This window comes from Burkholderia sp. HI4860 (assembly GCF_002223045.2).
In the GTDB taxonomy this organism is placed as follows: Bacteria; Pseudomonadota; Gammaproteobacteria; order Burkholderiales; family Burkholderiaceae; genus Burkholderia.
Genome location: NZ_NKFO02000002.1, coordinates 1 through 111,120 on the forward strand (window position 1 = coordinate 1; position 111,120 = coordinate 111,120).

A 111,120-nucleotide genomic window follows, 5' to 3' on the forward strand; every position below is an offset into this window, starting at 1 on the left:
TTTCTGCCGGCGGTCGTGGCCGACCGGCGTGGCCGGCACGACAAGCTGACGGTCGCGATGTTCAACGCGCTGTTCGGGTGGACCGGCATCGGCTGGCTGATGACGCTGTACTGGGCCTGCCAGCCGAACCCGCGCGCCGATGTCGCGCAGACGATCCTCGCGAAGCGCCGCGGCATCAGCATGCGGACCTTCTCGACCGGTCTCGTCGAACGCGTGCAACGCCGCGTGGCCGCCCAGGAGCAATGGGCGGAGAAGCAAGGCTGCCGTTAAGTCCCTCTTTCCCCTTCAGCTTACCGCGTCGAACTTCGGCATCCTGACGTTGGTCGACGCGCGGTAGTCCCACGCGAGGCCATCGTGCAGCGGTACGCCGCCCGCACGCAGCCACGCCCCGAACGCCCCCGCCGTCACCGCCCGCGCGATCCGCTCGCCCGGGCACCCATGCGGCCCCGTGCCGAAGCCGAAATTCGACCCGGCCGCGCGGTCAGGGATGAATCGTTGCGGATCGCGATGCACGGCCGGGTCGCGGTTCGCAGCGGCCAGCACGACGAGAATCGCGTCGCCCGCCTCGACGGTCACGCCTTCGATCGCCGTGCGCGCTGCGACGAAGCGGCGCGTGTTCTGCACCGGTGAATCGAAGCGCCCGACTTCGGCGACGAATGCGTCGAGCGCGGCATCGTCCGGCGTGACGTGCGCGGCGCTCGCCCCCGCTTCCCCGCTCCACGCCACCAGCGTATTGCCGAGCCATGCGGCCGTCGCCTCGCAGGTCTGCGACAGCAGCCCGACGAGATTCGCGACGAGCGCGCCGCTCGCGTGCCAGCCCGACGCGCGGGCCGCCTGCTGCACGGCGGCAACGAGCGTGCCGTCGTGCGCCTGCGTCTGTGCGACGCGCGCCGTCATCCGGTCGAGCAGCGCTCGCGCAGCGTCGCTCGCGCGGGCCAGTGCCGCGGCATCCGACAACGGCGACAGCGCGGCGACGAAATCCACGACCTGCGCCGCGATATCGTCGAGCTGCGTCTCGTCGAAGCCGAGCAGATCGGCAACCGCGCAAACGGGCACCGTCATGCACCACGCGTTCAGCGCACCGGCATCGCCCGGCGCCGGCAAGCGCCGTGCGGCAATCCGCGCGGCACGGTCGCGCAGCGCCGCCGGGTCGATCGGCGCGAACGCCGCGCGCAGCGCCTGCTTCGGCACGTCGTGCCGCAACGCGCCATCGTTCATGCGCACCAGCTCGCCGAACAGCGCGCCGGCCGTCGTGCCGCGCAAGGCGGGCGGCACGGGGGCGTCCAGCGGGCGAACCCGGCAGGCCGGATGGCCGAGCACGGCCGTCACGGCGGCCGCGCGGCTCGCGACCCACAGGCCGAGCGTGGCGTCGAACGCGAGCGGCGGCCCGTCGACAAGCGCCGCATAGTAGGGATAGGGATCGCGGTGCGTGACCGCTGCGATGGGATCGGTCGGGTTCATGCAGACAGTATCGGGGCCGTGCACGGCCGCATGTTTCGGGCTGACGTGAAATGTCGCGGCGCGGGTAGCCGGCGTGGCGGCATCGCGACGACAGCTGCTCGTCAGGCAGCCGACCGGTAGCGATGCGACTGCATCCGCATGCGGACGCGCCCGGCCGAAATCGCGCGCGGTTCGGCCACCATCGTGTCGTGAGGGAACATTTCCTGGCGGAATTCGCCGTTTTCGTCGAACCACTGGCAGATCAGCCAGTCGCCGTCGTCGAATACGACCGGCCCGGCATAGGTGACGGTCATGCGCGGCCCGCCCGTCTTCAGCGTCACGACATCGCCGACGCGAAACCTGACGCGTTGATTTTCTCGGTTCGTCATCGCTCTCTCAGCATTTTTATATATCGATATTCTCGGCGGACCACCCACTGTCCTTTCGAACGTGCCGCAGATTATCAATCAAATAATCAGCCGGCAACTCCCGCGTTCGAAAACATACTGACCAAGGAAATGCAACAATGCGCGGCATCGACGCGCATGGCGAGCGCCCGATCGCCCGGTCCGGCGCGGTTTGTGCGCCGGCGCCGGTCGAACGGGCGGGAATGCGGAGAATAGACGATGTATTTTGCATCGTCACCGACGTTTATTTCAGACGCGAAATCGGTTGATTATTGTCAAGCAGACTTCAATTGGAAACGATCCCACGATTTATCTGCGCTCATTTCCCGAACAAAACCGGCGAATTATCGGGTGACGCAAACCAGCGGTTGATATCGCGCCCGGGTACGGCCGCTTGCGTAAACGTAAACGTGCCGTCCTGCACCATCTCCTTCGCCGCGCGCAGAAAGGCGCCGAGCGCGGCCCGCGCCAGCGCGCCGCCGACGCTCACGCGCTTCACGCCGAGCGCCGCCAGCGCGTCGAGGCTCAGCAAGCCGCCCTGCAGCCCCATCACGACGTTCACGGGCGCACCGACCGCCCGCGTCACCGCCGCGATGTCGTCCGCCTCGGTGATGCCCGGCGCGTACAGCACGTCGGCGCCGGCGTCGCGATAGGCGACGAGCCGCGCGATCGTGTCGGCGAGGTCGGGGCGGCCATGCAGGTAGTTTTCGCAGCGCGCGGTCAGCGTGAACGGAAACGGCAGCGCGCGTGCCGCGTCGACGGCCGCCGCGATACGCTCGATCGCCGCATCGCGTGCGTAGATCGGCGCGTCGGCGCGGCCCGTCGCGTCCTCGATCGAACCGCCCACCGCGCCGGCCTCGGCCGCGAGCCGGATCGTTTCGGCCACCGTGTCGGGCGCGTCGCCGAAGCCGTTCTCCAGATCCGCGCTGACGGGCAAGCCGCCCGCGGAGACGATCTCGGCGATGTGATCGAGCATCGCGTCGCGGTCGATCGCGTTGTCGGGCTGCCCTTTCGAAAACGCGTACCCGGCACTCGTGGTCGCGAGCGCCTCGAAGCCGGCCATCGCGAGCAGGCGCGCGGTGCCCGCGTCCCACGGGTTCGGGATGATGAACGCGCCTGAGCGTGCATGCAGGGCGCGGAAGGCTTCGGCTTGGCGGGCTTGCAGGTCGGAACGGGTCATCGCGGACTCCGGAAGGAAGTTGACGACCGAGCTTACGCCGGTCGTGCACGCGACGTTTCAGCGTTCGCCGAAATGTCGTCGCGCGACCGGGAAAACCCGGCGCGCCGACCGTACGCCCGCAGCCGGCCACGCGCGGGCCGGCGCCGCCACCTGCCCGTCGCCGGCCCACGGTCGTTCAAGTCGTTGCGGGCGGCCCGCCGTCGATGCCGAGCAACACGTCGGTGACGGCCTCGGAGAAGCGCATTGCGCGGCTGTCGATCCGCACGTCGTCCGGATTCGACGGATTCCGCGTGGCGTGCGGCACGCCGTGCGCGAGCAGCACCCGCGCGCAGGCCTCCCAGTCGGCCGCGCCGACCTGCTCCGGTTCGTTGACGGATGCCCACGACAACGTGCCGAGCGCGTCGCTCCCGAACCCGTGGAGGTCGCGCCAGTTCGCGCCGTGCGCGAGCAGGAATGCCAGCAAGTCCGCGTCGCCGCGGAACACCGCATGATTCAGCGCGCTCGCGTCCCAGTCGCCGCCCCGCGCGGCGATCGGCCAGCCCAGTTCGACCATCACCTTCACCGCGTCGCCCGAACCCCATGCCGCGGCGTCCGGCAGCAACCGCAGCCGTTCAGCGGGCAGCGCGCCGGGCAGTTCGGGATGCCGCGCCTGGATGCGCCGCGCATCGTCGGCGTCGGCACGCGCGCAGGCCGCCACGAACGCGTCCGCCGCGTCGAGCGCCTCCTCCGCGCCGGCCGCACGCAACAAGGCCGCGACGTCGGACAGCCCGGTCTGCATCGCCAGCCGGTACGCACTGATACCTGCGGGCGTTTGCGCGCGGGGATCGGCGCCGGCCGCCAGCAGCGCGGCAACGTGGCGCGCCGAGCAGCGCACGCCGATCGCCCGCAACAACGGTGCGCCCCAGGTCTGCGCGAGCCCCGCGCCCGGCGGCTCGTTCGGGTCGCCGCCATGCGCGAGCAGCAGTTCGAGCGCGTCGGCATCGCGCATGTCGAACGCGCGCCGCAACGCATTCGTCCCGCTCACCCGCGCGCCGTGTTCGAGCAGCACGCGCGTGCAGGCCGGATTCTCCACCGAGTGATACAGCGATTCGCCGTCGTTCGGGTCGGCGCCGGCCTCCAGCAGCATCGCGGTGAGCACCGGATCGCGATTGACGCCCGCCGCGCCGTACAGCGCCGACAGCGGCCCCGCTTCGTCGGGCTCGGCGAGCGACGCAGGCGGAAAGCGGTTGCCGATCCGCTGGTTCGGATCGGCGCCGGCATCGAGCAGAAGACGCGCGCAGGCGCGCAGCCTGGCGGCGAACCTGGGAAGCTGCCCGAGCCGCGAATGCGTGACGGCGACCAGCGGCGGCAGCTTCAACGCGCCGCCGGCGCGCGCGATCCAGCCGGGATCGGCGGCCAGCGCCGCCTTCACGGCGTCGAGGTCGCCGGCCGCGCAGGCGATGGTCGGATCGTCCGCGACGAGCTCGGGATGGTCGAGCAACAATTGCGCGGCGACGCGCGGCCGGGGCGCGTCGAAGCCGCCGGTCACGTCGCCGCCGTATGCCAGGTCGAGCCAGCGGCGGACGAGCTGCGCGCGCTGTTGCCCCGCCAGCGCGTGCGTTTCGACGAACGCGCCGAGATCGGCCCATGACGCAAAGCCGTACTCGCGCGCAATGCAGGATTGCGCGTCATGCAGCCGAAGCCCGAGCGCGAGCGCTTCGTCGTGCGTGCGGTTCGCGGCGGCGGGAAGAAACCGGACAAAGCGCGCGACGGCATCGGCGTCGCCTTGCCGGTACAGGCGCAACAATGCCTTGGCCTGCTTTTTCAGATGATCGGGATTGGCCTTGGGAGGCAGCTTTTTCATGCGAATCCTCGTGCAGTGAATGGCCGAAGGTCCGCAATACCGCCAGCACAAAGGACAGGGGGAAAGCTGAATTCGCTGCGACAGGTGGGTTCAACCCTTTCCGCGGACCCGGAAGCGACCTGCATCGCTGCCCGGTATCCTAGGCGACGGCCGGCGGCGACGTCAACCGCGCCGCGCCACGCGGCGGCCATGCTCAGCCCGCGAGCTTCTTCGTCAGGAAAATGCGCGCGTGGCCGACCGGATAATCCGGCAGCTCGCCGAAGCGGACATAGCCGCGTTTCTCGTAGAACGGCCGTGCCTGGAAGTCGAACGTATCGAGCCACGCACTGTGGCAGCCGCGCGCGACGGCCTCCGCCTCGGCCAGATCCATGATGCGCGTGCCCGCGCCCTGGCCGCGCGCGGCCTCGGGCACCACGAGCAGGTCGACATGCAGCCAGCCATACGCCGTGCTGCCCCACAGGCCACCCACCACCGCGCCATCGCCATCGGTCACGACCACGGCCAGCGGACGCGCGTCGATCGGGCCCGCCTGGCTTTCGTTGAACCGGATGAGCGGCGCGACGATCTGCTTGCGCACGTTCGCGTCGCCCGTATCCGTCACCTCGTATGTGAACGTCATCGGTTGAATCCGCTTGAATCCTGAATGAGGAAGGGGCGACGCCGCACGCACCGCGTCAGACGACGTACGCGCCCTTCGCGTGCAGTTCCGCTTCCGTGCGCTCGAGCGCGGCGATCGCATCGCTGCCTTCGAGCGCCAGCAACTGCGCGACCAGCGCTTCGGCCATCGCATGCGCGGCCACCAGCGACGGGAAGAACGACGGGCTGTCGTGCGTGAAGATCAGTTGCGCATCCGCGTGCAGTGCGATCGGCGACACCGCGCTATCGGTGATCGCGACGATCCGGCTGCCCTGCGCCTTCGCGGCCTGCGCGACGCGCGTCGCTTCCTGCGAATACGGCGCGAAACTGACGACGACGGTCACGCTCTGCTTCGCGATCGTGCGCAGCTCCATCTCGAGCGAACCGGCGACGCCATTGAGCAGCGACACGGTCGGACGGAACAGCCGGTAGCCGTACACGAAGCCGAACGCGACCGGATAACACGAGCGAAACCCCGCGACGTGCACGTGCGACGCCTTGCGGATCAGCTTCGCGGCATCGGCGAGCGCGTGCTCGTTCTGCGCGGCGGTGGCCGACAGGTTGTGTTGTTGCGCGGCGAGCAGGTCGTGCGCGAGCGACGCCTGCGCGTCGGGCCGCACGAGCGAGCGCGCCCGCTGCGTGAGCGGCTCGGGGCGCGTGCGCACGCGCGCCACGCACAGGTCGCGCAGCTCGTTCCAGCCGGGGAAACCGAATTGCTGCGCGAGCCGCACGAGCGAGGCGGGCTGCACCTGCGCGCGCTGGGCGACCTTGCGCATCGACGAGGTGGCGACTTCGTCGGGATGATCGAGCAGGAAGGCAGCGCCCGCCTGGAATTGCGGGCTCAGCTCGGAAAATTGCGCCCGGATCCGGGACGCGAGTTCGTCGAAATTGGCGGCCATCTTGGTGGGAACGGGAACCGGTCGTCCATGGTATCACCGGCCCCGCGCGCACCGGTCAGCGCAGCACTTCGACGTGATCGGCGTCGACCTTCACGCTGCCCGACCATTTGCGCTCGAATTCGCCGGTCACCTTCACTTCGTTCTTGTCGCTGACGGGCTGGCCGGTCGCCCACAGCTTGCGGTCGATCTCGACGCGGATCGTGCCGGTCGCATCGGCGAATTCGTAATCCTCGCCGCCTACGTGCTTGACGATGCGGCCCTGCAGCTGCACGTGCTGGTCGTCCTTGCCGTTCGCAAGCAGTTCCTTCACGGTGGTCGTCGTCAGCGTGGACGGCCCCGTGTATTGCGCGTAGACGGCGGCGGGCAGCGTGGCGAGCGCAACCGTCAGGATTCTGGCCAGGTGTTTCATGATCGTGGTCCTCTTTTTCGATGTGACGCCGCGCCCCGTTGAACGCGACGGCGCCAGATTACGGACCGTAAGATTAAGCAAACCTGAAGGTCGTCCGGAAGCGGCGTGGTGCCGCATCGGACGCATGGGCGCGCCCGCCGTGCGCCGCCCACGTTTAAGCTGCGCCTAAGACACGGGCGCTTATCATGGGAACCCCGGGTGCCACGGCGCCCCGTTGAAGAGACACGAATTCATGCGCGTATTGCTCGTCGAGGATGATCCGCTGATCGGCAGCGGGCTCGAACAAGGCCTCAAACAGGAAGGCTTCGCGGTCGACTGGGTGAAGGACGGCGACGCCGCGTCGCTCGCGCTGCGCGCGACCGGCTACGGCCTGCTGCTGCTCGATCTCGGGCTGCCGAACCGCGACGGCCTGTCGGTGCTCGCCGCGCTGCGCCGCCGCGACGAAACCCTCCCCGCGATCATCATCACCGCGCGCGACGGCGTGCCCGACCGCATCGCGGGCCTCGACAGCGGCGCGGACGACTATCTCGTCAAGCCGTTCGAGCTCGACGAGCTGCTCGCCCGCATCCGCGCCGTGAGCCGCCGCCACGCGGGCCGCGCGCAGACGACGCTCGTGATCGGGCCACTGCGGCTCGACCCCGTCAAGCACCTCGTCTGGCTCAACGACGACGAAGTGCCGCTGTCGCCGAAGGAGTTCGTGCTGCTGCACGAGCTGATGCGCGACCCGGGCGCGGTGATCTCCCGCGAGCAGTTCGAGGAACGGCTGTACAGCTGGGGCGAGGAAATCGAGAGCAACGCCGTGCAGGTGCACATCCACAACCTGCGCAAGAAACTCGGCCACGACATGATCCGCACGGTGCGCGGCGTCGGCTACCGGATCGGTGACGGCGCATGACGCGCATCCAACGGGCGATCTCGCGCTGGCGCAACACGTCGCTGCGGCGGCGCCTGCTGACGTGGCTGATGCCGGCCGCCTGCGTGATCGGCCTCGTCGCGAGCGCGGGCACCTACTGGGGCGCGCTGCGCGAACTCGACGACCTGCTCGACGACCAGATGCGCAGCATGTCGAAGCAGATCGTCGTCGGCCCGAACGGCGAGCTGTCGTTCAGCAACCATGCCAACGGCAAGCACGGCTTCGAAGCGAGCGACCCTGACGCGGTGCTGCTGCAGGTCTGGCGCAATGGCGCGCTCGTGTATTCGACCGACCGCGATTCGAAACTGCCGCCGCCCGAGCAGAAAGGCATCGCGAGCGTCGACGTCGACGGCCAGCCGTGGCGCACCTATGTGACCGAGCGCGGCGGCACGACGATCCGGCTCGCGCAGGCACGCCATGCCCGATGGGAAGCGATCGCGGGCATCGCCGTGCACCTGCTGTGGCCGGTGTTCTCGATGCTGCCGCTGCTCGCGATCGGCCTGTGGTTCGGTATCGGCGCGGGGTTGCGGCCGCTGCGCACGATCGCATCCGGCCTGAAACGCAGGAATGCGAACAATCTGGAGCCGGTCGACGTCGGCTCGATGCCGAACGAAGTCCGGCCGCTCGCCGAAGCGATCAACGATCTGCTCGCGCGCCTCGACCGCTCGTTCACGCTGCAGCGTCACTTCATCGCCGATGCCGCGCACGAGTTGCGCACGCCAATCATGGGGCTGTCGATCCAGTCGCAGCTGCTGCGGCGCGCGGCGACCGCCGAGGAACGCGAGCACATCCTCGCGCAGATCCAGGCGGGCACGACGCGCCTCGGCCACCTTGCCGAGCAGTTGCTGACGCTCGCGCGCCTGGAGCCCGACGCGCAGGCGGCCGCCTCCGCGTCGGCGCCCGTCGATCTCGCCGCGCTGTGCCGGTCGGTGGTATCGGATCGCACGCGCGTCGCCGACGCGCACCGGATCGATCTCGGCGCGATCGTGTCGACGCCGGTGATGACGTCGGGCAATGCGGACACGTTGCGCGTGCTGCTGAACAACCTCGTCGACAACGCGATCCGCTATGCGGGCGACGGTGCGCGCGTCGATGTATCCGCGCGGATCGACGGCACGACGCCCGTGCTCGAAGTCGCCGACGACGGCCCCGGGATCCCGGAAGCCGAACGCAACGACGTGTGGGAGCGCTTCTATCGCGGCGAGGGCGCGCAGGCCGCCACGTCGTCGGGCAGCGGGCTCGGACTGTCGATCGTCAAGCGGATCGCCGAACAGCATCGCGCGACGGTCGCGCTCGGCACCACGCACGGCGGACGCGGGCTGACCGTCACGGTGCGCTTTCCGCAGCCGGCCTGACGCGCCGGCGCCGCACGACGCACGGCTTTTCCACAGATTGTGTTGGCAAGCTTGTGGACAACCCTCCATTAACGACACCAAGCCCTTGATCGGAAAGGGTTTGCCGGTCGTGCGCGGCAAATACGCCAGGACGGGTCAGCCCACCACCCGACTCGGTTGTCGTCGACGATTCGCTCGATCCGCAGGCCGGTCGAGGTTTCGAGGATGCTGGCGTGATGCTCGACGCGGCAAATGTTACCGGTTCCGCATCGCGTCGCCAGTTTACCCACCCGGTTTCGTTCAACGACATTCATTCGCCTAATTGACAACTAGTTGCCCAATAGGTAAAGTAGTTGTCAATTTATCCCGCGTACCGAACATGACGAAATCCGCGAAGTTGACCACCGTCGCGCTGTCCGTATTCCGCTTGAACGGCCTGCTGATCGAATGGGGCAACGCCTTTGCCGGGCCGCACGGCCTGACCAGTGCGCGCTGGCAGGTGCTGGGCGCCATCTCGCTGGCGCCGGAAGCGCCGAACATCCCGCAGATCGCCGACGCGATGGGCATTACGCGGCAGGCGGTGCTGAAACAGGTCAACGTGCTGACCGACGAAGGGCTGGTTGAGTCGCTTCCCAATCCGGCACACAAGCGTTCCCCGTTGTACGCGCTGACGCCCCGCGGCGAGGCGGCCTATCAGGCCGTGGTCGGGCAGTGGCAACAGCATGTCCGCAGCATCGCCGGCGATTTCAGTTCGGCTGACCTGGATGCGGCGATCCGCGTGCTGTCGGCGATGTCCCGCGCGCATGGCGCCGATGCATCGACGTGAGCGCTCAATCACCTCTCACACCCACAGGAGTTCCCATGCCTCATTTCAAGCCGATGGATCCGGCCTTTCCGATCCAGCAACAGATCGCCATCGACGCGGAGCCGGTCGTCCTCGTCAACGTGTTCACGCTTGCCGCCGCCGACGAAGCGGACTTTCTTGCCGTGTGGAAGGACGACGCCGAATTCATGAAGCGACAGCCGGGATTCATCTCGACCCAGTTGCATCGCGCGCTCGGCGACAGTCCGACTTACCTGAACTACGCGATCTGGGAATCGACCGAAGCATTTCGCGCGGCCTTCACGCATCCCGAGTTCGTCGCCAAGCTGTCGGCCTATCCGTCGTCCGCCGTCGCGAGCCCGCACCTGTTCCAGAAAGTCGGCGTGGCCGGTATCTGCACGGCGTGAGGGCATGACCTGCCCGGCGAAGTTTAAGAAAACATCCCGGCGGCTGGTTGTCCGGTCCAGTAATCAATCGTCCCTGGCGAGCGGCCCAACCCGTTTGCAGAAGCACGTTGTACCCATCCCGGTTGGGGGGCTCGATCGTCCCCGGCGGCAAATGCCCTATCCCCAAATACCGATGCGGTTGTTCGGCATAGCCAAGTGCGTTGCTCTGATCATCGCGTCAAAGTACGACGCGAAAGTGTGAAGAACTTTGCCTGCCGCTACACAAACGGTAGCCACCCAGCCCTGTCTACTATTGAGAGGCATGCGAACAGCGACAAGCTGCGGCGACTCAGCGCACGCCGATGCGTCTCCCGGTGCATGTCTGCCTGGAAGTTGAATCATGGCGTGCTTTCCCTGTTCCGCTCACTCAAGCAACCAGCCGTTATCGCCCTCGACCAGCGTGCCGCCGTGGCTGGTGGTGTCACCCTCGCGGGCGACCGCCCGACCGCCAAACGTGGTTACGCCCCCGGTGACGATGACAGCACCGCAACTCGTAGAGTCACCGACACAGGCCGCTTTTCTCCCCCCGACTGTCACGCCGTCCGTGCCGCTGATAACAGTTCCGGGTCCGTGCAACGGACAGACATGGCGATGGCCGACAAGCACAACGGGTCGCATAAAAATCTCCGAGGGTGATATTGATCAGCCGTTACTTTCCAGCGGCGGCACTCTGTTCGCCCACATACTTCCACTGGAAGCTGAAGGGGTCCACGCCCCGGCTCCCCGGCAGGTTCGGCAGTGAATCACCTTCCTTGACGAACACTTCGTAATAGCCGCCGAGCCGTTCGATACTCTTGCCCGTCGCGGCCCAATAGCCGGTCTTTGGCGCGTAGTCACCTGGACGGGCGTACGGCAGCGCTGGAACCTGCGTACGGGCATCCACTTCGCCGAGGAATTCAATGTGCCGACCCTCACGCGCTTCTTCATCGGTCGGCTTGTAGACCCTGAAATAGAGGCGGTTCGACGGCGCGTTATCCGTGATCGGATACATCATCCAGCCCCTGCCCTGCGAATCCGGACGTTCCTGAGCCTTGCGGATCTCAGCCCAGTCGTGCTTCGGATGCCAGTAGACGATTTCATAAACGTGATTGCCTGGAAGGAACTGGGTGTTCACGATCACAAACTCACTAGGGAAACGCTGATCAATGGACCAACTTCCGAAGTTGCAGGCGAGATGGCTTCAAATTTTCTGGATGACGAAGCGAATCGGCGCTCAATTCAGTGAATTTGGCGCGTAAGCGAGCCTCCCCTGCTCGCATTTTTCATACGCATGACGGACTGCTCCCATGGACCGATCGCAACAGATTTCGCGCAATCACCAGATTCGCCAGAGCGAACAGGCTGAACAGTTGCGCGGTGTTCTTGGCCAAGCCCTTGTATCGGGTCTTGCGATGCTGAAACAGATTCTTGACGATATGAAACGGATGCTCAACCCGCGAACGGATCTGCGCCTTGGTTCGCTCGAGCGCGATCACCAGGTCCTTCAGCGCTCCTTCTTGCATCGCCTTGATCTTTCCCCGCCTGGCAGCGACGTGCCACTTCACGGCCTTGCCCGCCATTTCCTCGCGCTTGTCGACGCCAATGTAGCCCGCGTCGGCGAACACCTGCTCTTCATGCCCGTGCAGCAGGGCATGAGCTTGCGATACATCCGACACGTTGGCCGCCGTGCCAACCACACTGTGAATCAGGCCCGAGTCGGCGTCGACGCCAATGTGGGCTTTCATGCCAAAGTGCCATTCGTTGCCCTTCTTCGTTTGATGCATTTCCGGGTCACGGCTCTTCCCGGCATTCTTGGTCGACGGCGGCGCTTCAATGATCGTCGCGTCAACCAGCGTGCCTTCCTTCATCATCAGCCCACGCTCGCACAGCGAGATGCCAATCTCGTCGAACAACTTCCGTGTCAGTTCGTGTTCGATCAGCAGGCGCCGGAACTTCAACAGCGTGGTTGCATCAGGCACGTTCTCGATCGCCAGATCGATGCCGGCGAAGGCTCGCAGCGTGATGCTGTCATACAGCGCGTCTTCCAGTCCTTCGTCCGACAGTCCGTACCACTGTTGCACGAAGTAGATTCGCAGCATCCGCTCAAGGCCAATCGGCGGGCGACCTCGCGTGCCCTTCGGATAGTGCGGTTCGATGGCCGACAGCAAGCGCTGCCACGGAACGACCTTCTCCATCTCTTCCAGGAAGCGTTGGCGCCTCGTCACTCGCTTCTTGCCTGCAATTTCCGCTTCCGCGAAGCCGATCTGCCTCTTCATCGTCGTGGGTCCGTTCCGTGAGCTGTCTTCTAAACGTCCTCGGCTACGTCTGCGATGACCGCCGAGCCGAATAAATCAGCGTTTCCCTAGGGAAACGCTGATCAATGGACCAACTTCCGAAGTTGCAGGCGAGATGGCTTCAAATTTTCTGGATGACGAAGCGAATCGGCGCTCAATTCAGTGAATTTGGCGCGTAAGCGAGCCTCCCCTGCTCGCATTTTTCATACGCATGACGGACTGCTCCCATGGACCGATCGCAACAGATTTCGCGCAATCACCAGATTCGCCAGAGCGAACAGGCTGAACAGTTGCGCGGTGTTCTTGGCCAAGCCCTTGTATCGGGTCTTGCGATGCTGAAACAGATTCTTGACGATATGAAACGGATGCTCAACCCGCGAACGGATCTGCGCCTTGGTTCGCTCGAGCGCGATCACCAGGTCCTTCAGCGCTCCTTCTTGCATCGCCTTGATCTTTCCCCGCCTGGCAGCGACGTGCCACTTCACGGCCTTGCCCGCCATTTCCTCGCGCTTGTCGACGCCAATGTAGCCCGCGTCGGCGAACACCTGCTCTTCATGCCCGTGCAGCAGGGCATGAGCTTGCGATACATCCGACACGTTGGCCGCCGTGCCAACCACACTGTGAATCAGGCCCGAGTCGGCGTCGACGCCAATGTGGGCTTTCATGCCAAAGTGCCATTCGTTGCCCTTCTTCGTTTGATGCATTTCCGGGTCACGGCTCTTCCCGGCATTCTTGGTCGACGGCGGCGCTTCAATGATCGTCGCGTCAACCAGCGTGCCTTCCTTCATCATCAGCCCACGCTCGCACAGCGAGATGCCAATCTCGTCGAACAACTTCCGTGTCAGTTCGTGTTCGATCAGCAGGCGCCGGAACTTCAACAGCGTGGTTGCATCAGGCACGTTCTCGATCGCCAGATCGATGCCGGCGAAGGCTCGCAGCGTGATGCTGTCATACAGCGCGTCTTCCAGTCCTTCGTCCGACAGTCCGTACCACTGTTGCACGAAGTAGATTCGCAGCATCCGCTCAAGGCCAATCGGCGGGCGACCTCGCGTGCCCTTCGGATAGTGCGGTTCGATGGCCGACAGCAAGCGCTGCCACGGAACGACCTTCTCCATCTCTTCCAGGAAGCGTTGGCGCCTCGTCACTCGCTTCTTGCCTGCAATTTCCGCTTCCGCGAAGCCGATCTGCCTCTTCATCGTCGTGGGTCCGTTCCGTGAGCTGTCTTCTAAACGTCCTCGGCTACGTCTGCGATGACCGCCGAGCCGAATAAATCAGCGTTTCCCTAACGCCCTGTTGGGCGTGAACTCGGCGAGTACCCGTGCCGCGCGTGCCCCATAGGCAGTCCTTCCGTTGTATTTATCAGGGTCATCTGCCTCGTTAACGTCGATCTTCTGGTCCTTGGCATGAGCTGTATTCTGCAAATGCGCCACCTCGTGCAACTGGATTTCCATACGGTTCTGATCGACCGGATCCCTGTTATTAAAGCTTCGGAAGAATGGACCATACTGGCAAGCGATATTGACGTATTCCATCCGGAAGCCTGATCGGGCAGGCGTGAGCGCCTTGGCCGGATACACCCCCGGCTGCACATAGGCACCTGCCTCAAAACCCAGTGCGCCCTTGACCACCCGTTGCATGGATATATGGCGGAAGAACTCCCGCATGCCTTTCAGGTAGTTATGGACGTGATGCCCGGCAGGCTTGGCTGCAAGCTGTCCGTGCAACGTCTCCGGGGCAGCGACGTCATTGGGCGTTACGCCAAACCAGTATTCGAAGTTTGACCAGAGATCGTGATGGGCAACATTGTGAATCGTTTGCAGGGTCGCATATTCCCTGACGACTCGCGCCCGCGCCGAGGGCGCATCAGGCATGGCGGCGTTGGCGTCCGCCCAGGGTTCGAGTTGTTTGAGGCGCTTCTCGATCAGCTTCAGGCAGGTTATCCAGCTCTGCCGGATTTCCAGTTCGAACGCCTCCTCGGACAGCGTTGCGTCCGTTGCGAGACATTCCCGCATCTGGGCCAGAAAGCCCACTGGGTGGAAATGCCAGTTCTTCGTATCCATCGGCGTGGATAGCGGCTTCATGGCATTGTTCACACCGTCCTGCTGTACCTTCGCATCGCTCCAGAACTGCTGACACTGAATATCCTGCAAGAACGCCTTGAACTGGCTGTCGGATAATTGCGGAAGCGGCGGATGGCCACCTTGTTGAAGTTTGCCATATCGCTTGCTGTTGTTACTGCTGTCCCATTCAGTGTGGAACCGGACAGCGGCGGTTCGCAAGATCGCGTCAACGCCATCAGCGTGAAGATCCTCGAGACTCAGGCTCGCAGAAGACTTGTGTGCGGCGGACAGGATTTTCTGCATGACCGCATCGTCGTCCTCAACAAAGCCATCGTCTGTCGTATTCAGTTCGCTATCCTCATAGGTCTGCCATCCCCGCGCTACCCAGTCGCTGTCTGTAGTCAGCGTCACCCACGCGTCGCGGACAAAATCGCGGCCGTCCGCAGCGGCATCCGCCTGCCGCGCATAGGCGTAGTAGGTGCTTCCATTCATGCCAAATAGCTTGAAACATATCAGGTCACTAACCGAACTAGGCTCCAACCCATCAGCTGTGCAAGGAATCGCCGCAAAAAAGCAGGAGCCGGCTGGAAACACTTGCATGTCGGATGCCGATAGAATCGTAACGGTGCTGTCAAGATTTGTTCTGGCAAGGCGAGCATTCCGCGTCAACCACACCTTCCCCATACCATCGCTTTTCTGTCCATCCGCATATTCCTGGTACGACGAACTTGGGTTGATAATGTTCAGCGGAACAAGCGGCTTCATCTGCTTCACCAACTTATTCTCACCCGTAAAAATCTCGAAGTGGAAGCTGTCCGCCACCGGGCCAAGATCGCCGTCCGTTATCCCGGCGTAACCAATCACCTGTCCGGCCCTGACCGGATATTCCATTGAGAAGGTGCGATCCAACGGCATCCACCGCTTTTCCGTCGGATGGCAGCAATACATGAACGAAATGGGATAGCCCAGCCGGATTTTCTGCTCGGGCCTCAGTGGAACGCCTGGCTCCACGTCCAGATACATGCGCTCGATCCATCCCTCGCCACTGTTGCGGGTATTGATATCAGTAATCCTGATCTTGACCATGTGGTGCCCGTCATCGATCACCGCGCTTACCGTTACTTCGTCCCCGCGCAACGCGGCAACCGGGACAATTGTATTGGTGGTCGTGAGAAACGGCGGCAGGACTGCCTTGTTCTGCAACTGCTTTTGCGGCAGCAAATTCGCGTAGAGCGAGTAGAAGTGCGCCCCAATGTATCTAGGGAAACGCTGATCAATGGACCAACTTCCGAAGTTGCAGGCGAGATGGCTTCAAATTTTCTGGATGACGAAGCGAATCGGCGCTCAATTCAGTGAATTTGGCGCGTAAGCGAGCCTCCCCTGCTCGCATTTTTCATACGCATGACGGACTGCTCCCATGGACCGATCGCAACAGATTTCGCGCAATCACCAGATTCGCCAGAGCGAACAGGCTGAACAGTTGCGCGGTGTTCTTGGCCAAGCCCTTGTATCGGGTCTTGCGATGCTGAAACAGATTCTTGACGATATGAAACGGATGCTCAACCCGCGAACGGATCTGCGCCTTGGTTCGCTCGAGCGCGATCACCAGGTCCTTCAGCGCTCCTTCTTGCATCGCCTTGATCTTTCCCCGCCTGGCAGCGACGTGCCACTTCACGGCCTTGCCCGCCATTTCCTCGCGCTTGTCGACGCCAATGTAGCCCGCGTCGGCGAACACCTGCTCTTCATGCCCGTGCAGCAGGGCATGAGCTTGCGATACATCCGACACGTTGGCCGCCGTGCCAACCACACTGTGAATCAGGCCCGAGTCGGCGTCGACGCCAATGTGGGCTTTCATGCCAAAGTGCCATTCGTTGCCCTTCTTCGTTTGATGCATTTCCGGGTCACGGCTCTTCCCGGCATTCTTGGTCGACGGCGGCGCTTCAATGATCGTCGCGTCAACCAGCGTGCCTTCCTTCATCATCAGCCCACGCTCGCACAGCGAGATGCCAATCTCGTCGAACAACTTCCGTGTCAGTTCGTGTTCGATCAGCAGGCGCCGGAACTTCAACAGCGTGGTTGCATCAGGCACGTTCTCGATCGCCAGATCGATGCCGGCGAAGGCTCGCAGCGTGATGCTGTCATACAGCGCGTCTTCCAGTCCTTCGTCCGACAGTCCGTACCACTGTTGCACGAAGTAGATTCGCAGCATCCGCTCAAGGCCAATCGGCGGGCGACCTCGCGTGCCCTTCGGATAGTGCGGTTCGATGGCCGACAGCAAGCGCTGCCACGGAACGACCTTCTCCATCTCTTCCAGGAAGCGTTGGCGCCTCGTCACTCGCTTCTTGCCTGCAATTTCCGCTTCCGCGAAGCCGATCTGCCTCTTCATCGTCGTGGGTCCGTTCCGTGAGCTGTCTTCTAAACGTCCTCGGCTACGTCTGCGATGACCGCCGAGCCGAATAAATCAGCGTTTCCCTAGGGATGCTCGCGCTGACACCCTGCGAAACGCCCGCCACGGGCTGCATTTCACCGCCTCCTCTATTGACCTCGCACTCGTGCCGAATCAGTACAAAGCTACTGCTGAACTGCCGGGGCGCTGACGGCTGCGGCTTGGCTTTCGACGCTGACGCCTTCACGGGTGCGGCCGCCTTGATCTGCCGGCCGAGTTCGCTGTCGATATAGTCCCGATCCAGTCGGAATGCGACGATGGTGCCGTCTGCGACCGCGCGCACCGGCTTTTTTCCGCTCAGGTGTACGCCACCGTGCCAGAAGCGGTTGCGCCCTACCGGGAATACACCTCCCGCGACGTGCTTCGTGAGATCGATATATTTGCGGACAAGTGCTGGCGTACTCAGCGCGGCACTGGCTGACTGCGGGTAAGACGCTGGCTGCGGGGCACTGTAATAAGGATCGTCTTCAAACGGAAAAGTCACAATCACGAGGCACTGTTCCTTGATGGAATAAACGGCAGGCGTCAGCCTGAAAACGGGAAGTAGTCCGGTGTGAACGGATCGCCCTTGTTCACGTCTGAACGCATGTCCAGGGCATTCTTGACCCAGCCGGTCTCGGTCTGGACCGGCCCCTTCAGCTTGATCCGGACTCCTTCAATCGTGACGCCTTCACCGTCGAGCGTGATCTTTCCGGCCGGGCCGATGATTTCAGCCTTGTCGCCCGCCTGTAGCTGGTAGATACGGGTCTTGCGCTCGATAGCCTGCCCCGCCTCGATCTGGTGACGCCCCTGCACCTTGTGTTCGGCGTTGCCGCCAGTCGTGACCTGGAAGTTGGCCGCAATGGTGTCCTTGCGATTGTTGCCCGTTTCCTCGATTCGATCCTTGCCGATCTGGATGCGGTGATCGCGCCCAACCGAAAGAAACGCATCCTGGCCTATGGTGTGACGACGATCTACACCAATCTCGACCTGTTCGCCTCGGCCGACTTTTTCCGTACGATCGTTGTCAATCGTCACCGATTCATCATGTCCGACCGTCTTCGCGCGATCATGCCCAACCGTATGCGATTCATCGTTTTCAACTTCGGTTCGCATATTCCTTTCGGCATGGAACCATATTTCCTCCCTGCCTTTCCTGTCCTCGAACCGCAGCGCGTTGGCGGTTTCGTAGCCGCCTTGATCGGTGGAGCGCGTCAGCGTGCCGCTCTGGGTCGCATTGGCGGGCAACTCCCACGGTGGCATGTTGTGCGCGTTGTAGTGCCGCCCCGTCACAAATGGCCGGTCAGGGTCGCCGTTCTCGAAGTCCACTATCACTTCCGAGCCCACCCGCGGAATGCTGATGGTCCCGTAGTTGTTGCCTGCCCACGGATAGGAGACCCGCAGCCAGCAGGATGATGTCTGATCATGTACTGGCGAGCGGTCCCAGTGGAACTTCACCTTCACCCGGCCGTACTGGTCCGTGTAGATTTCGCTCCCGTCGGCCCCCGTGACAATGGCCGTCTGCGGGCCGGTTGTACGTGGCTTGCTGACCGTGCGCGGTGGACGGAAAACGGTCGTGGCCGGCTGCACTTCAAACCGTGTCCGAATCCGGTATTCGCCGGTATCGGTTGCCTCGTCGAGTTCAGCCGCATCCAGCCGAGCCCGGATAACGAGGTATTCGCGGTTTGCATCGGCTTGCGGAAAACCCGCCAGCGTAAAAGTCGTCCCACACACGACGTTCCGCACATTCCCACCGCCAGTGCCCCGCGCGCCCAGGGCACGCATTTCCTGCATGCGTATCCGTGCAAACTGCTCACCGGCCTTCAGTTCGGTGTAGTCGCCGGGCCACTCGTAGCGTTCAAGCGTATTGTGCGAGGTGTTCTGCGGCAACTGAATCTGTGCCTCGAGATTTGCCCTTGGCCGGGTAAAGTCGAAATCGTTCGTGGTCCACTGACCTGACTGGATACGCGCAGTCGTATCAAAGTTGTCGATGTGCTCGATATCAACCCTGCGGCCTGGCGGATAGTACGACAGCGTCCGATAGGCTTCACTGTCAACCGGCTTGTGCGCCCCCAACTGGTCCACCAGGACCATGCGATGCACCGTATCTGAATGCTCGAAGAACCAGTAAATCCCGTTTTCTTCCATTAGACGCTGGATAAAATGAAAGTCGGTTTCGCCGTACTGGACCTGATAGACCAGCTTCGGATAGGACTCGCTTAGCCGCATGTCCCACGAGTAGAGGTAGTGGTCGCTCAGCACTTCGTGAATGATTTCAATAACAGACTTATTCTGGAAAATCCTGTAATCCGAGCGTTTCTCAGCCAGCGCGATCCACGGTTGCAATTTGAGTCGATATCTACTCTGTCGGCTCGACTGCCCGGCAAAACTCACTGCCGTGATAATCCCGCTGATTTCGCGTAACCCGCGTCCGATGTTTGCTGCACCGGTCGCCCCTGGCATTCCAGGGACAAAAGTGCCCATCCCGTCAAGCTGGATGGTGACGGTCAGTTCCTTGCCGATCATGTCGAGCGTATTGAGATTCGCCGCCTCTTCGTCACTCAATCCCGCGTCGAGCGAGGTTTTAACCTCCAGATCGTAGGTGTAGATCTTGGAAAGTTCTTCCTCGCCTTCGATCGCAACCAGTTGCAATACAGGCTCGCCATTGTGCGATGACGGGACGGCCGCCCCACTGATAGAGAGCGTTCGGGGCCGGCTGAATTTCTGCATGACCGGATATAGCTTCTGAACATCAAACGCGTTGGACATGGTGATTCAGACAATAAGGTGAATCGTATTGGGCTACTCGGCGAGCGTATGCAGACTGACGTGTCAGGACGTTTCGCTATCAGGAAACCACCCGACCGGCAGGGACACGGGGCTATCCATTGCGACCATGTGATGTTCACGTCGCGTCAGTTCGGGTAGCCGCTGGGCAGCATGGCGTGATGCGGCTGCGAGGAATTTGGCCGGCGCGAACAGACCCAGCACGTCGTTCCGCTGCTCCGGTTCACAGAGGTCCGGTACCCCACTGAGGTCGCCGAACAGCTGTTCAAGTTTGACCGGAGGCCTGAGTAGCTCCATGATCCCCCGGGGCTTGGCAACCGGCTTAACCGGTTGCGGCGGCAACTCCACCATAGTGAGCAAACCCAATCCCGGTTCAGCCTGCACGGGCAACGCAGATGGAGTGGCTTCCTGTGTATGAGGGATTGCCCGCTCGGCCAATGAAAGCGGATCATCGAGAAATCTAAGGTATTGACTGTACAGTGACGCAATAATATTTGCGTCCTCCACAGCACCATCATTGTCATCGAGCTCGCGAAGGGCCTCGCTGCCACGAAGGGACGCTGATGATCCAAGCAGGCCAAATACTGCCCCACCGCCGCATTCGTCACCAATGGACAGCGCCCGAAATCCCCCGCGCATAACGTTGTCTGCGACGTGAACAACCGCGCCGCCGTGATCCGTTGAATCGCCAAAGCGAGCGACATCCTTGCCTGAGGTATTGTCTTTCACGTTTCATCTCCGTCGAACGGAATTTCTCCTGCGTCGAATTTACCGAACACACCGGGAAAATTACATAAGACGCGTCCGAAATTAACAAAACCTGGCAAGAATCACAGGGTGTGATTTTTTGTTGCGACAATGGAAATGCCCCGCATATAAGTTGCACACACAACGTCTGCACAACCGGGGCTGGCCCAAGCGGACAAAGGCAATTGACTTGCTGCCTCACACGAACCCAATCGGGCGGCTCGGACATATTGCAGCCTTCTGGACGCTCCTCCATCATGGCTTGCGCCATCTGCCGAAGCAAATTCACACCAGCAGAACAACAACCAGCAGACCGAATCAACCACACGACAAGTCGAGATAAATCCTACCCATGTCCATAGGTATCCTCATTTCTCGAGATAACAAGACACACTGCCAGTACATCGGACTCGGTGCTGGACGCCTGAAGCAGCCTCCTGAAACGCCGGACACAGTCACCCACTTGCAATAACGGGCGGGCATAGGACTGTGTCTTTGACCAACACCTGCAGGAAGCGATGGAAGTGTTGACGGGCCCGGAGCGACGGCGGAGCAAAAGCTGGCGATGGTTCGCGAGAGTTTCGAGCCGGGGAAATCGGTTTCGATGGTCGCGCGCCAGCACGGCGTGAATCCGAACCAGCTGTTCCATTGGCGCAAGCTGTATCAGGATGGGAGCCTGTCAGCGGTCAAGGCTGGCGAGGAAGGAGTTCCGGCCTCGGAACTGGCCGTCGCGCTCAAGCAGATTCGTGAGCTGCAACGGATGCTCGGCAAGAAGACCATGGAGAACGAGATTCTCCGCGAAGCAGTCGAGTACGGCCGGGCGAAAAAATGGATAGCGCACTCGCCCTCGCTGCCGGAGGACGTCGTGCTGGATTGCCGTGGCCGTGAGGCGATGAGCTGGGCGGCCACGACGGCAGGCCACAGCGGTGACATCGTGCGCGACGTGATGCTGGCTGCCGTGGAAAATCGGTTTGCCAACGAACTGCATACCCCGTCTGAAATCGAGTGGCTGAGCAACAACGGTTCGGGCTACACGGCTGACGGCACGCGCCGGTTCGGAGTGGCCGTCGGCCTGAAGCCATTGACCACGCCGGTGTGCGGCCCGCAAAGTAACGGGATGGCCGAGAGCTTCGTGAAGACGATGAAACGCGACTACGTCGCCTTCATGCCGACGCCGGACGCAGCGACTGCTGCACGCAATTTGGCCATCGCGTTCGAGCATTACAACGAGAAGCATTCCCATAGCGCGCTGAAACATCGCTCGCCTCGCGAGTTCCGGCGCTCGATGGATTCGTCAATCCTTAGAAGCTGTTGCGAAATTAGTTAAACAGAGACTTGAGACGCTTCCAGCAAATCAAGGCACAAGCCAAAGACATAAAGGCCTCGTGAACATGAGCGGAGCGTTCGTAGCGAATCTTGAGCCGTCGAAACGAATGCAGCCAGGCAATCGAGCGCTCCACTGGCCACCGTGTTTTTCCCAGTCCACTGCCGTGCGACGCGCCGATTTTTGCGAGCAGCGGCGTGATGCCGCGCTCACGCAAGCGCTGCCGATGGGGTTCGGAACTGTAGCCCCGGTCGCCTTGGACGATTTTCGGCTTGTGCAACGGACGTCCCCGCTTACCCCGGATGTGGGGAATGGCATCAACCAGCGCATCAAGCTGGGTAATGTCGTGACGGTTTGCTGCACTCAGGATGACTGCGAGCGGGATGCCTTGCGCGTCGACGATGAGGTGGTGTTTGCTGCCGAGCTTGCGCCGGTCCGTGGGATTCGGGCCGGTTTTTTTCCGCCAGTACGACGCGAATCGATGAGCTGTCGACGAGCGCACGCGAGAGGTCGATTTCGCCACGGCGAGGCAACTCTGCCAGCAACGTTTCGTGGATACGTTGCCAGACGCCGGCTTGTTGCCACGCGACGAGCCGGCGCCAGCAAGCCGTGCCTGAACCACATCCCATTTCTTGCGGGAGCAGATTCCATGCAATGCCCGAGCGCAACACGAACACAATGCCTGTGAGCACTGCGCGGTCGGGCGTCGGTTTGCGGCCTGCATACTGGCGATTGCGTGATGCGCGCACCGGCAGCAGTGGTTCGATGAGTGACCACAGTTCGTCGTCTATCAGTTCTTTCGGCACCTCTTCCTGTCGGGCAAAACAAGACAAGAAGTTAACACCAACCCGAAAAAGTTAACAGCTTAGAAACTTAATTTCGCAACAGCTTCTTAGTGTGATGTCGCGTCAGGTATTACAGGGGCAACTCCAGCGGGGTGTCATGTCAATTAGTCATGCGAGATAGGGAATGGGGAATGGGGGACCGTGTGAGAATGGCCTGAAGCAGCCACACTCCGTTTCGCCACATCGTCTATCTTGCCCGCCTGACAAGGGTTCGCTGCCACCGCTAAAATTGTCCACAGAAAATGTTGGCAAGCTTGTGGATATCCTGCGCACCGCAACGCTAAGCCCTTGATCCGACGGACTTTGGCACGCGTGATGCAGACGAGGCGCTGGCGACGGACATTGCACCCGGCGCTTCGCCGCACTTCGCGTCACGACGCCACGACGGCGCACGCCGCAGTCGGTTCACACGCGCCCGCCATGCGCGGCGCCACTTACCCACAGATTTTGTTGGCAAGCTTGTGGATATCCTGCGCACGCCTGCGCTAACCCGTTGATCGGGCTACGGTTCGTGCGCGGCGTCACGGTTGCGGCACCCCACGGCCCGAGCCTGTGCGCAAGCGCACGATCCCGCGCAACAGCAGCGCCTCACCGTCGCCTTGACGCTCACGCCTGCCGCGCGTCAAGATCACGCGAGCCGGACGCGGCCGCGCACCATCGGCTTCGCGCGACGGCTCAACGGGCCGGCCGCTCCGCCGGCGCCGCACCACGACACCTCACTCCGAGGAAGACCATGGAACACTTCACCGCGTGGCAGCTGGTCGTCTCACTCGTGCTGGTCGCCGTCGTCATCTATCCGTATGTCCGCATCGTGCGGCGCACCGGGCATTCGGGCTGGTGGATCCTGACGATGTTCGTCCCGGTCCTGAACTTCATCATGTTGTGGGTGTTCGCGTTCGCGCGCTGGCCCACCGTCGACGATCGGCAGCCCTGATCGTCGCGGCCGCTGCTGCCAGGCTTGTCCACAGATTGTGTTGGCAAGCATGTGGATAGCCTGCGCATACCGCAATCAAGCACTTGATCCGTAAGACTTTGTCCGCGCCGCCTCAAATGCGGCACGCGGCCGGGAAAGTGCCGCTCGCCCGCCCCTTTGCGACGTGACGAGCGCCTTCCGCGGAGCGACGCGGCTTGTCCACAGATTGTGTTGGCAAGCGTGTGGATAGCCTGCGCATACCAGGGCCAAGCGCTTGATCCGAAAGACTTTGTCCGCGCCGCCTCAAATGCGGCACGGCGGCCCGCGCCACGCCGGATGCGGCCGCGCGCGGGCTTGTCCACACTTTTTGTTGGCAAGCATGTGGATATCCTGAGCATGCGTGACCTAAGTCGTTGATCGCACAACGTTTGATCGCGCAGGTCACGGCTGCGGCACGGCGTGCACGTGGATCGCGTCACACACGTCGTGCCCCCTCTTCAACCGAATGCCCGGACCACGATGCGTGCGGCCGACGCGATCACGTCGTCCTTCGCGCGCGCATCGGCACGCGCCTGCGTGTAGTACACGGCCAGCGCGATCGGCGCACCCGACGGCGACCACATGACACCCGCGTCGTTGGTCGTCCCGTAGTCGCCGGTGCCCGTCTTGTCGCCGACCGTCCACCCCGCCGGTACGCCCGCACGGATCCGCTTGTCGCCGACCTTGTTGCCGCGCATCCACGCGACGAGCTGCGCACGCTGCGCGGCCGGCAACGCGTCGCCGACCATCAGCACACGCATGCTCGCGGCCATCGCGGCCGGCGTCGTCGTGTCGCGCAGGTCGCCCGGCAGCGCGGTATTCAGTTCGGTCTCCCATCGATCGAGCCGGAACGTGTCGTCGCCGATCGAGCGCGCGTAGGCCGTCACCGCCGACGGGCCGCCGAGCAGTTTCATCAGCAGGTTCGCGGCCGAGTTGTCGCTGTACTGGATCGCAGCCTCGCACAGCGCGGCGACGGTCATGCCGTCTTCGACATGCTTCCCCGACACCGGCGAATAGTTGACGAGGTCGGCCTTCGTGTACGTCACGCGCTGTTGCAGCAACGCCGGCCGATCGACGCTCTGCGCCAGCACCGCCGCACTCAGCATCGCCTTGAACGTGCTGCAGAACGGGAAGCGCTCGTCCGCACGATGTTCCGCGCGCCGGCCGGTCGCGATGTCGATCGCGCATACGCCGAGGCGGCCGCCCGCGCTGCGTTCGAGCTCGGCCAGCATCTGCCCTGCGGCAGCGGGCGTCACGGCCGCCGCCGCAGCCGCGGCCGTTGCGTCGTCCGACGCCGTGGCCTGCCGCGACGCGCATGCGGCAACGGTCAACGCAAGCGGCGCCGTCGCCGCGGCCAGCAACAGGGTTCGACGTTTCGATGAGTAGGTCATGTCGGTTGTCTCGTGGTGGAATGTGAGCGAAAGGGGGGTGAACGCGCCCGGCCGGCGAGACAGCACTATCGGGACTTTACGGTTGCCTGACAAGCAACGATAATTGAGCGCTGACAAAAGAAATTCTTATGACCAAGCTCCGCCCTCATCTTCCGCTCAATGCGCTGCGCGCGTTCGAATCGTCGGCGCGCCATCTGAACTTCACGCGCGCCGGCCTCGAGCTGAGCGTGACCCAGGCCGCGGTCAGCCAGCAGGTGCGCTCGCTGGAGGAGCGGCTCGGCTGCACGCTGTTCACACGGCTGCCGCGCGGCCTCGGGCTCACCGACGAGGGGCGCGCGCTGCTGCCGGTGCTAAGTGACGCGTTCAGCCGCATCGAGACCGTGCTCAAGCAGTTCGACGGCGGGCGCTTCCACGAGGTGCTGACGCTCGGCGTCGTCGGCACCTTTGCCCTAGGCTGGCTAATGCCGCGCTTGAGGCAGTTCGGCGATACGCATCCGTTCGTCGAGCTGCGGATGCGGACCAACAACAACGTCGTCGACCTGGCCGCCGAGGGCCTCGACTTCGCGATCCGCTTCGGGGAAGGCAACTGGCCGGCCACGCGCAACGAGCGCCTGCTCGACGCGCCGCTCACCGCGCTGTGCGCGCCGGACATCGCGCGGCGCCTCGCGCAGCCGGCCGATCTCGCGAACGAAACGCTGCTGCGCTCGTACCGAACCGACGAATGGCACGGCTGGTTCGACGCCGCGCAGCTTGCGCCATGGGCGGTCAACGGGCCCGTGTTCGATTCGTCGCGGCTGATGGTCGAGGCCGCGATGCAAGGCGCGGGCGTCGCGCTCGCGCCGGCGTGCATGTTCGCACGCGAACTGCAGCTCGGCCTGCTCGTGCGACCGCTCGACATCGACGTGCGCGCCGGCGGTTACTGGCTCACTTCGCTGAAGTCGAAATCGCTCACGCCGGCAATGACGCTCTTTCGCGACTGGATCGTGGCCGAGGCGGCCGCGACGGCGCAGGCCGAATGACACGGCCCGGCTTGTCCACAGAAAGTGTTGGCAAGGATGTGGATATCCTGGGTACCCGGGACCTAAGCCCTTGATCGCGCACGAATTAGCGCGCCGACGCAGACATCGGGCAGTCGCTGTTCACGGGCTTCGCGAGCGGGCCCTGAGCGGCCCGATCCCCAACTGTCGCGACGCAATCGATTGTGAGTTATCCACAGAATATGTTGGCAAGCCTGTGGATATCCGTCAAATGCGGCGCGTAACATCCTGATACAAAAGGGGATTCAATATACGGACCTTGCGAGGTCAACCCTGTGGCAGCGCCGGCGCTTTCGCACGGCCCGCGCGGCACCCGGCGCGGGGGCCGCACGGTTCTCCACAGATTGTGTTGGCAAGCTTGTGGATATCCTGCGCACCGGCCACCTAACTCATTGAGCGCACGGGGTTTTGTGCTTCATCTACAGAATCGGGCAGCCCCGGCGCAGCCGTGCGGCAGGCGCGGGGGCCGGGGCCATCCGGGCATCAATGCCGGTCGAGCCCGCCGCGCAATTCGCTCGCCTTGTCGCGCAGCGCCTCGTAACCCGAGCGCGCATGCTCGGGCAGGTCGGGATCGCCGATCAGCGCGCCGAGCGTTTCGATCAGGCTGAACAGGATGCCCTTCGCCGCGCCGACCGCGATGCTCTGCGATTCGATCGACTTGTGCAGGTGGTCGACCGCCGCTTCCAGATTCTCGAGCTTGTGCTCGCTGTCGTCGGGCCGGTTGTCGGTCGTCATCGTCTACCTCCGCCATCGTTCAAGGGTCATGTCACGATTCTATGCCGCTGCGCGCGAACGTGGCGCGACATCGCGCAACGTTCGCGCAGCGCCGCGCTACAGCACCGCGATCACCTTCACGCGACCCGGCTGCTCCGCCGCCGCGACGACCTGGCCGTCGACACGGCGGAACGTGAGCGACACGGTTTCGTCACCGACGCGCAACGCGTCGATCCGCAGCCAGTCGACACCTTCCGGCAGCGTCGGGCGCTCGACGCGCACCTCATGGCGCGATGCGTCGATGCTCACGCCGAGGCAGGCCTGCAGCATCATGAACGGCGCACCGGCCGCCCACGCCTGCGGCAGGCAGGCCACCGGATACGCGGTCGGCGGTTCGCCGCGCCGGCGCGGGAATCCGCAGAACAGCTCGGGCAGGCGCATCTCGAAGCTCACCGCCGCCTCGAACAGCGCGCGCAGCAGGTTCACCGCGGCGGTCTTGTCGCCGTAGCGCGCCAGCCCGCGCGCGATCAACGCATTGTCGTGCGGCCACACCGAGCCGTTGTGATACGCCATCGGGTTGAAGCGCGGCTGGCCGGCCGCGAGCGTGCGGATGCCCCACCCCGTCTGGAACAGCGCCGAGCCGAGCACGCCGGCGACCGCCGCGCCGCGTTCGGCGTCGGGCAGCCCGAACGCGAGCAGGTGGCCCGCGTTCGACGCGAACACGCGGCACAGGTCGCCATGACCGTCGAGCGCGATGCCGTAGAAATCGCCTTCCGGCATCCAGAACAGCGCGTCGACCTGCTCACGCAGCGTCTTCGCGCGCAACGCGTAGCGTGTGGCATCGGCCGCGTGGCCGCGCCGGTGCGAGCACATCGACATCGCATCGAGCGCCGCGCACGCATACGCCTGCACCTCGACCAGCGCGATCGGCCCGTCCGGGAAGCGGCCGTCCGCGTGGAACACCGAATCGTGGCTGTCCTTCCAGCCCTGGTTCGCGAGGCCGCGCTCCGACGTGCGCTGGTAATCGAGCAGTCCGTAAGGATTGCGGTCGCACTTGTCGATCACCCATTGCGCGGCGCGCTCGAGCGCGGGCCACAGCTCGTCGATCAGCGCATCGTCGCCGGTGCGTTCGACGTAGGCACCCGCGAGCACGATGAACAGCGGCGTCGTATCGACCCCGCCGTAGTACAACGCGAACGGCACCTCGCCGGTCGCGGCCATCTCGCTGCGGCGGAACTCGTGCATGATCTTGCCGGGCTCCGCGTCGCGGAATGCGGAAGTCTCGCGCGCCTGGTGCTCGGCCAGGAAGCGCAGCACGCCGCGCGCGAGCGACGGCTGCAGCCACAGCATCTGCAGCGACGTGATCACCGCGTCGCGGCCGAACGGCGTCGAGAACCACGGAATGCCCGCATACGGGTACGGCCCCGTGTCGAGCTGCGTCGTGAGCAGCCCGAGATCCGCGAGCGAGCGGTCGAGCCACGCGTCGAACAGCGGATTGCCGGTGTTCACGCGCGCCATCGATTCGCGCCGCGCGCGCATCTCGCGGTGCACGCCGACGAGCGCGGTGCGCAGCGCGACGCGGCCGCATCCCGGCCCTTCCGCATGCGCGGGGCCGAGCGTCGCGTCGACGGTCAGGTAGATCGACACGCAGGCCTGCGCGGCGATTGTCAGCGTGTAGTCGGCACGATCGACCGACAACGCATCGGGCGCCGGCGAGAAATGCACGGTCACGTTGCGCTCGACGCCGTCGAGGCCGTCATAGCGCAGCCGCACCGCGCCCGCGTCGACGCGCGGCGCCACCACGGTGCCGCGCTTCGGGCGCTGCGTGCCGCGCACCTCGAACATGTCCTTGAAATCGGCCGCGAACGACAGCGACAACGGCACCTCGGCTTCGCTCGCGCCGTAGTTCGTCAGCGTCAGCGCTTCGTAAAGCACGTCGCCCGCGAGCACGCGCATCCGCTCGATGTGGATCACGCCCTCGGGCGTTTCGTGGCCGCCGAGCGGCGGCAGCGGACGGTTCGTCAGGTGTGCGGTGAACGACGCGTTGTCGGCGCTCGTCGCGCCCGACAGCAGCGACGGTGCGCGACCGCCGAAGGTCAGGCGCCACTTCGACAGCACGCGCATGTCGTCGACGAACAGGCCGTCGTCGTGACCGCCGATGTCGCCGAGCGCGTCGCTGACCACGAAGGCGTCGCCGGATTTCAGGACGTACTGGTTGTTGCGCGCCAGTGCCTGCGGATCGGCTTCGGGCGCGATGAAGGCGGGGCCCGACGGCGGAGTCTGGGCAACAGGCGCGACTTGCGGCGCCTGGGTCGTCGTGGCTTCAGCGTGATTCGGCATCGATGCTCCTGTGTCGGGTCGCAACGCGCGGCGCGTCGCGTGTTTCGCACAGGATAGGACAGAACGGGGGACGCGCGCAGCGAGGAAAGCGACGCGATGCCAGGCGGCGTGATCGTCGCGGCAAGCCCCCGCCCCGCGTTACGAAGACAGGCTCATCAGATAAACCATCGGCCGGAACGAAACCGGTCGCGCATCGGGGTTCACCCACAGCCGCACCGCATACACCGCGTAGGCCGGCACTTCGCGCCAGCTCGAGTAGACGTCGCGCAACTGGAAACGGCGCGGATACGCGGCGGAGATGTCCGCTGGCGCGATGCCGACGCGCTCGAACGCGAGGCGCGCCCGCGCGAGGTGGTAATACTGGCTGACGATCACCACGCGCGACACGCGATGCGCCTGCAGATAGGCGAGCGTGTGCTGCGCGGTCGCGAGTGTGTTGTCGCCTTGGTCGTCGAGCGCGATCCGGTCGGCCGGCACGCCGCGCGCCACGAGATAGTCGCGCATCGCGGTCGCCTCGTTCAGCCCCGGGCCGTCGATCGCGCCGCTGACGAGGAACGCCGGGCACTGCCCCGTGCGGTAGCAGCGCACGCCCACGTCGAGCCGGGCGGCGAGCACGGGCTTCGGCGCGCCGGCCTCGTCGAGCGCGTTGCCGAAGATCACGGCGACGTCGGCCGGCTCGCTCGGCATCCGCATCCCGTACGCGACGAGCGCCACGGCCGCGACGATCCAGAGGCACGCGACGACGACCAGCAGGCGGCCCAGGCGGGCAAACACGCCCCGTTTGGTGTGGTTTTTCAAGGTTTTCGGTCTCTCAGGTCGTCGGGCGTAGCGGCTTGCCCCGCCCCGGACGGGCGCGTCACGCTAGCACGGTGCGCGTTCGGGTGTCCACGCAACGGACCGATGCAGGACCGCGGACGGCCTTCCTGAAAGTCGACCGGAGACGCCTACCCGGCGAAGCGGGTACGCATTACGGAGATCGAAAGAGTGTCAATGCGCGCGCCGCTCGGCGACGCCTGGCCGGCACGACCCGGATCAGTCGACCTGGCACATCGTGAGCCGCCCCATCGCCTCGCCCGCGCCGCGCACTGCGCAGGTGGCCGGCTCGTCGGCGATCCGGGCGACGAGCCCCGTCTCGTCGTACAGCAGGCGTTCGATATCCGCGAGCAGCGCGCCGCCGCCCGTCAGCACCACGCCGCGATTCGCGATGTCGGTCACGAGCTCGGCCGGCGCGTTCTCCAGCACCGACTTCACCGCGCCGATCACCTGCTTGAGCGGCGCGGCCAGCGCATCCGCCACGTCGTGGTTGGACAGTTCGATCGAGCGCGGCAGCCCGTCGCCGACACCCCGCCCGACCGCGCGCGTCGACCGGCGCGGCACCGCGCTGGTGGCCGAGCCGATCGTCTGCTTCACGTGTTCGGCCGTCTGTTCGCCGAGCAGCACGCCATACAGGTTGCGCACATGGTTGACGATCGCCTCGTCGAACTGGTTGCCGCCCACGCGAATCGCCTCGCGGTAGACGATACCGCCGAGCGCGATCACCGCGACTTCGGTCGTCCCGCCGCCGATGTCGACGACCATCGAACCGACCGGCTCGGTCACCGGCAGGCCCGCGCCGAGCCCGGCCGCGAGCGATTCCTCGATCAGTTCGACCTCCGATACACCCGCGGCGAAGGCGGCCTCGCGGAGCGCGCGGCGCTCGACGGCCGTCGCATCGGACGGCACGCACAACGTGACTTCGACGCGGCGGCCGAAGCGCGAACGCGTGCGCGACATGTCGATGAAGCTGCGGATCATCTGCTCGGCCGCGTGCGCATCGGCGATCACGCCGTGCCGCATCGGCCGCACGGCTTCGAGGTGCCCCGGTTCGCGGCCGAGCAGCGCCTTCGCGAGCTCGCCGACGGCCTCGAGCGTCGGCCGGGCGTCGGTCGCACCGGCACCCGCCTTGCGGAAGCAGACGACCGACGGCTGGTTCAGCACCACGCCGCGTTCGTGCGTATAAATCCGCGTACTCGCCGTTCCAGGGTCGATCGCAACGGGTTGCGCAAACAACTTTCCGAACAGCGGTGTCGACATATCAAACCTTTGTAATCGAACGGACCAGGGCAGCCGCACCATATTTCGCGGCGCGTCCATGCCGCCCCATCACGAACTTAGCGGCAATTCGTTCCGATACTTTAGGCAATTCTGATGATTTTTTCGCGACTGAATTGTCAAAAATGCCGTTCCGGACGCCTCCGGCTACGCATCAGCCTCTCGCATTGCGCCTGTAAAACACGGTAATCTCTCGGTCTTGCCTGCTCCCGGCAGGCCTCAGACGCCCGATCACGCCAGGTATTTCCTCCATGACAGCGACCGTTTCCTTCCGCTGGGCGCGGGTGCGCCCGCTTTGCACGACGCTCGTCGCCTTCTGGTGCTGCACGGTCGCCGCGCAACCGCTGCCGGCCGCCGACTCCGCCGCCGCGGCCGCGGTCACCGCCGCCCCGATCCCCGCCCCGGTCGCTGCCGCCAGCGCGCCGGCTGTCACGCCCGCCGCATCCGGGCACACCTGCGAAGCCGACGGCGGCCCGGCCGGCCGCCCGTCGATCGGCCTCGTGCTGTCCGGTGGCGGCGCGCGCGGCTACGCGCATCTCGGGATCCTGAAGGTACTGGAAGACAACCGCATCCCGATCGACTGCATCGCCGGCACCAGCATGGGCGCCGTGGTCGGCGGCCTGTACGCGAGCGGCATGGCCGCCGGCGAGATGCAGACGCGGCTGTCGGAGGTCAACCTCGCGGACATCGCGTTCGACGTGACGGAGCGCGCGGACCTGCCGCAAACCAGCCGGGAGGACGAGCGCCTGTACATCAACGGGCTGACGCTCGGCTTCGGCAAGAAAGGCGTGAAAGTGCCGGTCGGCCTCGTGCAAGGCAACCGGCTGCAGGCGCTGCTCGCGAGCTGGACGGCCGCCGTGCCGACCAACCAGCCGTTCGACCGCCTGCCGATCCCGTACCGCGCGGTCGCGACCGACCTGCAGACGGGCCAGATGGTGGTGCTCGACCACGGCTCGCTGCCGCTCGCGATCCGCGCGAGCATGGCGATGCCGGGCCTGTTCGCGCCGGCCGAGATCAACGGGCGCGCGCTCGTGGACGGCGGGCTCGTCAGCAACCTGCCCGTCGACACCGCGCGGCAGATGGGCGCGAACGTCGTGATCGCGGTCGACATCGGCTCGCAACTGCGTCCGCTCGACGCGCTCGCGTCGCCGGCCGACGTGATGCAGCAGATGGTCGGCATCCTGATCCGCCAGAACGTGACCGCGCAGCGCAAGCAGCTCGACGCGCAGGACGTGCTGCTCACGCCGGACCTCGGCTCGCTCGCGTTCACCGATTTCCAGAATGCGAAGCAGGCGATCGCCGCAGGCGCTGCCGCCGCGACCGCGGCGCTGCCCAAGCTGAAGCGCTTCGCGCTCACGCCGGAACAGTACGCGGCCTACAAGTCCGCGCACGCGCAGCCGCTGCCGCCGCCGATCCGCATCACGCGCATCGACATCAAGACCTCCGGCGGCGTGCCGAAGCAGGTCGTCAGCAACGCGCTGCACGTGAAACCCGGCGACACCTACGATCCGGACACCGTCAGCCAGGATCTGCTCGGGCTCACGACGGGCGGCAACTTCGAGAGCGTCACGCAGCAGATCGTGAGCCACGGCAACGAAAACGTGCTCGAGATCGACGCGCGCGAGAAATACTGGGGGCCGAACTTCCTGCTGTTCGGGCTCGGCATGTCGAGCAGTTCGACCGACGAAGGCGGCTTCCGCCTGCACGTCGGCTACCGGCGGCCGTGGCTCACCGAATCCGGGCTCGAATTCCGCGCGGACACGACGATCGGCAGCGACCTGCAATCGGCGCGCATCGAGTTCCGCCAGCCGCTGTCGATGGCCTACGGCGTCTATCTGTCGCCGTACGCGGAATACCAGCGCCGCTACGCGAACCTGTACGACGACACCGGCGACGTGAAGATCACGCAGTACCTGATGCAGACCGCACGCGCCGGGCTCGATTTCGGCCTGCCGATCGGACGACTCGGCGATTTCCGGATCGGCCTCGGTTACGTGACCGGGCACGGCTCGCCGACCTACAACGTGCCGTTCGACGACGGCAACGGCCAGACGCTGCTGTGGCCCAGCTTTACGTCGCAGGCGCTGACCGCGCGCGCGCGGCTCGTGATCGACCAGCTCGACGATCCGCTGTTCCCGCGCAAGGGCTATTTCACCGAGCTGCGCGTCGAACGCTCGCTGGTGTCGCGCAACGGGGGCTCGGCGTCGGACTTCGACGACAGCATCAACACCGCGCCCTACACCGAGATCTACGGCAAGGCGATGGTCGCGCAGCAGTTCGGCCGGCACAGCGTCAGCGCGACGATCGAAGGCGGCAAGAGCATCGGCGGCACCAACCTGATCAACGCATTCAATTTCACGCTCGGCGGCTTCCAGCATCTGTCCGCGTATGCGGCCGACCAGTTGAACGGCAACGAGCTCGCGTATGCGCAGGTGACCTACATGAACCAGTTGATGACGTTCAACGCATCGCCGGTCAAGGCGCTGTCGGTGGGCGCCAGCGCGGAAGTCGGCAACGTCTGGTCGAGCGGCCAGAAGGTCGGCGGCGGCGCGCTCAAGCAGAGCTATACGTTCTTCACGAGCCTGTCGACCGCGTTCGGGCCCGTGTACATCGGTGTCGCGCTCGCGCCCGGCGGCCGCCGCAACTTCTACCTGCAGCTCGGCCGGACGTACTGAGCGTGCGCGGCTGCCGCTTCGGCGGCAGCCGCGTCTCCATCGCGCCGCCCGGCCCGGTCAGAACTCCGCCGCCATCGCGACCGCGCGGGCTTGCGCCCGTTCGATGCTGTCGCTGGCCCGCGCGCCCCACGTATGTTCGACGGTCAGGCTCCTGACCTCGCTCACGCCGATGAACCTCAACCAGAATTCGATGTAGTCGGCCTGGTGCCGGAACCCGGGATTGTCGGCGCCCGCGCCGGGCTCCCGGCTTTGCCCGCGAACATGGATCACCAGCGCGCGCGGAATCTCCAGCAACGGCGCGTACGCGTTCCCGTCGAACGTAAACAGCATGTTCCGCTGGCTGACGAGATCGATCAGCTGCTTGAGCTTGTACGGATAGCCGAAATTCCACATCGGCACGCCGACGACGATCCGGTCCGCCGCCTGAAAACGCTTCACGAGCGACTGGATGCGCCGCCAGATCGACTGCTCCGCGTCATCCATCGGCGCGTTGGCAACGCCCTTGTACTTGGCGCCGATCGCCTCGCTGTCGAAGTCCGGCAAGTCCTCCTCCCAGACATTCAGCGTATCGACGTCGATCGTGGCGCCCGTCTCGCGGTACGCATCGACAAAGGCATTGGCGACCGCGATCGAAGCCGACCTGGCGCCGCGGGGAGAAGACACGATATTCAAAAGCCGCATGATGTGTGACCCGGACAGGAATGCATGAACAAGGGGGCGGCCATCGTGGCAGCCCCGGCTTCACTGCTGCGTCGCGGGCGGCCCGCCTGCGCTTTCAGGGATCGGCCCGCCGATATAGTTGCAATTGCAATCGTAATGCAAAGCGCGTACGCGTGGCAAACGAATCGCCACGCGATGGCGGTGCGCGGAGGCATCGAGACGAGGAAGGTACGGCGGGAACGGCCGGCGACGCGCTCGAGTCCGGCGCGTGCGGCTGTGTGCTGTCGTGCTGTTGTTACTTTCGGGCTCGGCGCCCGCGACGTGTATTGCTAGACCGGCCAGCTGATCTCGAAGCGCGCGCCGCCGAGCTCGACGGGATCGACGACCGCGATCCGGCCGTTGTGCGCGTGGAGCACCTGTCGCGTGATCGACAGGCCGAGGCCATAGCCGCCGGTGCGGCGGTCGAGGCGCACGAATGCGTCGAAGATGCGCTCGCGTTCGCTCTCCGGCACGCCGGGGCCGTCGTCCTCGACGAAGATCCCGATGTTGCCGTGCACGAGCGAGATCCCGACGACGATCCGCGATTTCGCGTACTTGCTCGCGTTGCGCAACAGGTTGCGCATCGCATACGACATCAGCCGCCGGTCCATCTTCACGCGCAGGTCCGATGCGATCGCGATGCGCGACTCGATCGTGCGCTCCGGATACAGCAGCTGCGCATCGCTGACCTGATGCTCGAACCACGCGACGGGGGCCGTCATCTCGAGGTTCGACTGCAGCGAGCTGTATTCGAGCCGCGCATACGTGAGGCTCATGTCGATCAGTTCCTCGAGCTCGGTCACGTCCTGCGCGATGCTCTCGAGCGCGCCCTGATATTCGGCCGCGGAACCCGGTTCGCGCAGCATTTCGAGCGCGAACCGCACGCGCGCAAGCGGCGTGCGCAGCTCGTGCGAGATGCCGTTCGTCAGGTCGCGCTGCGCGGCGATCAGCCGTTCCATGCGCATCGCGAGCGCATTCAGCGTCCGCGCGAGCGGGCCGATGATCACGCTGTGCGATTCGCGCGCACGCGTGTTGAAGCGTCCGCCCGTGAAGTCGATCGCCCGCTCGCGCACCATCACGAGATCCGACCACACGGGCCGCATCCACCGGTACGCCGCGAGCGCGGGTGCGGCGAACACGAAGACGAGCACGATCCAGATGTCGCCGGGCAGCGAGTCGAACGCATGCCACACGACCTGCGGTGACAATTCGACGCACAGCGCGAGCGCCGGCACGAGCGCGGTCAGCAGCACGAGGCCGAGCAGATGCAGGTACGTGCGCACGTAAAGGCGCGACCAGCTCGGAATGCGGTCGGCGCGCGTGTCGGTCCATGCGCGGCGGAAATGCAGCCAGCGCCACTTGACGTAGCGCAGCGTCGGCAGCGGCGGTGCATCGGGGTGCGAACGGGTTCGTCGGATCATCTCGGCTCCCGGCCGGCGGGTGGAATACCCGCGCGGAATGTGGCGGCGTCGTGCGAGCGCCGCGTCATTCCCACGCGTGCTTGCTGAATTGATAGCCCTTGCTGCGGATCGTCTTGATCCGCTGCGGGTTGCTCGCGTCGTCGCGCAGCTTGCGGCGCAGCTTCGAGATGCGCCCGTCGATCGTGCGGTCGAGGCCGTCGAATTCGACGCCGCGCAACTGCAGCATCAGGTCGTCGCGGCTGACGACTTCGCCCGCATGGCAGACGAGCGCCCACAACAGGTCGAATTCCGCCGACGTCAGGTCGGGCGTGCTGCCGTCGGGCAGCACGACGGAGCGGTCGGTGCGGTCGATCGAGAACTTGCCGAACGCGTAGCGCTCGGGCTGCGGCGCGGTGCTCTCGGCCACGCGCGCGGGCGCGCGGCGCAGCTGGGCCTTGATCCGCGCGAGCAGGATGCGCGGCTCGACCGGCTTGTGCACGTAGTCGTCCGCGCCGAACTCGAGGCCGAGCAGTTCGTCGAACGGCTCGTCGCGCGCCGTCACCATGATGATCACGCCGTCGTACTGCTTGCGTGCCTCGCGGCAGATTTCGAAACCGTCCTTGCCCGGCAGGTTCACGTCGAGAATCACGAGATCGGGACGAATGGACAGGATCGCCGGCACCGCGGCGTCACCATGCAGCACAGTGTCGACTTCATAGTCGTTCTTGCGCAGGTAGCCGGCGATCAGCGTGGACAGGCGGGTGTCGTCTTCGACGAGCAGGATGCGAAAAGACATGGGCAGCGGTCGGGTCATCGGGGAAGCCGCGGCGGCGGCGCCGGCCCGTGCCGGACGCCGGCCATTGGCCGAAACGTACCGCATGATACTGCGCCGGCCGATTGCCTGTTCAGAGGTCTTGAAAATAAGGGCGCGATATCGTCCGAGCTTGACGAATCGGCGCCGGGACGGTTCCATACGGGCTCGCCTGAATCCGGCCACTCACCTACCCGCCTGACTTGATGAATTACCAGAAGATCCTCGAACGCATCCACACCGAACTCGCCCCCTGGATTGGCCAGGGCCGGGTTGCCGACTACATTCCCGAACTCGCGAAAGTGCCTGCCGACAAGTTCGGGATGGCCGTCGTGACGCTGGACGGAAACGTTTGCACGGTCGGCGATGCGTACGAACGCTTCTCGATCCAGAGCATCTCGAAGCTGTTCGCGTGCACGCTCGCGTTCCAGCTGCTGGGCGACGAACTGTGGGAACGGGTCGGCCGCGAGCCGTCCGGCAACGCGTTCAATTCGCTGGTCCAGCTCGAAAGCGAGCGCGGCAAGCCGCGCAATCCGTTCATCAATGCCGGTGCGCTGGTCGTCACCGACGTGCTGTGCCGCCGCTTCGTGAAGGCCGAGACGGCGCTGGTCGAATTCGTGCGGCGGCTGATCGGCGCGAACGACATCGACTACGATTCGCGCGTCGCGCAATCGGAGTTGCAGCACGCGGAGCGCAACCGCGCGATGGCGCACTTCATGGCGAGCTTCGGCAACATGCAGATGCCGCCCGACACCGTGATCGACGCGTATTGCCGCCAGTGCGCGATCACGATGAACTGCGTCGAGCTCGCGCGCGCGGCGCTGTTTCTCGCGAACGGCGGCGTCGCGCCGGTCACCGGCGAGCGGATCGTCGATTCGAGTTCCGCGAAGCGGCTGTCGGCGCTGATGCTGACTTGTGGCACCTACGATGCGGCGGGGGATTTCGTATATCGCGTCGGGCTGCCCGCGAAGAGTGGTGTCGGCGGCGGGATCGTCGCGGTGCTGCCGGGCGAAATGGCCGTTTGCGTGTGGGCGCCGGGGCTCGATGCGAACGGGAATTCGCTGGCGGGGACACTGGCGCTGGAATGGTTGACGACTTATTCGGGACGGTCGATTTTTTGAGGCGGCGGGTTAGGCGCGCCTTATCCGGCGGAACGGCGCTAGGCGAATATCGGCGCGCTCAATGGAGAACTCGCCATTCGGCAGCAATCGACCCCGCCGGGACATGCACCGGTTCACACAGCGAGATTACAAAAAATGAAAATACTCCTCGTCGCTTCACTGGGAATAGCATTGCTTGCTCGATCATCACTCGCCTTCGCGGGTAGTGAAAACGGGAAACAGATCTTCCTGGCGAGATGTGCGATGTGCCACGGAGCAGATGCCAGAGGCACGGGGCCATTGGCCAATAAAAGCAATCCGCCCACGCCCGACCTCACGACGCCCGCCTTCAAAAAGCGGCTCAACGATTATCCGGGCGTCATTGTCTCGTCGATCATCCTTCGCCCCAATGGGGACCTGATTCCGAAGACGTTGCGAGAGAATGGCGTAAAACTCCCGCCCCACTCGTGGACAGTCCAGGATTTCCGCGATTTGAATCAATACATGAGTGCATTGATTTTAAAGAATTAAATATTTTGGCACGGTTTTGTATTGCCGGCGTCCCGGCACGTTGGCGCTGGAGTGGTTGACGACTTATTCGGGACGGTCGATTTTTTGAGGCGGCGGGGTTAGGCGCGCCTTATCTGGCGGAACGGCGGCAGAGTCATATCGGCGCGTGCGCTTGATGGGGAATCCAGCCATCGGCTGTGCTCGACCCAACCGGGTCGCACAAAACGCCGAACTCCAAAAGGCCGTTTCCGCAGGTAAAACGGTCACTCGCATGCAGGCGGATGTCGATTCGGTGCAAGCCGCGCCGCTAGAAATTGCGCGCCACGCCGACCATGAACATGTCCTGGTCCTTGTCGTTGCCGGTTGCGACACGATTAAAGCGTAAGCTCGCCGCCCAATCGTTCGTTACCTGATAGGTCACCTGCGCGCTGAGCAAGGCATTGAGTCTCGTTTTACTCGCGACCTCGTCCCGATCATGCGAGAGATACGGGCCCACACCTGCCGAAAGCGTCCATTTGCTCTTGATCGGCGCGACATACCAGAATTGCGCCGCCACACCTCTGCGGCCGGCGACGCCGTTATTGCCTTCGTAGACGAAGCTCGCCGAATAGGCCCACGCATTGCCGAGCGGCCGCTTGACTTCGACCATATACCCTTTTTCGATAGGCACTTGGGGACGGTTCGTCTGCGATGTCCCGGCCCAAACGCCAACCTGCGTCTTGCCGTCCGACAAAGCCGGGCCAGGGTCGCCGCCAAAATCCGAGCCGATGCCGAACAGCACCGCGTCGGAGTTGAATCCGTCGATCATCTGCACGTGGTTGTATTGCAACTTGAGGAAGAAGCGGTTGGGAACGACGTAATAGCGCACCGCTGCCGAGGCGCGCACGCCCCACCGCTTTTCATTACGCGGCTGGTCGTTGACATGCGTCGTGTCCATGCTGAAATACGGCCCCGCCGACAACTCGAGCGCCAGGCGATCGCCGACCGGCCAACGAAACGAACCTATGGCGGCGAAGCCGTCACGGTGGTGATCGAGGGGATGCCCCTCGTTCAGATACGCGAGGTAGACCGAGAGGTAGTCATTCAAGACATCGCCGAAGCCGACTTCGTAGGCACGCCAATGCATATCGCCACCGTTGGTCGCGCGTCCGTCGCCGTACACCGCATAGGCGTTGATCGTTCTTTCCGATGGCTTGAACCCGGTCGGCACGCTCGCAGGAGCGTCCTCGGCGTACGCGAGGCCTGCGCCTGCCAGACATCCCAGACCGACGATCGAGCTTGCGAGGACGAAGCGCGAATAGATGCGACGGCACTGTCCCATTTGGACACCCCCTCACCTTGGTAACCGCGATTTCTCGGGCAAGATGACGACGATTATAGGCAGCCTCGGGTAAGAGGGGTAATAGGGGCAATCCGCACAACTTCGGCCGCTGCCCCTTACAGGCAAAGGTCGGGCGGCCATGATCCGATCCGTCGTCATCGCTGAATTCCGGATTCAGCGATCGGCTATCGTCGGAGACGATGACGGCGACCGCCAGTACATTGCCGGCAGGCAGGAATGCGACGCCGGCGTGACGGTCGCCGGCTCGCAGCACGATAAAACCTACGAAAATCGCATCGGCAGCCGACCCGCTTTTCCGGTACAAATCTGGGACGCTGACATTCCCCGCGGGCTATTGGAGACTCTCGTTCATGACTCGGCAACACGCACCGGATATCGCAACGACAACCCGCACGAACCCCGGCGACAGCCCGTCCGCGCCGATTCCCGCCATCGTGCCGTCGAGCACCGCGCTGCTCGTCATGCATTACCAGACCGACATCCTCGGCCTCTTTCCGTCCGTCGCGCCCGAATTGCTCGCCAATACGCGCCGACTCTGCGATGCGGCGCGGGCCGGCGGCATCGGCGTCTGGTTCGCGAACCTCCGGTTCAGCCCAGGCTATCCGGAAGTCAGCCCGCGCAACAAGAACGGCCAGGGCATCAAGCAGCTCGGCCGCTTCATCAACGACGGCCCGTGCCCGGAACTCGGCCGGCAAGACGACGAGCCGCTGATCGTCGCGCACCGCGCCAGCGTGTTCTTCGGCACCGATCTGCAGGCGCGGCTGGTCGAGCAAGGGGTCGACTCGCTGATCATGGTCGGCATCGCGTCGACGGGCGTGATGCTGTCGTCGATCGCCCACGCGAGTGATGCGGACTTCCGCTTGTATACGGTCAAGGATTGCTGCTACGACCCGGATCCGGTAGTTCACGAGCATCTGTTCGCCACCGCCTTCGAATCGCGCACGACGGTGCTGTCGCTCGCGGACGCGTTGCGGCTGCTTGAGTAAACAAGCGGGCGCGCGGGCGCGACAGGCCAGCGGCTCGACGCGAATCGGGCCGAGCCGGTTCCCTTCAGGATGACGTCGATGCCGGCGACGAGCTGCTCGCGCTCGTCGCGCGCGGCCAGTTGCGCCGCCACCTTGCACACGAACGGATACGCCGCCGGATCAAGTCGCGTCCTCGCGAGCGATGCGAAAGACCGGCCGGGATGGCGCACCGTGCTCGTGCGGCCCGACGGTGTCGTCGCGTGGGCCGGTGACAATGCGTCGAACGTCGACGAAGCCGCACACGCGGCGACGCGATGGTTCGGCCAGGGCTGTGCCTCGTCGCCTACCCCATCGTGACCGGCGACGGCGCGCACGTTATCGCGCGCACCGCCCCTTCTTTCCCCGTTACTTCGCGATATACACACCCGACGTCGGGCACGTGCCCTGCGTATTGCCGTCCGTCACGAGCGAGGCGGCGCTCGGGAACTGCATGGTCGCATTCGTCTTCACCGCGATCCACGCTTCGGTGAAGTAGCTGACGCCATTCGTCTTCGTGCACTTCAGCGACACCGCGCTGCGCGTGTTGCTGCCGAACGCGCCTTCGAACGCCGACAGCAACTGGTTGCGCGTGACCGTCTTGCCCGCGTTCGCCTGCAGGAACGCGTTGAACGACGTGTTGCCGAGCCGGCTGATCATGCCCGACGCCTGGTTCCAGTACGCGTCGGGCGATGCCGAATTCGAGCAGGTGCCGTGCTTGAACCACTCGTGCTTGTCGAGGCAGGACGCGACGCCCGGCATGTACGTCGACAGCGTGTTACGGGTCGCGCTGCTGATCGGGTACGCATCCATGCTGCACCACTGGTGCGCGTTGTCGAGGTCGATGTCGTTCTGCGGCACGCCGCAGTAGAACGGCTGGTTGCCGTCGTAGTTGTTCGGCCACAGACCATGCAGCGACAGGCTCGTCGCCGCGTACGTGCCGGCGAGGTTCGTGCATTCGGGCGTGTCGTGCGACGCGCAGAAGCCGGGTTCCCACGACGCGGCGAGCAACAGGTAGTCGTAGCTGGTCTGCGCGGTGGCGTGCAGTGAAACGGAAGCGACGGCGAGTGCGGCAGCGGCGCGGGCGAGCGTCTTGAGCATGGCGTTTCCTCGGAAAAGGCTTGCGGTCGCGGGATGCGCCGCAAGGTTGTCGAATGTCTGCCCGCGATTGTTGCCGACGCAACATGGCACGAATGTGAAGGTGGACGAAAGATTCCGGCGGCACGCGCGCAGGTGCGGGTACGCGCCGGCGCGTCGCGCGCCGCTTCACATGTCTGAAGCGCGCCGCCGACGCGGCGGCACGCCGCCCCTCACGACCCGGCGCCCAGCTGCGTGCACGCGCGCGTGATCGACTCGGGGCCTTCGAGCGCGAGGATCTGCCACACGCCGATGCTGACGCGCTGGCGCGCCGCCGTCGACGCATCGGCCAGCAACGCCTCGACGCGCGGTGCGGCGTCCGGCGCCTGCTGCTTCAGCGCCGCGTGATGCCGCGCGCGCGACGCCGGTTCGGATTCGTAGACGTCGCACAGACGCACCATGCCGGCGAGACCGGCGAGGTCGTCATCCTTGTCGATCGCGCCCGGCTCGACCGGCGCGAGCCCCTTGCGCTCCGCCGCCGGCAGCTTGTTGCGCGCACCTTCGTCGATCGACGTGGCGGATGCCGGCGGCAGCCCGCCGATCGCCGCGACGATCCGGCTGCCCGCGGCGATCATGTCGCCCTGGCACTCGATCTTCTCGGCGGCCGCGACGTTCGAGCAGAACGACACCGACGTGCGGTACACGTCGTCGCTCATGCGCGGCACTTCGTCCGCGCTCGCTTGCGCGAAGCCGGCGCTCGTCAGCGCCAGCGCGGCGGGAATCAGGATGCGGAATGCTCTCGTCTTGTTCATTGTTGTTTGGGTAGGGGAGTTCTCGTGGCGGGCAACATCGCGCGGCCGCGCGGTGGCGGCCGCAGTGACGCCGGGCCCGCGTCCGGCGGCACGCGATCACTTCATCGACGCTGCCTCCGATCCGCCGGGCGACAGTGCCGCGTGGTCCTGCTCGCGCCACGTGCGGCGCGACGTCATGATCGCCTTCACGGCCGAGCGCGCGACCTTCCACCACGCGAACGGCCGCGGGTCGGCGAGCATGCTGAGCGCGCGCGCATAGTCGAGCGTGAGCCCGGGCGTCCACGCCATCGTCACCGCGCGCTTGCGGATCTGCGCGGCGACCCACAGCTCGGGCGTGAGCAGCAGCCGCACGAACGCGCCCCACCCGGCCCGCGCGCCTTTCAGCCGCCACACTGCGCCGTCGAGCGCGGCTTCGAGCGCGTTCGACACCGTGCTCGAGCAATTGCGGTGCGTGAGGTTGTACGTCAAGTTCTGCCGATACGACGTCCAGAAGGCATCCAGCTTCGCCGGATCGTAGTTGCGGATCCGCACGCGCACGGTCGACGGGCACCACGCCTTCGACTCGGTCGCGTAGTCGGGCTGGAACAGGCCCGGCACGTCGTTCTCACGCGTCGCGCGCAGGATGCGCGTGAATTCGTCCGGAGAACGATCGATTTCGACGCCAGGATACAGGCTGATATAGATGCCCTCGGGCGACTCCAGCGCCGCGTGTCCGGTAGAAATCACACCGTTGACGTCCACCGCCGCGATATAGCGGTCGATCACCGGATAGCGCTGCGCTTCGGCCTTCGACGTGCCGGTCGGCGTCCACACGTGCACGGTGAGCGCATGCTCGCCGTCGGCCGGCGGGCCGTCCCATTCGGATTGCGCGAAATGCGGCCGGTCGCTCGCATCGTCGAGATCCGGTGCGAGCGCCGGTGCCGGCGACGTCGCGAACGCCGGATTGCGCGTCAGCCGCCGCACGCGAGCGGCGAGGCTCAGCATGTGCATCCCGCCGAACATCAGCAGCAGCCCAAGGCAATACGGCACGGTGCCGACGTAGTGCGTCGGGTACGGCTGATAGAAGAAGATGGCCAGCATGATCTCGACGACGCCCCAGGCGAAGGCGACGTTCCAGCGGCGATAGCGCACCATCCACGCTGCAGTGCACTGCAGCAGCCCGTCGACGAGGAACAGCGTGCCGAAGATCATCGACAGCAGGAAATGGCCATGGTGATGCCCCGCGAACACGAGCCCGGCGGCGACCACCACCACGATCCCCTTCACGTAGCGCAGGATGCGCTGCCCGCCGACGCCGCTGCCGGCCACCGCGAGCGTCGCGAGCCCCTCGATCAGGAATAGCCACGCAAAGATCTGGATCGGGAAGTGCAACGCGCCATCGAGCGCATCGACGAAGATCACGACGCCCGCGACGACCCACACCCAGCCGAGCACGGTCAGCCCGCGCCAGCGCGTGCGCAAGTATTCGATGCCCAGCAGCAGCAAGACCAGTCGTACCATCGCGCCCTCTCGTCATTTTTTTGGGATACGCGCGGGTCACGCGTGTCCTGTCGTTTCGACCGCGCATCGTGCAGCGCGCCGGCCGAAAAAGCGGTAATTCGTACCGGCACGTCATGCCTCGACATGACCGTTGGCGGCCGGTATCCCTCCGCACTGGCCGAATAATAAGATATGGCGGAGAGGGTTGAAAGCGGCGACGAGAACGTTGTCGGCATCGCACGGACCGGGGCCACCGACCGCTGCCAAGGCAGATTTCCCGTTCGACAACACGCGGTGGATACGCGAGAATCCGGCTTCCGAGGGCGAAAGCCACTGAACTGAACCGCACAGACGGGACAACAACAATGAACATATCGATCACGCGCCGGCGCCTGCTGGCCGCCGGCGTGGCCGCCAGCAGCCTCGCGCTGTCGGGCTGCTTCACGCCGAAGCTGTACAAGGAAGACGGATACAGCGAGCACGTGTCCGGATTCATGATGACCGAGGACGGCAAGAAGCTCGTCGTCATGGGCATGGACTACCATTACATCTTCGATCTGCCGGCGCAGTTGCGGCCGGTCTTGATGTCCAGTTACCGTAAATCGCTGCGCACGACGTTCGCCGCCTTTCATGCGAGCGGCGGCAGCATCACGGGCCAATACCGTATCTTGCTGCCGAAGGACGCGTCGGACGACGATCGGCAGGCGGCCGCTGCCGACGGCTTCACCGCCGCGCAGGCCGGCCTCGTGCTCGAAGGCGACATCAGCGGCAAGCGCTATTCGACGGAAGGGTTCGTCGAAAAGTACAAGACGAGCACGCAGCCGTTCAACCAGCCGTACTCGGTCTACATCAGGCAATCGCCGTCCGCGCTCGGCATGGGGCTACGGATTCTCGCCACGCCGGTCACGGTTGCCGCCGACGGCGTGCTCGTGCTGGGCGGCATCGTGCTCTTGCCGTTCGCGGCAATTGCGATCAACGCGAACGGCGGCATCCGGATCATGTAAAGGCGTGCGGTACGAGCGCAACAGGAGCACCACCATGACCGCCTCCCCCCTTCACGCCCCGCCGCTCGGCCCGCAACTCAAGCGCTGGCGCGCGCTGCATCGCGTCAAGCAAAGCCATGCGGCCGAGCTGTTCGGCGTCGCGCAATCGACGATCTCGCGCTGGGAAGCCGGCCGCCAGCAGATGTCGCCCGACGAGCGCGCAACCGCCGAGCGCCTGCTCGCCGCGCGCCTCGATTCGGCCGGCGATCACGCGCTCGCGCGGCTCGTCGCGGGCAGCGCGGGCCGCATGCACCTCGTGTGCGACCTCACGCACCGCCTGCTCGCTTCTTCTCGGGCGCGCACGGCCGAATTCTCGCAACCGCTGTCGATGCTGCTCGGCACGTCGCTGTGGCGCTACGCGACGCCGGAGATCGTCCGCATGGAAACCGCGCTCGACACGCTCGGCTGGCATGACCACGCGGGGCCGCCGAGCGTCGAATTCGACACCGGTGCGAATGCGTCGCGCGTCGTACCGATCCGCGGCAGCATGTGCCGGTGGACGCGGATGACGCTGTCGGACGGTTCGGCCGTGCGGCTCGTGGAGACGCTCCAGGATGCGTGATGGCCGGGTCGCGATGAAGCACCGCATGCCGGCAACGGTGCGGCAGCCTTCAACGTGTCCGGCACGCCGCGCAAACAATACCAACGTGAACGGCAGCACGCCCAGGGGACATGCCACATGTCGATGCTTGTCATGCGAGAACTCGTGATCGTCGCGTTCATGCTCTATATGGGCGCGGCCGTGCTCGTTGCGCTTCGCTCGGGTGTGGCCAACGCCGGCGGCAGGCGCGTGACGCGCCGCCGCAGCCCCTGGCTGTTCAGCCTGATCGTCGGTGTTCAAACGGGCTTCTTCGCGCTGTTCTGCTGGGCCGGGCTGTTTGCAAAGTAGCGGCGCGGCAAGCGCCATCGCCACGCATATTTCATGCGTGGACGAAGCAAACCCACCCGCATTACGCTAGGCGGCTCATCGCAAGGACTCCGACCATGCCCCCCGATACGATCCACGCGCGGCTCGCTTTCCTGCGCGAAGCCGAACGCCTGAAGGATGTGCTGCGCAGCGGCCACACGTCGTCCGGGCGCGCGGAAAGCACGGCCGAGCACAGCTGGCGGCTGTGCCTGATGGCGCTCGTGTTCGCTGACGCGCTACCCGGCATCGACACGTTGAAGCTGCTGAAGCTGTGCGTCGTCCACGATCTCGGCGAGGCGCTGCACGGCGACGTTCCCGCGATCGAGCAAGCCGCGCACCCCGACAAAAGCGCGCAAGAACGCGACGACCTGCTGACGCTGACCGCGCCGCTCGATCCCGCGCGGCGCGACGAGATCGTCGCGCTCTGGGATGAATATGAGGCGGCGGCGACGCCGGAAGCACGTGCGGCAAAGGCGCTCGACAAGCTCGAGACGATCCTGCAGCACAACCAGGGCAGCAACCCGCCCGATTTCGACTACGCGTTCAATCTCGGCTATGGCCGTCGCTACACCGACGCCGTTCCGCTGTTCAGCGCTATCCGTGAGATCGTCGACGCCGACACGCAACGCCGGATCGACGCAGGCGTGCAGCGCGCGTAAGCTCGCGGGATCGGGCCCGCGGTACCGCACGCCCCTGTTCGCTCGAGGCCTGACGCATGACGCAAAACATCTACGACGACCCGGCCTTCTTCGAAGGCTACAGCCGCCTGAACCGTTCGATTCACGGCCTCGACGGCGCACCCGAATGGCCCGCGCTGCGCGCGCTGCTGCCGGGCCTGCGCGGCCGCAACGTGCTCGACCTCGGCTGCGGCTACGGCTGGTTCAGCCGCTGGGCGGCCGATCAGGGCGCGGCAAGCGTGCTCGGCATCGATGTCTCCGAGCGCATGCTCGAACGCGCAGCCTCGACCGCCGCGCATCCGGCGATCACGTACCGCCGCGACGATCTCGAAACGCTCGCGCTGCCCGATGCCGCATTCGATCTCGCCTACAGCTCGCTCGCGTTCCACTACGTCGTGCACCTCGACACGCTGCTGCGCACGATTCATCGCGCGCTCGTGCCCGGCGGGCGGCTCGTGTTCTCGATCGAGCATCCCATTTACACGGCGCCGCGCCGGCCCGGTTTCGTCGTCGATGCGCAGGGCAACCGCGCCTGGCCGCTCGACGGCTACCAGCGCGAAGGCGAACGCGTGACCGACTGGCTCGCGCCGGGCGTCGTCAAGCAGCACCGCACGCTCGGCACGCTCGTGAACCTGCTGATCGGCAGCGGCTTCACGCTCACGCACCTGGACGAATGGGGACCGACGCAGGCGCAGGTCGATGCGCTGCCCGCGCTCGACGAGGAACGCGACCGGCCGATGATGGCGCTCGTCGCCGCGCAGCGCTGACGCACGTCAGCGCACGTCAGCGCACGTCAGCGCACGCCGCGACACCCGCACGAACCTTCGCGTACCGTTGTCACGGTCCGCAACAATGACGCCGCACGGCCTCCGTTCCCGTGCGGCGTTCGCACAATTCAGCACAATTTCCACACGATTTGGCGGGATGTCCTCGCTTACCATGAGCGGCTGATTCGACTCGGCACGCCCGCGCGATGCGTACGCGGATGCCGTCGCGGGCACCCTGCCCCACCGGCGACGCCGACCGGATCGTCCCGCCCGGCCGCACGCATTGCCGGCACCGCCTGATCCTCGCCGCACGCTCATGACTCAGAAGACCCATCGCCGCCGGCGCATCGTGCTGGCTACCCTTGCCATCGTGGCGATCGCCGCCGGCGTCACGCTGAAGGCGTGCGCGCCCGACAAGCATCCGCAATACCTGTCCGCGCCCGTCTCGCGCGGCGATCTCGAGAACGCGGTGCTGGCGACCGGCGCGCTGCAGGCATTCCGGCAGGTCGATGTCGGCGCGCAGGTATCGGGGCAGCTGAAATCGCTGAAGGTGAAGCTCGGCGACAAGGTCACGAAGGGCCAGTGGCTCGCCGAGATCGATCCCGTAATCTCCGAAAACGCGCTGCGCCAGGCGCGCGCCAGCGAAGAAAGCCTGCGCGCGCAGCAGCAATCGACCGCCGCGCAACTGACGCAGGCCGAACTTGCATTCAAGCGCCAGCAGGCGATGCTGCCCGACGATGCGACCTCGCGCGAATCGTTCGAGGCCGCACGCGCGACGCTCGACGTGCAGCGCGCGACCCTCGCGTCGCTCGCCGCGCAGATCCGCTCGGCCCGCATCCAGATCGAAACCGCGCAGGCCAACCTCGGTTACACGCGCATCGTCGCGCCGATCGACGGCGAAGTCGTCGCGATCGTCACGCAGGAAGGCCAGACCGTGATCGCGCAGCAGCAGGCGCCGGTGATCCTGAAGCTCGCCGATCTCGACACGATGACCGTGAAGGCGCAGGTATCGGAAGCCGACGTGATCCGCGTGCGTGCCGGCCAGACCGCGTATTTCACGATCCTCGGCGAACCGGACAAGCGTCACTACGGCAAGCTGCGCGCGATCGAGCCGGCGCCGCAGAACTATGCCGAAGCGCAGAGCCCGCTCGGCGGCGGCACGAAGCCGAATTCGGCCGTGTTCTACAACGCGCTGTTCGAAGTGCCGAACCCCGAGCATCGGCTGCGCATCTCGATGACCGCGCAAGTCAATATCGTGCTCGACAATGCACGCAACGCGCTCAACATTCCGGCCGCCGCGCTCGGCGAAAAACGCCAGGACGGCACCTACGCGGTGCGCGTGCTGCGCGCCGACGGCAGCACGGAAACGCGCAACGTCCGCATCGGCATCAACAACAACGTGCGTGTCGAAGTCCTGGCCGGCCTGAAGGACGGCGAACGCGTCGTGATCGGCGACGCGGCCGGTGACGACCACGCACCGCTCGCGGACGTGGTGTGACGATGCGCCAGCCCCTGCTGAAACTCTCGGCCGTCACACGACGCTTTCCGGCCGGCGACAAGGATGTCGTTGTCCTGAACAACGTCAGCCTGTCTATCCACGCGGGCGAGATCGTCGCGATCGTCGGTGCGTCGGGCTCCGGGAAGTCGACGCTGATGAACATCCTCGGCTGCCTCGATCATCCGAGCGAAGGCACCTACACGGTCGGCGGTCGCGACACGCACATGCTCGACAGCGACGAGCTCGCGCAACTGCGCCGCGAACATTTCGGCTTCGTGTTCCAGCGCTACCACCTGCTGCCGCACGTCGATGCCGTCGCGAACCTCGAAATGCCCGCGATCTATGCCGGCACGCCGCGCGCCGAGCGGCACGCACGCGCACGCGAACTGCTCGCGCGCCTCGGGCTTGCGGATCGTGCGCACCATCGTCCCGGGCAACTGTCCGGCGGCCAGCAGCAGCGCGTGAGCATCGCGCGTGCGCTGATGAACGGCGGCCAGGTGATCCTCGCCGACGAACCGACCGGCGCGCTCGACACGAAAAGCGGCCAGGACGTGATCCGCATCCTGCACGAGCTGAACGCGCTCGGCCATACGATCGTCATCGTCACGCATGACAAGGCCGTCGCGCGCCATGCGAAGCGCATCATCGAGATCAGCGACGGCGAGATCGTCGCCGACCGGCCGAATCGCCACTATGCGGAAGCCCTCGCGGAAGCGGGCGTGGATGCGGCAGATGCGACAGGAACGGAAACCGGCGCGCTACCCGCTGACGATCGCCACGACACGCCACCGCTCCCCGCGCCGGTCGACACCGATCCGCATCCCGATACCGGCACCGGCACGCGCACGCCACGCTTCGCCGCCGGCTCCGGCCGCTTCGCCGAGGCCTGCCGGATGGCGTGGATTGCACTCGTGTCGCACCGGCTGCGCACGCTGCTGACGATGCTCGGCATCATTATCGGCATCACGTCGGTCGTGTCGATCGTCGCGATCGGCGAAGGCGCGAAGCGCTACATGCTCGACGAGATCGGCAGCATCGGCACGAACACGATCAACCTCTATCCGGGCACCGACTGGGGCGACAGCCGCGCGGACGCGATCCAGACGCTCGTGCCGGCCGATGTCGCCGCGCTCGCCGAACAGCCGTACGTCGACAGCGCGACGCCCGAAACGTCGCGCACGCTGCTGCTGCGCTACCGCAACGTCGACGTGAATGCGCTCGTGAGCGGCGTCGGCGACCGCTTCTTCCAGGCGCGCGGGATGCGCTTCGCGCTGGGTGTCGCGTTCGACGAGGACGCGGTGCGCCGCCAGGTGCAGGTGGCCGTGATCGACCAGAACACGCGCCGCAAGCTGTTCGGCGCGACGCGCAACCCGATCGGCGAAGTGATCCTGATCGACAACGTGCCGTGCGTCGTGATCGGCGTGACCGCCGACAAGAAGAGCGCGTTCGGCAGCGTGAAGAGCCTGAACGTGTGGGTGCCGTACACCACCGCGAGCGGGCGCCTGTTCGGGCAACGCTATCTCGACAGCATCACCGTGCGCGTGCGCGACGGGCAGCCGAGCGCCGCCGCCGAGAAAAGCCTCGAAAAGCTGATGACGCAGCGCCATGGCCGCAAGGACTTCTTCACGTACAACATGGACAGCGTGGTGAAGACCGTCGAGAAGACCGGCCAGTCGCTCACGTTGCTGCTGTCGCTGATCGCGGTGATCTCGCTCGTCGTCGGCGGGATCGGCGTAATGAACATCATGCTGGTGTCGGTCACCGAGCGTACGCGCGAAATCGGCATCCGGATGGCGGTCGGCGCGCGCCAGTCCGACATCCTGCAGCAGTTTCTCGTCGAGGCCGTGCTCGTCTGTCTGCTCGGCGGCACGATCGGCATCGCGCTGTCGTTCGGGCTCGGCGCGCTGTTCTCGATGTTCGTCGTGCAGTGGAAGATGGTGTTCTCGGCCGGCGCGATCGTGACCGCGTTCGTCTGCTCGACGCTCACCGGTGTGATTTTCGGTTTCATGCCCGCGCGCAACGCATCGCGGCTCGATCCGATCGATGCGCTCGCGCGCGATTGAAGAAAGACCTGTCATGACGCATTCTTCCCCCCTTCACCGCCTGGGCGCATTCGCGTGCGCGGCAGCCCTGCTCGCCGGCTGCGCGGGCGTGCGCCACGAACCGCTGCCCGCCGTCGCGATGCCCGCGAACTGGGAGGCCCCGGTCGCGGCCGGCGCACCGTCCACCTCACGCGACTGGTGGCGCAGCTTCGGCGATCCGCAACTCGACGCGCTGATCGACGACGCGCTGCGTGCCAACAACGACCTCGCGATCGCGGCGATCCGCGTGTACCGCGCGCAACTGCAGGCCGGGCTCGCGGATACCAACCTGACGCCGAACGTGTCGCTCGGCGCGAACGGCGCCGTGTCGCGCACGCTCGATACGCACCAGATGAGCCGGACGAGCGGCGTGACCGGTTCGCTCAGCTATGAAATCGACCTGTGGGGCCGGCTGGCCGCGCTGCGCGACGCCGCGCGCTGGGAAGCCGACGCGACGGCCGCCGATCTCGAGGCGGCGCGGCTGTCGCTGATCGGCACGACGGCGTCGCTGTACTGGCAGATCGGTTATCTGAACCGGCAAATCGCACTCGGCGACGCGAACATTGCGTATGCGGTCCGCACGCTCGCGGTCGTCCGGTCGCGTCACGCGGCCGGCGCCGTGTCGGGGCTCGATCTCGCGCAGGCCGAACAGAGCCTCGCCGCGCAACGCGCCGCGCAGGCGCAACTGATCCAGCAGCGCACCGAGAATCGCCACGCACTCGCGATCCTGTTCGACCGGCCGCCGCAGCAGCGCGCGGCCGAACCGTCGGCACTGCCCGTCGCGGCGCCGCCGGAAGTCGTGGCCGGCCTGCCCGCGAGCCTGCTCGGCCGGCGCCCCGACCTGCGCGCGGCGGAATTCCGGCTGCGCGAGTCGCTTGCGCAGGTCGACGCGACGCGCACGAGCTTCTACCCGACCTTCACGCTGACCGGGCAGGCCGGCACGTCGAGCACGAGCCTCGAGCGCGTGCTGATGAATCCGGTCGGCACGCTCGGGCTCGGCCTGGCACTGCCGTTCATCCAGTGGAACACGATGCAGCTGCAGATCAAGGTGTCGAAGTCGCAGTACGAGGAAGCCGTCGTCGGGTTCCGCCAGACGCTCTACACGGCGCTCGCGGAAGTCGAGAACGCGCTGTCGGCGCGTGTGCAGCTCGAACGCGAAGCCGAACAGCGCGCGCTGTCGCTGGCCCAGGCGCAGCGCGCCGAACAGCTGGCCGCCGCGCGCTTCGCGGCCGGCGCGACCGCCGTGCAGCCGTGGCTCGACCAGCAGCAGCGGCTGCGCGATGCGCAAAGCGCCGACGAACTGACGCGCCTGAACCGGCTCAACAACCAGATGACGCTGTACCGCGCGCTCGGCGGCGGGATGTCCTGACCGAAGCGCGCACCGGGCCGGCCGCGCCGATCAGGCGCGGTGTCATTCACACACGGGCGCCCTGCGTCGCGCCGGCGCGAACGCCACCGCGCTCGCCGTCGCGAGCACGGCCACACCCGCCGCGCCGTACACCATCACCCAGCCGAACCCGTGCACGAGCGCCGCGTGCAGCGCCGCGCCGGTCGGGTCGGCCTGCGCGAGCGCCGGTGCGATCTCGTGGAGCCCGTCCGTGCGGCCGGATGCAATCTCCTGCGCGAGCCGGCGCAGCGCTGCGTCACCGATCGAGCCTGCAACACCGGCCTTCAGGCTCGCGACGATCCCCGCGACCAGCACGAAACCCATCGCCGCGATGTTCAGCGCGAGCGAAATCATCCGCGCGCTCATGTCGATGCCCGACGCCATCCCGGCCCGCGCGCTCGGCACCGCACCCGTCGTCGTGTTGGTCACCGGGGTATTCGTGAGCCCGAGCCCGATGCCGGCGATCATGCAGCCGGGCAGCATCGTGATCCAGCTGGCATGGTCGGCCGCGCTGCCGATCCGCATCAGCGCGAACCCCGCGGCGATCGTGAACAGGCCGCCCGGGATCACGACGCCCGGCCCGTAGCGCAGCGCGAGCCGTTCGCCGAACGGCGGCGCGACCAGCGTCGGCAACGTGTAGGCGAGCAACGCGAGGCCGGCCGTCACGCTGTCGTAGCCGAGCGCGACCTGGAACCAGATCGGCAGGTAGATCATGAACGGCCAGAAGCTGAAGTTCATCCCCATCGAGCCGAAGATCGCGCCGGTGAACGCGCGAATCCGGAACACCGAGAAATCGAACATCGGCCGCGCACTGGCGCGTTCCGCGATGAAGAAGCCGGCCAGTGCCAGCACGGTCGCGCCGAGCACGCCGAGGCCGGCCGCGCGGGTCAGCCCGAGCGCCGCGCTTTGCGTGATGTAGAACGCCAGGCCGAGCACCGCGAGCGACAGCGTGACGATGCCTGCGACGTCGAGCCTGCCCGCGTGCGGATCGCGCGACTCCCGCACCGCGCCGCCGATCAGCACGAGCGCGAGGGCCGCGAGCGGCGCATGGACGAGGAACACCCACGGCCAGCTTGCCAGCGCGACGATCGCGCCGCCGACGATCGGCCCGAACCCGAGCCCGATGCCGAACACGATCCCCCAGATCCCGAACGCACGGCCACGCTCGCGGCCCTCGCGGAACTGGTGCGACAGCACCGCAATCTGGCAGATCAGCATCGCGCCGCCGCTGGCGCCCTGCAGCAGCCGCCCCGCGACGAGCACCGGCACGTTCGGCGCGAGCCCGCACAGCAGCGACGTCGCGCCGAACAGCACGGTGCCGATCACGTACACGCGCTTGCGGCCGAACCGGTCGGCGAGCGTGCCGGCCGCCATCAGCACGGTCGTGCACGCGATCGTGTACGCATTCATGATCCACTGCATGCCGTTGAAATCACCATGCAGCACGTGTTCGAGCGTCGGCAGGATCACCGGCACGCTCGAGATTTCGAGGCCGAACATCAGCGACGTGAGACAGACGGCCGCGAGCGCGACCGCATTCCTGCGGGAGTCGGATTGCGTCATGCGTATTGCGCCGCGACCCGGCAACGGGCCGCGCGCCTCCAGGTAAGAGGGATGCGCCGCGTGCGGCCGGCGACGCACGCTGGGCGGGAATCGGTACTATAGTGAGAATTCCCATCCCCATTGACGCATGCATTTCTCCAGACTGGGGAATTACAGGACTCAATCAACGACCCTCCCATGACCGACAGACTCGACGGCGTGACGACCTTCGTCCAGGTAGTGGAATCGGGCAGCTTCGCGCTTGCTGCGGAGCGCCTCGACATGACGCGTTCGGCCGTCGGCAAGGCCGTCGCGCGGCTCGAGAAGCGGCTCGGCGCGCGGCTGCTGCAGCGCACGACGCGTAGCCAGAGCCTGACCGACGACGGCCAGGCGTACTACGACCGTTGCGTGCGCGCGCTCGCGGAACTGGAAGCGGCGGAGGCCGACCTCGACTGCGGTCGCAACGAGCCGCGCGGCAAGCTGCGCCTGAGCGTGCCGCTCGCGTTCGGGCATCACTGCGTGACGCCCATCGTGCTCGATCTCGCGCGCACCTATCCGCATTTGCGGATCGACGTGTCGATCACCGACCGTTTCGTCGATCTCGTCGAGGAAGGCATCGACCTCGCGGTGCGGATCGGCACGCTCGCGGACAGCACGAGCCTCGCGGTGCGGCGGCTCGGCACGCAATACGGCAGCCTCGGCGCGGCGCCGTCGTATCTCGCCCGCTACGGGATGCCGAAGACGCTGGACGACCTGAAAGACCACCGGACAATCGCGTATTCACGCTCGGGGGTGGTTCAACCGTGGGACTTGCGTGCGCTGGACGGCTCGACGGTGCGGGTCGACATGCCGCACCAGCTCAGTTTCGACGACGTGCAGGCGATCGCGGCGGCCGGCGCATCCGGGTTCGGGATCGCGTGGCTGCCGAGCTGGCTGCTCGATCATTACGTGAAGCGCGGCGAGATGACGGTCGTGCTCGACCGCTGCTTCGTCTGCGAAGGCGACATCCACGCGATCTGGCCGAAGACGCGCTACCTGCCGCGCAAGACGCGCTGCGTGATCGACGCGCTCGCGCAGGCGGTGCCGCCGATGATCGGACGGTGAGGTGAGACGGGATGGGATGAAATGAATCCGACGCGCCGCGGGGGCGCGTCGGAGCATCACGCCGCGCCGAGATCGGCCAGCGGATGCGCGAACAGCTTCCACGGCGACGTCAGGAAATGCCGCACGCGTTCGGCGCGCAGCTCGACGAGCGACGCGGGCGCCCAGCGCGGCTTGCGATCCTTGTCGACGAGATGCGCGCGCACGCCTTCGCAGAAGTCGCCTTCCTCGATCGCACGCGCGACGATGCCGAGTTCCATCCGGAACGATTCGGCCAACGTCATCTGGCGGCCGCGCAGCAGCGCCTCGCGCGTCACGCACAGCATCGTCGGCGAATGGCCGGTGAGCGCATCGAGCGTCGCCTGCAGCCATTGACGGTGCTCGCGCGACAGTTCCTCGCGCGCAAGATCCTGTGTCAGCGTCGCGACGATCCGCTCGACGGTCGAGCGCTTGTCGAAGTGACGCACGATCCACGGCATCTGGCTGTCGAGCGCCGCATGCGGCACGACATTGCACGGCGGCTCGAACACCTTGCGCAGCAACGGCAGCGCATCGCCTTCCCACTTGACGCTTTCGATGCGCGTCTCGAACGTGTCGAGCCAGGCGGACGGCACGCACAGATCCGCGAGCTTCGCGGTCAGCGCGTCGGCGCCCGACAGCATCGCGCCGGTCAGCCCGACGTACAGCTCGAGTTCGGCCGGCATGCGCGACAGGAAATGCGTCGCGCCGACGTCGGGCACGAGGCCGATGCGCGTCTCCGGCATCGCGATCTTGCTGCGCTCGGTCGCGACACGCAGCGCCGCGCCCTGCGCGAGGCCCATGCCGCCGCCCATCGTCACGCCGTCCATCAGCGCGACCACCGGCTTCGGGAACGTATGGATCGCGTAGTCGAGACGGTATTCGTCGACGAAGAACGGCAGCCAGGTTTCGCGCTGCGCGACCATCCGGTACAGCGCACGCACGTCGCCGCCTGCGCAGAAACCCTTCTCGCCCGCGCCGCGCAGCACGACCGCGACGATCTGGTCATCGTTGCGGCAGCGCTCGAGGAGCGCGGCCAGCTCGCCGATCATCGGGTACGACAGCGCATTGAGCGCGGCCGGCCGGTTCAGCGTGATCAGCGCCACGCGGTTCACCACGCGGAACAGCACCTCGGGTGCGTGCTCCGCGAACGCGTCGTGATTCGTCACCGGCGTGCTCATCGTTGCGGCTCTCCGTCGTTGTGCCACTGCGGCGCGCGCTTGCCGAGGAACGCGGCCACGCCTTCGCGCGGATCGTTCGTCTCGAACAGGTCGACGAAACGTTCGCGCTCGACCGCGAGCGCCGCGCTGCGCGGCACGCCGCGGCGCGCGAGGCCGATCAGTTCCTTGCTGTAAGCGACCGCATGCGGGCTCTGCCGTGCGACGTTGCGTGCCAGCGCCAGCGCGGCATCGCGCGATGCGCCCGACTCCACGACGTCCTCGACGAGGCCGATCCTGAGCGCCGTGGCCGCATCGACACGCGCGCCGGTCAGGATGATCTTCTTCGCCCAGCCTTCGCCGACGAGCCAGGGCAGCGTCTGCGTGCCGAGGCCGCACGGCAGCAGGCCGACCGACGGTTCGGGCAGCGCCATCTGCGCATGCGTCTCCGCGATCCGCAGGTCGCACGCGAGCGCACACTCGAGCCCGCCGCCCATCGCGTAGCCGTTGATCGCCGCGATCGTCACGACGCGCGCGTCGTGCAGCGCCTCGAACGCCGCGCCGAAACGCGACGCCATCGCGCGCGCAACCGCGCGGTCGCCTTCGGCGAACGTGTTGAGGTCGGCACCCGCGCTGAAGAACTTCGGGCCGTCGCCGGTGATCACCAGCGCGCGCACGCGCGAGTTCGCATTCAGTTCGGCGACGGTTGCCTGCAGTTGCCGCAGCCCGTCGGCGGTAAAGGCGTTCGCGGGCGGACGCTTGAGCGTCGCGCACGCGATCGCGCCGTCGTCGACGTAGTCCAGTTCGATCATCACGCGTCCTTCTTGGTTGCCGGTTGATACAGGCGGATCACCGCCGAGAAATCGAGCTGGCCGTCGCCGCGGCTACTCATCGTCTGGTACAGCTGCTGCGCGAGCGCGCCGAGATAGACGGGCTGGCGCGCCTGCTTCGCGGCATCGTTCGCGAGGCCGAGATCCTTCAGCATCAGGTCGGTGCCGAAGCCGCCCGAGTAACCACGCGACGAAGGCGCGGTTTCGATCACGCCCGGATACGGGTTGTAGGTATCCGAACTCCAGCAGCGGCCCGTCGACGTGTTGACGATGCCGGCCAGCACTTTCGGGTCGATGCCGAGCGCGACGCCGAGCGACATCGCCTCCGACACGGCCGCCATCGAGATGCCGAGCACGAGGTTGTTGCAGACCTTCGCCACCTGCCCCATGCCCGTCGCACCGCAGTGGACGATGTTCTTGCCCATGCCCGTGAGCACCGGCTTCACGCGCTCGAAATCCGCGTCGCTGCCGCCGACCATGAAAGTCAGCGTGCCGGCCGCCGCGCCGCCGGTGCCGCCCGACACCGGCGCATCGACGAACGCGCCGCCGTGCTCGCGCACGAGCGCGCCGAACGCCTGTGCGCTCGCCGGGTCGATCGTGCTCGAATCGATCACGGTCGCGCCCGCGCCGAGGCCGGCGAGCACGCCGTTCTCGCCGGACAGCACCGAGCGCACGTGCGGAGCGGCCGGCAGCATCGTGATGACGAACGTCGCGCCCGAGGCCGCATCGCGCGGCGATGCGGCCACCTGTGCACCGGCATCCTGCAGCGCGCGCAAGGCGTCGGCGCTCAGGTCGAACGCATGTACTTCATGGCCTGCTTTCAGCAGGTTCAGCGCCATCGGCGCGCCCATGTGGCCGAGGCCGATAAAACCGATTTTCATGTTGGGTTCCTCCGCCGCTCAATGCAGCCGGATCGTCGTGTTCACCGGGCCGGCCGTCGTGTCGTCGTCGAACCAGCGCGCGGTGACCGTCTTGGTCTGCGTGTAGAACTGCACGACCTGCTTGCCGTACGGGCCGAGATCGCCGAGCTTCGAGCCGCGCGACCCCGTGAAGCTGAAGAACGGCACGGGCACCGGGATCGGGATGTTGATGCCGACCTGGCCGATGTCGATCTCGCTCTGGAACTTGCGTGCGGCCGCGCCGCTTTGCGTGAACAGGCCGACGCCGTTGCCGAACGGGTTCGCGTTGACGAGCGCGATCGCGTCGTCGAGCGTGTCGGCTTCCATCACGACCAGCACGGGCCCGAAGATTTCATGCGTGTAGACCGACATGTTCGTCTTCACGCCCGAGAAGATCGTCGGGCCGACGAAATTGCCCTGCTCGTAGCCGGGCACCTTCACGTCGCGGCCGTCTAGCTCGAGCTTCGCGCCTTCCTTCACGCCCGCGTCGATCAGCGACAGGATGCGTTCCTTCGCGGTCTTCGACACGACCGGCCCGACGTCCGTGCCGGCTTCCGCGCCCGCATTGACCTTCAGCGCCTTTGCCTTCGCGACGATGTCCGGCAGCCAGTCGCGCGCGTTGCCGACGAGCACCGCGACCGACGTGGCCATGCAGCGCTGGCCCGCCGCGCCGAAGCCGGCGCCGACGAGCGCGTTGATCGCCTGCTCGCGGTTCGCATCGGGCAGCACGACGGCGTGATTCTTCGCGCCCATCATCGACTGCACGCGCTTGCCGTGCGCGCTGCCGAGGTTGTACACGTGCGTGCCGACCGCCGTCGAGCCGACGAACGAAATCGCCTTCACGAGCGGATGCGTGCAGATCGCGTCGACGACTTCCTTGCCGCCGTGCACGACGTTCAGTACCCCTTTCGGTATGCCGGCCTCGATCGCGAGCTCGACGAGCTCCATCGTCGACAGCGGATCCTGTTCCGACGGCTTCAGCACGAACGTGTTGCCGCACACGATCGCCATCGGGAACATCCACAGCGGAATCATCGCGGGGAAGTTGAACGGCGTGATGCCCGCGCACACGCCGAGCGGCTGGCGCAGCGTGTAGGTATCCACCCCACCCGCGACGTTCTCCGCGAACTCGCCGAGCTGCAGCGAACCGATCGAGCATGCATGTTCGACCACTTCGAGGCCGCGGAAAATGTCGCCTTCGGCATCGGGAATCGTCTTGCCCTGCTCGGCCGTCAGCGTCTTCGCGATGCGCTGCTGGTTCGTGCGCACGAGATCCTGGAACTTCAGCATGATGCGCATGCGCGCGGCGATCGGCGTGTTCTTCCAGGTCGCGAAGGCGGTGTGCGCGGCCTGCACGGCTGCGTCGACTTCCGCGACGGTCGCGAACGGCACGCGCGCGAGCACCTGCTGCGTCGCCGGGTTGACGATGTCGCGCCACTCGTTCGTGGCGGACTCGACGAAGGCGCCGTCGATCAGCAGCTTGACCGTCGGCACGTCTTTCAAATTCGCGTTCATCGATCCTCTCTCCTTCCAGAGGGCCGCGAAGCGCGAGATCGCCGCGCGGCCGGTTCAATTCGGCTGCGGGCGGCGGCCGCGAAGGGCGGCGCGCGCGGCCCGCGGTCACGTCACTTCACTTGAGTTCGGCGGCGAAATCTTCTTCCCAGTATTCGCCCTGCATCCGTTCACTTGCGTCGTCGCCGCGCTCGATCTCGCGGCGGCGCAGCTCGACGCGGCGGATCTTCCCCGAGATCGTCTTCGGCAGCTCCGCGAACTGCAGCCGGCGAATGCGCTTGTACGGCGCGAGCTTCTCGCGCGAGAAACGGAAGATTTCCAGCGCGAGTTCGGGGCTTTCCTCGTAACCCTGGCGCAGCGTGATGAAGGTCTTCGGCACCGACAACCGCACGGGGTCGGGGCTCGGCACGACGGCCGCCTCGGCGATCGCCGGATGCTCGATCAGCACGCTTTCGAGTTCGAACGGGCTCAGCCGGTAGTCGGACGACTTGAACACGTCGTCCGCGCGGCCGATGTACACGTAGTAACCGTCGTCGCGGCGCATCGCGATGTCCGACGTGCGGTAGTGGCCGTCGCGCATCGCGTAGGCCGTCGCATCGGGGTTGTTCGCATAGCCTTTCATCAGCCCGACCGGGCGTGTGACGTCCGCGCCGATCGGCAGCGCGACCTCGCCTTCGGTCACCGGCGCGCCGTCCGGGTCGAGCAATTCGATCCGATAGCCCGGCAGCGGCCGGCCCATCGAGCCCGCGACGACCGGCTGGCCCGGCGAGTTGCCGATCAGGCAGGTCGTCTCGGTCTGGCCATAGCCGTCGCGAATCGCGATGCCCCACGCCTTCTTCACGCGCTCGATGATCTCGGGATTCAGCGGCTCGCCCGCGCCGACGATCTCGCGCAGCTTCACGTCGAACGACGCGAGCGGCTGCTGCACGAGCATGCGCCACACGGTGGGCGGCGCGCACAGCGTCGTCACCTGGTATTTGACGAGCGCATCGAGCACCACCTTCGGCTCGAAACGCGCGTAGTTGAACGCGAACACGCACGCCTGCGCGTTCCACGGCGCGAAGAAGCAGCTCCATGCGTGCTTCGCCCAGCCCGGCGAGCTGATGTTCCAGTGGATGTCGCCCGGCTGCAGGCCGACCCAGTACATCGTCGACAGATGGCCGACCGGATAGGTGCGGTGCGTATGCTCGACGAGCTTCGGCTTCGACGTCGTGCCCGACGTGAAGTACAGCAGCATCGGATCGTTCGCGTGCGTGATGGCGTCCGGCTCGAATTCTGCGCTCGCCGCGTAGCCGTCGTGCATCGCGAGCCAGCCCGCGCGCGGCGCGCCGGCGACGATCTTCTGCGCGAGGCCGAGATCCGGCTGTTCGAACTTGGCGGTTTCATTCTCGTCGACGATCGCGTATTTCGCGCCGCCGATCTGCACGCGGTCACGTACGTCGTCGGGCGACAGTTGCGTGGTGGCAGGCAGCACGATCGCGCCGAGCTTCATCGCGGCGAGCATCGCGTCCCACAGCTCGACGCGGTTCGGCAGCATCAGCAGGATCCGGTCGCCGCGCACGACGCCGATCGAACGCAGCCAGTTCGCGATCCGCGACGAACGCTCGGACATCTGCGCGAACGAATACGGATCGCCCGTGCCGGTCGCCGCGTCGACGATCCACAGCGCGGGCTGGTCGTTGCCGCGCGCCATCGGGTCGAAGTAGTCGAGCGCCCAGTTGAATGCGTCGAGCACCGGCCACTCGAACCCGCGGTACGCCGTGTCGTAGTCAGTGCGGTGGCGCAGCAGAAAGTCGCGTGCGTCCAGGAATGCCTGTACCGTCATCGTGTCCTCCAGTCTCCATGCCTCGCGGTCAACCGGCGCATGCGCTGCAGCCCATGCCCGGTTGCCTCTGTTGCGGCGCACGGTCACGTCGTTGCGTGCCGCGTTCGCCGCGCTGCCCTCGTGCCCTGCGTGATGTCGTCGCCGGGGTAACCGCCGCAGCTCAAAGCTGCCGCGCGATCACCATCCGCTGCACTTCGCTGGTGCCTTCGTAAATCTGCGTGATGCGTGCGTCGCGATAGTGACGCTCGACTTCGTAATCGACCAGGTAACCGTAGCCGCCGTGGATCTGGATCGCGTCCGAACACACGCGCTCGGCCATCTCCGATGCGAACAGCTTCGCCTGCGACGCTTCCGACAGGCACGGCAACCCGGCGGTGCGCAGCTTCGCCGCGTGATGCACGAGCAGGCGCGCGGCGTTGATCTGCACGGCCATGTCGGCGAGCTTCTGCTGGATCGCCTGGTGCTCGGCGATCGGCTTGCCGAACTGCACGCGCTCGCCCGCATAGCGGCGCGCCTTGTCGAATGCGGCGCGCGCGATGCCGAGCGCCTGCGCGGCGATGCCGATGCGCCCGCCCTCGAGGTTCGACAGCGCGATCTTCAGCCCTTCGCCGCGATTGCCGAGCAGGTTCTCTTCGGGAATCGCGCAGTTCTCGAACGTGATCGGGCACGTATCCGACGCGCGGATGCCCATCTTCTTCTCGGGCTTGCCGACGATGAAGCCCGGCGTGTCGGTCGGCACCAGGAACGCGGAAATGCCGCGCTTGCCGGCTTCCGGGTCGGTCATGGCAAAAACGATCGCCACGCCCGCGCGCTGGCCGTTGGTCACGAACTGCTTCGCGCCGTTCAACACCCATTTGCCGTCGCGCAGTTCCGCACGCGTGCGCAGGTTGTTCGCCTCGGAGCCGGCGTGCGGCTCGGTCAGGCAGAACGCGCCGATCACGCGGCCGGCCGCCATGTCGGCCAGCCAGCGATCCTTCTGCGCGGGCGTGCCGAAACCGAGGATCGGCCCGCAGCCGACCGAGTTGTGCACGCTCATCATCGTCGCGCACGCGGCGTCGCCGGCAGCGACCTCTTCCATCGCCAGCGCGTAGGCCACGTAGTCCGTATACGAGCCGCCCAGCTCCTGCGGCACGATCATCCCGAGCAGGCCGAGTTCGCCGAGCTGCGCGACGATCGCGTCGGGCAGGTGCGCATCGTGGTCCCACTGCGCCGCGTTCGGTGCCAGCATTTCGGTGGCAAACGCGCGCGCGGCGTCGCGGATCATCCGCTGGTCTTCGGTGTAAAGCTCGTCCATGGTGCTGCTGTCTCCCGCGGCCGCCGGGCGCGACCGTCCTTGCGTTTCGATGCAACAAGTGTAGGCAAGCAGGCGCGACTGTTCGATGCTCGCGTCGCTCATTTACACTGAGCGTTTTTGCCACACCGGCGGCACGGATGAAGCAGGAAGACAAGGGAACCGTCGCTATCAGTCTCGTCGCTTACAGCGTCGCGCTCGCGACCCGGCGCGGCGTCGCGGCCGAGCCGCTGCTCGCGCAGGCCGGCATCGCGCCCGCGCTGCTCGGGCAGCCGCGCGCACGGGTGTCCGCGCAGCAATACGGCGCGCTGTGGAACGCGATCGCGCGCACGCTCGACGACGAGTTTTTCGGGCAGGACCGCCACCCGATGCGCAGCGGCAGCTTCATCGCGATGAGCCAGGCGGCGCTGTCCGCGCGCGACGGCCTGCACGCGATGGCGCGCGCGGTGAATTTCATGCACTGCGTGCTCGACGATCTGCACGCGGAGCTCGACGCGAATCCGCAGCGCGTGCGGCTGCGCTTCGTGCACCGCAACAACGGCGCGACGCCCGCGATGTTCACGTATGCGACCTATTTCATCATCGTGTACGGGCTCACCTGCTGGCTGATCGGGCGGCGCATCCCGCTGCTGCATGCGAGCTTCCGCTGCGACACGCCGCCCGCCGACCACGAATACCCGTCGATGTTCTGTGACGACATGCGCTTCAACGAGCCCGATTCGTATGTCGATTTCGATCCCGAATTCGCAACGTTGCCGGTCGTGCAGAACGCGAAGACGCTGAAGACGTTCCTGCGCAACGCGCCGGCGAGCTTCATCGTCAAGTACCGCAACCCGAACGCGCTCGCGCAGCGCGTGCGCGCGGTGCTGCGCGGGATGCCGCCCGCCGCCTGGCCGGGTGCGGGCGGGATGGCCGCGCGGCTGCACGTGGCCGAGGCCACGCTGCGCCGCAAGCTGCACCAGGAAGGCCACGCGTACCAGTCGATCAAGGACACGCTGCGGCGCGATCTCGCGTTCGAGGCCCTGGCCGACCCCGCGCGCACGATCGCCGACGTCGCGGCGGCCACCGGTTTCGCGGAACCGAGCGCGTTCTACCGCGCGTTCCGCAAATGGAGCGGGCGCAGCCCGGCCGACTATCGCGACGAAGTGCTCGCGCGAGGCGGCGGCGCGAGCTGAAGCCGGCCGGCGCGGCCGGCGCTTCGCGCTTTATGCGGAAACCGCCTAATCTTTAAGCATCGGGCCCAGGCCCTTTCCGCCAGCCGGACGGCACGCGGCCGCGCGCCGCCCGGACGCCGCGATGCACTTTCATCGTCACGGGCCGTCGCCGGCGCCTGCCGCGCCCGGCGGCCACCCTCGTCACCCGCTGTCCGCGCGGGTCGCGCGCGCCGCGCTGTTCGCGGCGCTGCTCGTCGTGTGCGCCGCGGTCGCCGCGCCGCCGCCCGCCGAGGCCCCCGCCGCCGCCCGCCCCGTCGTCGTGATCCCGATCAACGGCGCGATCGGCCCGGCCAGCGCCGATTTCATCGTGCGCACGCTCGAGCGTGCGGCCCGCCAGCACGCGCCGCTCGCGATTTTGCAGCTCGACACGCCCGGCGGCCTCGACACGTCGATGCGGCAGATCATCAAGGCCATCCTCGGCTCGCCGGTGCCGGTCGCCGCGTTCGTCGCACCGGGCGGCGCGCGGGCCGCGAGCGCGGGCACCTACATCGTCTATGCGAGCCACTTCGCGGCGATGGCGCCCGGCACCAATCTCGGCGCGGCGTCGCCCGTGCAGTTCGGCATCGGCGGCGCCGCGCCGCCGGGCGGGAATCCTGCGACACCGCGGATGCCGGCCGGCACCTCGGGGGCGTCGGGCGCGTCGGGGGCGTCGGGGGCGTCGGGGGCGTCGGATGCGGCCGCTTCGCCAGCCGCGCTGCCGACCGATACCCAATCGACCGAGATCCGCAAGGCGATGCAGGACGCCTCCGCGTATATCCGCGGCCTCGCGCAACTGCGCGGGCGCAATGCCGAATGGGCCGAGCGCGCGGTGCGCGAGGCCGTGAGCCTGTCGGCGAGCGAGGCGCGCGCGCAGCATGTGGTCGACCTGATCGCACAGGATCCCGTCGATCTCTCCCGCCAGCTCGACGGCCACACCGCGGCGACCACCGCCGGCACGGTGCGGCTCGCGACCGCGCATGCGCCGCTCGTCGTGGTCGAGCCCGACTGGCGCAGCCGCTTCCTGGCGATCATCGCCGACCCGAACGTCGCGCTGATCCTGCTGACGATCGGCATCTACGGCCTGTTCTTCGAGTTCGCGAACCCCGGCTTCGTGCTGCCGGGCGTCGCCGGCACGATCTGCCTGCTGGTCGGGCTGTTCGCGATGCAGTTGCTGCCGATCAGCTATGCGGGCCTCGGCCTCGTGCTGCTCGGTCTCGGCTGCCTGGTCGCCGAGGCGTTCCTGCCGACCTTCGGCGTGCTCGGGTTCGGCGGGATCGTATCGTTCACGATCGGCGCGCTGATGCTGATCGACACCGACGTGCCCGGCTACGGGATTCCGTGGCCCGTGATCGCGAGCCTCGCGCTCGGCGGCGGGCTGCTCGTCGCGGGCGTATCGAGCGTCGCGCTGCGCGCGCGCCGCCGCCCGGTCGTGACGGGCGCCGAGGCGATGGTCGGCAGCATCGGCGAGGTGCTCGACGACGGCCTGCAGGCCGACCAGCCGCACGGTGCGGCCGGCACTGCGCCGTCCGCTGCCGGCTGGGCGCGCGTGCGCGGCGAGCGCTGGCGCGTGGCCAGCAGTGCGCCGCTTGCCGCGGGCTGCCGCGTGCGCGTCACCGGCCGCCACGGGCTGCTGCTCACGGTCGCCCCGCTCTACGACGTGCCGGGGCAGCAACCCCATCGAGAACAACACCAGGGAGAACCTTCATGATCGGTTTCACGTTCGGCTTCAGCAGCCTCCTGATCGTCTTCGTCGTGGTGCTCATCGCGTCGTCGATCCGCATCTTCCGCGAGTACGAGCGCGGCGTGGTGTTCATGCTCGGCCGGTTCTGGAAGGTGAAGGGCCCGGGGCTCGTGCTGATCATCCCGATCGTCCAGCAGGTCGTGCGGATCGACCTGCGCACCGTCGTGTTCGACGTGCCCGCGCAGGACGTGATCACGCGCGACAACGTGTCGGTGAAGGTCAATGCGGTCGTGTATTTCCGCGTGGTCGATCCGGAGAAGGCCGTGATCCAGGTGGCGCGCTTCTTCGAGGCGACGAGCCAGCTCGCGCAGACGACGCTGCGCGCGGTGCTCGGCAAGCACGAACTCGACGCGCTGCTTGCCGAGCGCGAGCAATTGAACGCCGACATCCAGAAGACGCTCGACGCGCAGACCGATGCATGGGGGATCAAGGTGTCGACGGTCGAGATCAAGCACGTGGACCTGAACGAGACGATGATCCGCGCGATCGCGCGGCAGGCCGAGGCCGAGCGCGAGCGGCGCGCGAAGGTGATTCATGCGGAAGGTGAATTGCAGGCGTCGGAGAAGCTGCTGCAGGCCGCGCAACGGCTCGCGCTGCAGCCGCAGGCGATGCAGCTGCGCTACCTGCAGACGCTGACGACGATCGCGGCGGACAAGAACTCGACGATCGTGTTTCCGCTGCCGGTCGATCTGCTGGGGGCGTTGCTGGAGCGGTTGGGGGGGAAGCGGGAGGGTTGAGGCAGACATTCGGATACGCCAGGACCCGCTGGGCGAGGGACGACAGGCGTCGACAGCGACCGGCGCAACCTCATCTGCCAAATGGTATGGAAGATGGCAGCTCCCGCTCCGATGGCGTATACAACGAGATCCGCATGCATGGCAGTACGGATCAACGATGGGCAAGACTCGGACAAGGAAGACGGTATCGGCGACGCCAACCAGGGCCTATGCCAAGGTGGCCCTCAGTGCCGAGGAAACACTGCATCGACTGTGGCAGCGCGGCCTGCGCATCGACGATCGTCCCGCGAATTTGCGAATGCTTCGGTCGATCGGCCATTTCCGGCTGCTGGTCTACATGCGCCGGTTTCAGAACCCCGCCACCAAGCGGTTCTGGCCTCGAACCCGTTTCTCCGACGTCGTTGAACTCTACGCCTTCGATCGACGTCTGCGCTCGGTCACGATGGACGCGATCGAGCGCATCGAGGTTGCGTTGCGCGCTGCACTGAGCAATCCCCTCGCAATCGACTACGGCAGCCACTGGTATGTCGAGCGGGACCGTTTCGCCGACCTGCGCCACTACGCGCGCATTCTGGACCAGATCGCCCGGGAATGCGAAACGCGGAAAGGCTCGGCACTGACTCACTACTATCGAACCTACGCCAGTCCCGACCTGCCGCCGATCTGGCTGGTCTGTGAGCGGTTGAGCCTGGGCGCGTTGTCCCGGATCTTCAGCGCGCTCTCGACTCACGACCGGAAGGTCGCCGGGCGCCACGTGTGGCCGGACATCCCGGATACGGTGCTCACCAGCTGGCTGCAATCGCTCACCGACTTGCGCAATGCGTGCGCTCACCACGCTCGGCTTTGGGGAATGAAGCTGACGGTATCGCCCCCCGCCAAGCCAGCCGGGCGAAGTCTTGTCCGATATGCCCCGGAAATGACCCGCCCCGAGACGTTCTACGCCCGCGCGACGATGATGAAGGCCCTGCTCGACCCGCTCGGTCATGGCGGCGAATGGCGCGAAGCCTTGCGAGCAACGTTGACGGGGTGTGCGCACGTGGATCCGGCGACACATCTCGGCGTCACGACCGATTGGGATTCGACGCCGGCGTGGCAGTGAGTTCCGGGCGGATGCAACGCGCTGCACCGTTTTCGGCGCGAGACCTTTTGACATCCCGTCGATACTTCGCTAGCATCGTCGATGAAAACGCTGGGGACGCCTCTCGACGATGCGCAACACTTCAGACGGCAAAAGGACGCGCAAGCGTCCTTTTTTATTTCCAGGCCTGCTTCCAGTTCCAACCCGTTCCCGGATTCAGCGACCCGCCCCCCGCGGTCGACCGTGCACGCACGCCGCGCCGATCCCTGCCTCTCGCCCGGAAGGCGAACTGCTGTTCCCGCTGCCGGTCGATCTGCTGGGGGCGTTGCTGGAGCGGTTGGGCTCGCCGCGCGAGCGCTGAGACGCTCGTTTCCGGCCCGCGCGGCGCGGCTGTCGATTCCGCTGGACCGCTGGGCGCAACACCCCAGCGTCCAGCGCCCGGCGCACGTCAAGCCAGCAGCTTGCGCTCGGTCTTGCCGTACTTGATCGACTTCTCGTCCGGAATCATCAGGCCCGTGTGCTCGTCGCGGCCCTGCAGCAGGAAGCGCGCGTCCGACTTGCCGATCTGTTCGGCCGCGAGTTTGCTGTCCGCGCCGATCTCGCCCTTCTTCATCCGGTTGACGATCACGCCGGCCGCGGTGTCCTTGAAGTCGCGCAGCATCCACGCGTCGCCGTCGCTGTCGCCGAACACCAGCAGCGGACCATAACCCTTCTTCGACGCAAGGACGTTGCGGATGCCCACCGTCTTGCCGGGCCCCCAGTTGAAATGCCAGCCGGCGGGATACGTGCTCGTGTACTTGCCGTCCCGCATGTCGAGACGCAAGCCGATCACGTTCCCGGGCGGCACGCCGTAGCCATAGTTCGGATTGCCGGCGAACACACGCACGACATCGTCGAGCGATGCCGTGCTGACGTACACGTCGATGCCGTTGGCGCGCAGCGTATGCATCACCGCGCGGATTTCCTCGTGAATGCGAATGCCGTGGAAATGCGTGTCGGCCACCACGCCGGCCTTGCCCGGCAGCGTCTTCGGGCTTTCGTAACGGACCTTGCGCAACGCATCGCCGATGCCGTAGTTGTTCGACGCTTCCGCCATCGCCTGCAGCTCGGCGGTCGTCATGTTCTTGTAGAAATAGATGATCCACTTGTAGCCGATCTCGAGCGGATGCGTGTCGCAGATCGCGTCGTACATGAAGTACAGCTTCGCGCGGAAATCCTTGAACTGATCGGTCTCGCGAATCTCGTCGAGGCTCTTGTCGCCGCCGAATCCCTGGTAGTTCGCGTAGAGCCAGCGATAGTCGGATTCGACGTCGGCCGCGAGGTCTTCCATCGTCACCGGCTTGCCGTCCACCGTCGCGTAGTCCTTCATGAAGGCGCCCTTCGGCACGTCCTTCCACATCACGTCGACGAATTCGGCTGGCGTCAGTTTGTACTGCAGATGGTTGATCTGGTACATCAGCAGCGCCTCTTCGCAGTCGTTCATGATGCACGTGTTGTCCCAGTCGAACACCGCGTACGGGCGGCGCTTGTCGTCGTAGTGCGCGCTCGCGACGCCATGCTGGTCGAGCACCGCCTGCAGGCGCGCGGCGTTGAACGGCGACCAGCGGCCCGGGTCCAGCGCATCCGGCACGGCTGCGCTCTTCGCGCCGGCCGTGCCGGCCTTGAGCATCAGCGATGTCGCGGCGGTCGCCGCGGCAAGGGTATTCATGAACTGGCGGCGTTGCATGGTCTCTCTCCCTGGAAATGTCGAATCGGTTTCAGTCGCTATCCCGCGCGGCTCACCGCGCACCAGCCGCTGATCGGCGCGGCGAAGCCGGGACGGCTCCGAACCGGGGGCGAATGATGTGACGAAATTATTTCGGCAATTTGACAGCGTCACGTCGCGACACGACGGAGAGTTGATCCGGCGCGACATGTCGCGCGCAAGGCGGCCGCGCACGCGGCCATCCGGGCCGGCGCCGGAAGACGGCGCGTGACGATCCCGGTCAGTGTCCCGACCCGGACGGCTGCGCAGGGGGCCGTCCGGCCCAACTTCCGGAAATCTAGAGTTTCCACTCCACTTCGGCCCTTCATTAGGACAAATCCTCACCCTCGGAGGCTGGCGCGCGCCCCGGAACCGTCTATGATCATTACATCGATCAATGACACATTAAATGCTGACTGAATAACCCGCGACGGTGACGCCGGCGGGCGCATTCCGGATCAGCGCCCCCACCGGAGACAGATCATGGCCGACCACCCCCCGCTGCCGGAAGTCCACCTCGACGAGCTGCCGCAATTCCGCGCGGTTCAGCAGCTGGCATACCGCTGCGTCGAAACCGTCGGCGCGATGCTCTACCCCGGCATCACCGAAAAGGAAGCGGCGCGCCTGCTGACCGAATGGCTGCAGGACAACGGCGTGCACGACTGGCTGCACAAGCCGTTCGCGTGGTTCGGCGACCGCACCGCGTTCGAGGGCTTCTCGGGCCTCAAGCACATGGGCGGCTTCAATCTCGCGTTCTTCCCGAGCAACCGGCAGCTCGAGACCGACATGCCGGTGATCCTCGACGTCGCGCCGGTGCTCGACGGCATCGTGGCCGACGTCGGCTACGCGCACTGTCTCGGCCGCAACCCGATCCTCGAACAGCTGCAGGACGACCTGATCGACCACCGCGACATGATCGTGCGGCTCGTGAAGGCGCGCCGCTCAATGGCCGAGGTCGCACAGGAAGTCGACGCGCTGTGCCGCCGCCAGGGCGTCGAGCCGCGCCACAAGGCCTATCCGTTCAAGGTGCTCGCGCATCGCGTCGCGAAGATCCACAAGCTGTCGAAGCCGCGCTTCGTCGCACGCTTCGGGCTGAACGCGACGCGCAACCTGCTGCTCGACCAGGGCCGCGCGGCGAAACAGCAGGGTTGGTCGCCGCTGTGGTCGATCGACCGCCGCTCCGAGCATGCGCCGGTGCCGGGCCTGTGGGCCGTCGAGCCGCACCTCGGCTTCGCCGGCGTCGGCGCGAAATTCGAAGAGCTGCTCGTCATCACCGAAGACGACGCGTACTGGCTCGATGAAGACCTGCCGCACGTGCGCCGCTGGCAGCGCCGCCAGGCCGAGCGGATGCAGGCCGTCGCGACCGTGCCGGCCGCTGCCTGACCCGAACGCGCCCTTCCTCACGACTCCCTGAACGACGGACTCACGATGCAGCCTCTTTCCGACGAAGCGCCGCTGGCCCTGTTCGAATCGGTTCATAGCGAAACGGCGGTCGCCTCCGGCGACCTGACGCTCGCGGTCAAGACCTGGGGCGACCCGGCCCGCTCGCCGGTCGTGCTCGTGCACGGCTATCCCGACGACAGCAGCGTCTGGCAGCACGTCGCGCCGCTGCTCGCGCGCAAGCACTACGTGATCGCGTACGACGTGCGCGGCGCGGGGCTGTCCGGCGTGCCGAAGCGCACGGCCGACTACCACCTCGCGAAGCTGACCGACGACTTCGTCGCGGTGATCGACACGCTCTGCCCCGGCCGCGCGGTGCATCTGGTCGCGCACGACTGGGGCTCGATCCAGGGTTGGGAATTCGTCACCGATCCGCGCCTCGCCGGCCGCATCGCGTCGTACACGTCGTGCTCGGGGCCGTGCCTCGACCACGTCGGCTTCTGGCTGCGCGAACGCGTGCTGCGCCCGACACCCGCGTCGCTCGACAAGCTCGGCGGCCAGCTCGTGCGGTCGTGGTACGTGTACCTGTTCCACCTGCCGTTCATCCCCGAGCTCGGCTGGCGGCTGTGGCTCGGCCGCGCATGGCCGCGCCTGCTGCGCCGGCTCGAGAAAACACCCGCCAGGCCGCGCCCGACGCAGGCCGACGACGGCGCGCGCGGCGTACGCCTCTACCGTGCGAACTTCATCCGCTGCCTGTTCGCGCCGCGCGAACGCTACGCGCATGCGCCGGTGCAGACGATCGTGCCGCTCGGCGACAAATACGTGAGCCCGGCGCTGTCCGAGAATCTGTCGCGCTGGGTGCCGCAGTACTACCGTCGTGAAGTCGCGGCCGGCCACTGGCTGCCGCTTGCCGATCCGACGCGCTTCGCGGAACTCGCCGGGCAACTGATCGACGCCGTCGAATCGGGCAACGAACCGCCCGCGCTCGCGAACGCGCGCCGCCGCGCCACGAGCGGCCGCTTCAGCGGCAAGGTCGCGGTGGTGACCGGCGCGGGCAGCGGCATCGGCCGCTGCGCGGCGCTCGCATTCGCCCGCGAAGGCGCGACGGTCGTCGCGTGCGACATCGATCTCGCGAGCGCCGAACGCACCGCGCTGCTGATCGGGCTCACCGGTGCGCACGCGCACGCGAAGCGCGTCGACGTCGGGTCCGCCGATGAAATGGAAGCGCTGGCGACGTGGGTCGGCAGCGAACTCGGCGGCGCGGACGTCGTGATCAACAACGCGGGCATCGGCATGGCCGGCGGCATCCTCGACACGAGCACGCGGCACTGGGAGCGCATCCTGCACGTGAACCTGTGGGGCGTGATCCACGGCTCGCGGCTGTTCGCGCAGCAGATGGCCGCGCGCGGCACCGGCGGGCACATCGTCAACACCGCGTCGGCCGCCGCGTTCGGGCCGTCGCGCGACCTGCCCGCGTATGCGACGACGAAGGCCGCCGTGCTGATGCTCAGCGAATGCATGCGCGCGGAACTCGCGGAACAAGGCATCGGCGTGACGGCCGTGTGCCCCGGTTTCGCGGAAACGGGAATCATGGCGTCGACGCAATACGCGGGCGCCAATGCGCAGGACGAAGCGCGGCTGCGCAAGCGCGCGACGAAGCTGTACCAGATGCGCGGCCTGAAACCCGAAACCGTCGCGCAGGCGATGGTCGACGGCGTGCTGCGCAACCGCCCCGTCGTCGCGGTCGGCGGCGAGGCGCACGCGATGCGCTTCGTCGGCCGCTTCATGCCGTGGCTCGGCCGGATGATCGCCCGCGTCAGCATGGCATCGCATTGACGGCGCATCGCGCCGCACAGGGAGACATAGATGACCGATACCGTCGACTATCACAAGATCAAGGCCCGGCACGTGAAGTTCGACTTCAGCGACACGCCGATTACCTGGGTGCCGAACGACCCGGGCAGCACGCACATCATCAACACGCTGAACCTGCTGTTCCCGGAAGGCGAGCTGTGGTTCTGCCGCGTGTACAACAAGGCGTTGCCGCTGATCACCGATGCGCGCCTGCGCGACGAGGCCGAAGGTTTCCTGCGGCAGGAAGCCGTGCATTCGCGTTCGCATGGCGGCGTGCTCAAGCACTACTACGACCGGCACGGGATCGACACGAAGCCGTTCACGCAGAAGCTCAATCGTCTCTTCACGCGCGTGCTCGGCGAACAGCCGCTCGGGCTGAAGATCGGCCGCACGCGGTTCTGGCTGCGCCAGCAGCTCGCGGTGATCGCGTCGCTCGAGCATTTCTTCGGCTATCTCGGCAACTGGGTGCTCAACGCGCACGGGCTCGACGAAGGCAAGGCCGACCCGACGATGGTCGACCTGCTGCGCTGGCACGGTGCGGAGGAAGTCGAGCACCGCACCGTCGCGTTCGACATCTACCGGCACCTGGGCGGCACCTATCCGGAGCGCTGCGTGCACATGGCGTTCGTGATCCTGCTGCTGCTCTACTACATCACGACGGGTGCGAAGTTCATGTACCGGCGCGACCCGGCCGCCGGCCGCTACCCGGGTTTCGTGCTCGCGTGGTGGCAAGGCTCGCGGCGCGGGCACCTGCCGTCGTTCTGGAAGGTGATCGGCGCGGCGCTGCGCTATTTCAAGCCGGGCTATACGCCGCACCACGAAGGCTCGACCGAACAGGCGCTCGCCTACCTCGCCCGCTCGCCGGCCGCACAGGCGGCCGCGCACGGCGGCAACTGGGGCACGGCGAAGGGCGCCTGAGCGGGTTTCCTGCCGGTTCGGCGGGCGGCGCCCGCCGAAATGCGTACAATCGCGGCTTCATTTCCCGGAGGTGCCGCGATGGCCATGAAGAAAACCGATCTCGAAAAGAACAAGGCGCTCAAGCTGACGCACGCGCTGAAGCAATCCAGCTCCGCGCGTTTCGGCAAGGGTGCCGACGACGCAGCCAAGCTCGACCGCCGCGCGCAGCGCAAGCTCGACCAGGAACAGGGCCTCGTGCCGTTCGCCTGCAAGCTCAACGCCGAACTCGTCGAACAGCTGAAGGCGCGCGCGGCCACGCACCCGGAAGGGATGACGGGCCTGCTGTCGGAACTGCTCGTGAACGGGCTCGCGCAACGCGACGCGTGACCGCCACGTATCTCGAAATTTCCGTTGACATTGCTGCGCTGCCACGACACACTCGTTCGCATGCCTATGCTCAAGCCCGCCGCCATCGCGCATAAAAACCGAGTGAACGCCCATACGTGGCGATCACCGGAGGCGCTTGTGCGTTAGCATCGAGATTCAGTTGCGCATGTCACAAGGCCTCGCCGGAAACGGATGAGGCCTTTTTGTTTTGGTGCGCGTCATCCCGCCCGGCTCAACGGATGGAGATGACGATGGACCAAGCAAGCCGGCTGGTTGTCTGCCCCGATCGGTGCCGCACCGATGCGATCGCATTGCCGCGGGTCGTGATGCAGTTCACGGTCGCGCCGCGCAAGACGCTGACATGGCGCGCGAAAGACGACGCCGAGATCCGCGTGCACGACGCGACGCTGTGGGTCACGCGGCTCGGCAGCATCGACGATTACTGGATACGAACCGGCGACGTGCTGCGCGTGCGGCGCGGCGATCGCATCTGGATGAGCACCGACGACGACCGTCCGGCCGAAGCATCGATCACGACCGCATACGCGATGACACGTAGCGCGTGGCTGGCGCATGCGCTCGCGCGAATGCGCAGCTTGCTGCGCGAGCGATGTCGAAGTCGACGCCGAAGTCGTACATGACGAAAGCGCCGCTACGCACGCGCCACGGGTACGCAGCGGCGTCACGCGATGCCTGGCACGCACGTCGATGCATCGCGCTCGCCTATCCCGGAAATTATCGTTGACAACGCCGTTCCACGCAGACAAACTCGTTCGCATGCCTACGTACATGCCCATCGCCGCCGTGATTCATCGATCGATGAACATTCGAAAGAATGGTTCACGGGAGGCGCGTGTGCGTTAGCAGTCGAGCAGTACCGCATGTCACACAAGGCCTCACCGGAAACGGATGAGGCCTTTTTGTTCTGGTGCGCGTCATCCGTCCGGCTCACTGAATGGAGAAGACGATGGACCAGGCAAGCCCGCTGTTTGACCGTCCCGATCGGTGCCGCGCCGGCACGATCGCGTTACCGACTGTCGTGATCCGTTTCCCGGTCGCGCCGCGCAAGACGCTGACGTGGCGTGCGCCGCGGGACGCGGAGCTCCGCGCGCATGGCGCGGCGCTGTGGGTCACGCGCCCGCCGTGCGTCGACGACTACTGGGTGCAGCCCGGCGACGTGCTGCGCATCGCACGTGGCGAGCGCATCTGGCTCGGCACCGATGCCGACCGGTCGGCCGAAGCAACGCTCACGACTGCATACGTGCGGCGCGGCGAGCGCTTCAGGCGCATGCTCGCGCACGTGCAACGTTTGCTCTTCGGGGCAGGGAGAACGAGCGGATGAGTGACGCGCCGTCAGACACGCGAGACGCGGAACGGCCGCGACCGGAAACGGACGCACCTGCGGCGTAACGCGCCGCAGGTGCGCATCGAATGACGCGGCACGCCGGTGCGTGCCGCGAGCGATCGCGCGCCGTGCGCAGCGACGGGATGCAGCAGGTGCATCAGGTGCTGGCGGCGAGACGCGGGCCCGTGCTCCGGGGAGTGGACTCGAGGTCGGGACGTTGCGCTGCCTGCGAGGTCACCCACGGATCGATGCCCTGCTTCTGCACCTCTTCCAGGAATGACACACGTGTGCGCCAGTAATCCGCTTGTAATTTCGCGTCGATGACGCGCTGTTCGGCAGCGAACAGTTCCATGCGCGCCGTCACGAGCATCGACGCAGCGGTTTTTTCCGGCGTGGGGGCGTGTCGCATCGCCCAACGGCTGATCCAGTTCAACATGCTGACCTCCGTGATTACGGACGAACCCGCATCGGGCAATCGCAACCGGCCGCGCCTGCCCGAACGCGCAACGGCCTTGACCACACTTCACCGCCTGGCCTGCACGGACTGCGACTCCCCCGCGTCGGCAATTTCCGGCCGGCGTGTGCATGCGCGGTGTATCTATCCTAGAAAGACTTGCCGGTTTATGCGATGGGGTCTTGCAATCTTTTACACAGAAACCACAGTCGCCCCCGCATCACGAAATGACAGTTGCGGGCGGGACGGCTTCGGCGCACGATAGCCCGATATCTGCACCCGCCTGGACTGACGAATGGCCGCTGCGCGCCGCTGCCGAACATCCGCACCGGCCGCGCACGGGCGTTCGCGCGCACGCGCTGCCTGCCCCGCGTTCGTGCAGCATGCGGGCGCTCCGTTTCGGTCGGATGTCATCATCCCGCACCCAAGCCGGCTGATACGCCGCGCGTGCCGTCCTGCACGCCGTTGCGCATGCATCGGTCGGCGTCATTCGCGCATCTCCTCCCGTTTCAGCCATTTCTTCCGGCCCGTTCCGCCCGAACCGGTAAAATGCGCGCCTTCATCGCGCGGCCGGGCTGCCAGACCGTTCGCGCGCAGGCAGCCGATCGATCTTTCGATCGTGCCCTCCAACTATATCGTCCGAGCTATCCGCGCTATTACAATCCGCCGATAGCCGGGCAATAGTGGCTGGTTACAGTACGCCGGCCGCGCTGCCTTTACAACAATTCGGCACAACAAGCAACACGACAACCGACCGGAGAAACGCCTTCATGGAATCCATCAAGCGGTATTTCGGCTTCGCTGAAGCCGGCACCGACTTCCGCACCGAAATACTCGCGGGCGTCACCACGTTCCTGACGATGGCCTACATCATCTTCGTCAACCCCGCGATCCTCGGCGACGCCGGCATGCCGAAGGAATCCGTATTCGTCGCGACCTGCCTCGTCGCGGCGCTGGCGTCGCTCATCATGGGGCTGTACGCGAACTACCCGATCGCGTGCGCGCCCGGCATGGGCCTGAACGCGTATTTCGCGTACACGGTCGTGAAGGGAATGGGCTTCACGTGGCAGGCCGCGCTCGGCGCGGTGTTCGTCTCCGGCTGCCTGTTCCTGCTCGTCACGCTGTTCCGCGTACGCGAGGCGATCGTCAACGGCATTCCGAAATCGCTGCGGATCTCGATCACCGCGGGCATCGGCCTGTTCCTCGGCATCATCTCGCTCAAAACGTCGGGCGTGATCGTCGGCAACCCGGCCACGCTCGTCACGCTGGGCGACCTGCACAAGCACGACACGATCCTCGCGATCGTCGGCTTCTTCACGATCGTCACGCTCGACCACCTGCGCGTGCGCGGCGCGATCCTGATCGGCATCATCGGCGTCACGGTCCTGTCGTTCTTCTTCGGCGACAACCAGTTCCACGGCGTGTTCTCCGCGCCGCCGTCGATCGACGCAACGCTGTTCAAGCTCGACATCGGCGCCGCGCTGTCGACCGGCATCATCAACGTGATCCTGGTGTTCTTCCTCGTCGAGCTGTTCGACGCGACGGGCACGCTGATGGGCGTCGCGAACCGCGCGGGCCTGCTCGTCGAAGGCAAGATGAACCGCCTGAACAAGGCGCTGCTGGCCGACAGCACGGCGATCGTCGCGGGCTCGGTGCTCGGCACGTCGTCGACCACCGCGTATATCGAAAGCGCGTCGGGCGTGCAGGCCGGCGGCCGCACGGGCGTGACGGCCATCACCGTCGCGGTGCTGTTCCTCGCGTGCCTGTTCATCGCACCGCTCGCCGGCGTCGTGCCGGCGTACGCGACGGCGCCGGCGCTGCTGTACGTGTCGTGCCTGATGCTGCGCGAGATGGTCGAGGTGCCGTGGGACGATGCGACGGAAGCCGTGCCGGCCGCGCTGACCGCACTGCTGATGCCGTTCACGTACTCGATCGCGAACGGCGTGGCATTCGGCTTCATCGCGTACGGCGGCCTCAAGCTGCTGACGGGCCAGGCCCGCTCGGTCAAGCCGATCGTGTGGCTCATCGCAGCCGTGTTCCTGTTCCGCTTCTTCTATCTCGGCAGCGAATGACGGCGGCGCTTCGGCGCGCGGCATGATGCACGATGAAAAAACGCCACCTTCGGGTGGCGTTTCCGTTTTCGCATGATTCTTCTGCGATCCTGAAGAATCGACACACACGGCCAGTCCGACGCTCGGGCAATCCGGTGCGGCCCGCATACGAAAATGCCGCCCGGCTCCGCCGAACGGCATTGCGTGAAAGGCAGCGTCTTCGCGTGCGCAGCGCTCAGCGACGCGCGCCGCAAGACGAACGTCGTGTCATCCGCGCCAGTTGGCCTCGTAGAAGCGGACGTAGCCGCTGCGCAGCGTCACGCACTGCGCGCGTGTCTCCGACAGCAGGCGCCGTGCAGCCGCCTCGATACGGTCGCGATGCTGGTCGAATGCGCCGACCATGTCCTCGAAGCGCGGCGACGCCGCGCCGAAGTGATCTTCCAGCGCCTCGGCGGTGATCTGACATTGGACGCGCTCGCCATTGACCAACGCCGTGAACGCAAGCATCAGGTCGCGCCCCGAATACTCGGGCTTCTCGTTCGTGAAATGGATCTGCATGGGAGCCGCCTCGACCGGTAGAAAACGAATGACCGCGTCCATCGTCCGCTACCGGCCGGACGAAACGTACGCGGGCTCGCCGGCGGAGGCACCGCCCGCGGAGATAGGCGCGAACGATGCATGCCGGTTGCTTTCCACTTTAGACGGTTTCGCGCAAGAGACAAATTTTCCGGTGTGCGTCGTTCCGACGCGCATTTCATCAGATCAGCGCGGCATCCGGCACCGTTTCGGAAACCGGCGTCAGTGAGGATCGTTCGGCCACACGTTGAGCGCGATGGCCGCCGTCGTGGCGCCCACCGCGATCGCGGCCGCCCCGTATCGCACCGCATCGGTCAGATCGAACAGCAGCCCGTGGATCGCCACGGCGATGCCGCCCAGCATGATGAAGGTGGCGATGGCCGCCAGCACGACTCTCAGTTCCGTCCGAACCATGATGCGTCTCCCGAACGGATGCATGTCGCGTCGCATGCATGTTGCATTGCGGAACACGGCGCGTGCGTGCTCCATTTCCATCATTGCAGGCGGGCATTTAAAAGCAAGGGGATTTTGTTCGCGGTCGCGCTTCGTACGCGGCGCTTGTATGATGATGCGTACCCGGATGGTTGCCGTTCGCACACCGATGGTGCGCCGCACGCGGAGGCGGGAATCCGTAGAAGATTTCAGTGCGCATGCGTGTACCGGATCGGCCGATTTCGAGGCGCATGGGGCCTGAGTGAGTGTCGAAATGCTCACCGGGCTCGACCGCGGAGCATGGGACCAGAGCAAGCGCTGAAGCGCTAACTCAGGTCGACCGCGAAGCATGGGACAGCAGTAAGCGCTAAAGCGCTAACTGCTGTCGACAGGAGACAAGTCATGCCGCAACCCTTCGTGCTGCCCGCCACCGCGGGTCGCACCGACCTGCTCGCGCAGGCGCATGCGCGTTCGACCGCGGTCGGCCTGCGCGCGCACGAACGCCCGGATTTCTCGCCGCTGTCGCGCCTCGCGCTGCGTGAACTGCTCGACACGAATCACGCACTGTTCTCGCACGCGCGCCCGGTGATGGAGAACCTCCACGCGCAGATCGCCGACACGCAAAGCCTCGTGCTGCTGACCGACGCCGACGGCGTGATCCTGCACAGCATCGGCGACGCGGACTTCATCGAGAAAGCCAACCGCGTCGCACTGTGTACGGGCGTGTCGTGGGCGGAAGGCGCGCGCGGCACCAACGCGATCGGCACCGCGCTCGCATCGGGCCAGGCCGTCGCCGTGCATGGGTCCGAACACTTCCTGCGCGCCAACCACATCCTCACCTGCTCGTGCGCGCCGATCTTCGACCCGTTCGGCCGCACGCTCGGCACGCTCGACGTCAGCGGCGACCCGCGCGGCTCGAGCCCGCATACGCTCGCGCTCGTGCGGATGTCCGCGCAACTGATCGAGAACCACCTGTTCGCGAACCAGTGCGCGGAAGCGTTGCGGCTGCGCTTTCATGCACACGAGGAATGCGTCGATTCGCTGTTCGCCGGGCTCGTCGCCTTCGGCCCCGACGGTGGGCTGATCGCCGCGAACCGCAGCGCACAATTCCAGCTCGGCGCATCGTTCGACGCACTGCAGCATCAGGCCAGCGACGCGCTGTTCGGCATGCGCTTCGGCCAGCTCGCGCAGCAGGCAGCGCGCGCGCCGGGCGTGATGTTCCGCCTCACGCTGTCGACCGGCGTCCGCGTGCTGGCGCGCTGCGAATTCGCGGAAGCGCACAAGACCACCGTCGCCGTCACGCCGCCCGCGCCCGCCGCACGGGCGCGCACACCCGACCCCGACACGATCACGTTCGCGACGCTCGACACCGGCGACGCACGCATGGCCGCCGTGCTCGAACGCGTCGCGAGGATCCGCGGGCGCGACCTGCCGCTGCTGATCCTCGGCCAGACCGGCACCGGCAAGGAATGGCTCGCCCGTGCGCTGCACCACGCATCGCCGCGCGCGGACGGCCCGTTCGTCGCGGTCAACTGCGCGGCGCTGCCCGATTCGCTGATCGAGGCCGAGCTGTTCGGTTACGAAGACGGCGCATTCACCGGCGCACGCAAGCGCGGCAGCCCCGGCAAGATCGTGCAGGCCGACGGCGGCACGCTGTTTCTCGACGAAATCGGCGACATGCCGCTCGCGCAGCAGGTCAGGCTGATGCGCGTGCTGCAGGAACGCGCGGTGATGCCGCTCGGCGGCGCGCGCGCGGTGCCGGTCGACGTGCGCGTGGTCTGCGCGACGCACCGCGACCTGCGCGCGATGATCGCGGAAGGCACGTTCCGCGAAGACCTGTTCTACCGGATCAACGGGCTCGCGGTCACGCTGCCGGCGCTTGCCGCACGCACCGACCTGCCCGCGCTCGTCGAGCGGATTCTCGCGCGGCTCGCGCGCAGCGAACCGATGCCGCGCCGCATCGCGGCCGACGTGCTCGACGCGTTCACGCGCCACCGCTGGCCCGGCAACCTGCGCCAGATGACCAACGTGCTGCGTACGGCCGGCATGCTCGCCGAAGACGAAGCGGAAATCACGCTCGCCCATTTGCCCGACGATTTCTGGCTCGATTGCGACGACGCACCGGCAGCGCCCGCCACCGCAGCGCCGGCCGCGTCGGCCGGCACGCGCGAAGGCACGACGCTGCAAAGCCACCAGGCCGCGGTGATCGACGCCGTGCTCGCGCGACATGGCGGCAACGTATCGGCGGCCGCGCGCGAGCTCGGTCTCGCCCGCAATACCGTGTACCGGCACCTGCGCCGGCATTGACGCCAGCGGCCGGCCGACGCCGGCCGCCGGCACGTTCGGGTATGCTTGGCGCGTTGCCGCCGAACCGCCGCCCGCCCTGCCTCCGCCATGACCGACCCGGAACACCTGCCCCTCGTGCGCATCGAGCCGCTCGGCGCGACCTTCGATGCGCCCGATTCACTAACGCTGCTCGAAGCCGCCGCGTTCGCGCACGTGTCGCTGCCGCGTTCGTGCCGCAACGGCACGTGCCGAAGCTGCCTTTGCCGGATCGTCAGCGGCAGCGTACGCTACACGATCGAATGGCCGGGGCTGAGCCGCGAGGAAAAGGCCGACGGCTATACGCTGCCGTGCGTGGCCGTCGCGACGTCGGACCTCGTGCTCGACGTGCCCGACGCGGTCATGCTCGACTAGCCGAGGCGCGCTCGCGCGTGCCGTCCTGCAACGGTTGATCCTGAGTGGAGAACGTCATGACCCAGCAAACCGATCGCATCGAAAAACAGGCCCAGCTCAACGCATCGCCCGACCGCGTGTGGGAAGCCGTCAGCAATTCCGGCGAATTCGGCCAGTGGTTCGGCGTCACGTTCGACGGCCCGTTCGCGGCCGGCCAGCCGCTGTTCGGCCGCATCACGCCGACCCGCGTCGACGACGACGTCGCCAAGGCGCAAGAGCCCTACGCGGGCACTGTGTTCGAAATCGTCGTCGACCGCGTCGAGCCGAAACAACTGTTCTCGTTTCGCTGGCATCCGTTCGCGATCGACCCGACCTTCGATTACTCGACCGAGCCGATGACGCTCGTCACGTTCACGCTCGCCGCACAGGCCGGCGGCACGCTGCTCACCGTCACCGAAACGGGCTTCGACCAGTTGATCGAAGCGCGCCGCGCGAAGGCGCGCGAGATGAACGACCAGGGCTGGGCCGCGCAGATGACACTGATCACGAAATACCTGGCGAAGCACGCGTAGCGCGCCGCCACGCCGCAGGTCCGTGCCGACATGCGCATCGACGTGCGTGGCATAATCCGCTCCATCGTCGCCTGTACGTCACCGCGCATCGCATGCTGAGTCGTCGCCTCCGGAAGATCGGCAGTCTGATCGGGATGCTCGCCATCCTGATGACGGCGCTCGCGCCGACGATCTCGCAGGCACTGACGACGCAGCAGCGCGTCGATACGCTGCTGGCCGGCTACTGCACGGCCGCGCCGGCCACCGGCGAGCGCGCCGCCGATGCGGCGCAGAAGAGCCTGACGGCCCACCTCCAGGCATGCGGCTATTGCAGCCTGCTTGCTCACGAACCCGCACTGCCCGCGCCCGAACTGACGTTCGCGGCCAACGTGCACGTCATTCAGCATCGCGAAGCGACCCGCTTCGACAGCCTGCGCCGCGCGCTGCCGCTCACGGCCGCGCAACCGCGCGCCCCGCCGTTCTCGTCCTGATTCGTCGTCAATGCCCGTGATGCCCTAAGGCATCGCGTGGCCCGCGCACGCCGCCGGCGTGTGCGACCCGTCACGTTTCGAAGGACGATCATGTGTCACCGTATTGCGCTCGGCGTCGTGCCGTGCGTGCGGTTGGCTGCTTCCGGTTCGTACTGCCGCGCCGACATTCGCTCGAGGGCGAACGTCCGGCCGCGCACGTTCGCGCTGACGCCAGCTGCCCTCGGTGCTGCTGCGAAGGTACGCGTGCATCCGTCCGTCGAATCCGTGTTGCTCCATCCGATTCGCCACTCGCACACTCGACCATGAAAACCTCCTCTTTCGTTCGCGGCGCGCTTGCCGCCCTTGGCTTCGTCGCCATCCAGGCTGCCCACGCCCACGCGCTCCCGAAAACTCAGGAACCGGCTGCCAACGCCACGCTTTCGAGCGCGCCGCACGCGGTCACGATCGGCTTCAGCGAAGCGCTCGAACCCGCATTCAGCTCGATCGCCGTCACCGACAGCCATGGGCAATCGGTCGTCGACGGGAAATCGTCCGTCGATGCACACAACCGGAAACGCATGCAGGTCGCGCTGACCCACCTGACGGCCGGCACGTACACGGTCGCATGGATCGCGGTGGCCAGCGACGGCCATCGCACGCAAGGCCACTACGCGTTCACGCTGAAATGAGGTCCGCGATACGCATCGACGATCCGCGCCGGCCGCGTCACCCCCTATCCGCTGCATCTACCCATCAGGAGAACCAATCATGAAGCGCTCGATTCCGACCAGCCTGCTGTTCGCACTGCTGGTGCTGCAAGCCCCCGCCACGTTCGCCGCGCCGGCCGTGCAGGCAGAAAATTGCTGGATCCGCGCGATGCCGGCAACCGTGCCGTCGTCCGGCTACTTCACGCTGAAGAACGACGGCGACGCGCCCGTCACGCTGACCGGCCTCGACTCGCCGGCGTACGGCATGGCAATGCTGCATGAAACGCAGACGAGCGGCAGCACCGCGAAGATGGTCCATGTCGACGCCGTCGAAGTGCCCGCGCACGGCACGGTGAGCTTCAAGCCGAAGAGCTATCACGTGATGCTGGAGCAACCGCGCCAGGCCGTCGCGCCCGGCGCGAAGGTACCGTTCCGGCTGCATTTCGCGGACGGATCGACGGTGTCCGTGACCTGCGACGCCAAGGCGCCGACCTACGCCGGCCAGTAACGTCCGCCGCCCCCGATCGAAGGAGATGCACATGAAACATCGCCTGCCGCTGGCCGACCTGATCGTCCGCTACCGGACGCCGCTGAACGTCGCCGTGATGATCGCCTGCGGGTTATGGGCCGGGTGGATCGCGTGGATGACGCGGCCCGCCGCGATCGATACGCCGCCGTCGATCCCGGCGTACTGCATGCGCGACGCAAGCTGACGCGCCGCGACGGCGCGGTTCCGGCACGAGCCTGCGCCCATTATTGGCGTGGCATCATCGCTTCATCCCGACCGCCGGAACCGCCTCTCGGAGCGCCGCATGTCCATTCAGACCTGGATGCTGTTTGCCGCAGCCTATCTCGCCACGACGCTGTCGCCGGGGCCGAACGTGCTGCTCGTCATCCGCAACACGGTGCGCTACGGCACGCACGGCACGGCCGCGACGATCGCGGGCAACCTCGTCGCGCAAGGGGTGGTCGTGGTACTCGTCGCGCTCGGCGTCGGCGCGGTGCTGGCCGCGATGCCGCCGCTGTTCGTCGCGATGAAGGTGGTCGGCGCCGCGTACCTGATGTTCCTGGGTGTCCGGCAACTGCGCGGCGACCGCAAGGCCGCCGCTACGACCGGGGCAGAAGAGATCGCCGCGCCCGACCGCGGGAAACTGTTCCGCGAAGCACTGTTCGTATCGGGCAGCAATCCGAAGACGATGATCTTCCTGTCGGCATTCATGCCGCAGTTCATCGTGCACGAGCGCCCGCTCGCGCTGCAGTTCGTCGTGATGTACGCGACGATCGCATGCACGGTGGTGATCGTTCACAGCGTCTATTCGGCCGGCGTGCGCCGATTCCATCGCGGCTTCGGCATGAGCCGCGCGGTGCGCGCGCTCAAGCGCGCCAGCGGGCTGCTGTTCGTCGGGCTCGGGATCAGGCTGCTGACTGCGCGGCAGGCTTAAGCCGACGCGCGCCCGTCAGCGCGTGTGTGCGGCCAGCTCGGCCGCGATCTCGCCGAACGACGGCCGCGCATCGACGTCTTCATTCAGGCAGGCCACTGCGAGCGCATCGAGCGCGTTTCGACTGGCCCACGTGCGCGGCTCGCATCGTTCGAGCAACTCGCCGAGCAGATGGCCGAACGCCCGTACCTCGATCCGTTCGAACGCTGCAGCACGGGTGCAATCGTTCGCATCGTAGAGCGATGCCGCGCCGAAATCCCCGAGCAGCGCGCCGCCTTCGCCATCGTGCAGGATGTTGTGCGCGTACAGGTCGCCATGCATGATGCCGCGGGCATGCAGATGGCCCGCCACCGACGCGATGCCATGCGCGATCCGCACCGCCTCCACCGGCGTGAATTTCGCATCGGCCGCATACACGTCGCGCGTGCAGGTCGCGAAGCTCGGCGGCCCGGCGAGGTTCGTGAGCGCGGGATCGACCAGTTCCATCACGAGGCCGTGCGTGCCGTCCGGATGCCCGCTCACCTTGCCGATCACCGGGATCATGCCCGGATGGCGGCCGGCGTGCAGGCACGCGGCCATTTCGCAATCGGGCAGGCCGTCGCTCGTCACCGCGCCCTTGAACAGCTTGACCGCGACCGCCCGTGGCGGATGCCCGTCCGCGCGCCATTGCGCGCGGTAAATGACGCCCGACGCGCCCTCGCCCAGCTTCTGCTCGCAGGCCAGCGATGCCCAGTCGACGTTCGCGACCTCGGGCTCGGCCGACGCCGCGGCTTCCGGCGCGGCGCCGAACGGGTTGCCTGCGGCGGCGAGCCATGCGAGGCGTGGCAGGCGCAGCAGCCAGTCGGGCAGTGCGTGCAGTTGGTTCGCGGACAGCCGCACCAGTTCGAGCGCGCGGCATGCGGCCATTTCCGCCGGCAGCGCACGCAGCCGGTTGCCGGCGAGCATCAGCTTCTGCAGCCGCGAGCAATCGCCGATATCGGCCGGCAGTTCGTCGATGGCGTTGTCGGTGAGGATCAGCCAGCGCAGCGCGCGCGGCAGCGACCCGCTCTGCACCGTTTGAATCCGGTTCGTCTTGAAGCCGATCATGTCGAGCTGCCCGCACGCGCCGAGCACGTCGGGGAGCGCGGTGAAGCGGTTGCCGGACGCGAACAGGATGCGCAGGCGGTGCAGCCGCGGCAGGTCGTCCGGCAGTGCGGACAGCGCATTGCCGGTGAGGTCGAGCACTTCGAGCGTGTCGGCGAGATCGAAGATCGCGCGCGGGAATTCCGTCAACCCGCATGCGAGCTTGAGTTGCCGTGCGCCGGCGAGCTGGCCGGCCTGCAGTTGTTCGAGGGTGTGTGTCACGCGGGGAAAACGGGTGGCGGTTGCGACGATCGTCGGGTCGATCGCCCGAATTCTACCGGGATCGCCTGCGTGCATTCACCGATCTTGTCACACCCCCTTCACAAACGCGCAACGTCGCGCTAGAATTGCGCCCCTTGCAGTGCCGACGTGGTGAAATTGGTAGACACGCTATCTTGAGGGGGTAGTGGCGAAAGCTGTGCGAGTTCGAGTCTCGCCGTCGGCACCAAATGCGGTTTCTCCGCATGCACCGTCATTCCGGAAACCCGCGACAGCACGACGCTTCGCGGGTTTTTTGTTTTTTGATGGTCGGCCACGGCAGGTCGTCGCCGGCAAAAGTGCCTGGACAACGTCGGGCCGTCGCATCCATCCCTGTCGATCAGACGGCGCCCGGCCTCAGTCGAAGACTGTTCAGGAACGCCTCCCACACTTGCAGCGCGCCAGCTTCATCCACGGGCGACGTTGCTTCATCCCGCGACAGATCGGCCGTCCTTGCGCCGAGTATCAACTGAATGGCGGTATGGGGTTTCGCCAGCGTGGCCGGATCGCCGGGTGCGAGCAGGTAGAAGCGATACGAAGTGATGTCGCCTTCGTTCAGTTCGAACAGCACTTCTTCGGCGTCCATTCCCGCGACGGTGCGCTTGCCGTTCCGCACGATGCGGTAGCTTCCGTTCGACAGCCGGTTAAGTTGTGACCTCAGTTCGGGCAACGTCTTGGTCAGCGATGATTTCTGATCCACGTCCACCGCATCACGCATCTGGATCACCAGCAGCGCCGGACGACCCGGCATCAGCGCAAACGACTGAGACACTTCCTCTGTAGAAGTCGACGAGCCCGTGGCAATCCCGCCGTCAAAGCAGAATCCCGATTCGGTCGGCACCGACCAGTTATCACGTGCCTTGATGCGGCGATAGATGCCGTTGTAGATCTCTTCTGCCCGATCAATTGCCGCCGACCCGATACTGCCGGTTGTATGAAATAGCGTTTTATTTTCGTAGATATACCCTTCAGTATCGAAAGGTAGTTTGGCAGCCTTTGCAATCCCTTCTTGATAGACAAAAACTCTTGAAGTGCTTGTCGGAGAAAGCGTCTTCTCGAGCCAAGCAGGCCCTGCGCTATCGTTCGGGTTTGCAGGATCAAAGCGGCGCCTGGTGCGATACTCCCTTTCCAACCCGTCAACCTTGGCTTGATAGATAGCACGCGTTACGTTGTATTGCGTCTCCAGTTTCTCGCCTTGAAACTCGTACCGCTCATTCGTGATGACGCTTGCCGCCGGGCGGTCGAACACGAAGCGGCCGACGCACCACGGACGCAGGTTGGACAACACGGGATTGGCGACCGTCAACTCCTCGGCGAACGCGATCGAGCAGGCATAGATGCTCGCCGCCAAAAACAGAAATCGTCCCACTCGTGTCAGCATGTTGGTTCCGGTGCGTCGATTGTGATTTGCACGATACTGTAGAGCAACGCACAGACACGGGCATCGACAACCGTCGATCAATGCATCATCGCGGCGGCCGCGCGCATCACAACAGCGGCAGCGTGAGCCGGATATGCTCCGCAAACGCCGCCGTCAAATGCGACGGCCGCTTGCGATCGAACTTCAGCGCAATGCCCACCGCCGGCAACGGCGGCAGGCGCGGATCGCCGGTGACGATCGCCAGATCCGCCGGCACCGCCGTCTGCGTCATCACCGCGAACGCCTGCCCGGAACGCACGAGCGCGATCAGCCCCGCGAGACTGCTGCTCGCATACGCGACGCGGTAATCGCGGCCCGCACGACCCAGCGCCTCGCAGGCCGCGAGGTGATCGAGCGTGTCGCGATCGGACAGCGCCAGCGGCAACGGATCGAAATGCGCGGGCTCCAGCCCCGGATAGCCGATCCAGACCAGTTGCTCGCGGCGAATGATGTCGCCGTTCGCACCGTCGTCCGGCAATGAAATCATCGCCAGATCGACCGCGCGTTTCTCCAGCTGCTCGATGAGCCGCGGCGTCGGCCCGCACACGACCTCGACGATCGCCTGCGGATGCTGGCTCGAAAACTGCCGCAGCAGCGACGGCAGCCAGACTGCCGCGTAATCGTCCGGGCAGCCGAAGCGGATCGTCCCCGACAACCCCGTGCCGCACAGGTCGGCCATCGCCTCGTCGTGCAGCCGCAGGATGCGCTGCGCGTGCACCAGCAGCCGCTCGCCCGGATGGGTCAGCACCACGCCGCGCCCGGTGCGCTGGAACAGCGGCTGGTCGACGGCCTCCTCGAGCCGCTTCATCTGCTGGCTGAGCGCGGACTGGGTCCGGCCGACGCGCGCGGCCGCGCGGCTGAGCGCACGCACCTCGGCGATCACGACGAACGAGCGCAGCAGGTCGATTTCGAGCGAAAGCGCCAAGGTATTAGCTCCTTTTCTACCTTGCATTAGAACTATTCGTTTCCATCAAACCAGACGCGCGCCTAGACTGCAAGCGCCCCCTGCCCCTTTCCTGGAGACACCCGATGTCCCTGAACGACGACCCGACCTTCTGGCGCAATGCCAGGCAGCACCTGGTCCGCTACGGCGGCACGTTCGAGCCGATGATCATCGAGCGCGCGCAAGGCAGCTTCGTGTACGACGCGGACGGTCGCGCGATCCTCGATTTCACGTCGGGGCAGATGAGCGCGGTGCTCGGCCACAGCCATCCGGAGATCGTGTCCGTGATCGGCGAATACGCCGGCAAGCTCGACCACCTGTTCAGCGGGATGCTGTCGCGGCCGGTCGTCGACCTCGCGACGCGCCTCGCCGACGTCACGCCCGCCGGGCTCGATCGCGCGCTGTTGCTCAGCACCGGCGCGGAATCGAACGAAGCGGCGATCCGGATGGCGAAGCTCGTCACCGGCAAGTACGAGATCGTCGGCTTCGCGCAGTCGTGGCACGGGATGACCGGCGCGGCCGCGTCGGCCACCTACAGCGCCGGCCGCAAGGGCGTCGGGCCGGCCGCCGTCGGCTCGTTCGCGATTCCGGCGCCGTTCACGTACCGGCCGCGCTTCGAGCGCAACGGCGCCTACGACTACCTGGCCGAACTCGACTACGCGTTCGACCTGATCGATCGTCAGTCGAGCGGCAACCTCGCGGCGTTCATCGCCGAACCGATCCTCAGCTCGGGCGGGATCATCGAACTGCCGGAAGGCTATATGGCGGCGCTCAAGCGCAAGTGCGAGGAACGCGGGATGATGCTGATCCTCGACGAGGCGCAAACGGGCGTCGGCCGCACCGGCACGATGTTCGCGTGCCAGCGCGACGGCGTGACGCCCGACATCCTGACGCTGTCGAAGACGCTCGGCGCCGGGCTGCCGCTCGCGGCGATGGTGACGTCCGCGGCAACCGAGGAACGCGCACACGAACTCGGCTACCTGTTCTACACGACGCACGTGTCGGATCCGCTGCCCGCGGCCGTCGGCCTGCGCGTTCTCGACGTCGTGCAGCGCGACGGGCTCGTCGAGCGGGCGAACGTGATGGGCGACCGGCTCCGGCGCGGCCTGCTCGACCTGATGGAACGCTTCGACTGCATCGGCGACGTGCGCGGGCGCGGGCTGCTGCTCGGCGTCGAGATCGTCAAGGATCGCCGCACGAGGGAACCGGCGGACGGGCTCGGCGCGAAGATCACGCGCGAATGTATGAAGCTCGGGCTCAGCATGAACATCGTGCAGTTGCCGGGCATGGGCGGCGTGTTCCGGATCGCGCCGCCACTGACCGTCAGCGACGCGGAAATCGATCTCGGAGTGTCGTTGCTCGAGCAGGCGATCCGGCGCGCACTGTAACGGAACACGCGATTCGACGCCGGGCACCTCGAAGGCTAGTCGAGCCGCCCGGCCCGGAACACGCTGCGCAATTCGTCATGATTGTGGACGTTGAGCCGGCGATAGATCTTGCGGACATGATCGACGACCGTGCTGTCGCGCAGCGCGAAGTCGCGCGCAATCTCGCTGTGCGAGCGGCCCAGCACGAGCGGCACGCAGAGTTCGCGTTGTCGCTCGGTGAGGCCGAATGCGAAACCGAGCCGTTCGACCATCAGCCTGAGCGGCGGAAAGTGCTCGATATGGATCACGATCGCGGCATCGCGCTGCAACGCGACCGCGTCGGTACATCGATAGGCCTTGAAGCGGAAACGCCCCGCAAGGCTGCGACGCTCGAGCGTCGCGGGTGGCGCCGGGTAGCCGAGCCAGATCCGGTCGAGGTTCGAGCGCAGCGGCGCGAGCCAGTCCGGCAGGCGTTCGTTGCGGTAGAACGCGACCGGCTCGCCGGTCGCGAGCGCCAGCATCCGGATGCTGTCGGCGTTGTGCAGCAGGAGCCGGCCATCGTCGTCGACCACCAGGGTCGCGGACTCGCTGCATTCCGATTCGTGCAGCGTGGGCTGCACGGGCCGCGACAGCGCATGGGCCAGATGCCGCGCCACGGGTTCGATGTCGCGATGGTTCTGGTCCGAGAACGGACGCGCGCCCGGTGCGCGCGACAGCAGCAAGCTGCCCCAGCCGCGCGTGCCGTCCGTCGCGGTCAGCTCGAGACAGTGGCGCATCGACACCGGCCGCCACAGATCCGCATACATGTCGCTCGCCAGCAATGCATCGTCGTAGTGCGCGCTGTTGTCGAAGCCGCGCCCGCGGCGCATCGCATCGGAAAACGTGATGCCCAGCACCTGCTGCCGGGACGTGTTGTGGATGTTCGCGAAATACGTCGGCAAGAGCGAATAGACGACCTCGTTTTCGCTGCACACGTCCGACACGGCGTAGTGTTCGTCGGCATAGAAGAACATGCCCCAGTCGGCGCCGACGATGTGCCGGGCCGCCTCAATCACATGAGGAATGACGAGATGCGGCTCGACGGCAAGCGAACAGAGCCGACGAATATGGCTGGCAAGCGCGACGTGTTTGTCAGACATGAATGCGCTCCTCGAACATGCACCGGATTCGTTCGCGGGTCGCGGCGAGACGCTCGACTGCACACGCTCCGCGATGTCTGTGCAGTGTAGGCATTCCACATGACAACGGCGGCAAATACCCCCTTTCAAGAGGGCGTTAAACCGGCATGCGGGTTCTATCATTCCGCCATTCCGGCTGCATTCGCGTGACGAACCCGCTCCTGCGCGTTCGGCACGGGAGATTTGTCCGGCGCGTGCAATGACGACGGAATGACCCGATTCACGATGCGCGAGTCAAACGCGCACAGGACGACGCGACACGCGCGACAGAACCATCGCGTGAATCTGCGCATGCCGACGCGTCAGTCGCCGTAAAACCTTGATGAATTGCCGGGGGCGGATCGAGTTGCGCGTACGGGCAGCCGCACGCATGCGCCACGTCGACATACGCGGACGACGCAGCATCCGCGTCGGGGTTGTTGCATTGCTTGTTCATGTGAGGTGCCACGATGAAGAGCATGGTCAAGGCGGCGCTCGCCGCCATATGTGTGTTGAGTGCGTCAGGTCTCGCCCGGGCGCAGGACGATGGCGCCGCGGCGGCGTCGAGCAAGCCGTCCGACTCGGCGATCAGCGCGACGTCGATGGGCAGCATGCCCAGCGGCGGATCGCAGGCAGGCGGGCCGGCCGGGCTCAGCCGCGCACAAGTCAAGGAGGAATACCTGCGGATGCAGAAGTCAGGGGATCTTCAGCGTCTCAACGAGTTGTACCAAGGCGGCCAGTAGCGGCAGAGGTCCGGCTCGGCGTGGCTGCGCGTGTATCGGGTGGGGGTAGCTGGCGCGACCCTGCAGGGCCGGCGGATAGACAGGCAGCGAGCAGAAGCGCGCCCGGCGTGCTTTCATGCCGAGCGCGACAGGCTGAACCGCGCGGATCGCATCCGTCCGTGATGCATGCACGTACGTGCCTGCCGCCGCGCGAGCGGCTGGTTTCAAGCCGGAGGCATCCCGCCTCACGCGAGCGAACGAGCCTGCCTGATCCGTTCATTGGCAAGCCGGTTCGCCCCATGTCGGCAAGCGTCAGCCCGCTTCCGCCGCCCACGCGACGGCATCGGCGCCGGCCGGAATACGCATCGGGCTCGACGGATCGGTCGCCGCGCGCCACACCGCTACGGCGACGTCCTGCGCGTGCGTAATCGGCGCGGATTCGTCGACGATGCGCGCAAAGACCGCCGCGGCAAATTCCGCATAAGCCTCATGCTCGAAGCCGTGCATGTGCGCGCGCGCGTTGTCGGCAAAACGCGTGTCGGGCGCACGCCCGGGCAGCACGAGATGCGCACGCACGCCGAACGGCGCGAGCTCGAGCGCCATCGATTCGGTGTACGCATTGACCGCCGCCTTGCTGGCGCGATAGGCGGCAAGCAGCGGCAGTACCTTCAGCGTGACGCTCGACGTGACGTTCACGACGACGCCGGCCCCACGCCGGCGCAACTGCGGCAGCACGGCTTCCGTCACCGCGATCGTGCCGATCGTGTTGGTTTCGAACAGCGCACGCACGGTGTCGATCGGCATCAGTTCGGCCGGTGCCGCCGCGCCGAAACCCGCATTGTTGACGAGCACGTCGATCGGGCCGGCGGCGTCGATCGCCGCGCGGATGCTGTCGGGGTTCGTGACATCGAGCGCCAGCACGCGCAGGTTCGGCGACGGCGGCAGCACGTCCTCGCGCGGCGTACGCATCGTCGCGACGACCTGCCAGTCGCGAGCCAGGAAATAGCGGGCGATCTCGAGGCCGAAGCCGGAGGAACAGCCGGTGATCAATACGGTCTTCATGCGAACTCACTCCTGTGACGTGTTGAGCATGTGTTCGTACGATAGATGGCCGGATCCGTATTCGCTACAATCGAAAATCCGATTTTCATTTGCGAGAGTCCGGCGATGATCGATCCGTTAGCCGAGGTCGTGACGCTGTTGCAGCCGAGCACGCGGTATTCCAAGCTCGTTCACGGCGCGAGCCCCTGGCGCATCAACCGCACGGTCGCCGGCGAGCCGTTCTATTGCGTGGTCCTGGATGGCGGGTGCCGGGTCGCGATCGACGGGCATCCGCCGATCGACCTGCTGCCCGGCGATTTCGTGTTGATTCCGGCTGCCCACGGCGTCGCGATATCCAGCTTCGAACTGCCGCCGCCCGGCGTCGAAACCGCCGCGCCGGTCGCGCTCGACAACGGCGAATACCGGATCGGCGACGCGGATCGCCCGGTCGACACGCGCATGATGGCCGGCCATTGCAGCTTCAGTTCGCCCGACGCTGCGCTGCTGGTGTCGCTGCTGCCGCAATACGTGCACGTGCGCGGCGAGCCGCGCCTGACCACGCTCGTGCAACTCGTGCGGGACGAATCGCGTGCGCAGCGGCCGGCGCGCGAACTCGTGCTGTCGCGTCTCGTGGAAGTGCTGCTGATCGAGGCATTGCGGTTCTCGGCCGGCACGGATGCGTCGCCCGGCCTCGTGCGCGGGCTGGCCGACAGCCGGCTGGCCGCCGCGCTCCGCCGGATGCATGAACGCCCCGCGCATCCGTGGACGATCGTCGAGCTGGCGAAGGAAGCCGCACTGTCGCGCTCGACCTTCTTCGAACGCTTCAGCCGCGCCGTCGGGCTCGCGCCAATGGAATACCTGCTCACCTGGCGCATGGCGCTCGCGAAGGATCTGCTCCGCCGCAACGACGGCCGCATCGCCGAGATCGCGGGGCGCGTGGGTTACAGTTCCGCGAGCACCTTCAGCGTCGCGTTCACGCGCCATGTCGGCCGGCCGCCCGCGCAATACGCACGCGACGAGCAGGCGACGGCAAACGAAGCATGATGCGCACCCGCCCCCACTGCTCCGCGACCTGCGTACACTATTCGTCACGCAACGACGACGCGCAACGCATCCGATGACGACACCCGCGAAGCCCATCGACACAACCGGCCACTGGCTCGTCGCACGGCGCGATGCGGAAACCGGCATCGAAAGCCTGCATGCGCATTTCAACGGCCATGCCTACGACGCGCACGATCACGACGACATGCTGGTCGGCTTCACCGAGCAAGGCGTACAGCAATTCCAGTGCCACCGGTCGGTGCATACGAGCGTGCCGGGCCGCGCGATCCTGATCGAGCCGGGCGCGCTGCACGACGGCCATGCGCCCGAAGCCGGCGGCTTCACCTACGGGATGCTGTACCTGCCGCAAGCGTGGGTCGAGCGCGCCGCACGACGGCTGGACCTGCCGGGCCTCGGCGGCGTCGAGGCGTCGTTCGGCCATACGCTCGTCGACGATCGCGGCCTCGTCGACGCAATCCGCCAGGCGTTTCTCGCGATCCACGGCAACGAAGGCAAGCTCGCGCGCGACCAGACGCTCGACCGCCTGCTGATCCGGCTCGGCGGCGAACTGCGCGGGCCGCTCGTGCTGGAAAGCGCCGTCGTGCCGCCCGCGATCGCACGCGTGCGCGATCTGCTGCATGAACACATGGACGGCAACATCGGGCTCGACGAACTCGCGCAGGTCGCCGGGATCGACCGGTTCCGGCTGACGCGGCTGTTCCAGCGGGCGTTCGGCACGTCGCCGCACGCGTACCTGGTGCGCTTGCGGCTGCGTGCCGCGCGCCGGCTGCTGGCGGCCGGCCGCACGCCCGCGCAGGCGGCCGCGGACGTCGGCTTCGCCGACCAGAGCCACCTTGGGCGCTGGTTCCGCCGCGCGTACCGGATCACGCCGGCCGCTTACCGGCAACTCTGCACAAACGTTCCAGACTGATCGCGCGCGGCAGCCGATCATGAGCGTCTCTACAAGGAGCACTCATGTTCGATACCAAGGTAGCGCTGATCGTGCGCGACGATCTCGCGGCGTGGCAAAAACTCAATGTCGTTGCGTTTCTCGCGACGGGCGTCGCGGCCGAAGCCCCCGAAGCGCTCGGCGAGCCGTACGAGGATGCGGCGGGACGCCGCTACGGCCGCATGCTGGGCCAGCCGATGCTGGTGTTCTCGGCCGACCTGAACGGCCTGCAGGCTGCCCACCGGCAGGCGCTGTCGCGCGAACTCACGATCGTGCCCTACGTGCATGCGATGTTTTCGACCGGGCACGACGCGGCCAACCGCGAGGTGTTTCGGGCCGGCGATGCCGAGAATCTCGACTTCGTCGGGCTGGCGCTGCATGGGCCGAAGAAGGCGGTCGACAAGGCGGTGAAGGGGTTGGCGTTGCATGCGTGATGCCACCGTCGACGCGTGTATCGCGAACGGCCTCGCGGTCGGCCTCATCGAACACGATCGCGTGTCCGGCAACCTGACGAGCCACGTCGCCGGGATCGTGCTGCCCGATCTCCCGCCGCACCTGATCACCATCCTGACGGACGACAGCAATCGCGCCGCGCTGCATCTGCGCGACGTGCTGAAAAGCACGTTCCGGATCGGATGAAGACAAGGCCGGGAACCGGCCTTGCATGAGAAAGCAAAACGGGAAGCGCCGCCGGCCCGTTGCAGGCCGGCGGCTTTCGGCATCAACCGCCGAGGTACGCCTGCTTGATGCGATCGTTCGCGAGCAGGTTCGCGCCCGTATCGGCGAGCACCACGCGCCCCGTTTCGAGCACGTAGCCGCGATCGGCCACGCCCAGCGCCTTGTTCGCGTTCTGCTCGACGAGGAACACCGTGACGCCTTCGTCGCGAATCGTGCGGATGATGTCGAAGATCTGCGCGATCACGAGCGGCGCGAGGCCGAGCGTCGGCTCGTCGAGCAGCAGCAGGCGCGGCTTGCTCATCAGCGCGCGGCCGATCGCCAGCATCTGCTGTTCGCCGCCCGACATCGTGCCGGCCCGCTGCGTCGCGCGTTCCTTCAAACGCGGAAACAGCTTGAACACGTGCTCGATGCCGTCGTCGATCTCGTGACGGCTCGCGAAGAAGCCGCCCATCTTCAGGTTCTCGAGCACCGTCAGGCTCGGGAACACGCGCCGCCCTTCCGGCGAGATCGCCATTCCCTGCCGCATGATCTGGTGCGTCGACATCGCGGTGATGTCCTTGCCCTCGAACAGCACACGGCCCGACGACGCGCGCGGCGTGCCGCACACGGTCATCATCAGCGTCGTCTTGCCGGCGCCGTTGCTGCCGATCAGCGTGACGATCTCGCCCTTGTTCACCTCGATCGACACGCCGGCGAGCGCCTCGACCGCGCCGTAGTGCGTATGGACCTGTTCCAGCTTCAGCATCACTCTTCCCCCAGATACGCCTTGATCACGCGCGGGTCGTTGCGGACCGCTTCCGGCGTGCCGATCACGATCGGCCGGCCGTGCTCCATCACGAGGATGCGGTCGGACACGCCCATCACGAGGCTCATGTCGTGTTCGATCAGCAGCACCGATACGCCGAACTCGCGGCGCAGCTTGTCGATCAGGTGCTGCAGCTCGATCTTCTCCTGCGGGTTGAGGCCGGCCGCCGGCTCGTCGAGCATCAGGAGGCGCGGCTCGGTGATCATGCAGCGCGCGATCTCCAGACGCCGCTGGTGCCCGTACGACAGCGTGCCCGCCGGCCGGTTGGCGACCGACGTCAGCCCCATCCGGTCGAGCCATACGGCCGCGCGTTCGAGCGCTTCCTTCTCGGCACGGCGATACGCGGGCGTCGAGAACAGGCCGGGCAGCAGCCCCGCCTTCACCTTGCGGTGCTGCGCGACGAGCAGGTTCTCGACGACGGTCAGCGACTTGAACAGGCGGATGTTCTGGAACGTCCGCACGAGGCCCTTCAACGCGATCTTGTGGCTCGGCAGCCCACCAATCGCGTGGCCGTCGAGCACGACGTCGCCGCCGGTCGGCTTGTAGAAGCCGCCGACGCAGTTGAACACCGTGGTCTTGCCCGCGCCGTTCGGCCCGATGATCGCGAACACCTCATCGCGACGCACGTCGAAATCGATCCCGTCCACCGCGAGCAACCCGCCGAAGCGCATCTGCAGCCCGGCGACCTTCAACAGTTCCGTATTCGCGCTCATTGGGGCAGCTCCACGTGGGGACGGCTCGCGGGCAGCAGGCCCTGCGGACGCCACATCATCATCAACACCATCACGAGACCGAAGATCAGCATCCGGTACTCGGCGAAGCCGCGCGCGACTTCCGGCAGCACGGTCAGCAGGATCGCCGCGAGAATCACGCCGAGCTGCGAGCCCATCCCGCCGAGCACGACGATCGCGAGGATCAGCGCCGATTCGATGAAGGTGAACGATTCAGGATTCACGAGGCCCTGGCGCGCCGCGAAGAACGCGCCGCCGATACCCGCGAACGCCGCACCGAGCGTGAACGCCGACAGCTTGATGCGCGTCGGGTTCAGGCCCAGCGAACGGCATGCGATCTCGTCGTCGCGCAGCGCTTCCCACGCACGGCCCATCGGCATGCGGATCAGGCGGCTCGTCACGAACAGCGTGAAGCCGACCAGCACGAGCGCGAGCAGGTACAGGAAGATCACCACGTGGTCGCCGCTGTATTCCAGCCCGATCAGTTCATGGAAAGTTTTCGCACCGTCGACGCTCGCGCTGCGCGCCATCTCGTAGCCGAACACGGTCGGCTTCGGGATGCCCGAGATGCCGTCCGGGCCGCCCGTGAGGCTGGTCAGGTTGTTCGCGAGCAGGCGGATGATTTCGCCGAAGCCGAGCGTCACGATCGCGAGATAGTCGCCGCGCAGCCGCAGCACCGGGAAGCCGAGCAGGAAGCCGAACGTCGCGGCCGCGATCGCGGCGAGCGGCAGACATTCCCAGAACGACAGCCCGAAGTACTGGTTCAGCATCGCGTACGTATAGCCGCCGACCGCGTAGAACCCGACATAGCCGAGATCCAGCAGCCCCGCGAAGCCGACCACGATGTTCAGCCCGAGGCCGAGGATCACGTAGATCAGCGCGAGCGTCGCGACGTCCACCGCGCCGCGCGAGCCGAAGAACGGCCACACGAGCCCGACCGCGAGCAGCACCCAGACGATCACGCGCTGCTGCTGCGCGCCCATCGCGGGCAGCGCCGGCAGCTTCACCGACGATTTCGCGCGCACGAGCCACGGCTTGAACAGCTGGAACAGGAACACGCCCGCGACCGCGATCCACACCGGCCGCCAGTGCGGCGTGAGTACCACCTGATAGCCTTCGAGCTTCAGTTGCAGCCCGAGCACCGGAATCGTGAGGATCGCCGTCAGGAACGCGGCGGCCACGGCATTTTTCAGCGCCTGGCCGATCGAAGCGTCGGCGGCCGGGCGGCGAACGGAAATGACTTGACTCATCTGCGTCTCCCTCAAACCTTTTCGATGTCCGACTTGCCGAGCAGGCCGGTCGGGCGGAAGAGCAGGATCAGCACGAGCAGGCCGAACGCGACGACGTCCTTGTACTCGGCCGGCATGTAGCCTGCGGCGAAGGTTTCAGCGAGGCCGAGCAGCACGCCGCCGAGCATCGCGCCCGGGATGCTGCCGATCCCGCCGAGCACCGCGGCGGTGAACGCCTTGATGCCCGCGACGAAGCCGATATATGGATTCAGCTTGCCGATCGTCAGCCCGATCAGCACGCCGCCGACGGCCGCCAGCATCGCGCCGAGCACGAACGTGAACGAGATCACGCGGTTCGTGTCGATGCCGAGCAGGTTCGCCATCTTCATGTCCTCGGCGCATGCGCGGCACGCACGGCCCATCCGCGAATGCGAGATGAACAACGTGAGCGCGATCATCAGCACGAGCGTCACGCAGACGATCATCAGTCGCGAATACGGGATGGTCACGTCGAAATCGCCGCCGAGATGGATGTCGAACGCGCCGGAGATCAGCACGGGCACGGACACGTCGCGCGCGCCCTGGCCGATCTGCACGTAGTTCTGCAGGAAGATCGACATGCCGATCGCGGAGATCAGCGGCACGAGGCGCGGGCCGCCGCGCAGCGGCCGATACGCGACGCGCTCGACCGCGAAACCGTACAGGCCGGTGACGATCACCGACACGATCAGCGCGGCGCCGAGCACGAGCGGCAGCGGATAGCCGGCGGAAATGCCGATGGCGGTGAGAGTCACGAGGCCCACGTAAGCGCCGATCATGTAGATCTCGCCGTGGGCGAAGTTGATCATGCCGATGATGCCGTAGACCATCGAATAGCCGATGGCGATCAGCGCATAGATCGCACCCAGCGTCAGGCCGTTGACCAGCTGCTGGGCGAATTGAGGAAAGAAGTCAGTCATGTGCGGGAAGCTCCCGTTGGCGTCGTGTCGCCTGCCGTCGCCGGATCACGGCGTGGCCGCGCGCAACGCACGGTGTCGTCTCGGGCCGCCCCATGGCCGCGCAATGGGCCGATGCGCGGCCAATACACACCCGCCCCGTCCGGGTCTCGGACAGGGCGGCATGCGCGGGCGGGTACTCCGTCTTACTTGGCGGCGGTCTTCGTCGCATCCTTGTGCCACGTGTACACGACGAACTTGAACGCCTTCAGGTCGCCCTGTGCGTCATACGCGACCTTGCCGATCGGCGTGTCGAACGTCGTCTTGTGCATGTACGCGGCGACCTTGGTCGGATCGGTCGTCTTCGCTCCGGCGATCGAGTCGGCGATGATCTTCACCGCGGCGTACGACGGCATCTGGAACGGACCGTTCGGGTCGCGCTTCTTGTCCGCGAACGCCTTCACGAGCGCCGCGTTGGCCGGATCGGCCGAGAAGTCGGCCGGCAGCGTGACGAGCATGCCTTCCGAAGCCGGGCCGGCGATCGCCGTCACGTCCTTGTTGCCCACGCCTTCAGGCCCCATGAACGTGGCCTTCACGCCCTGCTCGCGCGCCTGGCGCATCAGCAGGCCCATTTCCGGGTGGTAGCCGCCGAAGTAGACGAAGTCGACGCCTTGCGACTTCAGCTTCGTGATGATCGCCGAGTAGTCCGAATCGCCGGCGTTGATGCCTTCGAACAGGACGACCGGGATCTTCGCGGCTTCGAGGTCCTTCTTCACCGACGATGCGATGCCCTGGCCGTACGACTGCTTGTCGTGCAGGACCGCGACCTTCTTCGGCTTCACGTTGTTGATGATGTAGTGCGCGGCGGCCGGGCCTTGCTGGTCGTCACGGCCGATCGTGCGGAAGATGAAGTGGCGCTTCTTGCCTTCGGTCAGCTGCGGCGCGGTGGCCGACGGCGTGACCATCACGATGCCTTCGTTCTCGTAGATGTCGGAGGCCGGGATCGTCGAACCCGAGCACACGTGGCCGATCACGTACTTGATCTTCTGGCTGACGATCTTGTTGGCGACGGCGACGGCCTGCTTCGGTTCGCATGCGTCGTCCATCATCACGACTTCAAGCTTGTTGCCGCCCGCACCGCCTGCAGCGTTGACCTGCTCGATCGCGGTCAGCGCGCCGGCCTTCACCATGTCGCCGTATTGGGCGACCGAACCGCTCATCGGACCAGCGATGGCGATCTTCACGGTTTCCGCTTGCGCGGCGGCGGCGCCGGCGGCGAACAGCACGGCGGCGGAAATGGACGTAAGACGGGACAGCGTCATCTGGGAGCTCCTCGATGTTGTTTAGTCATACGGGCAAAGGCGGCATGACTTGCGCAATCGAACAGCACCCGGGGCGAGGACATGGGACACGCCCGAGACACATAGAAGACGGAACTCCGGCGGAATGTTGCGTAGCGGGGCCCGGCTCTTGCAGTCCCCGAAAGGGGACGTCTGGTTCGGAAAGACATCGTGATGCGTCTTGCATTGCGCAAGCGTTTCGCCTGCCCCGCTTGCCAAATCGCTTGTTCGGAGGGATGGTCCGACAGCCATTGGCAAGGCAGTCGAAATTATATGGGCGTTTTTAAATCGTCTGTCAAAAATGCCGGTCGACCGAGGGAAAACACGGAGGGTTTTGGGGGAGGTGGTGGCGATGGGGGCGCAACCGGTTGAGGGGTGGGAACGTTTGCCTGGGGTGCAATTGGGTTGCTATTAGGTGGGGCTGATTGGGTGCGTGCCTTGCTGCGCTTGGCTTTTGGCGGTCTCGGATTTCGTGTGATGCGTTTTCGGGCTGCTAAGGGCCTGATCATCGGCAATCAATCGACTGATGATTGATTGGGCCGGCACCAACTTGGGGCGGGAGGTCGAGGCGGTCAATCCTACTGTTTACAAACAAAACTAAACACTTGGAAGCTCGTTGTTATTTTTATGAAATAATACGAATTCGCTTCTGCAATCCAGCCAGCCTTCCTGCGAGTCGTATACCCAGCGCCTCGCAGTCGCTTCAGGGCCGCCTCGACGCCCGTCCGTCGCCCAGCCGCCAGCCAGTGATCTGCCGTTTTTTTCTCATCGCATATCACCTGCTTCGGAACGCTGATGAATCACCCTTTCTGCCTCTCTTCCGCCGCCGCGCTTGCTTGTGCGTTTTCTGTTTCTGCTGTCGATGCTTCCGGGCGCGACTCGCTGACCGATCGGTCGGTGGGTGCCAATGTGTTTCGGTCGGAGCGTAGGGCTGCGGCTCGGGATGACGGGCATGCGGCGCGTATGGGCCACGGTCGCCCGGAGTACGCCGCGCCGATGGAGCCCGGTCCGTTCAATACGCCGGATACGCGACCGCTGCGGGTGACGGGCGATGCGCTCGTGGTGCCGACGCCTTCGGTTGAACACGAGCCCGATTTTGTATTGCCGTCGAACCGAGTCGCGCTCGGCGCGGGTGGGAAGGATAGTTTTGGTCGCGCGGTGCCTGGATATGAACAGCGCGCGGAGAACTGGAATGAATACCTGCGCGCTAACGGATCGCGGCCTGCTGGTAGCGGCGGTTCGTATGCGCCGCAGCGGCCGTACGATGCGCCGCGCGGTCCGCATGGCGCGCCGAATCCGTTCGATCCTTCGGTGCCGCAACCGGAAACGCGGACGTTCTATGACAACGGCGCGGGGACGAAGTGCACGGCGACGGGCGGTGCGGGGACGTCGCGGTCGTCTTGCAATATCGGTTGGTGAGGGGCGGCAGTAAGCGGCAGCAGCAATCCCACCACACGCGCTGCGCGACATCGCGCAGCGCGGCCGCATCCTGCGGCGTTGCCTCTTACAGCTGCGTGATGATCAGCCTGCCCGACTCAATCGTGATCTGAGCCTTTCGGCCCGGAACAAATCCAGCATCGTTGACCAGCCACATTCCACCGATCTTCATATACGGATAAAACTTCTCCGGCCTGGGTTCCATCGTTTTCGGGGAACCCCACATTTCCTGGATCGTTACGAAACGTTCCGTCTTCGGCGGCCGTGCTTTATGATTCGCCTTAGCCATGGGCAACTCCTGCTTAGTTGGCTGTGGTTAGCGGGTCGTGAGTGTTGGTAGCACTTGCGGCCCGCGCTCGTTTACTGCGGCGTTTTTATGGTTTGGATTCCTCCTTTGTTGGTGGATCGATGGGAGCGATGCTTCGATTGAGGATCAGTGCGTGTGGCACTTCCGTTCGCGCGCACTGCACGCAACACGATCATCATCAGATGGACATTTCACATTAAACCATCGTTTGCGCGCATTTAAGCGCACGTTAGCCATTGGGCATAGGCACGCGGATCGGTCAGTTTTCTGGTTATTGCGCGTGTTGACGGTAATGGCGAGCATATCGACTCCTGCGCCATCTATTCGGAACACCATAGCGTCCGAACGTGACGATTTGAAACAGTTCTACGAGTTCTGACTCGACAATGTGCGCCGGGCTCGATACTTGTGTAGCCAATGCAAGATCTTTTGAGCGCGCACGTCTATGGATGCCACTTGTGCTGAGCGTGCGAATCCAGCAGCGTTACAACGCGCGGTCGATCATCTATCGAAGCTTGCACCTACGGTTTTCCTGCGAGCCGCCACACCAGAAACGATTGACTGGATACCTAAATGCCGAAAAACCACTCGATGAATTCATTGAAATTATCCCATCGAGCATTCAAGCCACCATTCGACAATTTCTCCAAATCCACACCCAACCCGATATCGAACACCTCTTTGGTTTGCGTGTTGTAGAAAAAACCTCGCCCGCCCGAAAACGAATCCATCGGCATGTATGACTCCGGCACCTTGAAAACATCGCGAGCCATCCTCATCCTACCAGCATAATCTGATTTGCTTAAAAACCAGCAAACTTGGTATATTTCACCGTTTTTCGAAATGAACGTCGGCCCATCCTCGACATGCAGATAGAACAGCGAAAAATCTGACGATATATCGAACCCAATTTTCAAAAGTGCATCACGATACGCCGGCTCGACATCATCAAACCACCAACCTTTATCTCGACAAAACGAGATAATTTTACTTGACAACATATTAATCCCGATAATGCTCGATATTTATCTCCGATCTGTTTCGCACTAGCATACTATTTCCGGTATGCCTCTAGGGATTAGCCGTGGCCATCTTCCAGACGCACTCAAAATCCTCTTGTTTGATTTCGTCATTTGGGGGAATTTCAAGCTCTTCCTTCACTCCATCAAAGAGCAAGAATCCTATCTCAGGATTCCAGTCACCGACCGACGAAGATGCATAGAGAACCCCACCCTGGGGATGGCTAATCTGACGTGTTGCGACACCGTCAATAAATTCTGTATAAATCCATCCGGAACCACATGGAAATTCCGTCATCGAGCGAAAATATTCCATTCTCATGATTAACTCAATCCATCGCACTCGCGCAACCACCATATACGAGCCGAAGCAGCGCAGAGTGTATTTGCAAGTAGATCCTATGATGCAAGCCAAGCAAATTAGTTAAATTTGAACCGGAACTGATGCCATCCTCACGGCGCTTTGCATCGGGTTACCTCCAACACCCCAAGAATACCCCCGACAACCTCATTTACATAAGTTACAATTGAATCGGCCTATACGAGAGAATTTTGTCCACAACCTCCTCAAGTGACATATCTTCGTATTCCTTTTGAAAGATATAATCCATTGCATAAGGATCGGCCACACTTTTATTCAAAATCTCCACGTCATTTTCAGCCTCCTCATCGGAGGCGTAATTTGACTCCCTCATCCGCCTAACCAAAACAATCAGTTCATCCCTATTCATCACTTAACCTCTCAATAATGGTACGAAGGATCCAGCACTTCAGCGTGATATCGAGGCGTTACGATACGCAAATTATCCATATCATAGACACCCCCACCGTGCTGAATCGGTTCTATATGATGAAGCACATACGATGTGTTCTTCCCCACTCCCTGAGTAACCGATGCCTTCGGAGCCAATCCATTTGTCATTCTCGACACGTTGGACTTCGAGAACTGACTACTCAGATCGGGATCCATTGAGACTTCCTTCCAAAATTCTGATCTGAAATGGTCAAAATCTCTAAGGAAACGCTGATCAATGGACCAACTTCCGAAGTTGCAGGCGAGATGGCTTCAAATTTTCTGGATGACGAAGCGAATCGGCGCTCAATTCAGTGAATTTGGCGCGTAAGCGAGCCTCCCCTGCTCGCATTTTTCATACGCATGACGGACTGCTCCCATGGACCGATCGCAACAGATTTCGCGCAATCACCAGATTCGCCAGAGCGAACAGGCTGAACAGTTGCGCGGTGTTCTTGGCCAAGCCCTTGTATCGGGTCTTGCGATGCTGAAACAGATTCTTGACGATATGAAACGGATGCTCAACCCGCGAACGGATCTGCGCCTTGGTTCGCTCGAGCGCGATCACCAGGTCCTTCAGCGCTCCTTCTTGCATCGCCTTGATCTTTCCCCGCCTGGCAGCGACGTGCCACTTCACGGCCTTGCCCGCCATTTCCTCGCGCTTGTCGACGCCAATGTAGCCCGCGTCGGCGAACACCTGCTCTTCATGCCCGTGCAGCAGGGCATGAGCTTGCGATACATCCGACACGTTGGCCGCCGTGCCAACCACACTGTGAATCAGGCCCGAGTCGGCGTCGACGCCAATGTGGGCTTTCATGCCAAAGTGCCATTCGTTGCCCTTCTTCGTTTGATGCATTTCCGGGTCACGGCTCTTCCCGGCATTCTTGGTCGACGGCGGCGCTTCAATGATCGTCGCGTCAACCAGCGTGCCTTCCTTCATCATCAGCCCACGCTCGCACAGCGAGATGCCAATCTCGTCGAACAACTTCCGTGTCAGTTCGTGTTCGATCAGCAGGCGCCGGAACTTCAACAGCGTGGTTGCATCAGGCACGTTCTCGATCGCCAGATCGATGCCGGCGAAGGCTCGCAGCGTGATGCTGTCATACAGCGCGTCTTCCAGTCCTTCGTCCGACAGTCCGTACCACTGTTGCACGAAGTAGATTCGCAGCATCCGCTCAAGGCCAATCGGCGGGCGACCTCGCGTGCCCTTCGGATAGTGCGGTTCGATGGCCGACAGCAAGCGCTGCCACGGAACGACCTTCTCCATCTCTTCCAGGAAGCGTTGGCGCCTCGTCACTCGCTTCTTGCCTGCAATTTCCGCTTCCGCGAAGCCGATCTGCCTCTTCATCGTCGTGGGTCCGTTCCGTGAGCTGTCTTCTAAACGTCCTCGGCTACGTCTGCGATGACCGCCGAGCCGAATAAATCAGCGTTTCCCTAGGGTTTATCTCAATATGACAATGACTTAATGTTACGCACTGAAACAACCCGCCATGGATGAGTAATGTATTTACGCTTGAATTTTTTTGCGGGATCTTTATGCCCCCGGCTGCAAAGGCCCGTCTGGCGGGGCTCTACGGCGTATGAAGGATGCCTTTTCATGGGCATTTCCGGGCTGCTCCGGCCCCTGCCGGCAACAATCCCGCGCATTGCTGCCGGATATCGGTAAATCAGGGAAAAAAGCGTAACAAGATATTCACGAATCGGTAAATCATTCAAATTCGACCGATTTTAATTATCTCCGTGCACAATCTTTTTATTGTTTCTCTGCGAGTGATGAAAGCACGGTGACGTGCGACGCACATTTTTCGCCGCGCGCAAACTCGTGACGTCTGTTACAACTTCGGGGCGACGCGCGGGCGACCGCGCCGCATCGGGGGCGGGAATTATGTTTCGGGTCGGAACGGAAAAAGGGAAACCGGTGGGTGGGCGGTGCCGGACATGCCGGACATGCCGGACGTTGCAGCGGACGCGTCAGCGCAGATCGCCGGCCAGCGACGCGGTCACGTCCGCCTCCACGCGCTGCGGCGGCATCGTGTAGGCCGGGTGATCGCACCCGATCGAGAGCGCCGCCCCGCCCCTGAGCGCCGCGCGCATCGGCGCGTCGAGCTCGAAGCGCACGAAGTGCACGGCCGACGTCTTCTCGGCGGTGTCGCGGTCGAGATCCTCGTCGGCGATCGCGTAGACGCGCGCGTGCCCGTCGACCTGCAGGTACACGCGATCCTCGACACCGATCAGCCGCGCGAGCGCCGCACGCCGTTCGGCCTCGTGCTCGTACTCGATCTGCATCGTCGCCTTCAGGTTCGTGCCGTCGGGCACGAGTGGCAGATACGCGTCCAGCTCCCCTTCGATGCCGGCCTGGTCAAAGATCTTCTCGATGTGCAGCATCTCCTGGATCTGGTAGCGGATCGTCGTCTCGTCCTCGAACAGGAAACGCAGGTGGTTGCCGAGCGCCACCGCGCGGCGGCGCTTGTACGCGACGAGCCGCGCGTGTTCGGCCTTGCGGATCTTCGCGTACGCTTCGAGCGTCAGCAGGGAGTCGCGGGTCAACGTCATGGGAGGTCCTCGTGGGTCGGCCGGCGGCGGCTCAGATGCCGTACGCGCGGCGCAGCAGCGTAAGCGGATGCGCGAGCGGCGCGGACGGCAGCCCCTTCTCGTCGATGCCCTGCACGATGTGATGACCGGCCAGCGCGCAGTCCGACGACACGACATCCGGCTGCGGCTCGGCCATCGCCTTGAACACGGGCCCGCCGATCCGCATCGCGTCCGCGTGAAATGCCTTCTTCACGCCGAACGTGCCCGCATGGCCCGAGCAGCGCTCGACGACGTTCACGCGCGTATCGGGCACGAGCGACAGCGCGTCGGCCGTCTTGCGGCCGATGTTCTGCACGCGCGCATGGCACGGCACGTGGTACGACACGGTGCCGAGGCCGGTCTTGAAATCGGTCTTCAGCAGTCCGTCGCGATGCCGCGCGATCACGTATTCGAACGGATCCCAGAATGCGTCGGCCACCGCGCGCACCGCTTCGTCGCCGGGGAACATCAGCGGCAGCTCGCTCTTGTACATCAGCACGCAGCTCGGGATCGCGCCGATCAGCGCATAGCCTTCGCGCGCGTAGCGTTCGAGCACGGGCAGGTTCACGTCCTTCTTCGCGGCCACGCCGGCGAGATTGCCCTGCTCGAGCAGCGGCATCCCGCAGCAGGCTTCGCGCGTGACGAGTTCGTACGGGATGTCGTTGTGCGCGAGGATCGCGAGCAGGTCGTGGCCGATGCCGGGCTCGTTGAAATTCACGTAGCAGGTTGCATAGATCGCCACCTTGCCGGGCGTGCGTTCGCCGTCGCGCACCGGCAAGCCGTCCGACGGCCGCGCCGTGCGCCGGAACTTGCGCGGCGCGAATTCCGGCAGCCACGCGTGGCGATCGACGCCGAGCGCCGCCTCGAGCGCATGGCGCGCGGGCTGCGTGCGGTTCACCGCGTTCACCGCCTGCGTGACGATCGGAATGCCGGCGAAGTGGCCCAGCGCGTCGGTATTCGACAGCACCTTGTCGCGCAGCGTCGCTTCGCCGCGCTGGTAGCGCGCGGCCTTGCCGCGCAGCATCAGGTGCGGAAAGTCGACGTTCCATGCATGCGGCGGCACGTACGGGCATTTCGTCATGTAACAGAGGTCGCACAGGTAGCACTGGTCGACGACCTTGCCGAACGCGGCCTTCGGCACCTCCTCGATGTCGCCCATCGGCGTGTCGTCGACCAGATCGAACAGCGTCGGAAACGCGCCGCACAACGACACGCAGCGCCGGCATCCGGCGCAGATGTCGAACACGCGCGTCATTTCCGCATCGATCGCGGCCTGGTCGTAGAACGCATCGGACTGCCAGTCGAGCGGATGCCGGGTCGGGGCTTCGAGACTGCCTTCCTTGTGGGGCATGGGGCGCTCCATCCAGCGTGGCGCGCATGCGCGCCCGCGCCGCCCGCGCGATGCGGGCAGCGATGAACGAACAGCCGGCCGCTTGCCGGTCGCACGGCCTGCCGTGCGGCCCGCGGCGGCCCGTCAGTCGACGAGACTGTCCAGCGCCTTCGTGTAGCGGTTCGCGTGGCTGCGTTCAGCCTTCGCGAGCGTCTCGAACCAGTTCGCGATTTCGTCGAAGCCTTCGTCGCGCGCGGTCTTCGCCATGCCCGGATACATGTCGGTGTATTCGTGCGTTTCGCCGGCGATCGCCGATTCGAGATTCTGCCGCGACGAACCGAACGGCAAGCCCGTTGCCGGATCGCCGACAGCCTCCAGATATTCGAGATGGCCGTGCGCATGGCCGGTTTCGCCTTCGGCGGTCGAGCGGAACAGCGCGGCGACGTCGTTCTGGCCTTCGACGTCAGCCTTCGAAGCGAAATACAGATAACGCCGGTTCGCCTGCGATTCGCCCGCGAATGCGGCTTTCAGGTTCTCTTCGGTTTTGCTGCCCTTGAGTTGAGCCATTTGCGCCTCCGTTCGAGTCGGCGCGGCCGCGTGCGGAGCCGGGTCGATCAGGTATGTGGGGAACGATGCGCTTGCCGGGGGCGCACGCATCGTGCTCTTCAATCTAGGCGCTCGCGTTCGCATCCCCAATAGGCTTTTTCAATCCGGGTGATAGTGCTTGGTGGGGCGGCGCGCCGGGGGATGTGCTCGGGTGCTCGGGTGCTCGGGTGTTCGGGTGTTCGGGTGTTCGGGTGTTCGGGTGTTCGGGTGTTCGGGTGTTCGGGTGTTCGGGTGCTCGTTGCTCGGCATTCGCGCGTGCCGCGTGCGTCACGCGTCCGTCGCACGCCTGAGCAGCAACTCGCGCTCGCGCTCGTTGCGCGTCAGTTCCGCCGCGCGGCGGAATTCGGCCTTCGCCTCGTCGGCGCGGCCCAGCTTCGCCAGCAGGTCGCCGCGCACGCTCGGCAGCCAGTGATAGCGCGCGAGTGCGGGATCGTCGCGCAGCGCGTCGACGAGTTCGAGCGCCGCGGCAGGCCCGAACGCCATCCCGACGGCCACCGCGCGATTCAGCTCGACGACGGGCGACGGCGCGACTTCGGCGAGCGCGTCATACAGCGCGACGATCTGCGCCCAGTCCGTATCCGACGCGTGCCGCGCACGCGCATGGCAGGCTGCCAGCGCGGCCTGCAGCGCATACGGCCCGCGCACGCCGCCGAGCTTCGTCGCCCGTTCGAGCGCCGCGAGGCCGCGCCGGATCAGCAGCGGATCCCAGCGGCTGCGATCCTGGTCGAGCAGCAGCACGGGCCGGCCCTGCGCGTCGGTGCGTGCATGCATGCGCGACGCCTGCAGCTCCATCAGCGCGACGAGCCCGAGCACCTCGCTCTCGTCCGGCGCCAGCCCGGCCAGGACGCGGCCGAGCCGCAACGCCTCGTCGCACAGCGCCGGGCGCGTCCAGTCGTCGCCCGAGGTCGCCGCATGACCTTCGTTGAACACGAGATAGATCACTTCGAGCACCGACGCGAGCCGCGCGGGCCGCGCGTCGGCCGCCGGCACCTCGAACGGCACGTGCGCCGCCGCAAGCGTGCGCTTGGCGCGCACGATCCGCTGCGCGATCGTCGGCTCGGGCGTCAGGAACGCGCGCGCGATCTCTCCCGTCGTCAGCCCGCCGAGCAGCCGCAACGTGAGTGCCACGCGCGCATCGGTCGACAGCACCGGATGGCACGACGTGAAGATCAGCCGCAGGAGGTCGTCGCCGATGTCGTCGTCGCTCGCGTCGGCAAGCGCCTCGGCGATATCGGGGACGACATGCGCTTCGAGCGCGTCCATCTCGTGGCCGAGCTGGTCGCGCTTCGCCGCGTGGAGCGACTCCTGCCGGACACGATCGAGTGCGCGACGCTTCACGGCCGTCATCAGCCATGCGGCCGGGTTGTCGGGCACGCCGTCGACGGGCCAGTGCTCGAGCGCCGCGACGAGCGTGTCCTGCGCCAGCTCCTCGGCCACGCCGACGTCGCGCACCACGCGCGCGGCGCGCGCGATGATCTTGGGCGCCTCGATCCGCCAGACCGCTTCGATCGCACGGTGAGTCGCCTCACGCGTCACGACGCCTGCCCCTTGGCGGACGCGTCCAGCGGCATGGCCATCAGCTCCCATGCATGACCGTCCGGGTCGTCGAACCCGTGGCCGTACATGTTCGGGTACTCGCGCGGCGCCTGCGGCGCGGACCCGCCGGCCGCCAGCGCCTTCGCGACGATCGCGTCGACCTCGGCGCGGCTGTCGCACGACAGGCACGACAGGACCTGCACCTGCGTCGCCGGATCGATGATGGTTTTGCCGGTGAACGTCTGGAAGAACGGCCGCACGAGCAGCATCGCGAAGATCGTGTCGCTGATCTTGATGCAGGCGGCCTGGTCGTTGGTATAGGCCGGTACGACTTCGTAGCCGAGCGCCTGGTAGAACGCCTTCGAGCGCGGCAGGTCGGCCACCGGCAGGTTGATGAAGACCATCTTGTGCATGTCGGGTACTCCCGGTGAGGTGGATTCAGGTCGGCAATCAATCAGGCGCTGGTACGGCCCACGTGGAGTTCGCGGAACCGCTCGACCGCATCGCTCGGCGTGAGGTCGTCGAGCTCGAACAGCGGCCGCACCTCGATCTCGCAATCCATCTCGGCGCCGAACGGCGCGGGGAACCGGCGCGTCCATTCGAGCGCTTCGTCGCGCGAACGCACCTGGATCAGCGTATAGCCGGCAATCAGTTCCTTCGTTTCGGCGAACGGGCCGTCGACCACGGTGCCCTTGCCGTCCTTGTAGCGCACGCGCCAGCCACGCGCGCTCGGCCGCAGCCCGTTCGCGTCGAGCAGCACGCCGGCCTTGGCCAGCTCCTCGTGGTAGACAGTCATGGCCTCGACCAGCCGGTTGTCCGGCAACGCGTCGGATTCGCTGACGGCGTTCGCCCGGATCATGATCATGAAGCGCATCGTTCACTCCTTGTCGTCGGTGGAAGGCAGCGCCGATTCATCGGCGCCTTATCCGGACGACGGCCGGCAGACGGCCGGATCGACATACTCCGCGACGTATCAGGGTAAATACCGAGTCTCGGCCATCACAGGAAGCACGGACCGACCGCCCGCACCTCGACCGTGCACCACTGCGCGGCCGGGCACTGGCGCGCGATTTCGATCGCTTCCTCGCGCGTGTCGACGTCGACGAGGAAGAAGCCGCCGACCATCTCCTTCGCTTCCGCGAACGGGCCGTCGAGCAGGCGCGTCTCGCCGTCGCGCACCTGCACGCGCGTCCCGCGCTCGGCGCGCTCCAGCGACTCGACGCCGCGCAGCACGCCGCGCGCCTTCAGCGTCTCGGCGAAATCGACCATCCGCGCGTACAGCGCCTGACCTTCGTCGAGTGTGCGTTCGGC

The 111,120-nt window shown here is 65.8% G+C and carries 110 protein-coding genes, 1 tRNA gene and 2 pseudogenes (1 of these 113 only partly in view); 50 read left to right on the forward strand and 63 right to left on the reverse strand.

Annotated elements, in window-relative coordinates:
• On the forward strand, positions 1-270 hold a 270-nt coding region (locus tag CFB34_RS14495; protein ID WP_242808649.1), incomplete at its 5' end, for a superinfection immunity protein.
• 15 nt (positions 271-285) lie between these two features.
• Here CFB34_RS14495 and CFB34_RS14500 read toward each other — a convergent pair.
• Entirely contained in the window at positions 286-1,461 is a 1,176-nt protein-coding gene (locus tag CFB34_RS14500; RefSeq protein WP_089441917.1) for a cytochrome P450, read from the reverse strand.
• 101 nt (positions 1,462-1,562) lie between these two features.
• On the reverse strand, positions 1,563-1,829 hold the full coding sequence (locus CFB34_RS14505) for a YodC family protein (RefSeq protein WP_089441916.1): 267 nt from the start codon (positions 1,827-1,829) through the stop codon (positions 1,563-1,565).
• Positions 1,830-1,966: 137 nt separating this feature from the next.
• Between CFB34_RS14505 and CFB34_RS14510 the strand changes: the two genes are divergently transcribed.
• Complete coding sequence (locus tag CFB34_RS14510) at positions 1,967-2,116, forward strand: hypothetical protein (protein ID WP_179243748.1); 150 nt, start codon at positions 1,967-1,969, stop codon at positions 2,114-2,116.
• Positions 2,117-2,166: 50 nt separating this feature from the next.
• Here the strand turns inward: CFB34_RS14510 and CFB34_RS14515 are convergent, their stop codons facing one another.
• From CFB34_RS14515 to CFB34_RS14535, 5 genes are all read right to left on the reverse strand, one after another.
• On the reverse strand, positions 2,167-3,027 hold the full coding sequence (locus CFB34_RS14515; RefSeq protein ID WP_089441915.1) for an isocitrate lyase/phosphoenolpyruvate mutase family protein: 861 nt from the start codon (positions 3,025-3,027) through the stop codon (positions 2,167-2,169).
• A 175-nt stretch (positions 3,028-3,202) separates the two neighbouring features.
• Complete coding sequence (locus tag CFB34_RS14520) at positions 3,203-4,870, reverse strand: ankyrin repeat domain-containing protein (protein ID WP_089441914.1); 1,668 nt, start codon at positions 4,868-4,870, stop codon at positions 3,203-3,205.
• 193 nt (positions 4,871-5,063) lie between these two features.
• Positions 5,064-5,489: a GNAT family N-acetyltransferase gene (locus CFB34_RS14525; RefSeq protein WP_089441913.1), complete on the reverse strand. Its 426-nt coding sequence runs from the start codon at positions 5,487-5,489 to the stop codon at positions 5,064-5,066.
• A gap of 55 nt (positions 5,490-5,544) precedes the next feature.
• Entirely contained in the window at positions 5,545-6,405 is an 861-nt protein-coding gene (locus CFB34_RS14530; RefSeq protein WP_089426983.1) for a MurR/RpiR family transcriptional regulator, read from the reverse strand.
• Positions 6,406-6,460: 55 nt separating this feature from the next.
• On the reverse strand, positions 6,461-6,814 hold the full coding sequence (locus CFB34_RS14535) for a NirD/YgiW/YdeI family stress tolerance protein (protein ID WP_089441912.1): 354 nt from the start codon (positions 6,812-6,814) through the stop codon (positions 6,461-6,463).
• Positions 6,815-7,046: 232 nt separating this feature from the next.
• Here CFB34_RS14535 and CFB34_RS14540 point away from each other — a divergent pair, with 232 nt between their 5' ends.
• The 4 genes from CFB34_RS14540 to CFB34_RS14555 all read left to right on the forward strand — a co-directional run bounded on the left by CFB34_RS14540 (position 7,047) and on the right by CFB34_RS14555 (position 10,291).
• On the forward strand, positions 7,047-7,709 hold the full coding sequence (locus CFB34_RS14540) for a response regulator (RefSeq protein WP_089441911.1): 663 nt from the start codon (positions 7,047-7,049) through the stop codon (positions 7,707-7,709).
• Positions 7,706-9,082, forward strand: a complete 1,377-nt coding sequence (locus tag CFB34_RS14545) for an ATP-binding protein (RefSeq protein WP_089441910.1) — start codon at positions 7,706-7,708, stop codon at positions 9,080-9,082. The genes CFB34_RS14540 and CFB34_RS14545 overlap by 4 nt, the downstream gene beginning before the upstream one ends.
• A gap of 358 nt (positions 9,083-9,440) precedes the next feature.
• Complete coding sequence (locus tag CFB34_RS14550) at positions 9,441-9,887, forward strand: MarR family winged helix-turn-helix transcriptional regulator (protein ID WP_089441909.1); 447 nt, start codon at positions 9,441-9,443, stop codon at positions 9,885-9,887.
• A 35-nt stretch (positions 9,888-9,922) separates the two neighbouring features.
• Positions 9,923-10,291 carry an antibiotic biosynthesis monooxygenase family protein gene (locus CFB34_RS14555; protein WP_089441908.1) on the forward strand — a complete coding sequence of 123 codons (369 nt, stop codon included), beginning with the start codon at positions 9,923-9,925 and terminating at the stop codon, positions 10,289-10,291.
• A gap of 402 nt (positions 10,292-10,693) precedes the next feature.
• Here the strand turns inward: CFB34_RS14555 and CFB34_RS14560 are convergent, their stop codons facing one another.
• From CFB34_RS14560 to CFB34_RS14600, 9 genes are all read right to left on the reverse strand, one after another.
• Positions 10,694-10,948: a PAAR domain-containing protein gene (locus CFB34_RS14560; RefSeq protein ID WP_089441907.1), complete on the reverse strand. Its 255-nt coding sequence runs from the start codon at positions 10,946-10,948 to the stop codon at positions 10,694-10,696.
• Positions 10,949-10,979: 31 nt separating this feature from the next.
• Complete coding sequence (locus CFB34_RS14565; protein ID WP_242808650.1) at positions 10,980-11,444, reverse strand: hypothetical protein; 465 nt, start codon at positions 11,442-11,444, stop codon at positions 10,980-10,982.
• A 148-nt stretch (positions 11,445-11,592) separates the two neighbouring features.
• Positions 11,593-12,585 (reverse strand): IS5-like element ISBmu2 family transposase, encoded by a 993-nt coding sequence (locus CFB34_RS14570; protein ID WP_006412423.1) that lies wholly within the window; start codon positions 12,583-12,585, stop codon positions 11,593-11,595.
• Between the two features lie 221 nt (positions 12,586-12,806).
• A complete protein-coding gene (locus CFB34_RS14575; protein WP_006412423.1) occupies positions 12,807-13,799 on the reverse strand; it encodes an IS5-like element ISBmu2 family transposase in 993 nt (330 codons plus the stop codon).
• A gap of 75 nt (positions 13,800-13,874) precedes the next feature.
• On the reverse strand, positions 13,875-15,866 hold the full coding sequence (locus CFB34_RS14580) for a hypothetical protein (RefSeq protein ID WP_179243819.1): 1,992 nt from the start codon (positions 15,864-15,866) through the stop codon (positions 13,875-13,877).
• Positions 15,867-16,056: 190 nt separating this feature from the next.
• Entirely contained in the window at positions 16,057-17,049 is a 993-nt protein-coding gene (locus tag CFB34_RS14585; RefSeq protein ID WP_006412423.1) for an IS5-like element ISBmu2 family transposase, read from the reverse strand.
• Between the two features lie 43 nt (positions 17,050-17,092).
• Entirely contained in the window at positions 17,093-17,599 is a 507-nt protein-coding gene (locus CFB34_RS14590; protein WP_089441906.1) for a hypothetical protein, read from the reverse strand.
• A 35-nt stretch (positions 17,600-17,634) separates the two neighbouring features.
• Positions 17,635-19,857, reverse strand: coding sequence for a type VI secretion system tip protein TssI/VgrG (gene tssI / locus CFB34_RS14595; RefSeq protein WP_242808651.1), 2,223 nt, complete (start codon positions 19,855-19,857; stop codon positions 17,635-17,637).
• Positions 19,858-19,920: 63 nt separating this feature from the next.
• Entirely contained in the window at positions 19,921-20,604 is a 684-nt protein-coding gene (locus CFB34_RS14600) for a TagK domain-containing protein (protein ID WP_143329493.1), read from the reverse strand.
• Positions 20,605-21,140: 536 nt separating this feature from the next.
• Between CFB34_RS14600 and CFB34_RS14605 the strand changes: the two are divergent.
• Positions 21,141-21,949, forward strand: a pseudogene (locus CFB34_RS14605) (transposase).
• Here CFB34_RS14605 and CFB34_RS14610 read toward each other — a convergent pair.
• Positions 21,942-22,752 (reverse strand): IS5 family transposase gene (locus CFB34_RS14610; protein WP_089441904.1). Its coding sequence is split into 2 segments (ribosomal slippage): positions 21,942-22,407 and positions 22,406-22,752, totalling 813 coding nucleotides; the frame shifts between segments, so codons are not numbered across the junction. The pseudogene CFB34_RS14605 and the gene CFB34_RS14610 overlap by 8 nt on opposite strands.
• A gap of 772 nt (positions 22,753-23,524) precedes the next feature.
• Between CFB34_RS14610 and CFB34_RS14615 the strand changes: the two genes are divergently transcribed.
• Complete coding sequence (locus CFB34_RS14615) at positions 23,525-23,725, forward strand: membrane protein (protein WP_046548390.1); 201 nt, start codon at positions 23,525-23,527, stop codon at positions 23,723-23,725.
• A 476-nt stretch (positions 23,726-24,201) separates the two neighbouring features.
• Here the strand turns inward: CFB34_RS14615 and blaPEN-bcc are convergent, their stop codons facing one another.
• The gene (blaPEN-bcc, locus tag CFB34_RS14620) at positions 24,202-25,134 is read right to left on the reverse strand and encodes a PEN family class A beta-lactamase, Bcc-type (protein ID WP_089441903.1); all 933 of its coding nucleotides are present in this window, start codon (positions 25,132-25,134) and stop codon (positions 24,202-24,204) included.
• A gap of 128 nt (positions 25,135-25,262) precedes the next feature.
• Here blaPEN-bcc and penR point away from each other — a divergent pair, with 128 nt between their 5' ends.
• Positions 25,263-26,153 (forward strand): beta-lactamase transcriptional regulator PenR, encoded by an 891-nt coding sequence (gene penR, locus CFB34_RS14625; protein WP_089441902.1) that lies wholly within the window; start codon positions 25,263-25,265, stop codon positions 26,151-26,153.
• A gap of 501 nt (positions 26,154-26,654) precedes the next feature.
• On the opposite strand, the gene CFB34_RS14630 is transcribed toward penR, so the two are convergent.
• The 4 genes from CFB34_RS14630 to CFB34_RS14645 form a co-directional block, all read right to left on the reverse strand.
• On the reverse strand, positions 26,655-26,906 hold the full coding sequence (locus tag CFB34_RS14630; protein ID WP_011354368.1) for a hypothetical protein: 252 nt from the start codon (positions 26,904-26,906) through the stop codon (positions 26,655-26,657).
• A 96-nt stretch (positions 26,907-27,002) separates the two neighbouring features.
• A complete protein-coding gene (locus CFB34_RS14635; protein ID WP_089441901.1) occupies positions 27,003-29,225 on the reverse strand; it encodes an amylo-alpha-1,6-glucosidase in 2,223 nt (740 codons plus the stop codon).
• A gap of 138 nt (positions 29,226-29,363) precedes the next feature.
• Positions 29,364-30,023, reverse strand: a complete 660-nt coding sequence (locus CFB34_RS14640) for a YdcF family protein (protein ID WP_089441900.1) — start codon at positions 30,021-30,023, stop codon at positions 29,364-29,366.
• Positions 30,024-30,257: 234 nt separating this feature from the next.
• Positions 30,258-31,298: a rod shape-determining protein gene (locus tag CFB34_RS14645; protein ID WP_089441899.1), complete on the reverse strand. Its 1,041-nt coding sequence runs from the start codon at positions 31,296-31,298 to the stop codon at positions 30,258-30,260.
• Between the two features lie 269 nt (positions 31,299-31,567).
• Here CFB34_RS14645 and CFB34_RS14650 point away from each other — a divergent pair, with 269 nt between their 5' ends.
• On the forward strand, positions 31,568-33,991 hold the full coding sequence (locus tag CFB34_RS14650; protein ID WP_089441898.1) for a patatin-like phospholipase family protein: 2,424 nt from the start codon (positions 31,568-31,570) through the stop codon (positions 33,989-33,991).
• A gap of 57 nt (positions 33,992-34,048) precedes the next feature.
• Here the strand turns inward: CFB34_RS14650 and CFB34_RS14655 are convergent, their stop codons facing one another.
• From CFB34_RS14655 to CFB34_RS14665, 3 genes are all read right to left on the reverse strand, one after another.
• Positions 34,049-34,672, reverse strand: coding sequence for an NAD(P)H-dependent oxidoreductase (locus tag CFB34_RS14655; RefSeq protein ID WP_089441897.1), 624 nt, complete (start codon positions 34,670-34,672; stop codon positions 34,049-34,051).
• A 308-nt stretch (positions 34,673-34,980) separates the two neighbouring features.
• On the reverse strand, positions 34,981-36,111 hold the full coding sequence (locus CFB34_RS14660; protein WP_089441896.1) for an ATP-binding protein: 1,131 nt from the start codon (positions 36,109-36,111) through the stop codon (positions 34,981-34,983).
• 64 nt (positions 36,112-36,175) lie between these two features.
• Positions 36,176-36,886, reverse strand: a complete 711-nt coding sequence (locus CFB34_RS14665) for a response regulator (RefSeq protein ID WP_069260487.1) — start codon at positions 36,884-36,886, stop codon at positions 36,176-36,178.
• Between the two features lie 221 nt (positions 36,887-37,107).
• Between CFB34_RS14665 and CFB34_RS14670 the strand changes: the two genes are divergently transcribed.
• Entirely contained in the window at positions 37,108-38,022 is a 915-nt protein-coding gene (locus CFB34_RS14670; protein WP_089441895.1) for a glutaminase, read from the forward strand.
• 135 nt (positions 38,023-38,157) lie between these two features.
• On the forward strand, positions 38,158-38,532 hold the full coding sequence (locus tag CFB34_RS14675; RefSeq protein WP_089441894.1) for a cytochrome c: 375 nt from the start codon (positions 38,158-38,160) through the stop codon (positions 38,530-38,532).
• A 286-nt stretch (positions 38,533-38,818) separates the two neighbouring features.
• Here CFB34_RS14675 and CFB34_RS14680 read toward each other — a convergent pair whose 3' ends face one another.
• Positions 38,819-39,832: a hypothetical protein gene (locus CFB34_RS14680; RefSeq protein ID WP_089441893.1), complete on the reverse strand. Its 1,014-nt coding sequence runs from the start codon at positions 39,830-39,832 to the stop codon at positions 38,819-38,821.
• A gap of 371 nt (positions 39,833-40,203) precedes the next feature.
• Here CFB34_RS14680 and CFB34_RS14685 point away from each other — a divergent pair, with 371 nt between their 5' ends.
• Entirely contained in the window at positions 40,204-40,839 is a 636-nt protein-coding gene (locus tag CFB34_RS14685) for an isochorismatase family cysteine hydrolase (protein ID WP_089441892.1), read from the forward strand.
• Positions 40,840-40,917: 78 nt separating this feature from the next.
• A complete protein-coding gene (locus CFB34_RS39195; protein ID WP_347404471.1) occupies positions 40,918-41,175 on the forward strand; it encodes a hypothetical protein in 258 nt (85 codons plus the stop codon).
• Positions 41,176-41,223: 48 nt separating this feature from the next.
• Here CFB34_RS39195 and CFB34_RS14690 read toward each other — a convergent pair whose 3' ends face one another.
• The 3 genes from CFB34_RS14690 to CFB34_RS14700 all read right to left on the reverse strand — a co-directional run bounded on the left by CFB34_RS14690 (position 41,224) and on the right by CFB34_RS14700 (position 44,243).
• The gene (locus CFB34_RS14690) at positions 41,224-41,955 is read right to left on the reverse strand and encodes a ribonuclease T2 (protein ID WP_089441891.1); all 732 of its coding nucleotides are present in this window, start codon (positions 41,953-41,955) and stop codon (positions 41,224-41,226) included.
• 209 nt (positions 41,956-42,164) lie between these two features.
• The gene (locus tag CFB34_RS14695) at positions 42,165-42,743 is read right to left on the reverse strand and encodes a hypothetical protein (RefSeq protein ID WP_089441890.1); all 579 of its coding nucleotides are present in this window, start codon (positions 42,741-42,743) and stop codon (positions 42,165-42,167) included.
• 96 nt (positions 42,744-42,839) lie between these two features.
• On the reverse strand, positions 42,840-44,243 hold the full coding sequence (locus tag CFB34_RS14700; protein ID WP_089441889.1) for a hypothetical protein: 1,404 nt from the start codon (positions 44,241-44,243) through the stop codon (positions 42,840-42,842).
• Positions 44,244-44,587: 344 nt separating this feature from the next.
• Between CFB34_RS14700 and CFB34_RS14705 the strand changes: the two genes are divergently transcribed.
• The 8 genes from CFB34_RS14705 to CFB34_RS14740 all read left to right on the forward strand — a co-directional run bounded on the left by CFB34_RS14705 (position 44,588) and on the right by CFB34_RS14740 (position 52,564).
• Positions 44,588-45,226 (forward strand): hypothetical protein, encoded by a 639-nt coding sequence (locus CFB34_RS14705; RefSeq protein ID WP_089441888.1) that lies wholly within the window; start codon positions 44,588-44,590, stop codon positions 45,224-45,226.
• A 34-nt stretch (positions 45,227-45,260) separates the two neighbouring features.
• Entirely contained in the window at positions 45,261-45,827 is a 567-nt protein-coding gene (locus tag CFB34_RS14710) for a helix-turn-helix transcriptional regulator (protein ID WP_089441887.1), read from the forward strand.
• 117 nt (positions 45,828-45,944) lie between these two features.
• Positions 45,945-46,154, forward strand: a complete 210-nt coding sequence (locus CFB34_RS14715) for a hypothetical protein (protein ID WP_089441886.1) — start codon at positions 45,945-45,947, stop codon at positions 46,152-46,154.
• A 95-nt stretch (positions 46,155-46,249) separates the two neighbouring features.
• Entirely contained in the window at positions 46,250-46,831 is a 582-nt protein-coding gene (locus CFB34_RS14720; protein WP_089441885.1) for an HD domain-containing protein, read from the forward strand.
• A 56-nt stretch (positions 46,832-46,887) separates the two neighbouring features.
• Entirely contained in the window at positions 46,888-47,616 is a 729-nt protein-coding gene (locus CFB34_RS14725; protein ID WP_089441884.1) for a class I SAM-dependent methyltransferase, read from the forward strand.
• Positions 47,617-47,932: 316 nt separating this feature from the next.
• Positions 47,933-49,114, forward strand: a complete 1,182-nt coding sequence (macA, locus tag CFB34_RS14730; protein ID WP_089441883.1) for a macrolide transporter subunit MacA — start codon at positions 47,933-47,935, stop codon at positions 49,112-49,114.
• A 2-nt stretch (positions 49,115-49,116) separates the two neighbouring features.
• Positions 49,117-51,177 (forward strand): MacB family efflux pump subunit, encoded by a 2,061-nt coding sequence (locus CFB34_RS14735; protein WP_089441882.1) that lies wholly within the window; start codon positions 49,117-49,119, stop codon positions 51,175-51,177.
• A 13-nt stretch (positions 51,178-51,190) separates the two neighbouring features.
• A complete protein-coding gene (locus CFB34_RS14740; RefSeq protein ID WP_089441881.1) occupies positions 51,191-52,564 on the forward strand; it encodes an efflux transporter outer membrane subunit in 1,374 nt (457 codons plus the stop codon).
• Positions 52,565-52,606: 42 nt separating this feature from the next.
• Here CFB34_RS14740 and CFB34_RS14745 read toward each other — a convergent pair whose 3' ends face one another.
• Positions 52,607-54,145 carry an MFS transporter gene (locus tag CFB34_RS14745; RefSeq protein WP_089441880.1) on the reverse strand — a complete coding sequence of 513 codons (1,539 nt, stop codon included), beginning with the start codon at positions 54,143-54,145 and terminating at the stop codon, positions 52,607-52,609.
• A gap of 177 nt (positions 54,146-54,322) precedes the next feature.
• Here CFB34_RS14745 and CFB34_RS14750 point away from each other — a divergent pair, with 177 nt between their 5' ends.
• A complete protein-coding gene (locus CFB34_RS14750) occupies positions 54,323-55,228 on the forward strand; it encodes a LysR family transcriptional regulator (RefSeq protein WP_089441879.1) in 906 nt (301 codons plus the stop codon).
• 56 nt (positions 55,229-55,284) lie between these two features.
• Here the strand turns inward: CFB34_RS14750 and CFB34_RS14755 are convergent, their stop codons facing one another.
• From CFB34_RS14755 to CFB34_RS14780, 6 genes are all read right to left on the reverse strand, one after another.
• Positions 55,285-56,424 carry an enoyl-CoA hydratase/isomerase family protein gene (locus CFB34_RS14755; RefSeq protein ID WP_089441878.1) on the reverse strand — a complete coding sequence of 380 codons (1,140 nt, stop codon included), beginning with the start codon at positions 56,422-56,424 and terminating at the stop codon, positions 55,285-55,287.
• Positions 56,421-57,212: an enoyl-CoA hydratase gene (locus tag CFB34_RS14760; RefSeq protein ID WP_089441877.1), complete on the reverse strand. Its 792-nt coding sequence runs from the start codon at positions 57,210-57,212 to the stop codon at positions 56,421-56,423. The genes CFB34_RS14755 and CFB34_RS14760 overlap by 4 nt, the downstream gene beginning before the upstream one ends.
• Entirely contained in the window at positions 57,212-58,111 is a 900-nt protein-coding gene (gene mmsB, locus CFB34_RS14765) for a 3-hydroxyisobutyrate dehydrogenase (RefSeq protein WP_089441876.1), read from the reverse strand. Before mmsB ends, CFB34_RS14760 begins: the two co-directional genes overlap by 1 nt.
• A gap of 18 nt (positions 58,112-58,129) precedes the next feature.
• Positions 58,130-59,644, reverse strand: coding sequence for a CoA-acylating methylmalonate-semialdehyde dehydrogenase (locus CFB34_RS14770; RefSeq protein WP_089441875.1), 1,515 nt, complete (start codon positions 59,642-59,644; stop codon positions 58,130-58,132).
• Between the two features lie 115 nt (positions 59,645-59,759).
• Positions 59,760-61,466, reverse strand: coding sequence for an AMP-binding protein (locus CFB34_RS14775; protein ID WP_089441874.1), 1,707 nt, complete (start codon positions 61,464-61,466; stop codon positions 59,760-59,762).
• A 160-nt stretch (positions 61,467-61,626) separates the two neighbouring features.
• Complete coding sequence (locus CFB34_RS14780; protein WP_023477775.1) at positions 61,627-62,760, reverse strand: acyl-CoA dehydrogenase family protein; 1,134 nt, start codon at positions 62,758-62,760, stop codon at positions 61,627-61,629.
• Between the two features lie 137 nt (positions 62,761-62,897).
• Here CFB34_RS14780 and CFB34_RS14785 point away from each other — a divergent pair, with 137 nt between their 5' ends.
• The 4 genes from CFB34_RS14785 to CFB34_RS14800 all read left to right on the forward strand — a co-directional run bounded on the left by CFB34_RS14785 (position 62,898) and on the right by CFB34_RS14800 (position 67,527).
• On the forward strand, positions 62,898-63,932 hold the full coding sequence (locus CFB34_RS14785) for an AraC family transcriptional regulator (protein ID WP_011354321.1): 1,035 nt from the start codon (positions 62,898-62,900) through the stop codon (positions 63,930-63,932).
• A gap of 121 nt (positions 63,933-64,053) precedes the next feature.
• Positions 64,054-65,658: a nodulation protein NfeD gene (locus CFB34_RS14790; RefSeq protein ID WP_089441873.1), complete on the forward strand. Its 1,605-nt coding sequence runs from the start codon at positions 64,054-64,056 to the stop codon at positions 65,656-65,658.
• The gene (locus tag CFB34_RS14795; RefSeq protein ID WP_089441872.1) at positions 65,655-66,428 is read left to right on the forward strand and encodes a slipin family protein; all 774 of its coding nucleotides are present in this window, start codon (positions 65,655-65,657) and stop codon (positions 66,426-66,428) included. Before CFB34_RS14790 ends, CFB34_RS14795 begins: the two co-directional genes overlap by 4 nt.
• Before the next feature lie 157 nt (positions 66,429-66,585).
• On the forward strand, positions 66,586-67,527 hold the full coding sequence (locus CFB34_RS14800; protein WP_089441871.1) for an Abi family protein: 942 nt from the start codon (positions 66,586-66,588) through the stop codon (positions 67,525-67,527).
• A gap of 427 nt (positions 67,528-67,954) precedes the next feature.
• Here the strand turns inward: CFB34_RS14800 and CFB34_RS14805 are convergent, their stop codons facing one another.
• Positions 67,955-69,232 (reverse strand): haloacid dehalogenase-like hydrolase, encoded by a 1,278-nt coding sequence (locus tag CFB34_RS14805; protein ID WP_089441870.1) that lies wholly within the window; start codon positions 69,230-69,232, stop codon positions 67,955-67,957.
• 501 nt (positions 69,233-69,733) lie between these two features.
• Here CFB34_RS14805 and CFB34_RS14810 point away from each other — a divergent pair.
• The 6 genes from CFB34_RS14810 (at position 69,734) to CFB34_RS14835 (ending at position 75,110) form a co-directional block, all read left to right on the forward strand.
• Positions 69,734-70,633: a M24 family metallopeptidase gene (locus tag CFB34_RS14810; RefSeq protein WP_089441869.1), complete on the forward strand. Its 900-nt coding sequence runs from the start codon at positions 69,734-69,736 to the stop codon at positions 70,631-70,633.
• 45 nt (positions 70,634-70,678) lie between these two features.
• Positions 70,679-72,466 carry an SDR family oxidoreductase gene (locus CFB34_RS14815; protein ID WP_089441868.1) on the forward strand — a complete coding sequence of 596 codons (1,788 nt, stop codon included), beginning with the start codon at positions 70,679-70,681 and terminating at the stop codon, positions 72,464-72,466.
• Positions 72,467-72,496: 30 nt separating this feature from the next.
• On the forward strand, positions 72,497-73,402 hold the full coding sequence (locus CFB34_RS14820) for a metal-dependent hydrolase (protein WP_089441867.1): 906 nt from the start codon (positions 72,497-72,499) through the stop codon (positions 73,400-73,402).
• A gap of 78 nt (positions 73,403-73,480) precedes the next feature.
• On the forward strand, positions 73,481-73,768 hold the full coding sequence (locus CFB34_RS14825) for a hypothetical protein (protein WP_089441866.1): 288 nt from the start codon (positions 73,481-73,483) through the stop codon (positions 73,766-73,768).
• 251 nt (positions 73,769-74,019) lie between these two features.
• Complete coding sequence (locus CFB34_RS14830) at positions 74,020-74,409, forward strand: DUF2917 domain-containing protein (protein ID WP_089441865.1); 390 nt, start codon at positions 74,020-74,022, stop codon at positions 74,407-74,409.
• A gap of 326 nt (positions 74,410-74,735) precedes the next feature.
• On the forward strand, positions 74,736-75,110 hold the full coding sequence (locus CFB34_RS14835; RefSeq protein ID WP_089441864.1) for a DUF2917 domain-containing protein: 375 nt from the start codon (positions 74,736-74,738) through the stop codon (positions 75,108-75,110).
• Positions 75,111-75,270: 160 nt separating this feature from the next.
• Here CFB34_RS14835 and CFB34_RS14840 read toward each other — a convergent pair whose 3' ends face one another.
• Positions 75,271-75,549 carry a hypothetical protein gene (locus CFB34_RS14840; protein ID WP_011354312.1) on the reverse strand — a complete coding sequence of 93 codons (279 nt, stop codon included), beginning with the start codon at positions 75,547-75,549 and terminating at the stop codon, positions 75,271-75,273.
• A 504-nt stretch (positions 75,550-76,053) separates the two neighbouring features.
• The gene (locus tag CFB34_RS14845) at positions 76,054-76,197 is read right to left on the reverse strand and encodes a hypothetical protein (protein ID WP_242808652.1); all 144 of its coding nucleotides are present in this window, start codon (positions 76,195-76,197) and stop codon (positions 76,054-76,056) included.
• Positions 76,198-76,337: 140 nt separating this feature from the next.
• Here CFB34_RS14845 and CFB34_RS14850 point away from each other — a divergent pair, with 140 nt between their 5' ends.
• Positions 76,338-77,639, forward strand: a complete 1,302-nt coding sequence (locus CFB34_RS14850; protein ID WP_089441863.1) for an NCS2 family permease — start codon at positions 76,338-76,340, stop codon at positions 77,637-77,639.
• 246 nt (positions 77,640-77,885) lie between these two features.
• Here the strand turns inward: CFB34_RS14850 and CFB34_RS14855 are convergent, their stop codons facing one another.
• Both CFB34_RS14855 and CFB34_RS14860 read right to left on the reverse strand, forming a co-directional pair.
• Positions 77,886-78,176 carry a DUF1488 domain-containing protein gene (locus tag CFB34_RS14855; RefSeq protein WP_039366385.1) on the reverse strand — a complete coding sequence of 97 codons (291 nt, stop codon included), beginning with the start codon at positions 78,174-78,176 and terminating at the stop codon, positions 77,886-77,888.
• A gap of 240 nt (positions 78,177-78,416) precedes the next feature.
• Positions 78,417-78,692: a DUF2964 domain-containing protein gene (locus CFB34_RS14860; protein ID WP_232352775.1), complete on the reverse strand. Its 276-nt coding sequence runs from the start codon at positions 78,690-78,692 to the stop codon at positions 78,417-78,419.
• A gap of 336 nt (positions 78,693-79,028) precedes the next feature.
• Between CFB34_RS14860 and CFB34_RS14865 the strand changes: the two genes are divergently transcribed.
• The 8 genes from CFB34_RS14865 (at position 79,029) to CFB34_RS14900 (ending at position 84,472) form a co-directional block, all read left to right on the forward strand.
• Positions 79,029-80,933 (forward strand): sigma-54-dependent Fis family transcriptional regulator, encoded by a 1,905-nt coding sequence (locus CFB34_RS14865; RefSeq protein ID WP_089441862.1) that lies wholly within the window; start codon positions 79,029-79,031, stop codon positions 80,931-80,933.
• Positions 80,934-81,020: 87 nt separating this feature from the next.
• A complete protein-coding gene (locus CFB34_RS14870; RefSeq protein ID WP_089426933.1) occupies positions 81,021-81,323 on the forward strand; it encodes a 2Fe-2S iron-sulfur cluster-binding protein in 303 nt (100 codons plus the stop codon).
• Positions 81,324-81,379: 56 nt separating this feature from the next.
• Entirely contained in the window at positions 81,380-81,874 is a 495-nt protein-coding gene (locus tag CFB34_RS14875; RefSeq protein ID WP_089441861.1) for an SRPBCC family protein, read from the forward strand.
• A gap of 92 nt (positions 81,875-81,966) precedes the next feature.
• Positions 81,967-82,344 carry a DUF2946 domain-containing protein gene (locus tag CFB34_RS14880; protein ID WP_089441860.1) on the forward strand — a complete coding sequence of 126 codons (378 nt, stop codon included), beginning with the start codon at positions 81,967-81,969 and terminating at the stop codon, positions 82,342-82,344.
• Positions 82,345-82,646: 302 nt separating this feature from the next.
• Entirely contained in the window at positions 82,647-83,012 is a 366-nt protein-coding gene (gene copC / locus CFB34_RS14885) for a copper homeostasis periplasmic binding protein CopC (RefSeq protein WP_089441859.1), read from the forward strand.
• Positions 83,013-83,091: 79 nt separating this feature from the next.
• Positions 83,092-83,538: a copper chaperone PCu(A)C gene (locus tag CFB34_RS14890; protein ID WP_089441858.1), complete on the forward strand. Its 447-nt coding sequence runs from the start codon at positions 83,092-83,094 to the stop codon at positions 83,536-83,538.
• Positions 83,539-83,569: 31 nt separating this feature from the next.
• Positions 83,570-83,743, forward strand: coding sequence for a hypothetical protein (locus CFB34_RS14895; RefSeq protein ID WP_171026713.1), 174 nt, complete (start codon positions 83,570-83,572; stop codon positions 83,741-83,743).
• Positions 83,744-83,842: 99 nt separating this feature from the next.
• A complete protein-coding gene (locus CFB34_RS14900; RefSeq protein WP_089441857.1) occupies positions 83,843-84,472 on the forward strand; it encodes a LysE family translocator in 630 nt (209 codons plus the stop codon).
• Between the two features lie 15 nt (positions 84,473-84,487).
• Here the strand turns inward: CFB34_RS14900 and CFB34_RS14905 are convergent, their stop codons facing one another.
• Positions 84,488-85,813: a leucine-rich repeat-containing protein kinase family protein gene (locus CFB34_RS14905; RefSeq protein WP_089441856.1), complete on the reverse strand. Its 1,326-nt coding sequence runs from the start codon at positions 85,811-85,813 to the stop codon at positions 84,488-84,490.
• Between the two features lie 141 nt (positions 85,814-85,954).
• Between CFB34_RS14905 and CFB34_RS14910 the strand changes: the two genes are divergently transcribed.
• Positions 85,955-86,039, forward strand: a tRNA-Leu gene (locus CFB34_RS14910).
• 150 nt (positions 86,040-86,189) lie between these two features.
• On the opposite strand, the gene CFB34_RS14915 is transcribed toward CFB34_RS14910, so the two are convergent.
• Together CFB34_RS14915 and CFB34_RS14920 are read right to left on the reverse strand one after the other, a co-directional pair.
• Positions 86,190-87,230 (reverse strand): T6SS immunity protein Tli4 family protein, encoded by a 1,041-nt coding sequence (locus tag CFB34_RS14915; RefSeq protein WP_179243750.1) that lies wholly within the window; start codon positions 87,228-87,230, stop codon positions 86,190-86,192.
• 106 nt (positions 87,231-87,336) lie between these two features.
• Positions 87,337-88,221, reverse strand: coding sequence for a LysR family transcriptional regulator (locus tag CFB34_RS14920; RefSeq protein WP_179243751.1), 885 nt, complete (start codon positions 88,219-88,221; stop codon positions 87,337-87,339).
• A gap of 77 nt (positions 88,222-88,298) precedes the next feature.
• Between CFB34_RS14920 and CFB34_RS14925 the strand changes: the two genes are divergently transcribed.
• Positions 88,299-89,600: an aspartate aminotransferase family protein gene (locus CFB34_RS14925; RefSeq protein ID WP_089441854.1), complete on the forward strand. Its 1,302-nt coding sequence runs from the start codon at positions 88,299-88,301 to the stop codon at positions 89,598-89,600.
• Positions 89,601-89,635: 35 nt separating this feature from the next.
• On the opposite strand, the gene CFB34_RS14930 is transcribed toward CFB34_RS14925, so the two are convergent.
• Positions 89,636-90,718, reverse strand: coding sequence for a LuxR C-terminal-related transcriptional regulator (locus CFB34_RS14930; RefSeq protein WP_089441853.1), 1,083 nt, complete (start codon positions 90,716-90,718; stop codon positions 89,636-89,638).
• A gap of 488 nt (positions 90,719-91,206) precedes the next feature.
• Between CFB34_RS14930 and CFB34_RS14935 the strand changes: the two genes are divergently transcribed.
• Complete coding sequence (locus CFB34_RS14935) at positions 91,207-91,479, forward strand: hypothetical protein (RefSeq protein ID WP_089441852.1); 273 nt, start codon at positions 91,207-91,209, stop codon at positions 91,477-91,479.
• A gap of 291 nt (positions 91,480-91,770) precedes the next feature.
• On the opposite strand, the gene CFB34_RS14940 is transcribed toward CFB34_RS14935, so the two are convergent.
• Positions 91,771-92,520, reverse strand: coding sequence for an SDR family oxidoreductase (locus CFB34_RS14940; RefSeq protein ID WP_089441851.1), 750 nt, complete (start codon positions 92,518-92,520; stop codon positions 91,771-91,773).
• Between the two features lie 45 nt (positions 92,521-92,565).
• On the opposite strand from CFB34_RS14940, the gene CFB34_RS14945 reads away from it, so the two are divergent.
• The 4 genes and pseudogenes from CFB34_RS14945 to CFB34_RS14960 all read left to right on the forward strand — a co-directional run.
• Complete coding sequence (locus CFB34_RS14945; protein WP_089441850.1) at positions 92,566-93,543, forward strand: AraC family transcriptional regulator; 978 nt, start codon at positions 92,566-92,568, stop codon at positions 93,541-93,543.
• 73 nt (positions 93,544-93,616) lie between these two features.
• Positions 93,617-94,474, forward strand: a complete 858-nt coding sequence (locus tag CFB34_RS14950; RefSeq protein WP_089441849.1) for an AraC family transcriptional regulator — start codon at positions 93,617-93,619, stop codon at positions 94,472-94,474.
• A 44-nt stretch (positions 94,475-94,518) separates the two neighbouring features.
• Positions 94,519-94,926, forward strand: a complete 408-nt coding sequence (locus CFB34_RS14955) for a DUF2000 domain-containing protein (protein WP_089441848.1) — start codon at positions 94,519-94,521, stop codon at positions 94,924-94,926.
• 7 nt (positions 94,927-94,933) lie between these two features.
• Positions 94,934-95,131, forward strand: a pseudogene (locus CFB34_RS14960) (LysR family transcriptional regulator); the annotation flags it as partial.
• Positions 95,132-95,213: 82 nt separating this feature from the next.
• Here CFB34_RS14960 and CFB34_RS14965 read toward each other — a convergent pair.
• The 5 genes from CFB34_RS14965 to CFB34_RS14985 all read right to left on the reverse strand — a co-directional run bounded on the left by CFB34_RS14965 (position 95,214) and on the right by CFB34_RS14985 (position 100,192).
• A complete protein-coding gene (locus CFB34_RS14965) occupies positions 95,214-95,915 on the reverse strand; it encodes an ABC transporter ATP-binding protein (RefSeq protein WP_039366289.1) in 702 nt (233 codons plus the stop codon).
• Positions 95,915-96,688 (reverse strand): high-affinity branched-chain amino acid ABC transporter ATP-binding protein LivG, encoded by a 774-nt coding sequence (gene livG, locus CFB34_RS14970; protein ID WP_069252315.1) that lies wholly within the window; start codon positions 96,686-96,688, stop codon positions 95,915-95,917. Before livG ends, CFB34_RS14965 begins: the two co-directional genes overlap by 1 nt.
• A complete protein-coding gene (locus tag CFB34_RS14975) occupies positions 96,685-97,956 on the reverse strand; it encodes a high-affinity branched-chain amino acid ABC transporter permease LivM (protein ID WP_089441847.1) in 1,272 nt (423 codons plus the stop codon). Before CFB34_RS14975 ends, livG begins: the two co-directional genes overlap by 4 nt.
• Positions 97,957-97,967: 11 nt before the next feature.
• On the reverse strand, positions 97,968-98,894 hold the full coding sequence (gene livH, locus CFB34_RS14980) for a high-affinity branched-chain amino acid ABC transporter permease LivH (protein WP_041493199.1): 927 nt from the start codon (positions 98,892-98,894) through the stop codon (positions 97,968-97,970).
• 182 nt (positions 98,895-99,076) lie between these two features.
• The gene (locus CFB34_RS14985) at positions 99,077-100,192 is read right to left on the reverse strand and encodes a branched-chain amino acid ABC transporter substrate-binding protein (RefSeq protein WP_089426904.1); all 1,116 of its coding nucleotides are present in this window, start codon (positions 100,190-100,192) and stop codon (positions 99,077-99,079) included.
• A gap of 813 nt (positions 100,193-101,005) precedes the next feature.
• On the opposite strand from CFB34_RS14985, the gene CFB34_RS14990 reads away from it, so the two are divergent.
• Entirely contained in the window at positions 101,006-101,629 is a 624-nt protein-coding gene (locus CFB34_RS14990; protein ID WP_089441846.1) for a hypothetical protein, read from the forward strand.
• Positions 101,630-101,714: 85 nt separating this feature from the next.
• Here CFB34_RS14990 and CFB34_RS14995 read toward each other — a convergent pair whose 3' ends face one another.
• The 12 genes from CFB34_RS14995 to CFB34_RS15050 all read right to left on the reverse strand — a co-directional run.
• Complete coding sequence (locus CFB34_RS14995; protein ID WP_089441845.1) at positions 101,715-101,936, reverse strand: SymE family type I addiction module toxin; 222 nt, start codon at positions 101,934-101,936, stop codon at positions 101,715-101,717.
• 587 nt (positions 101,937-102,523) lie between these two features.
• The gene (locus CFB34_RS15000) at positions 102,524-102,955 is read right to left on the reverse strand and encodes a hypothetical protein (protein WP_089441844.1); all 432 of its coding nucleotides are present in this window, start codon (positions 102,953-102,955) and stop codon (positions 102,524-102,526) included.
• A 70-nt stretch (positions 102,956-103,025) separates the two neighbouring features.
• Positions 103,026-103,295, reverse strand: coding sequence for a hypothetical protein (locus tag CFB34_RS15005; protein ID WP_143329491.1), 270 nt, complete (start codon positions 103,293-103,295; stop codon positions 103,026-103,028).
• A 199-nt stretch (positions 103,296-103,494) separates the two neighbouring features.
• Complete coding sequence (locus CFB34_RS15010; protein WP_089441843.1) at positions 103,495-103,704, reverse strand: hypothetical protein; 210 nt, start codon at positions 103,702-103,704, stop codon at positions 103,495-103,497.
• A 417-nt stretch (positions 103,705-104,121) separates the two neighbouring features.
• The gene (locus CFB34_RS15015; protein ID WP_006412423.1) at positions 104,122-105,114 is read right to left on the reverse strand and encodes an IS5-like element ISBmu2 family transposase; all 993 of its coding nucleotides are present in this window, start codon (positions 105,112-105,114) and stop codon (positions 104,122-104,124) included.
• 623 nt (positions 105,115-105,737) lie between these two features.
• Positions 105,738-106,319: a DUF3501 family protein gene (locus tag CFB34_RS15020; RefSeq protein ID WP_089443030.1), complete on the reverse strand. Its 582-nt coding sequence runs from the start codon at positions 106,317-106,319 to the stop codon at positions 105,738-105,740.
• A 31-nt stretch (positions 106,320-106,350) separates the two neighbouring features.
• Complete coding sequence (locus CFB34_RS15025; RefSeq protein ID WP_089443031.1) at positions 106,351-107,688, reverse strand: heterodisulfide reductase-related iron-sulfur binding cluster; 1,338 nt, start codon at positions 107,686-107,688, stop codon at positions 106,351-106,353.
• Between the two features lie 123 nt (positions 107,689-107,811).
• Positions 107,812-108,234 carry a rubrerythrin family protein gene (locus CFB34_RS15030; RefSeq protein WP_027791020.1) on the reverse strand — a complete coding sequence of 141 codons (423 nt, stop codon included), beginning with the start codon at positions 108,232-108,234 and terminating at the stop codon, positions 107,812-107,814.
• A gap of 306 nt (positions 108,235-108,540) precedes the next feature.
• The gene (locus CFB34_RS15035; RefSeq protein WP_089443032.1) at positions 108,541-109,809 is read right to left on the reverse strand and encodes a DUF6596 domain-containing protein; all 1,269 of its coding nucleotides are present in this window, start codon (positions 109,807-109,809) and stop codon (positions 108,541-108,543) included.
• Complete coding sequence (locus CFB34_RS15040; RefSeq protein WP_089443033.1) at positions 109,806-110,222, reverse strand: glyoxalase/bleomycin resistance/extradiol dioxygenase family protein; 417 nt, start codon at positions 110,220-110,222, stop codon at positions 109,806-109,808. Before CFB34_RS15040 ends, CFB34_RS15035 begins: the two co-directional genes overlap by 4 nt.
• A gap of 41 nt (positions 110,223-110,263) precedes the next feature.
• Entirely contained in the window at positions 110,264-110,683 is a 420-nt protein-coding gene (locus CFB34_RS15045; RefSeq protein WP_089443034.1) for a YciI family protein, read from the reverse strand.
• Positions 110,684-110,808: 125 nt separating this feature from the next.
• On the reverse strand, positions 110,809-111,120 hold the 3' portion of the coding sequence (locus CFB34_RS15050) for a YciI family protein (protein WP_089443035.1). It continues 42 nt past the right edge of the window; only the last 312 of its 354 coding nucleotides appear in the window; the start codon falls outside the window, past its right edge — the gene reads right to left on this strand; its stop codon occupies positions 110,809-110,811.

Excerpts from the sequence above, each read along its gene's own strand:
- CFB34_RS14800 (WP_089441871.1), top strand. The coding sequence starts at position 66,586 with ATGGGCAAGACTCGGACAAGGAAGACGGTATCGGCGACGCCAACCAGG.
- CFB34_RS14670 (WP_089441895.1), top strand. The coding sequence starts at position 37,108 with ATGAATTACCAGAAGATCCTCGAACGCATCCACACCGAACTCGCCCCC.
- CFB34_RS14920 (WP_179243751.1), bottom strand. The coding sequence starts at position 88,221 with ATGCAAGGTAGAAAAGGAGCTAATACCTTGGCGCTTTCGCTCGAAATC.
- CFB34_RS14555 (WP_089441908.1), top strand. The coding sequence starts at position 9,923 with ATGCCTCATTTCAAGCCGATGGATCCGGCCTTTCCGATCCAGCAACAG.
- CFB34_RS14525 (WP_089441913.1), bottom strand. The coding sequence starts at position 5,489 with ATGACGTTCACATACGAGGTGACGGATACGGGCGACGCGAACGTGCGC.
- CFB34_RS14705 (WP_089441888.1), top strand. The coding sequence starts at position 44,588 with ATGAACATATCGATCACGCGCCGGCGCCTGCTGGCCGCCGGCGTGGCC.
- CFB34_RS14530 (WP_089426983.1), bottom strand. The coding sequence starts at position 6,405 with ATGGCCGCCAATTTCGACGAACTCGCGTCCCGGATCCGGGCGCAATTT.
- CFB34_RS14865 (WP_089441862.1), top strand. The coding sequence starts at position 79,029 with ATGCCGCAACCCTTCGTGCTGCCCGCCACCGCGGGTCGCACCGACCTG.
- CFB34_RS14685 (WP_089441892.1), top strand. The coding sequence starts at position 40,204 with ATGACTCGGCAACACGCACCGGATATCGCAACGACAACCCGCACGAAC.
- CFB34_RS14760 (WP_089441877.1), bottom strand. The coding sequence starts at position 57,212 with ATGATCGAACTGGACTACGTCGACGACGGCGCGATCGCGTGCGCGACG.
- CFB34_RS14850 (WP_089441863.1), top strand. The coding sequence starts at position 76,338 with ATGGAATCCATCAAGCGGTATTTCGGCTTCGCTGAAGCCGGCACCGAC.
- CFB34_RS14720 (WP_089441885.1), top strand. The coding sequence starts at position 46,250 with ATGCCCCCCGATACGATCCACGCGCGGCTCGCTTTCCTGCGCGAAGCC.
- CFB34_RS14940 (WP_089441851.1), bottom strand. The coding sequence starts at position 92,520 with ATGAAGACCGTATTGATCACCGGCTGTTCCTCCGGCTTCGGCCTCGAG.
- CFB34_RS15020 (WP_089443030.1), bottom strand. The coding sequence starts at position 106,319 with ATGACGTTGACCCGCGACTCCCTGCTGACGCTCGAAGCGTACGCGAAG.
- penR (WP_089441902.1), top strand. The coding sequence starts at position 25,263 with ATGACCAAGCTCCGCCCTCATCTTCCGCTCAATGCGCTGCGCGCGTTC.
- CFB34_RS14785 (WP_011354321.1), top strand. The coding sequence starts at position 62,898 with ATGAAGCAGGAAGACAAGGGAACCGTCGCTATCAGTCTCGTCGCTTAC.
- CFB34_RS15025 (WP_089443031.1), bottom strand. The coding sequence starts at position 107,688 with ATGCCCCACAAGGAAGGCAGTCTCGAAGCCCCGACCCGGCATCCGCTC.
- CFB34_RS14665 (WP_069260487.1), bottom strand. The coding sequence starts at position 36,886 with ATGTCTTTTCGCATCCTGCTCGTCGAAGACGACACCCGCCTGTCCACG.
- CFB34_RS14855 (WP_039366385.1), bottom strand. The coding sequence starts at position 78,176 with ATGCAGATCCATTTCACGAACGAGAAGCCCGAGTATTCGGGGCGCGAC.
- CFB34_RS14890 (WP_089441858.1), top strand. The coding sequence starts at position 83,092 with ATGAAGCGCTCGATTCCGACCAGCCTGCTGTTCGCACTGCTGGTGCTG.
- livH (WP_041493199.1), bottom strand. The coding sequence starts at position 98,894 with ATGACTGACTTCTTTCCTCAATTCGCCCAGCAGCTGGTCAACGGCCTG.
- livG (WP_069252315.1), bottom strand. The coding sequence starts at position 96,688 with ATGAGCGCGAATACGGAACTGTTGAAGGTCGCCGGGCTGCAGATGCGC.
- CFB34_RS15040 (WP_089443033.1), bottom strand. The coding sequence starts at position 110,222 with ATGCACAAGATGGTCTTCATCAACCTGCCGGTGGCCGACCTGCCGCGC.
- CFB34_RS14790 (WP_089441873.1), top strand. The coding sequence starts at position 64,054 with ATGCACTTTCATCGTCACGGGCCGTCGCCGGCGCCTGCCGCGCCCGGC.
- CFB34_RS14955 (WP_089441848.1), top strand. The coding sequence starts at position 94,519 with ATGTTCGATACCAAGGTAGCGCTGATCGTGCGCGACGATCTCGCGGCG.
- CFB34_RS14935 (WP_089441852.1), top strand. The coding sequence starts at position 91,207 with ATGAAGAGCATGGTCAAGGCGGCGCTCGCCGCCATATGTGTGTTGAGT.
- CFB34_RS15015 (WP_006412423.1), bottom strand. The coding sequence starts at position 105,114 with ATGAAGAGGCAGATCGGCTTCGCGGAAGCGGAAATTGCAGGCAAGAAG.
- CFB34_RS14690 (WP_089441891.1), bottom strand. The coding sequence starts at position 41,955 with ATGCTCAAGACGCTCGCCCGCGCCGCTGCCGCACTCGCCGTCGCTTCC.
- CFB34_RS14815 (WP_089441868.1), top strand. The coding sequence starts at position 70,679 with ATGCAGCCTCTTTCCGACGAAGCGCCGCTGGCCCTGTTCGAATCGGTT.
- CFB34_RS14870 (WP_089426933.1), top strand. The coding sequence starts at position 81,021 with ATGACCGACCCGGAACACCTGCCCCTCGTGCGCATCGAGCCGCTCGGC.
- CFB34_RS14755 (WP_089441878.1), bottom strand. The coding sequence starts at position 56,424 with ATGAGCACGCCGGTGACGAATCACGACGCGTTCGCGGAGCACGCACCC.
- CFB34_RS14575 (WP_006412423.1), bottom strand. The coding sequence starts at position 13,799 with ATGAAGAGGCAGATCGGCTTCGCGGAAGCGGAAATTGCAGGCAAGAAG.
- CFB34_RS14945 (WP_089441850.1), top strand. The coding sequence starts at position 92,566 with ATGGCCGGATCCGTATTCGCTACAATCGAAAATCCGATTTTCATTTGC.
- CFB34_RS14805 (WP_089441870.1), bottom strand. The coding sequence starts at position 69,232 with ATGCAACGCCGCCAGTTCATGAATACCCTTGCCGCGGCGACCGCCGCG.
- CFB34_RS14985 (WP_089426904.1), bottom strand. The coding sequence starts at position 100,192 with ATGACGCTGTCCCGTCTTACGTCCATTTCCGCCGCCGTGCTGTTCGCC.
- CFB34_RS14775 (WP_089441874.1), bottom strand. The coding sequence starts at position 61,466 with ATGACGGTACAGGCATTCCTGGACGCACGCGACTTTCTGCTGCGCCAC.
- CFB34_RS14585 (WP_006412423.1), bottom strand. The coding sequence starts at position 17,049 with ATGAAGAGGCAGATCGGCTTCGCGGAAGCGGAAATTGCAGGCAAGAAG.
- CFB34_RS14860 (WP_232352775.1), bottom strand. The coding sequence starts at position 78,692 with ATGATGGAAATGGAGCACGCACGCGCCGTGTTCCGCAATGCAACATGC.
- CFB34_RS14520 (WP_089441914.1), bottom strand. The coding sequence starts at position 4,870 with ATGAAAAAGCTGCCTCCCAAGGCCAATCCCGATCATCTGAAAAAGCAG.
- blaPEN-bcc (WP_089441903.1), bottom strand. The coding sequence starts at position 25,134 with ATGACCTACTCATCGAAACGTCGAACCCTGTTGCTGGCCGCGGCGACG.
- CFB34_RS14875 (WP_089441861.1), top strand. The coding sequence starts at position 81,380 with ATGACCCAGCAAACCGATCGCATCGAAAAACAGGCCCAGCTCAACGCA.
- CFB34_RS14500 (WP_089441917.1), bottom strand. The coding sequence starts at position 1,461 with ATGAACCCGACCGATCCCATCGCAGCGGTCACGCACCGCGATCCCTAT.
- CFB34_RS15030 (WP_027791020.1), bottom strand. The coding sequence starts at position 108,234 with ATGGCTCAACTCAAGGGCAGCAAAACCGAAGAGAACCTGAAAGCCGCA.
- CFB34_RS14645 (WP_089441899.1), bottom strand. The coding sequence starts at position 31,298 with ATGTCGACACCGCTGTTCGGAAAGTTGTTTGCGCAACCCGTTGCGATC.
- CFB34_RS14780 (WP_023477775.1), bottom strand. The coding sequence starts at position 62,760 with ATGGACGAGCTTTACACCGAAGACCAGCGGATGATCCGCGACGCCGCG.
- CFB34_RS14650 (WP_089441898.1), top strand. The coding sequence starts at position 31,568 with ATGACAGCGACCGTTTCCTTCCGCTGGGCGCGGGTGCGCCCGCTTTGC.
- CFB34_RS14510 (WP_179243748.1), top strand. The coding sequence starts at position 1,967 with ATGCGCGGCATCGACGCGCATGGCGAGCGCCCGATCGCCCGGTCCGGC.
- tssI (WP_242808651.1), bottom strand. The coding sequence starts at position 19,857 with ATGTCCAACGCGTTTGATGTTCAGAAGCTATATCCGGTCATGCAGAAA.
- CFB34_RS14825 (WP_089441866.1), top strand. The coding sequence starts at position 73,481 with ATGGCCATGAAGAAAACCGATCTCGAAAAGAACAAGGCGCTCAAGCTG.
- CFB34_RS14740 (WP_089441881.1), top strand. The coding sequence starts at position 51,191 with ATGACGCATTCTTCCCCCCTTCACCGCCTGGGCGCATTCGCGTGCGCG.
- CFB34_RS15045 (WP_089443034.1), bottom strand. The coding sequence starts at position 110,683 with ATGCGCTTCATGATCATGATCCGGGCGAACGCCGTCAGCGAATCCGAC.
- CFB34_RS39195 (WP_347404471.1), top strand. The coding sequence starts at position 40,918 with ATGCCGGCGACGAGCTGCTCGCGCTCGTCGCGCGCGGCCAGTTGCGCC.
- CFB34_RS14680 (WP_089441893.1), bottom strand. The coding sequence starts at position 39,832 with ATGGGACAGTGCCGTCGCATCTATTCGCGCTTCGTCCTCGCAAGCTCG.
- CFB34_RS14900 (WP_089441857.1), top strand. The coding sequence starts at position 83,843 with ATGTCCATTCAGACCTGGATGCTGTTTGCCGCAGCCTATCTCGCCACG.
- CFB34_RS14750 (WP_089441879.1), top strand. The coding sequence starts at position 54,323 with ATGACCGACAGACTCGACGGCGTGACGACCTTCGTCCAGGTAGTGGAA.
- CFB34_RS14635 (WP_089441901.1), bottom strand. The coding sequence starts at position 29,225 with ATGCCGAATCACGCTGAAGCCACGACGACCCAGGCGCCGCAAGTCGCG.
- CFB34_RS14995 (WP_089441845.1), bottom strand. The coding sequence starts at position 101,936 with ATGGCTAAGGCGAATCATAAAGCACGGCCGCCGAAGACGGAACGTTTC.
- CFB34_RS15010 (WP_089441843.1), bottom strand. The coding sequence starts at position 103,704 with ATGAATAGGGATGAACTGATTGTTTTGGTTAGGCGGATGAGGGAGTCA.
- CFB34_RS14810 (WP_089441869.1), top strand. The coding sequence starts at position 69,734 with ATGGCCGACCACCCCCCGCTGCCGGAAGTCCACCTCGACGAGCTGCCG.
- CFB34_RS14735 (WP_089441882.1), top strand. The coding sequence starts at position 49,117 with ATGCGCCAGCCCCTGCTGAAACTCTCGGCCGTCACACGACGCTTTCCG.
- CFB34_RS14695 (WP_089441890.1), bottom strand. The coding sequence starts at position 42,743 with ATGAACAAGACGAGAGCATTCCGCATCCTGATTCCCGCCGCGCTGGCG.
- macA (WP_089441883.1), top strand. The coding sequence starts at position 47,933 with ATGACTCAGAAGACCCATCGCCGCCGGCGCATCGTGCTGGCTACCCTT.
- CFB34_RS14830 (WP_089441865.1), top strand. The coding sequence starts at position 74,020 with ATGGACCAAGCAAGCCGGCTGGTTGTCTGCCCCGATCGGTGCCGCACC.
- CFB34_RS14965 (WP_039366289.1), bottom strand. The coding sequence starts at position 95,915 with ATGCTGAAGCTGGAACAGGTCCATACGCACTACGGCGCGGTCGAGGCG.
- CFB34_RS14560 (WP_089441907.1), bottom strand. The coding sequence starts at position 10,948 with ATGCGACCCGTTGTGCTTGTCGGCCATCGCCATGTCTGTCCGTTGCAC.
- copC (WP_089441859.1), top strand. The coding sequence starts at position 82,647 with ATGAAAACCTCCTCTTTCGTTCGCGGCGCGCTTGCCGCCCTTGGCTTC.
- CFB34_RS14795 (WP_089441872.1), top strand. The coding sequence starts at position 65,655 with ATGATCGGTTTCACGTTCGGCTTCAGCAGCCTCCTGATCGTCTTCGTC.
- CFB34_RS14835 (WP_089441864.1), top strand. The coding sequence starts at position 74,736 with ATGGACCAGGCAAGCCCGCTGTTTGACCGTCCCGATCGGTGCCGCGCC.
- CFB34_RS14615 (WP_046548390.1), top strand. The coding sequence starts at position 23,525 with ATGGAACACTTCACCGCGTGGCAGCTGGTCGTCTCACTCGTGCTGGTC.
- CFB34_RS14770 (WP_089441875.1), bottom strand. The coding sequence starts at position 59,644 with ATGAACGCGAATTTGAAAGACGTGCCGACGGTCAAGCTGCTGATCGAC.
- CFB34_RS14505 (WP_089441916.1), bottom strand. The coding sequence starts at position 1,829 with ATGACGAACCGAGAAAATCAACGCGTCAGGTTTCGCGTCGGCGATGTC.
- CFB34_RS15005 (WP_143329491.1), bottom strand. The coding sequence starts at position 103,295 with ATGAGAATGGAATATTTTCGCTCGATGACGGAATTTCCATGTGGTTCC.
- CFB34_RS14630 (WP_011354368.1), bottom strand. The coding sequence starts at position 26,906 with ATGACGACCGACAACCGGCCCGACGACAGCGAGCACAAGCTCGAGAAT.
- CFB34_RS14655 (WP_089441897.1), bottom strand. The coding sequence starts at position 34,672 with ATGCGGCTTTTGAATATCGTGTCTTCTCCCCGCGGCGCCAGGTCGGCT.
- CFB34_RS14745 (WP_089441880.1), bottom strand. The coding sequence starts at position 54,145 with ATGACGCAATCCGACTCCCGCAGGAATGCGGTCGCGCTCGCGGCCGTC.
- CFB34_RS14990 (WP_089441846.1), top strand. The coding sequence starts at position 101,006 with ATGAATCACCCTTTCTGCCTCTCTTCCGCCGCCGCGCTTGCTTGTGCG.
- CFB34_RS14515 (WP_089441915.1), bottom strand. The coding sequence starts at position 3,027 with ATGACCCGTTCCGACCTGCAAGCCCGCCAAGCCGAAGCCTTCCGCGCC.
- CFB34_RS14545 (WP_089441910.1), top strand. The coding sequence starts at position 7,706 with ATGACGCGCATCCAACGGGCGATCTCGCGCTGGCGCAACACGTCGCTG.
- CFB34_RS14725 (WP_089441884.1), top strand. The coding sequence starts at position 46,888 with ATGACGCAAAACATCTACGACGACCCGGCCTTCTTCGAAGGCTACAGC.
- mmsB (WP_089441876.1), bottom strand. The coding sequence starts at position 58,111 with ATGAAAATCGGTTTTATCGGCCTCGGCCACATGGGCGCGCCGATGGCG.
- CFB34_RS14570 (WP_006412423.1), bottom strand. The coding sequence starts at position 12,585 with ATGAAGAGGCAGATCGGCTTCGCGGAAGCGGAAATTGCAGGCAAGAAG.
- CFB34_RS14660 (WP_089441896.1), bottom strand. The coding sequence starts at position 36,111 with ATGATCCGACGAACCCGTTCGCACCCCGATGCACCGCCGCTGCCGACG.
- CFB34_RS14925 (WP_089441854.1), top strand. The coding sequence starts at position 88,299 with ATGTCCCTGAACGACGACCCGACCTTCTGGCGCAATGCCAGGCAGCAC.
- CFB34_RS14840 (WP_011354312.1), bottom strand. The coding sequence starts at position 75,549 with ATGTTGAACTGGATCAGCCGTTGGGCGATGCGACACGCCCCCACGCCG.
- CFB34_RS14540 (WP_089441911.1), top strand. The coding sequence starts at position 7,047 with ATGCGCGTATTGCTCGTCGAGGATGATCCGCTGATCGGCAGCGGGCTC.
- CFB34_RS14710 (WP_089441887.1), top strand. The coding sequence starts at position 45,261 with ATGACCGCCTCCCCCCTTCACGCCCCGCCGCTCGGCCCGCAACTCAAG.
- CFB34_RS14550 (WP_089441909.1), top strand. The coding sequence starts at position 9,441 with ATGACGAAATCCGCGAAGTTGACCACCGTCGCGCTGTCCGTATTCCGC.
- CFB34_RS14950 (WP_089441849.1), top strand. The coding sequence starts at position 93,617 with ATGACGACACCCGCGAAGCCCATCGACACAACCGGCCACTGGCTCGTC.
- CFB34_RS14975 (WP_089441847.1), bottom strand. The coding sequence starts at position 97,956 with ATGAGTCAAGTCATTTCCGTTCGCCGCCCGGCCGCCGACGCTTCGATC.
- CFB34_RS14820 (WP_089441867.1), top strand. The coding sequence starts at position 72,497 with ATGACCGATACCGTCGACTATCACAAGATCAAGGCCCGGCACGTGAAG.
- CFB34_RS14535 (WP_089441912.1), bottom strand. The coding sequence starts at position 6,814 with ATGAAACACCTGGCCAGAATCCTGACGGTTGCGCTCGCCACGCTGCCC.
- CFB34_RS14930 (WP_089441853.1), bottom strand. The coding sequence starts at position 90,718 with ATGTCTGACAAACACGTCGCGCTTGCCAGCCATATTCGTCGGCTCTGT.
- CFB34_RS14895 (WP_171026713.1), top strand. The coding sequence starts at position 83,570 with ATGAAACATCGCCTGCCGCTGGCCGACCTGATCGTCCGCTACCGGACG.
- CFB34_RS14715 (WP_089441886.1), top strand. The coding sequence starts at position 45,945 with ATGTCGATGCTTGTCATGCGAGAACTCGTGATCGTCGCGTTCATGCTC.
- CFB34_RS14700 (WP_089441889.1), bottom strand. The coding sequence starts at position 44,243 with ATGGTACGACTGGTCTTGCTGCTGCTGGGCATCGAATACTTGCGCACG.
- CFB34_RS14915 (WP_179243750.1), bottom strand. The coding sequence starts at position 87,230 with ATGCTGACACGAGTGGGACGATTTCTGTTTTTGGCGGCGAGCATCTAT.
- CFB34_RS15000 (WP_089441844.1), bottom strand. The coding sequence starts at position 102,955 with ATGTTGTCAAGTAAAATTATCTCGTTTTGTCGAGATAAAGGTTGGTGG.
- CFB34_RS14880 (WP_089441860.1), top strand. The coding sequence starts at position 81,967 with ATGCTGAGTCGTCGCCTCCGGAAGATCGGCAGTCTGATCGGGATGCTC.
- CFB34_RS14675 (WP_089441894.1), top strand. The coding sequence starts at position 38,158 with ATGAAAATACTCCTCGTCGCTTCACTGGGAATAGCATTGCTTGCTCGA.